The sequence below is a fragment of the Streptomyces sp. NPDC006435 genome (assembly GCF_040612315.1).
Classification (GTDB): Bacteria; Actinomycetota; Actinomycetes; order Streptomycetales; family Streptomycetaceae; genus Streptomyces.
In genome coordinates, this window is sequence record NZ_JBEXPY010000028.1 from 1 (window position 1) to 110,461 (window position 110,461).

At 72.7% G+C, this 110,461-nt stretch carries 104 protein-coding genes, 1 pseudogene and 1 riboswitch (1 of these 106 cut by a window edge); of the genes and pseudogenes, 52 read left to right on the top strand and 53 right to left on the bottom strand.

What is annotated here, in order from left to right:
- Window positions 1-513: 513 nt before the first annotated feature.
- Entirely contained in the window at window positions 514-1,155 is a 642-nt protein-coding gene (locus ABZZ04_RS25085; RefSeq protein WP_356934456.1) for a DNA-3-methyladenine glycosylase, read from the bottom strand.
- Between the two features lie 75 nt (window positions 1,156-1,230).
- Here ABZZ04_RS25085 and ABZZ04_RS25090 point away from each other — a divergent pair, with 75 nt between their 5' ends.
- The 3 genes from ABZZ04_RS25090 to ABZZ04_RS25100 all read left to right on the top strand — a co-directional run bounded on the left by ABZZ04_RS25090 (window position 1,231) and on the right by ABZZ04_RS25100 (window position 3,266).
- Window positions 1,231-2,013 carry a sporulation protein gene (locus ABZZ04_RS25090; protein WP_356934457.1) on the top strand — a complete coding sequence of 261 codons (783 nt, stop codon included), beginning with the start codon at window positions 1,231-1,233 and terminating at the stop codon, window positions 2,011-2,013.
- Between the two features lie 59 nt (window positions 2,014-2,072).
- A complete protein-coding gene (locus ABZZ04_RS25095; RefSeq protein ID WP_356934458.1) occupies window positions 2,073-2,612 on the top strand; it encodes a YbhB/YbcL family Raf kinase inhibitor-like protein in 540 nt (179 codons plus the stop codon).
- A gap of 147 nt (window positions 2,613-2,759) precedes the next feature.
- A complete protein-coding gene (locus tag ABZZ04_RS25100) occupies window positions 2,760-3,266 on the top strand; it encodes an HNH endonuclease (protein WP_356934459.1) in 507 nt (168 codons plus the stop codon).
- Window positions 3,267-3,338: 72 nt separating this feature from the next.
- Here ABZZ04_RS25100 and ABZZ04_RS25105 read toward each other — a convergent pair whose 3' ends face one another.
- From ABZZ04_RS25105 to ABZZ04_RS25120, 4 genes are all read right to left on the bottom strand, one after another.
- Window positions 3,339-4,106 carry a sulfite exporter TauE/SafE family protein gene (locus tag ABZZ04_RS25105; RefSeq protein WP_356934460.1) on the bottom strand — a complete coding sequence of 256 codons (768 nt, stop codon included), beginning with the start codon at window positions 4,104-4,106 and terminating at the stop codon, window positions 3,339-3,341.
- A gap of 94 nt (window positions 4,107-4,200) precedes the next feature.
- Entirely contained in the window at window positions 4,201-5,136 is a 936-nt protein-coding gene (locus tag ABZZ04_RS25110) for an SPFH domain-containing protein (RefSeq protein ID WP_356934461.1), read from the bottom strand.
- A gap of 145 nt (window positions 5,137-5,281) precedes the next feature.
- Window positions 5,282-5,710, bottom strand: coding sequence for an NfeD family protein (locus ABZZ04_RS25115; RefSeq protein WP_148833943.1), 429 nt, complete (start codon window positions 5,708-5,710; stop codon window positions 5,282-5,284).
- 177 nt (window positions 5,711-5,887) lie between these two features.
- Window positions 5,888-6,685 carry an ABC transporter ATP-binding protein gene (locus tag ABZZ04_RS25120; RefSeq protein ID WP_356934462.1) on the bottom strand — a complete coding sequence of 266 codons (798 nt, stop codon included), beginning with the start codon at window positions 6,683-6,685 and terminating at the stop codon, window positions 5,888-5,890.
- A gap of 143 nt (window positions 6,686-6,828) precedes the next feature.
- Between ABZZ04_RS25120 and ABZZ04_RS25125 the strand changes: the two genes are divergently transcribed.
- Window positions 6,829-7,620 carry a hypothetical protein gene (locus ABZZ04_RS25125; RefSeq protein WP_356934463.1) on the top strand — a complete coding sequence of 264 codons (792 nt, stop codon included), beginning with the start codon at window positions 6,829-6,831 and terminating at the stop codon, window positions 7,618-7,620.
- Window positions 7,621-7,806: 186 nt separating this feature from the next.
- Here ABZZ04_RS25125 and ABZZ04_RS25130 read toward each other — a convergent pair whose 3' ends face one another.
- The 3 genes from ABZZ04_RS25130 to ABZZ04_RS25140 form a co-directional block, all read right to left on the bottom strand.
- Window positions 7,807-8,055 (bottom strand): chaplin, encoded by a 249-nt coding sequence (locus ABZZ04_RS25130; RefSeq protein ID WP_356934464.1) that lies wholly within the window; start codon window positions 8,053-8,055, stop codon window positions 7,807-7,809.
- 187 nt (window positions 8,056-8,242) lie between these two features.
- Entirely contained in the window at window positions 8,243-8,887 is a 645-nt protein-coding gene (locus ABZZ04_RS25135; RefSeq protein ID WP_356934465.1) for a response regulator transcription factor, read from the bottom strand.
- Complete coding sequence (locus tag ABZZ04_RS25140) at window positions 8,880-10,025, bottom strand: GAF domain-containing sensor histidine kinase (RefSeq protein ID WP_356934466.1); 1,146 nt, start codon at window positions 10,023-10,025, stop codon at window positions 8,880-8,882. The genes ABZZ04_RS25135 and ABZZ04_RS25140 overlap by 8 nt, the downstream gene beginning before the upstream one ends.
- A 498-nt stretch (window positions 10,026-10,523) precedes the next feature.
- Here ABZZ04_RS25140 and ABZZ04_RS25145 point away from each other — a divergent pair, with 498 nt between their 5' ends.
- Entirely contained in the window at window positions 10,524-11,303 is a 780-nt protein-coding gene (locus ABZZ04_RS25145; protein ID WP_356934467.1) for a transglycosylase SLT domain-containing protein, read from the top strand.
- A 100-nt stretch (window positions 11,304-11,403) separates the two neighbouring features.
- Here ABZZ04_RS25145 and ABZZ04_RS25150 read toward each other — a convergent pair whose 3' ends face one another.
- Window positions 11,404-13,959 carry an FHA domain-containing protein gene (locus tag ABZZ04_RS25150; protein WP_356934468.1) on the bottom strand — a complete coding sequence of 852 codons (2,556 nt, stop codon included), beginning with the start codon at window positions 13,957-13,959 and terminating at the stop codon, window positions 11,404-11,406.
- Window positions 13,960-14,411: 452 nt separating this feature from the next.
- Here ABZZ04_RS25150 and serB point away from each other — a divergent pair, with 452 nt between their 5' ends.
- Entirely contained in the window at window positions 14,412-15,668 is a 1,257-nt protein-coding gene (gene serB / locus ABZZ04_RS25155) for a phosphoserine phosphatase SerB (protein WP_356934469.1), read from the top strand.
- A gap of 235 nt (window positions 15,669-15,903) precedes the next feature.
- Here the strand turns inward: serB and ABZZ04_RS25160 are convergent, their stop codons facing one another.
- The 4 genes from ABZZ04_RS25160 to ABZZ04_RS25175 all read right to left on the bottom strand — a co-directional run bounded on the left by ABZZ04_RS25160 (window position 15,904) and on the right by ABZZ04_RS25175 (window position 18,335).
- Complete coding sequence (locus ABZZ04_RS25160; RefSeq protein ID WP_356934470.1) at window positions 15,904-16,422, bottom strand: histidine phosphatase family protein; 519 nt, start codon at window positions 16,420-16,422, stop codon at window positions 15,904-15,906.
- Between the two features lie 141 nt (window positions 16,423-16,563).
- On the bottom strand, window positions 16,564-16,776 hold the full coding sequence (locus ABZZ04_RS25165; protein ID WP_356934471.1) for a hypothetical protein: 213 nt from the start codon (window positions 16,774-16,776) through the stop codon (window positions 16,564-16,566).
- A 174-nt stretch (window positions 16,777-16,950) separates the two neighbouring features.
- A complete protein-coding gene (locus tag ABZZ04_RS25170) occupies window positions 16,951-17,061 on the bottom strand; it encodes an SGM_5486 family transporter-associated protein (protein ID WP_262375349.1) in 111 nt (36 codons plus the stop codon).
- A 26-nt stretch (window positions 17,062-17,087) separates the two neighbouring features.
- A complete protein-coding gene (locus tag ABZZ04_RS25175; RefSeq protein WP_356934563.1) occupies window positions 17,088-18,335 on the bottom strand; it encodes an MFS transporter in 1,248 nt (415 codons plus the stop codon).
- A gap of 312 nt (window positions 18,336-18,647) precedes the next feature.
- Here ABZZ04_RS25175 and ABZZ04_RS25180 point away from each other — a divergent pair, with 312 nt between their 5' ends.
- Window positions 18,648-19,322 (top strand): FadR/GntR family transcriptional regulator, encoded by a 675-nt coding sequence (locus ABZZ04_RS25180; RefSeq protein WP_356934472.1) that lies wholly within the window; start codon window positions 18,648-18,650, stop codon window positions 19,320-19,322.
- Window positions 19,323-19,425: 103 nt separating this feature from the next.
- Here ABZZ04_RS25180 and ABZZ04_RS25185 read toward each other — a convergent pair whose 3' ends face one another.
- From ABZZ04_RS25185 to fabG, 3 genes are all read right to left on the bottom strand, one after another.
- The gene (locus ABZZ04_RS25185) at window positions 19,426-19,803 is read right to left on the bottom strand and encodes a hypothetical protein (RefSeq protein ID WP_356934473.1); all 378 of its coding nucleotides are present in this window, start codon (window positions 19,801-19,803) and stop codon (window positions 19,426-19,428) included.
- 203 nt (window positions 19,804-20,006) lie between these two features.
- On the bottom strand, window positions 20,007-20,774 hold the full coding sequence (gene fabI, locus ABZZ04_RS25190) for an enoyl-ACP reductase FabI (protein ID WP_356934474.1): 768 nt from the start codon (window positions 20,772-20,774) through the stop codon (window positions 20,007-20,009).
- Window positions 20,775-20,779: 5 nt separating this feature from the next.
- Window positions 20,780-21,499 carry a 3-oxoacyl-[acyl-carrier-protein] reductase gene (gene fabG, locus ABZZ04_RS25195; protein ID WP_356934475.1) on the bottom strand — a complete coding sequence of 240 codons (720 nt, stop codon included), beginning with the start codon at window positions 21,497-21,499 and terminating at the stop codon, window positions 20,780-20,782.
- 231 nt (window positions 21,500-21,730) lie between these two features.
- Here fabG and ABZZ04_RS25200 point away from each other — a divergent pair, with 231 nt between their 5' ends.
- The 3 genes from ABZZ04_RS25200 to tyrS are packed head-to-tail and all read left to right on the top strand — an operon-like array spanning window position 21,731 to window position 25,964.
- Entirely contained in the window at window positions 21,731-23,254 is a 1,524-nt protein-coding gene (locus ABZZ04_RS25200) for a TldD/PmbA family protein (RefSeq protein WP_356934476.1), read from the top strand.
- A complete protein-coding gene (locus ABZZ04_RS25205) occupies window positions 23,251-24,645 on the top strand; it encodes a metallopeptidase TldD-related protein (protein WP_356934477.1) in 1,395 nt (464 codons plus the stop codon). Before ABZZ04_RS25200 ends, ABZZ04_RS25205 begins: the two co-directional genes overlap by 4 nt.
- 53 nt (window positions 24,646-24,698) lie before the next feature.
- Window positions 24,699-25,964, top strand: a complete 1,266-nt coding sequence (tyrS, locus tag ABZZ04_RS25210) for a tyrosine--tRNA ligase (RefSeq protein ID WP_356934478.1) — start codon at window positions 24,699-24,701, stop codon at window positions 25,962-25,964.
- Window positions 25,965-26,039: 75 nt separating this feature from the next.
- On the opposite strand, the gene ABZZ04_RS25215 is transcribed toward tyrS, so the two are convergent.
- On the bottom strand, window positions 26,040-26,315 hold the full coding sequence (locus tag ABZZ04_RS25215; protein ID WP_356934479.1) for a GlsB/YeaQ/YmgE family stress response membrane protein: 276 nt from the start codon (window positions 26,313-26,315) through the stop codon (window positions 26,040-26,042).
- 244 nt (window positions 26,316-26,559) lie between these two features.
- On the opposite strand from ABZZ04_RS25215, the gene ABZZ04_RS25220 reads away from it, so the two are divergent.
- Both ABZZ04_RS25220 and ABZZ04_RS25225 read left to right on the top strand, forming a co-directional pair.
- The gene (locus ABZZ04_RS25220; protein WP_356934480.1) at window positions 26,560-26,925 is read left to right on the top strand and encodes a DUF3099 domain-containing protein; all 366 of its coding nucleotides are present in this window, start codon (window positions 26,560-26,562) and stop codon (window positions 26,923-26,925) included.
- A 237-nt stretch (window positions 26,926-27,162) separates the two neighbouring features.
- Window positions 27,163-27,420: a hypothetical protein gene (locus tag ABZZ04_RS25225; RefSeq protein WP_356934481.1), complete on the top strand. Its 258-nt coding sequence runs from the start codon at window positions 27,163-27,165 to the stop codon at window positions 27,418-27,420.
- Between the two features lie 79 nt (window positions 27,421-27,499).
- On the opposite strand, the gene moaA is transcribed toward ABZZ04_RS25225, so the two are convergent.
- The 3 genes from moaA to ABZZ04_RS25240 form a co-directional block, all read right to left on the bottom strand.
- On the bottom strand, window positions 27,500-28,489 hold the full coding sequence (moaA, locus tag ABZZ04_RS25230; RefSeq protein WP_356934482.1) for a GTP 3',8-cyclase MoaA: 990 nt from the start codon (window positions 28,487-28,489) through the stop codon (window positions 27,500-27,502).
- 173 nt (window positions 28,490-28,662) lie between these two features.
- The gene (locus tag ABZZ04_RS25235) at window positions 28,663-30,303 is read right to left on the bottom strand and encodes a cation acetate symporter (protein WP_356934483.1); all 1,641 of its coding nucleotides are present in this window, start codon (window positions 30,301-30,303) and stop codon (window positions 28,663-28,665) included.
- A complete protein-coding gene (locus tag ABZZ04_RS25240; protein ID WP_356934484.1) occupies window positions 30,300-30,668 on the bottom strand; it encodes a DUF485 domain-containing protein in 369 nt (122 codons plus the stop codon). The genes ABZZ04_RS25235 and ABZZ04_RS25240 overlap by 4 nt, the downstream gene beginning before the upstream one ends.
- 300 nt (window positions 30,669-30,968) lie before the next feature.
- On the opposite strand from ABZZ04_RS25240, the gene ABZZ04_RS25245 reads away from it, so the two are divergent.
- Both ABZZ04_RS25245 and ABZZ04_RS25250 read left to right on the top strand, forming a co-directional pair.
- Window positions 30,969-32,504 (top strand): S8 family serine peptidase, encoded by a 1,536-nt coding sequence (locus tag ABZZ04_RS25245; RefSeq protein WP_356934485.1) that lies wholly within the window; start codon window positions 30,969-30,971, stop codon window positions 32,502-32,504.
- Window positions 32,505-32,664: 160 nt separating this feature from the next.
- The gene (locus tag ABZZ04_RS25250; RefSeq protein WP_356934486.1) at window positions 32,665-34,101 is read left to right on the top strand and encodes a CoA transferase; all 1,437 of its coding nucleotides are present in this window, start codon (window positions 32,665-32,667) and stop codon (window positions 34,099-34,101) included.
- A 6-nt stretch (window positions 34,102-34,107) separates the two neighbouring features.
- Here ABZZ04_RS25250 and ABZZ04_RS25255 read toward each other — a convergent pair whose 3' ends face one another.
- Together ABZZ04_RS25255 and ABZZ04_RS25260 are read right to left on the bottom strand one after the other, a co-directional pair.
- The gene (locus ABZZ04_RS25255) at window positions 34,108-34,857 is read right to left on the bottom strand and encodes a lysoplasmalogenase (RefSeq protein WP_356934487.1); all 750 of its coding nucleotides are present in this window, start codon (window positions 34,855-34,857) and stop codon (window positions 34,108-34,110) included.
- Complete coding sequence (locus ABZZ04_RS25260) at window positions 34,854-35,741, bottom strand: sterol desaturase family protein (RefSeq protein ID WP_356934488.1); 888 nt, start codon at window positions 35,739-35,741, stop codon at window positions 34,854-34,856. The genes ABZZ04_RS25255 and ABZZ04_RS25260 overlap by 4 nt, the downstream gene beginning before the upstream one ends.
- Before the next feature lie 158 nt (window positions 35,742-35,899).
- Between ABZZ04_RS25260 and ABZZ04_RS25265 the strand changes: the two genes are divergently transcribed.
- Window positions 35,900-39,001 (top strand): NACHT domain-containing protein, encoded by a 3,102-nt coding sequence (locus ABZZ04_RS25265; RefSeq protein WP_356934489.1) that lies wholly within the window; start codon window positions 35,900-35,902, stop codon window positions 38,999-39,001.
- Between the two features lie 12 nt (window positions 39,002-39,013).
- On the opposite strand, the gene ABZZ04_RS25270 is transcribed toward ABZZ04_RS25265, so the two are convergent.
- Entirely contained in the window at window positions 39,014-39,727 is a 714-nt protein-coding gene (locus ABZZ04_RS25270) for a VIT family protein (protein WP_356934490.1), read from the bottom strand.
- A 133-nt stretch (window positions 39,728-39,860) separates the two neighbouring features.
- Here ABZZ04_RS25270 and ABZZ04_RS25275 point away from each other — a divergent pair, with 133 nt between their 5' ends.
- The 5 genes from ABZZ04_RS25275 to ABZZ04_RS25295 all read left to right on the top strand — a co-directional run bounded on the left by ABZZ04_RS25275 (window position 39,861) and on the right by ABZZ04_RS25295 (window position 44,744).
- On the top strand, window positions 39,861-40,859 hold the full coding sequence (locus tag ABZZ04_RS25275; RefSeq protein ID WP_356934491.1) for a DEDDh family exonuclease: 999 nt from the start codon (window positions 39,861-39,863) through the stop codon (window positions 40,857-40,859).
- Window positions 40,860-40,923: 64 nt separating this feature from the next.
- Window positions 40,924-41,157, top strand: coding sequence for a hypothetical protein (locus ABZZ04_RS25280; protein WP_078532401.1), 234 nt, complete (start codon window positions 40,924-40,926; stop codon window positions 41,155-41,157).
- A gap of 72 nt (window positions 41,158-41,229) precedes the next feature.
- The gene (locus ABZZ04_RS25285) at window positions 41,230-42,051 is read left to right on the top strand and encodes an SURF1 family protein (protein WP_356934492.1); all 822 of its coding nucleotides are present in this window, start codon (window positions 41,230-41,232) and stop codon (window positions 42,049-42,051) included.
- A gap of 133 nt (window positions 42,052-42,184) precedes the next feature.
- Window positions 42,185-43,984 (top strand): glycoside hydrolase family 15 protein, encoded by a 1,800-nt coding sequence (locus tag ABZZ04_RS25290; protein ID WP_356934493.1) that lies wholly within the window; start codon window positions 42,185-42,187, stop codon window positions 43,982-43,984.
- Window positions 43,985-43,988: 4 nt separating this feature from the next.
- Entirely contained in the window at window positions 43,989-44,744 is a 756-nt protein-coding gene (locus ABZZ04_RS25295; protein ID WP_356934494.1) for an SDR family oxidoreductase, read from the top strand.
- 159 nt (window positions 44,745-44,903) lie between these two features.
- Here the strand turns inward: ABZZ04_RS25295 and amaP are convergent, their stop codons facing one another.
- Genes amaP through ABZZ04_RS25320 form a run of 5 tightly spaced genes read right to left on the bottom strand, consistent with a single transcriptional unit; the run spans window position 44,904 to window position 47,227 of the window.
- A complete protein-coding gene (gene amaP / locus ABZZ04_RS25300) occupies window positions 44,904-45,491 on the bottom strand; it encodes an alkaline shock response membrane anchor protein AmaP (protein ID WP_356934495.1) in 588 nt (195 codons plus the stop codon).
- The gene (locus tag ABZZ04_RS25305; RefSeq protein ID WP_356934496.1) at window positions 45,488-46,171 is read right to left on the bottom strand and encodes a DUF6286 domain-containing protein; all 684 of its coding nucleotides are present in this window, start codon (window positions 46,169-46,171) and stop codon (window positions 45,488-45,490) included. Before ABZZ04_RS25305 ends, amaP begins: the two co-directional genes overlap by 4 nt.
- Entirely contained in the window at window positions 46,168-46,530 is a 363-nt protein-coding gene (locus ABZZ04_RS25310; RefSeq protein WP_356934497.1) for a hypothetical protein, read from the bottom strand. Before ABZZ04_RS25310 ends, ABZZ04_RS25305 begins: the two co-directional genes overlap by 4 nt.
- Window positions 46,527-46,718 carry a hypothetical protein gene (locus ABZZ04_RS25315; protein ID WP_356934498.1) on the bottom strand — a complete coding sequence of 64 codons (192 nt, stop codon included), beginning with the start codon at window positions 46,716-46,718 and terminating at the stop codon, window positions 46,527-46,529. Before ABZZ04_RS25315 ends, ABZZ04_RS25310 begins: the two co-directional genes overlap by 4 nt.
- Window positions 46,719-46,750: 32 nt before the next feature.
- Window positions 46,751-47,227, bottom strand: coding sequence for an Asp23/Gls24 family envelope stress response protein (locus ABZZ04_RS25320; protein WP_356934499.1), 477 nt, complete (start codon window positions 47,225-47,227; stop codon window positions 46,751-46,753).
- A gap of 92 nt (window positions 47,228-47,319) precedes the next feature.
- Here ABZZ04_RS25320 and ABZZ04_RS25325 point away from each other — a divergent pair, with 92 nt between their 5' ends.
- Entirely contained in the window at window positions 47,320-48,039 is a 720-nt protein-coding gene (locus ABZZ04_RS25325) for a hypothetical protein (protein WP_356934500.1), read from the top strand.
- Between the two features lie 138 nt (window positions 48,040-48,177).
- Here ABZZ04_RS25325 and ABZZ04_RS25330 read toward each other — a convergent pair whose 3' ends face one another.
- The 3 genes from ABZZ04_RS25330 to ABZZ04_RS25340 form a co-directional block, all read right to left on the bottom strand.
- Window positions 48,178-48,969: an enoyl-CoA hydratase/isomerase family protein gene (locus ABZZ04_RS25330; protein ID WP_356934501.1), complete on the bottom strand. Its 792-nt coding sequence runs from the start codon at window positions 48,967-48,969 to the stop codon at window positions 48,178-48,180.
- 149 nt (window positions 48,970-49,118) lie between these two features.
- Entirely contained in the window at window positions 49,119-49,340 is a 222-nt protein-coding gene (locus tag ABZZ04_RS25335) for a helix-turn-helix domain-containing protein (protein WP_018518904.1), read from the bottom strand.
- Between the two features lie 341 nt (window positions 49,341-49,681).
- The gene (locus ABZZ04_RS25340) at window positions 49,682-51,280 is read right to left on the bottom strand and encodes an ABC-F family ATP-binding cassette domain-containing protein (protein WP_356934502.1); all 1,599 of its coding nucleotides are present in this window, start codon (window positions 51,278-51,280) and stop codon (window positions 49,682-49,684) included.
- A 266-nt stretch (window positions 51,281-51,546) separates the two neighbouring features.
- Here ABZZ04_RS25340 and ABZZ04_RS25345 point away from each other — a divergent pair, with 266 nt between their 5' ends.
- Complete coding sequence (locus ABZZ04_RS25345) at window positions 51,547-52,437, top strand: neutral zinc metallopeptidase (protein ID WP_356934564.1); 891 nt, start codon at window positions 51,547-51,549, stop codon at window positions 52,435-52,437.
- A 121-nt stretch (window positions 52,438-52,558) separates the two neighbouring features.
- Window positions 52,559-52,972, top strand: a complete 414-nt coding sequence (locus tag ABZZ04_RS25350) for a VOC family protein (protein ID WP_356934503.1) — start codon at window positions 52,559-52,561, stop codon at window positions 52,970-52,972.
- A gap of 85 nt (window positions 52,973-53,057) precedes the next feature.
- Here ABZZ04_RS25350 and ABZZ04_RS25355 read toward each other — a convergent pair whose 3' ends face one another.
- The 3 genes from ABZZ04_RS25355 to ABZZ04_RS25365 form a co-directional block, all read right to left on the bottom strand.
- Window positions 53,058-54,356, bottom strand: coding sequence for a hypothetical protein (locus ABZZ04_RS25355; RefSeq protein ID WP_356934565.1), 1,299 nt, complete (start codon window positions 54,354-54,356; stop codon window positions 53,058-53,060).
- Window positions 54,357-54,541: 185 nt separating this feature from the next.
- Complete coding sequence (locus ABZZ04_RS25360) at window positions 54,542-55,669, bottom strand: hypothetical protein (protein WP_356934504.1); 1,128 nt, start codon at window positions 55,667-55,669, stop codon at window positions 54,542-54,544.
- A gap of 130 nt (window positions 55,670-55,799) precedes the next feature.
- Entirely contained in the window at window positions 55,800-56,459 is a 660-nt protein-coding gene (locus ABZZ04_RS25365; RefSeq protein WP_356934505.1) for a class II aldolase/adducin family protein, read from the bottom strand.
- Between the two features lie 347 nt (window positions 56,460-56,806).
- On the opposite strand from ABZZ04_RS25365, the gene ABZZ04_RS25370 reads away from it, so the two are divergent.
- From ABZZ04_RS25370 to ABZZ04_RS25400, 7 genes are all read left to right on the top strand, one after another.
- On the top strand, window positions 56,807-58,078 hold the full coding sequence (locus ABZZ04_RS25370) for an inorganic phosphate transporter (protein ID WP_356934506.1): 1,272 nt from the start codon (window positions 56,807-56,809) through the stop codon (window positions 58,076-58,078).
- Between the two features lie 35 nt (window positions 58,079-58,113).
- On the top strand, window positions 58,114-58,344 hold the full coding sequence (locus ABZZ04_RS25375; protein ID WP_356934507.1) for a hypothetical protein: 231 nt from the start codon (window positions 58,114-58,116) through the stop codon (window positions 58,342-58,344).
- Window positions 58,345-58,564: 220 nt separating this feature from the next.
- Window positions 58,565-58,697, top strand: a riboswitch (cobalamin riboswitch).
- A 143-nt stretch (window positions 58,698-58,840) separates the two neighbouring features.
- Window positions 58,841-59,869, top strand: coding sequence for a cobalamin biosynthesis protein (locus ABZZ04_RS25380; protein ID WP_356934566.1), 1,029 nt, complete (start codon window positions 58,841-58,843; stop codon window positions 59,867-59,869).
- Complete coding sequence (locus ABZZ04_RS25385; RefSeq protein WP_356934508.1) at window positions 59,866-61,392, top strand: cobyric acid synthase; 1,527 nt, start codon at window positions 59,866-59,868, stop codon at window positions 61,390-61,392. Before ABZZ04_RS25380 ends, ABZZ04_RS25385 begins: the two co-directional genes overlap by 4 nt.
- A gap of 124 nt (window positions 61,393-61,516) precedes the next feature.
- Window positions 61,517-63,556 (top strand): putative cobaltochelatase, encoded by a 2,040-nt coding sequence (locus ABZZ04_RS25390; RefSeq protein WP_356934509.1) that lies wholly within the window; start codon window positions 61,517-61,519, stop codon window positions 63,554-63,556.
- Window positions 63,556-64,155, top strand: a complete 600-nt coding sequence (cobO, locus tag ABZZ04_RS25395) for a cob(I)yrinic acid a,c-diamide adenosyltransferase (RefSeq protein ID WP_148834035.1) — start codon at window positions 63,556-63,558, stop codon at window positions 64,153-64,155. Before ABZZ04_RS25390 ends, cobO begins: the two co-directional genes overlap by 1 nt.
- 10 nt (window positions 64,156-64,165) lie before the next feature.
- A complete protein-coding gene (locus ABZZ04_RS25400; RefSeq protein ID WP_356934510.1) occupies window positions 64,166-65,545 on the top strand; it encodes a cobyrinate a,c-diamide synthase in 1,380 nt (459 codons plus the stop codon).
- A 106-nt stretch (window positions 65,546-65,651) separates the two neighbouring features.
- Here ABZZ04_RS25400 and ABZZ04_RS25405 read toward each other — a convergent pair whose 3' ends face one another.
- Complete coding sequence (locus ABZZ04_RS25405) at window positions 65,652-66,374, bottom strand: ZIP family metal transporter (RefSeq protein WP_356934511.1); 723 nt, start codon at window positions 66,372-66,374, stop codon at window positions 65,652-65,654.
- 119 nt (window positions 66,375-66,493) lie between these two features.
- Here ABZZ04_RS25405 and cobC point away from each other — a divergent pair.
- Window positions 66,494-68,377 (top strand): annotated as a pseudogene (gene cobC / locus ABZZ04_RS25410) (Rv2231c family pyridoxal phosphate-dependent protein CobC).
- A gap of 139 nt (window positions 68,378-68,516) precedes the next feature.
- Here the strand turns inward: cobC and ABZZ04_RS25415 are convergent.
- The gene (locus ABZZ04_RS25415) at window positions 68,517-69,671 is read right to left on the bottom strand and encodes an SCO1860 family LAETG-anchored protein (protein WP_356934512.1); all 1,155 of its coding nucleotides are present in this window, start codon (window positions 69,669-69,671) and stop codon (window positions 68,517-68,519) included.
- A 362-nt stretch (window positions 69,672-70,033) separates the two neighbouring features.
- On the bottom strand, window positions 70,034-71,134 hold the full coding sequence (locus tag ABZZ04_RS25420; RefSeq protein ID WP_356934513.1) for an amidohydrolase family protein: 1,101 nt from the start codon (window positions 71,132-71,134) through the stop codon (window positions 70,034-70,036).
- Between the two features lie 116 nt (window positions 71,135-71,250).
- On the opposite strand from ABZZ04_RS25420, the gene ABZZ04_RS25425 reads away from it, so the two are divergent.
- From ABZZ04_RS25425 to ABZZ04_RS25455, 7 genes are all read left to right on the top strand, one after another.
- Window positions 71,251-72,357 (top strand): aminotransferase class V-fold PLP-dependent enzyme, encoded by a 1,107-nt coding sequence (locus ABZZ04_RS25425; protein WP_356934514.1) that lies wholly within the window; start codon window positions 71,251-71,253, stop codon window positions 72,355-72,357.
- A gap of 339 nt (window positions 72,358-72,696) precedes the next feature.
- Window positions 72,697-73,227 (top strand): diaminobutyrate acetyltransferase, encoded by a 531-nt coding sequence (ectA, locus tag ABZZ04_RS25430; protein ID WP_356934515.1) that lies wholly within the window; start codon window positions 72,697-72,699, stop codon window positions 73,225-73,227.
- A 195-nt stretch (window positions 73,228-73,422) separates the two neighbouring features.
- The gene (gene ectB / locus ABZZ04_RS25435) at window positions 73,423-74,691 is read left to right on the top strand and encodes a diaminobutyrate--2-oxoglutarate transaminase (protein WP_356934516.1); all 1,269 of its coding nucleotides are present in this window, start codon (window positions 73,423-73,425) and stop codon (window positions 74,689-74,691) included.
- Window positions 74,692-74,789: 98 nt separating this feature from the next.
- Window positions 74,790-75,188: an ectoine synthase gene (locus ABZZ04_RS25440; RefSeq protein ID WP_356934517.1), complete on the top strand. Its 399-nt coding sequence runs from the start codon at window positions 74,790-74,792 to the stop codon at window positions 75,186-75,188.
- A 3-nt stretch (window positions 75,189-75,191) separates the two neighbouring features.
- Complete coding sequence (gene thpD / locus ABZZ04_RS25445) at window positions 75,192-76,085, top strand: ectoine hydroxylase (protein WP_356934518.1); 894 nt, start codon at window positions 75,192-75,194, stop codon at window positions 76,083-76,085.
- Window positions 76,086-76,275: 190 nt separating this feature from the next.
- Entirely contained in the window at window positions 76,276-76,710 is a 435-nt protein-coding gene (locus tag ABZZ04_RS25450; RefSeq protein WP_356934519.1) for a DUF3592 domain-containing protein, read from the top strand.
- A 96-nt stretch (window positions 76,711-76,806) separates the two neighbouring features.
- On the top strand, window positions 76,807-77,841 hold the full coding sequence (locus ABZZ04_RS25455) for a VOC family protein (protein WP_356934520.1): 1,035 nt from the start codon (window positions 76,807-76,809) through the stop codon (window positions 77,839-77,841).
- Between the two features lie 114 nt (window positions 77,842-77,955).
- On the opposite strand, the gene ABZZ04_RS25460 is transcribed toward ABZZ04_RS25455, so the two are convergent.
- On the bottom strand, window positions 77,956-79,032 hold the full coding sequence (locus tag ABZZ04_RS25460) for an alkene reductase (protein ID WP_356934522.1): 1,077 nt from the start codon (window positions 79,030-79,032) through the stop codon (window positions 77,956-77,958).
- Between the two features lie 190 nt (window positions 79,033-79,222).
- On the opposite strand from ABZZ04_RS25460, the gene ABZZ04_RS25465 reads away from it, so the two are divergent.
- A complete protein-coding gene (locus ABZZ04_RS25465; RefSeq protein WP_356934523.1) occupies window positions 79,223-79,738 on the top strand; it encodes a MarR family winged helix-turn-helix transcriptional regulator in 516 nt (171 codons plus the stop codon).
- A 73-nt stretch (window positions 79,739-79,811) separates the two neighbouring features.
- On the opposite strand, the gene ABZZ04_RS25470 is transcribed toward ABZZ04_RS25465, so the two are convergent.
- The 5 genes from ABZZ04_RS25470 to ABZZ04_RS25490 all read right to left on the bottom strand — a co-directional run bounded on the left by ABZZ04_RS25470 (window position 79,812) and on the right by ABZZ04_RS25490 (window position 84,809).
- Window positions 79,812-80,879 carry an aminotransferase class V-fold PLP-dependent enzyme gene (locus ABZZ04_RS25470; RefSeq protein ID WP_356934524.1) on the bottom strand — a complete coding sequence of 356 codons (1,068 nt, stop codon included), beginning with the start codon at window positions 80,877-80,879 and terminating at the stop codon, window positions 79,812-79,814.
- 102 nt (window positions 80,880-80,981) lie between these two features.
- Window positions 80,982-81,704, bottom strand: a complete 723-nt coding sequence (locus tag ABZZ04_RS25475; RefSeq protein WP_356934525.1) for a DsbA family oxidoreductase — start codon at window positions 81,702-81,704, stop codon at window positions 80,982-80,984.
- A 145-nt stretch (window positions 81,705-81,849) separates the two neighbouring features.
- Entirely contained in the window at window positions 81,850-82,659 is an 810-nt protein-coding gene (locus tag ABZZ04_RS25480; protein ID WP_356934526.1) for an ATP-grasp domain-containing protein, read from the bottom strand.
- Between the two features lie 67 nt (window positions 82,660-82,726).
- Window positions 82,727-83,083, bottom strand: coding sequence for a hypothetical protein (locus ABZZ04_RS25485; RefSeq protein ID WP_356934527.1), 357 nt, complete (start codon window positions 83,081-83,083; stop codon window positions 82,727-82,729).
- 205 nt (window positions 83,084-83,288) lie between these two features.
- The gene (locus ABZZ04_RS25490) at window positions 83,289-84,809 is read right to left on the bottom strand and encodes an aldehyde dehydrogenase (NADP(+)) (RefSeq protein WP_356934528.1); all 1,521 of its coding nucleotides are present in this window, start codon (window positions 84,807-84,809) and stop codon (window positions 83,289-83,291) included.
- Window positions 84,810-84,999: 190 nt separating this feature from the next.
- Here ABZZ04_RS25490 and ABZZ04_RS25495 point away from each other — a divergent pair, with 190 nt between their 5' ends.
- The 5 genes from ABZZ04_RS25495 (at window position 85,000) to ABZZ04_RS25515 (ending at window position 90,431) form a co-directional block, all read left to right on the top strand.
- Window positions 85,000-85,770 carry an IclR family transcriptional regulator gene (locus tag ABZZ04_RS25495; RefSeq protein WP_356934529.1) on the top strand — a complete coding sequence of 257 codons (771 nt, stop codon included), beginning with the start codon at window positions 85,000-85,002 and terminating at the stop codon, window positions 85,768-85,770.
- A gap of 190 nt (window positions 85,771-85,960) precedes the next feature.
- Window positions 85,961-86,995 (top strand): hypothetical protein, encoded by a 1,035-nt coding sequence (locus ABZZ04_RS25500; RefSeq protein ID WP_356934530.1) that lies wholly within the window; start codon window positions 85,961-85,963, stop codon window positions 86,993-86,995.
- Window positions 86,992-88,245 (top strand): histidine kinase, encoded by a 1,254-nt coding sequence (locus ABZZ04_RS25505; RefSeq protein WP_356934531.1) that lies wholly within the window; start codon window positions 86,992-86,994, stop codon window positions 88,243-88,245. The genes ABZZ04_RS25500 and ABZZ04_RS25505 overlap by 4 nt, the downstream gene beginning before the upstream one ends.
- The gene (locus ABZZ04_RS25510) at window positions 88,242-88,910 is read left to right on the top strand and encodes a response regulator transcription factor (protein WP_356934532.1); all 669 of its coding nucleotides are present in this window, start codon (window positions 88,242-88,244) and stop codon (window positions 88,908-88,910) included. The genes ABZZ04_RS25505 and ABZZ04_RS25510 overlap by 4 nt, the downstream gene beginning before the upstream one ends.
- Before the next feature lie 69 nt (window positions 88,911-88,979).
- Window positions 88,980-90,431, top strand: a complete 1,452-nt coding sequence (locus ABZZ04_RS25515; RefSeq protein ID WP_356934533.1) for a penicillin-binding transpeptidase domain-containing protein — start codon at window positions 88,980-88,982, stop codon at window positions 90,429-90,431.
- 50 nt (window positions 90,432-90,481) lie between these two features.
- Here the strand turns inward: ABZZ04_RS25515 and ABZZ04_RS25520 are convergent, their stop codons facing one another.
- Together ABZZ04_RS25520 and ABZZ04_RS25525 are read right to left on the bottom strand one after the other, a co-directional pair.
- Entirely contained in the window at window positions 90,482-91,660 is a 1,179-nt protein-coding gene (locus ABZZ04_RS25520; protein ID WP_356934534.1) for a hypothetical protein, read from the bottom strand.
- Window positions 91,657-92,616, bottom strand: a complete 960-nt coding sequence (locus tag ABZZ04_RS25525) for a 5-dehydro-4-deoxyglucarate dehydratase (RefSeq protein WP_356934535.1) — start codon at window positions 92,614-92,616, stop codon at window positions 91,657-91,659. Before ABZZ04_RS25525 ends, ABZZ04_RS25520 begins: the two co-directional genes overlap by 4 nt.
- A 329-nt stretch (window positions 92,617-92,945) precedes the next feature.
- Between ABZZ04_RS25525 and ABZZ04_RS25530 the strand changes: the two genes are divergently transcribed.
- The 3 genes from ABZZ04_RS25530 to ABZZ04_RS25540 all read left to right on the top strand — a co-directional run bounded on the left by ABZZ04_RS25530 (window position 92,946) and on the right by ABZZ04_RS25540 (window position 95,418).
- On the top strand, window positions 92,946-93,755 hold the full coding sequence (locus ABZZ04_RS25530; RefSeq protein WP_356934536.1) for an NAD(P)-dependent oxidoreductase: 810 nt from the start codon (window positions 92,946-92,948) through the stop codon (window positions 93,753-93,755).
- Between the two features lie 68 nt (window positions 93,756-93,823).
- Window positions 93,824-94,054, top strand: coding sequence for a hypothetical protein (locus ABZZ04_RS25535; RefSeq protein WP_356934537.1), 231 nt, complete (start codon window positions 93,824-93,826; stop codon window positions 94,052-94,054).
- Between the two features lie 146 nt (window positions 94,055-94,200).
- Window positions 94,201-95,418, top strand: a complete 1,218-nt coding sequence (locus ABZZ04_RS25540) for a TerD family protein (RefSeq protein ID WP_356934538.1) — start codon at window positions 94,201-94,203, stop codon at window positions 95,416-95,418.
- A gap of 81 nt (window positions 95,419-95,499) precedes the next feature.
- Here the strand turns inward: ABZZ04_RS25540 and ABZZ04_RS25545 are convergent, their stop codons facing one another.
- The 4 genes from ABZZ04_RS25545 to ABZZ04_RS25560 all read right to left on the bottom strand — a co-directional run bounded on the left by ABZZ04_RS25545 (window position 95,500) and on the right by ABZZ04_RS25560 (window position 101,139).
- Entirely contained in the window at window positions 95,500-95,730 is a 231-nt protein-coding gene (locus tag ABZZ04_RS25545; protein ID WP_356934539.1) for a hypothetical protein, read from the bottom strand.
- Window positions 95,731-95,821: 91 nt separating this feature from the next.
- Window positions 95,822-97,402: a TROVE domain-containing protein gene (locus tag ABZZ04_RS25550; protein ID WP_356934540.1), complete on the bottom strand. Its 1,581-nt coding sequence runs from the start codon at window positions 97,400-97,402 to the stop codon at window positions 95,822-95,824.
- Window positions 97,403-97,913: 511 nt separating this feature from the next.
- Window positions 97,914-99,386 carry an alkaline phosphatase PhoX gene (locus ABZZ04_RS25555; protein ID WP_356934541.1) on the bottom strand — a complete coding sequence of 491 codons (1,473 nt, stop codon included), beginning with the start codon at window positions 99,384-99,386 and terminating at the stop codon, window positions 97,914-97,916.
- A gap of 292 nt (window positions 99,387-99,678) precedes the next feature.
- Window positions 99,679-101,139 (bottom strand): hypothetical protein, encoded by a 1,461-nt coding sequence (locus ABZZ04_RS25560; protein WP_356934542.1) that lies wholly within the window; start codon window positions 101,137-101,139, stop codon window positions 99,679-99,681.
- Window positions 101,140-101,399: 260 nt separating this feature from the next.
- On the opposite strand from ABZZ04_RS25560, the gene ABZZ04_RS25565 reads away from it, so the two are divergent.
- Window positions 101,400-103,247, top strand: coding sequence for an endonuclease/exonuclease/phosphatase family protein (locus tag ABZZ04_RS25565; RefSeq protein WP_356934543.1), 1,848 nt, complete (start codon window positions 101,400-101,402; stop codon window positions 103,245-103,247).
- Between the two features lie 75 nt (window positions 103,248-103,322).
- On the opposite strand, the gene ABZZ04_RS25570 is transcribed toward ABZZ04_RS25565, so the two are convergent.
- Window positions 103,323-104,033, bottom strand: coding sequence for an antibiotic biosynthesis monooxygenase (locus ABZZ04_RS25570; RefSeq protein ID WP_356934544.1), 711 nt, complete (start codon window positions 104,031-104,033; stop codon window positions 103,323-103,325).
- 136 nt (window positions 104,034-104,169) lie between these two features.
- Between ABZZ04_RS25570 and ABZZ04_RS25575 the strand changes: the two genes are divergently transcribed.
- On the top strand, window positions 104,170-105,303 hold the full coding sequence (locus ABZZ04_RS25575) for a peptidoglycan bridge formation glycyltransferase FemA/FemB family protein (protein WP_356934545.1): 1,134 nt from the start codon (window positions 104,170-104,172) through the stop codon (window positions 105,301-105,303).
- A gap of 83 nt (window positions 105,304-105,386) precedes the next feature.
- Window positions 105,387-105,830 (top strand): GNAT family N-acetyltransferase, encoded by a 444-nt coding sequence (locus tag ABZZ04_RS25580; RefSeq protein WP_356934546.1) that lies wholly within the window; start codon window positions 105,387-105,389, stop codon window positions 105,828-105,830.
- A 21-nt stretch (window positions 105,831-105,851) separates the two neighbouring features.
- Here ABZZ04_RS25580 and ABZZ04_RS25585 read toward each other — a convergent pair whose 3' ends face one another.
- On the bottom strand, window positions 105,852-106,541 hold the full coding sequence (locus tag ABZZ04_RS25585; protein ID WP_356934547.1) for a DUF4232 domain-containing protein: 690 nt from the start codon (window positions 106,539-106,541) through the stop codon (window positions 105,852-105,854).
- A 153-nt stretch (window positions 106,542-106,694) separates the two neighbouring features.
- Here ABZZ04_RS25585 and dapA point away from each other — a divergent pair, with 153 nt between their 5' ends.
- A complete protein-coding gene (gene dapA, locus ABZZ04_RS25590; RefSeq protein WP_356934548.1) occupies window positions 106,695-107,585 on the top strand; it encodes a 4-hydroxy-tetrahydrodipicolinate synthase in 891 nt (296 codons plus the stop codon).
- Between the two features lie 31 nt (window positions 107,586-107,616).
- Here dapA and dapD read toward each other — a convergent pair whose 3' ends face one another.
- A complete protein-coding gene (dapD, locus tag ABZZ04_RS25595) occupies window positions 107,617-108,606 on the bottom strand; it encodes a 2,3,4,5-tetrahydropyridine-2,6-dicarboxylate N-succinyltransferase (RefSeq protein WP_356934549.1) in 990 nt (329 codons plus the stop codon).
- An 89-nt stretch (window positions 108,607-108,695) separates the two neighbouring features.
- Window positions 108,696-109,943, bottom strand: a complete 1,248-nt coding sequence (locus tag ABZZ04_RS25600) for an MFS transporter (protein ID WP_356934567.1) — start codon at window positions 109,941-109,943, stop codon at window positions 108,696-108,698.
- Between the two features lie 100 nt (window positions 109,944-110,043).
- Here ABZZ04_RS25600 and ABZZ04_RS25605 point away from each other — a divergent pair, with 100 nt between their 5' ends.
- Window positions 110,044-110,461, top strand: the beginning of a protein-coding gene (locus ABZZ04_RS25605) for a winged helix-turn-helix transcriptional regulator (RefSeq protein WP_356934550.1). The gene runs 470 nt beyond the window's last position; the window shows 418 of its 888 coding nt (coding positions 1-418); the start codon lies at window positions 110,044-110,046; its stop codon lies beyond the right edge, outside the window.

The following is a 110,461-nucleotide window of genomic DNA, read 5'->3' on the forward strand; positions in this document are numbered from 1 at the left end:
TGGCAGGCCGGGGTATCAACATATCTGGCGTTGACTTTTGGCACGCTGTTGAGTTCTCAAGGAACGGACGCTTCCTTTGTACTCACCCTCTCGGGCTTTCCTCCGGGCTTTTCCCTCCGGTCTTGCGTTTCCGACTCTATCAGATCCTTCCGGACCCGATTCCCAGTCAGCGGGATTCGCCTTCCAGGTCCTCCGCTTCCGCGTTTTCCCTTTCCGGCCCTTCCGACTCTACCAGAACCTTTTCCCGTTCCGTTTCCGGACCGGATTCCGAATTCTCGGTGACCGTCGAAGTGGTCTTTTGCCTTTCGGCTTCCGCTACGTTAACCGATTTCCCTGGCGGCTCATAATCGAGCCGTGGGAACGAATTACGGCATGCCGAATTCGCACCCGTCCGGGTGAGTCGTAGGTAGTGGTTGGCCGCTGCCAGGTGCTCGGATCCGGTCCGATGGACTGAATCGACAGCAGTACCCGTTCAAGCGGCTCGGACAACATTAGGTGTCCCTCAAGAGCGAGTCAAGTTGCGCGGCGGCGTGGCACGTGGGCCCGGTAGGGGCTCACCGTGGGGTCTCCGTCGATCCAGAAGCGCCAGGGATGTGTGGCCCCGTCGCCGCCCACCCCGGTGCGCGGACCGTTGCGTACCTGGTCGCGTGGTGGTGGGGTGCCGTGCAGCACGGAGAGCGGGGCTCCGGGGTGGGCGATGGCGTCGGTGCCGTTCAGTTCACGGTCGATGCCGAGGGCGGTCGCCAGCCGGGCCGGTCCTTTGGCCAGTTCCTTGTCGTTGCGGGCCGAGTTCCGGCGTTCGCGGGTGAGCTCGGCACCGACCTGGATGTCGCCGGCGCGGAGCAGGACCCCGCTCGCCCTGCCCTCCGGGCCGCACACCAGGTTGAGGCAGTGCCACATGCCGTAGGTGAAGTAGACGTACGCGTGTCCCGGCGGTCCGAACATGACGCTGTTGCGCGTGGTGCGGCCCCTGAAGGCGTGCGAGCCGGGGTCGATCTCTCCGGCGTACGCCTCCACCTCGGTGAGACGGAGTTCGATCGGGCCCTCGGGGGTGGCGCGTACCAGGATCCGGCCCAGGAGATCGGGGGCCACGTCCAGCACGGGGCGGTCGAAGAAGTCGCGTGTCAGTGGCGTACGGTCCATGCCCTCGATCATGGCGGTCGAGGGTACCGGGAACCGACTACGGTCGTGACGCGTATGTAGTGAGGTCAGGACCAAGGAGGAGTAAACATGGGCTTCAAGCGGCTGCTCGCGAGTCTGGGTGCCGGTGGTGCTTCGGTGGAGACCGAGCTGACCGAGCTGAACGTCGTACCGGGTGGGGTCGTCCAGGGCGAGGTGCGGATCCAGGGCGGATCCGTGGCCCAGCAGATCGAGAGGCTCTCCGTCGGCCTGCAGGCCCGGGTCGAGGTCGAGGGCCAGGACACCGAGACCAAGCAGGACATCGAGTTCACCAAGCTTCAGCTCGGTGGGGCGTTCGAGGTGCAGGCCGGTGCCGTGCACGTCGTGCCGTTCGGGCTCGAGATCCCCTGGGAGACGCCGATCACGATGTTCGCCGGGCAGCACCTGCACGGGATGAACATCGGTGTGACCACGGAGCTGGAGATCGCGCGGGCGCTGGACTCGGGCGACCTGGACCCGATCAACGTGCACCCGCTGCCGGCCCAGCAGGCCATCCTCGACGCCTTCAGGCAGCTCGGGTTCAATTTCCGCAGCGCGGACATGGAGCGCGGCCACATCCGCGGCACCCGCCAGCGGCTGCCGTTCTACCAGGAGATCGAGTTCTTCCCGCCGCAGCAGTACCGCGGGCTGAACCAGGTCGAGCTGTCCTTCGTCGCGGACGACCGCGAGATGGACGTCGTCCTGGAGATGGACAAGAAGCCGGGACTCTTCAGCGAGGGCAGCGACTCGTACCGCTCGTTCAAGGTCGGGCTGAACGACTACCAGGGGACCGACTGGGCGGCGTACCTCAACCAGTGGCTCGCCCAGGTCGGCGGCCAGCGCAACTGGCTCTAGGGTCGGTGGGGACCGGCTGACAGCAGTGACAGAGCGAAGCGATCAGGAGAGGTGCTGACGTGACCGAGCCGAAGAGGGCGCCGCTGCCGCACGACTTCCACCCCGAGGTGCCGTCGTTCACGGTGGTGAGCGAGGACCTCGCCCCCGGTGCCGTGCTGGCGGACGCCCAGGTGTTCGCGGGCGGGAACATCTCGCCGCAGCTGCGGTGGGAGGGTTTCCCGGCGGAGGCCAAGAGCTTCGCCGTGACCTGTTTCGACCCCGACGCCCCGACGGGCAGCGGATTCTGGCACTGGGTGCTCTTCGACATCCCGGCGTCGGTCACGGAGCTTCCGGCCGGTGCGGGCAGCGGGAAGTTCGAAGGGCTGCCCGCCGGTGCCGTGCAGGTCCGCAACGACTACGGCTCGAAGGACTTCGGCGGCGCCGCGCCGCCGGCCGGGGAGAACCACCGCTACGTCTTCACCGTGTACGCGGTGGACACCGAGAAGCTGGGGGTCGACAGCGACGCGTCGCCCGCGGCCGTCGGATTCAACCTGCGTTTCCACACGCTGGGCCGCGCCCAGCTGATCGGCGAGTACGCGTCCCCCGCCCAGGAGGCGTGAGCCGAGAGTTTCCCCGCTGTTCGCCCTGCCCCGGTCCCGAATGAGACCGGGGCAGGGCATTTTTTATTGCGTTGTCCATCCCGGCCCGCCCCGCCAGAGTTGATCCGGGCCTGCCAGGGGGCGGGCGGCACACGGGAGGTGGGCGAGATGCGGGACACGCTGGTACTGAACGCGAGCTTCGAGCCGCTGTCGACGGTGACGCTGAACCGTGCGGTGGTGCTGATCCTGCAGGACAAGGCCGTCGTCGAACAGTCGCACCCCGACCTCCGCATGCGTGGCGCCGCCGTGGACATTCCGGTGCCCCGGGTGATCAGGCTCTGCCGGTACGTACGGGTGCCGTTCCGAAGACACGCCCCGTGGTCCAGGAGGGGCGTGCTGGTGCGGGACCAGCACCGGTGCGCGTACTGCGGGCGGCGGGCGAGCACCGTGGACCACGTCGTCCCGCGGGCCCAGGGCGGTCAGGACACCTGGCTCAACACGGTTGCCTCCTGTGCCGAGGACAACCACCGCAAGGCGGCCCGGACGCCCGAGCAGGCGGGGATGCCGCTGCTGCGCCAGCCGTTCGTCCCCTCCCCCGCGCAGGCCATGCTGCTGGCGCTGGGGGCCGACGCGGGGTCGGAGCTGCCGGACTGGCTGGACAGCGCCGCGGCGTGACCGGTGTGACCGGCGTACGCGTTTCGCCGTGACGGGAGCCCGTCCCTCCGGGGGCGGGCTCCCGTGCGTCGGTCAGCGGAGCAGCAGCTGGACGATGGCGACCGTGCCGACCGCGACGATGAGTACGCGCAGGACGGTGGGGCTGAGGCGGCGGCCTATCTTCGCGCCGATCTGGCCGCCGATCGCGGAGCCGACGGCGATCAGCACGACGGCCGTCCAGTCGAAGTCCGCGACGAAGAGGAAGAAGAGCGCGGCGATGCTGTTGACGATGGCGGCCAGTACGTTCTTGACCGCGTTGAGGCGCTGCATGGTGTCGTCGAGCAGCATGCCCATGAGGGAGAGGTAGATGATCCCCTGGGCGGCGGTGAAGTAGCCGCCGTAGACGCTGGCGAGCATCAGCCCGACGAAGAGGGGCGGGCCGCCGTCGGCGTGGGCGGGGGTGCCGTCGCGGTCGCGCCGGCGCTGGACGGCTTTGCTGATGCGTGGTTGCAGGATGACCAGGACGAGGGCCAGGGCCACCAGGATCGGCACGATCGTCTCGAAGGCCGTGGAGGGCAGGGCCAGCAGCAGGACGGCGCCGGTGAAGCCGCCGATGAGGGCGGCGACGGAGAGCCTGAGCACACGGCGGCGCTGCCCGGTGAGTTCCTCGCGGTAGCCGATGGCGCCGCTGATGGAGCCGGGGATCAGGCCGAGGGCGTTGGAGACCGTGGCGGTGACCGGTGGCAGCCCGGTGGCGAGCAGCACGGGGAAGGTGATCAGTGTTCCCGAGCCGACGATCGTGTTGATCGTTCCGGCGCTGATGCCCGCGGCGAAGACGGCGAGCATCTCCCAGATGTTCATTGCGTGTCCCCCCGTGCAGGATCGGTGCTTGATGCACTGATCATGCACGAGGGTATGTACACGTCAGTCGGCTGGGGGGGTGCCGTGCCGGCCCTCAGTCGAGCGGGGGCTCTTCGCGGCGTTCCTTGCTCGCGCCGGTGTCGAACCCGGGGGCGCCGTTGCCGAGGTTGCCGAAGGCGCCGCTGAGGCCCTTGAGCGCGTCGCCGATCTCGCTGGGCACGATCCAGAGCTTGTTGGCGTCGCCCTCGGCGATCTTCGGGAGCATCTGGAGGTACTGGTACGAGAGGAGCTTCTGGTCCGGGTCCCCGGCGTGGATGGACTCGAAGACCGTGCGGATGGCCTGGGCCTCGCCCTCGGCGCGCAGGGCCGACGCCTTGGCCTCACCCTCGGCGCGCAGGATCGCGGACTGCTTCTCGCCCTCCGCGGTGAGGATCGCGGACTGGCGCGTTCCTTCGGCCTGGAGGATCGCGGCGCGCTTGTCGCGGTCGGCACGCATCTGCTTCTCCATCGAGTCCTGGATGGAGGTGGGCGGCTCGATCGCCTTGAGCTCGACGCGGTTGACGCGGATGCCCCACTTGCCGGTCGCCTCGTCGAGGACGCCGCGGAGGGCCGCGTTGATCTCCTCGCGGGAGGTCAGGGTCCGCTCCAGGTCCATGCCACCGATGATGTTGCGGAGGGTGGTGACGGTGAGCTGCTCGATCGCCTGGATGTAGCTGGCGACCTCGTAGGTCGCGGCCCGCGCGTCGGTCACCTGGTAGTAGATGACGGTGTCGATGTTGACGACCAGGTTGTCCTGGGTGATCACCGGCTGCGGCGGGAACGGCACGACCTGTTCGCGGAGGTCGATGCGGTTGCGGATCGAGTCGATGAACGGAACGACGATGTTCAGCCCGGCGTTGAGCGTACGGGTGTAGCGGCCGAAGCGCTCCACGATGGCGGCGCTGGCCTGCGGGATGACCTGGATCGTCTTGATCAGGGCGATGAAGACGAGCACCACCAGAATGATCAGGACGATGATGATCGGTTGCATCGTTCCTCGTTGCCCTTCGGTTGCCGACGGATCGCGATGATCGAGGTCGAGATCGCGGGAGGGGCCGGCTGTCGTGACGGCCCCGGTCTCAATGATGATCTACATCGAGTCTGGCAGAACAGGCCCTGCCTTGTGGGCGGTTCGGTCACATGACGACTGCTGTTGCTCCGTCGATGTCGACGACATCGACCTGTTGTCCCGGGTCGAAGCTCTGGTCCCCGTCGAAGGAACGGGCGGACCAGATCTCCCCGGCCAGCTTGATCCGGCCACCGCTGCCGTCGACCCGTTCCAGGACGACAGCCTGACGACCCTTCAGGGCGTCGATGCCGGTGGAGAGTTGGGGCCGGTCGTTGCGGTGTCTGGCGGCGATCGGGCGGACCACGGCGATGAGCGCCACGGAGACCACGACGAACACCAGCACCTGGGCCACGATGCCGCCGCCCAGTGCCGCGACGACCGCCGCGGCGACCGCTCCGACGGCGAACATGCCGAATTCGGGCATCGCGGTCAGGACGAGCGGGATGCCCAGTCCCACCGCGCCGATCAGCCACCACACCCACGCGTCGATGTCCACGTGGTCATGGTAGGACCGCGAAGGCCCTCACGGACAGGGCACAATCGGGCAGCCCCGGTCCGTCGCGCCGGTCGGGTCCGCGGCGCGCGCCGGGTTTCGCCGTATTCGTTTGTGCCCGCCGTGCCCGGGGCCGCTCCGGCCCCGTGGCCGGCGAGGGCCCCGCGGGTGCGGGGGTCGTCAGGAGAGCGGCAGGCCGTGGGCGGTGTACCGGTCGCCGGTGTGTTCCACGACGAGCGGCAGGCCGAAGCAGAGGGAGAGGTTGCGGGAGGTCAGCTCGGTCTCCATGGGGCCGGCGGCGAGCACCTTGCCCTGCCGGATCATCAGGACGTGCGTGAAGCCGGGGGCGATCTCCTCGACATGGTGGGTGACCATGATCATGGAGGGGGCGTACGGGTCGCGGGCCAGTCGGCCGAGGCGGCGGACCAGGTCCTCGCGGCCCCCGAGGTCGAGTCCCGCCGCCGGCTCGTCGAGGAGCAGCAGCTCGGGGTCGGTCATCATGGCGCGGGCGATCAGGGTGCGCTTGCGCTCGCCCTCGGACAGGGTGCCGAACTTGCGGTCGAGGTACTCGGTCATGCCGAGCCGGTCGAGGAAGGCGCGGGCGCGCTCCTCGTCGACGGCCTCGTAGTCCTCGTGCCAGGTGGCGGTCATGCCGTACGCGGCGGTGAGCACGGTCTGCAGGACGGTCTGGCGCCGGGGCAGCTTCTCGGCCATGGCGACGCCCGCGATGCCGATGCGGGGGCGGAGCTCGAAGACGTCGGTGCCGACGCCGCCGAGCTGCTCGCCGAGGACCGTGGCGGTGCCGGTGGTCGGGAAGAGGTAGCTGGACGCGATGTTGAGGAGGGTGGTCTTGCCGGCGCCGTTCGGGCCGAGGATGACCCAGCGCTCCCCCTCCTTGACCGACCAGGAGACGTCGTCCACCAGAGCGCGTCCGTCGCGGACCACGGATACGTCCACCAGCTCCAGTACATCGCTCATGGCGCGTTGTCTCCCCATGCAGTGTCGAGATCGTCGCGTGCCTGTGGGCACAGCTCCCAGGAAAATCTACGCCACCGCGCGAGTGCTCCCGGCGCTGGGCCCGTGCGACCACGGGGACCCGGCCGGTTCCCTAGGCTGTCGCCATGCTTTCGGAACCACGCTCAGGGCTGTTGGCCTCTTGGGGAAACGCGCTTCTGGCAGGACTCGTGTCACCGGACGACGCGGTGCTCGCCATTGTCGGGAAGGACGCGGTGCACCGTGTCGAGGGACTGCCGGGCGAGGCGGGGCCGGTCGGGCTCACGCTGGCGCTCGGGCGGTTGCGGGGGCTGGGGGTGACGGGGTTCCGGGTGGCGCTTCCGGCGCCCGGCCATCCGCTGGGGCTGAGCGGACCGCCGGACTTCAACGCGCGGGCGCTGGAGGCCGAGGAGGCGGTGGTGGCCTTCGGTGCGCCGTACGGGCTGGTTCCCGAGGTGCACGAGGCGGGGCCGGCGGGTGATCTGCACGTCGAGGTGGTGTGGCGGTGTCTGCCGGTGCGGGAGGCGCCGCCGGCCGACGTGCCGTCGCTGGGCGAGGCGGAGCGGGAACTGGCCGAGGCGCTGCGGGACGCGACGGCGGTGCTGTCGCGGCTGGACGTGGCCGGTTCGGGGCCGGTGGCCGAGGCCGCCGTGGACGCGTACCGGGCGCGGACGGAACGGGGGCGCGAGGTGCTGGCCCCCGGATATCCGCCGCGGGCGGTGCGGGTGCTGGAGCTGGCGCAGCGGGTGGGGCTGCTGATCTCGGTGGCGTACGGGAACGGGCACGGCGGGGCGGTGAGCGCTTCGGAGATCGCGGCCCGGGGCGAGGCGCTGCGGCCGGTGGAGCGGGTGGCCCGGCGGGCGCAGGTCGCCGCGTACAACGCGTACGTGGAGGAGCGGGAGAGGGAACGGGGGCGGTAGTTCGGGGTCCGTGGTCGGGTGCGTCCGGGGTGGACCGCGTGCTGTGCCGTGGGGCGGGGCGGACGTGTCGGGTCCGTCCCGCCCCACGGTGCACGACCGCGGGGCCGGTCGGTTCGTCCGGCCGGTTCATTCAGTCGGACTGTTCGTTCGGCCGGCCGGTCGGGGCAGCCGTTCGGGCCGGCCGGATCAGCCGTTCAGGCCGAGGTTGCCGAAGGCCGGGTTGAGCAGGCCGACCACATCGACCGTGTTGCCGACCGCGTTGACCGGGACGTGCACGGGGGCCTGGATGGTGTTGCCGCTGACCACGCCCGGGGAGTGGGTGGCGGTGCCGTCGGCGCCCGCGCCGTGACCGGCGGCGGAGGCCGCGCCCGCCCCGGCGGCGACGATCCCGCCGGCGATCATGGCGACGGCGGCGGCCTTCTTCAGGTTCTTCACTTCAGCGTCCTCCTGGTGTGGCTGCGGCCGACCGCCGCAGCTTCCTGGAGAACGCCTCGCCCCGGGACGGGTTGCGCCGTCCGGGTGACATACACCCGACAGTATGAATCTCAGCCCGGAGGGCAACGGTCCGCTCCGCTCCCCCGGCGGCCGACTCCATCGGCGGCCGGACCGGATTCACCGGTATTCAGCTCGCCGCTCCGTGCCGGACGGCCCACAGGGCCGCCTGGGTCCGGTCCGCGAGGTCCAGCTTCATCAGTATGTTCGAGACGTGCGTCTTGACGGTCTTCTCGGAGAGGACCAGCGCCCGCGCGATCTCGCGGTTGGAGCGGCCGTCGGCGATCAGGCCCAGCACCTCCCGCTCCCGCTCCGTGAGGGTGTTCCCCCGGCCCGTCCCCCCGCCCGGTTCCTCCTGGGCGAGCAGGGCCTCCGCGACCTCCGGCTGGAGCAGGACGTGCCCCGCGTGCACGGAACGGATCGCGCCGGCCAGGGCGTCCGGGTCGACGTCCTTGTACACGTAGCCGGAAGCCCCGGCACGCAGTGCGGGGACCACGGTGCGCTGCTCGGTGAAGCTGGTGACTATGAGGATCTTGGCCGGGTTCTGGAGCTCGCGCAGCGTGCGCAGCGCCTCGATGCCGTCGGTGCCGGGCATCTTGATGTCCATCAGGACGACATCGGGGCGGAGCTCCTCGGCCCTGGCCACGCCCTCGGCGCCGTCGGCCGCCTCGCCGACCACCTCTATGTCGTCCTGGATCTCCAGGAACGTGCGCAGCCCGCGGCGGACCACCTGGTGGTCGTCGACCAGCAGCACCCTGATGATCTTGTCAGCCACCGGGGACCTCCATCTCGATCGTGGTGCCCTCGCCGGGCGCCGATTCAACGGTGAGCCTGCCGCCGACGCCGCCGGCCCGGTCGCGCATCGACACCAGGCCCAGGTGCCGGCCCGCCCGCCGGGTCGCCGCGGGCTCGAAGCCGCTGCCGTCGTCGGCGATCCGCAGCAGCGTGCCGCCGTCGCGCCGGGCCAGGGTGACCGCGACGTGCTCCGCGCCGGAGTGGCGCAGCGCGTTGTGCAGGGCCTCCTGGGCGACCCGCAGCAGTGCTTCCTCCTGGGCGGCCGGAAGGGCTCGTACGCCCAGGCTCTCGAAGGTCACCCGGGCCGTGTGGGCCCGGTCCAGGACCTGGACCTGGGTACGGAGCGTGGCGACGAGACCGTCCTCGTCGAGCGCGGCGGGGCGCAGCTCGACGACGGCGGCCCGCAGCTCGTCCACGGCTTCGGCGGCGAGCACGGCGACCTGTTGCAGCTCGCCCTTGGCCCGGACCGGGTCGCGGTCGACCAGGGCGGTGGCGGCCTGGGCCGTCAGCCGCAGGGAGAAGAGTTTCTGGCTGACCGCGTCGTGCAGCTCGTGGGCGAGCCGGGAGCGCTCCTCGGCGATGGTGAGCTCGCGGCTGCGTTCGTACAGCCGGGCGTTGGTGAGGGCGATCGCGGCGTGCTGGGCGAGGATGGCCAGCAGGTCCTCGTCCTCGGCGGTGAAACCGCAGCTGCCCTCGGGCTTGGGGCAGCGCTTGTTGGCGAGGAAGAGCGCGCCCATGACCTCGTCGCCGTCCCTGATGGGCAGGCCGAGGAAGTCGGACATGTCGGGGTGGGCCTCGGGCCAGCCCTCGAAGCGGGGGTCCTTGCGGACGTCGGCGAGGCGCTCGCACTTCGCCTCGTGGAGCATCGCGGCGAGGATGCCGTGCTGTCTGGGCAGGGGGCCGATGGCCTTCCACTGCTCGTCGCTGACGCCGTCGACGACGAACTGGGCGAAGCCGCCGTGGTCGTCGGGGACGCCCAGCGCGGCGTACTCGGCGTCCAGCAGCTCGCGGGCCGAGGCGACGATCGTCTTCAGGACGTCACGCACTTCGAGGTGTCGGCTCATGGCGAGCAGCGCGGCGCTCACGGCGGCCAGGCCCGATGGCGTGCGGTGGCTCATGGACCTCACCGTACCGGCGGGGTGCGCGCGCCGTATCGGCCTGTGGACGGCCCCGTATTAGGACCGGGGAACTAGGCCGCCCGGCCCATGACCGCACGGCGGGATCCCGCCCGCGCGCCCTGTCCCGCATGCCCCGCGGGCGCGCCGCCGGGCGTCCGGGAACGGTCGACGCACCCTCCGCGGTACCGGACCATGACGCTCCGGATTGCGGAAGCAACGGTTGGTGAAACCGTTACGCGCCCGATGTGAGGCCGCGCATAGGACCCACATCACTTACGAAGTCGACTAGTGGAGGCATAAGCGCCACATCAGTGGGCATGAGCGGGGTTCCGCACGACCGAGCGGGACGCCGATCCACTACCCGGGGTCGTACGTCACATCTTTGCCACCCGATTTTGCCGCCGCTAAGAATTGCTCCCGTCCCCGACGGAGATGCGAAACGCGCCTCCCGTCTTCGTCCTCCGTGAGGACTTCCGCGATTCGAAGAGGTACGTCTGCATGTCCGCGTCCAGCATCACCGGCCGTCGCCGTCGCCTGAACAAGGCCCAGAAGTTCTCCGTCGCGGGTGTTTCCGCCGCCGCGGTCGCCGCGCTCTCGTTCTCGCTCGTCCCCGCCAACGCCGAGACCAAGACCGAGGCCGAGGCTCCCGTCTCCGCCGCCCCGGTGGTCCTCGCGTCGGCCGCCGGTGCCCCGCAGGCCAAGACGGTGCAGGCCAGCATCATCGAGCAGCACTCCACCGCCGAGAAGCTGATGAAGGCCGCCGACCGGGCCAAGGCCGAGAAGGCCGCCGCCGCCAAGAAGAAGGCGGCCGCCAAGGCCGAGGCCGCGGCGAGGACGAAGGCCGCCGCGGAGGCCAAGGCGAAGGCCGCCGCCCGTACGAAGGCGAAGGCGAAGGCCGTCGCCGAGCGCACCGAGACGCGTGCCGCCAGCCGTTCCCAGGCCCGCACCCCGGTGTACGCCAACAACCTGGACGGCTGGATCCGGCAGGCCCTGGACGTCATGCGCGCCAACGGCATCCCCGGTTCGTACGAGGGGCTGCACCGCAACATCATGCGCGAGTCGACCGGCAACCCGAACGCGGTCAACGGCTGGGACGTCAACGCCCAGAACGGCACCCCGTCCTGCGGTCTGCTGCAGGTCATCCGGCCGACGTTCAACGCGTACCACGTGCCCGGCACCTCGTCGAACATCTACGACCCGGTCGCCAACATCACGGCCGCCGCCAACTACGCGGCCGACAGGTACGGCTCGATCGACAACGTCAACAGCGCGTACTGAGCCGGCGCCCGGACACCGCACGCACACGCCGAAGGGCGGCACCCCGCGGGGTGCCGCCCTTCGGCGTCCGGTGCCGGAGCGTCCGCCCCGGCACCCGTGATCACTTGCGCATGACCTCCGGCTCGTGGCGGCGCAGCAGCCGGGCGACCGCGAAGCCGCAGATGACGCCGAGGACCAGGAGCACCGTGATGTTGATGCCCCACTGACCGGCCGTGTGCTCCCACAGCGGGTCCAGGTCGGTCGGGTTCTTCGGGTCCCACGGCGGCATCAGGTGCGCCAGGTCGAGCGTGGCGCCCGCGCCCGCGATGGCCCAGCGGGACGGCATCAGCCAGGCGAACTGCTCCAGGCCGGGCGAGCCGTACACCTGGAAGAGGATGCCGGTGAAGACGACCTGGACGATCGCGAACATGACCAGCAGCGGCATGGTCTTCTCGGCGGTCTTCACCAGCGAGGAGATGACCAGGCCGAACATCATCGAGGTGAAGCCGAGCGCGATGATCGTCACGCAGAGCTCGACGGCCGGCGGCATGATCAGGCCCTCTTCGGGCAGGTCGCGGGTGGCGAAGCCGATGCCGCAGATGATGACGCCCTGGAAGGCGGTGATCACGCCGAGGACGATCACCTTGGACATCAGATAGGCCGAGCGGGACAGGCCGGTGGCCCGTTCCCGTTCGTAGATGACGCGTTCCTTGATCAGTTCTCGTACGGAGTTGGCCGCGGCGGAGAACGTCATCCCGATCACCAGGATCAGCATGATCGTTCCGGCGTCCCCGTTGAACCGGGACGGCGGCTTCGGCGGGGCCAGGCCGAAGTCGGCCGGGATGACCACGCTGACGACGCCGAGCACGGCGGGCAGGATCACCATCAGGCCCATGAAGCCCTTGTCGGACGCGATCACCGAGACGTAGCGGCGCATCAGCGTCCACAGCTGGGCGGACCAGCTCTGCGGCTTCGGCGGGCGCATCTGCTGCGGGGGCGGCATGTGCACGGACTGCGCGGCGACGGCGTCGATGTCCGCGGCGTACATCTGGTAGTGCTGCGAACCGCGCCAGCGGCCCGCCCAGTCGTAGTCGCGGTAGTTCTCGAACGCGGAGAAGACGTCGGCCCAGGTGGTGTAGCCGAAGAAGTTGAGCGCTTCCTCCGGCGGGCCGAAGTAGGCGACGGAACCGCCCGGCGCCATGACCAGCAGCTTGTCGCAGATGGCCAGCTCGGCGACGGAGTGCGTGACGACCAGGACCGTGCGGCCGTCGTCGGCCAGGCCGCGCAGCAGCTGCATGACGTCGCGGTCCATGCCCGGGTCGAGGCCGGAGGTCGGCTCGTCGAGGAAGATCAGCGACGGCTTGGTGAGCAGTTCGAGCGCGACGGAGACGCGCTTGCGCTGGCCGCCGGAGAGCGAGGTGACCTTCTTGTCCTTGTGGATGTCGAGCTTGAGCTCGGCGAGGACTTCGAGGATCCGGGCCTGGCGCTCGGCCTCGGTGGTGTCCGCGGGGAAGCGGAGCTTGGCCGCGTACTTGAGCGCCTTGATGACGGTGAGTTCCTTGTGCAGGATGTCGTCCTGCGGGACCAGACCGATGCGCTGGCGCAGCTCGGCGAACTGCTTGTAGAGGTTCCGGTTGTCGTAGAGGACGTCGCCCTGGTTGGCGGGCCGGTAACCGGTGAGCGCCTTGAGCAGGGTGGACTTGCCGGAGCCGGACGGGCCGATGACCGCGATGAGGGACTTCTCCGGGACGCCGAAGGAGACGTCCTTGAGGATCTGCTTCCCGCCGTCGACCGTCACCGTGAGGTGGCGGGCGGAGAAGGAGACCTCACCGGTGTCGACGAACTCCTCGAGCCGGTCGCCGACCAGGCGGAAGGTCGAGTGACCGACGCCGACGATGTCGTTGGGGCCGATGAACGCGGAGCCGGACTTGGAGAGCGGCTGGCCGTTGACGTACGTGCCGTTGTGGGATCCGAGGTCGCGGATCTCGAAGCGGCCGTCGGGGGTCGCGTGGAATTCGGCGTGGTGGCGCGAGACCTGGAGGTCGGAGACGACCAGCTCGTTCTCCAGCGCACGACCGATGCGCATGACGCGGCCGAGGGCCAGCTGGTGGAACGTGGTGGGGCTGCGGTCGCCGTACACCGGCGGGGCCCCCGCGGCACCGCCCGCGCCGGGGGTGTTCGGCATGCCCTGCTGGTGCGGGACCTGGGGCTGCGGCTGCACGGGCTGCTGGGGCTGCCCCTGGGGGGCCTGCTGCCAGCCCTGCTGCGCGGCGGGGTCCTGCGGTGCGGGCCAGCCGGCGCCGCCCTGCTGCTGCGGCTGCTGCACGGGGGCCTGCGGGGCACCCGCGCCCTGAGCGTTGTACGCGGCGCCCGCCGGGGCGCCCAGGCTCAGCAGCGGTCCGTCGGTGGCGTTGCCGAGATGCACGGCGGAGCCGGGACCGATCTCCAGCTGCTGGATCCGGCGCCCCTGCACATAGGTGCCGTTGGTGCTGCCGTGGTCCTCGATGGACCAGCTACGGCCGTTCCAGCTGATCGTGGCATGGCGCCACGAGACCCTTGCGTCGTCGATCGTCAGGTCACCCTGCGGATCGCGCCCGAGGGTGTACGACCTGGACGGATCGAGCGTCCAGGTCCTTCCATTCAATTCCAGTACGAGTTCCGGCACTCCGCGCCCCACTAGTTGTCCCCCGAGTTACCCCCATCACAGGGAGCCTAGGGATGCTGAACATCGTGGGGAACTATTCCAGGAGCGGTCCCGGATACGAAAGTCGGACGGGGCGAAGACCCGGCCCAGACCTGCATCGTTACGGTGTCGGCACGAAAAACTGGGGACGTGAGCCACAAGTCGCGACGAACAGTGGCAGATCATCGGCAAGCGGGTCGAACCATGGCATTCACTCCTGATCGCGGGATGATCCGGGTCATACACGCTCCGTCACCGCCCGGGTACGCGACCCGGTCACCGGGGGTCCATCCGGTCGTCACCCGGCGTTCCGGGAACCCGTCGCCGCCGGCCGTCCGAGGCCCGCACCCGGCGCCCGGCGCGGGCGGAGAACGGGGTCGACGCGCTGTCCGGCACTCGGGACGGGCCTTCGGCACCGCGGTGGGGACCGATACGGTGGAAGCACCATGAGCGCATCTCAGCCCCCTCAGTCCTCCCGGTCTCCTGAGCCCTCCGAGCCCCTCCGGGGCGCGGACACACCCACCCTTCTCGTGAAGATCTTCGGGAAGGACCGTCCCGGCATCACCGCCGGACTCTTCGACACCCTCGCCGCCTACTCGGTCGACGTCATCGACATCGAGCAGGTCGTCACCCGTGGCCGCATCGTCCTGTGCGCGCTGGTCACCGCCCCGGCCGCGGGCGGCACCACCGAGGGCGACCTGCGGGCGACCGTGCACAGCTGGGCCGAGTCCCTGAAGCTCCAGGCCGAGATCATCTCCGGCACGGGCGACAACCGGCCGCGCGGCCACGGGCGTTCCCACGTGACGGTGCTCGGGCACCCGCTGACCGCGGAGTCGACCGCCGCCATAGCGGCCACGATCACCTCCACCGGCGGCAACATCGACCGTATCTTCCGGCTGGCCAAGTACCCGGTCACGGCGGTCGAGTTCGCGGTGTCGGGCACCGGCACCGCGGAGCTGCGGACGGCCCTGGCCACGGAGGCGGCCGGGATCGGCGTCGACGTGGCGGTGGTGTCCGCCGGGCTGAGCCGGCGGGCGCAGCGGCTGGTCGTCATGGACGTCGACTCGACGCTGATCCAGGACGAGGTCATCGAGCTCTTCGCCGCCCACGCGGGCTGCGAGGACAAGGTCGCCGAGATCACCGAGCAGGCGATGCGCGGCGAACTCGACTTCGAGCAGTCGCTGCACGCGCGGGTGGCTCTGCTGGCGGGGCTCGACGCGTCGGTGGTGGACAAGGTGCGCGCCGAGGTGCGGCTGACGCCGGGCGCGCGCACCCTGATCCGTACGCTGAAGCGGCTCGGCTACCAAGTGGGCGTGGTCTCGGGCGGGTTCACCCAGGTCACCGACGACCTGAAGGAGCGGCTCGGGCTCGACTTCGCCTCCGCCAACACGCTGGAGATGGTCGACGGGAAGTTCACCGGGCGGGTCGTCGGCGACATCGTCGACCGGGCCGGCAAGGCCCGGCTGCTGCGCAGTTTCGCCAAGCAGGCCGGGGTGCCGCTGGCGCAGACCGTGGCGATCGGTGACGGTGCGAACGACCTGGACATGCTGAACACGGCCGGTCTCGGGGTGGCGTTCAACGCCAAGCCGGTGGTCCGCGAGGCCGCGCACACCGCGGTGAACGTGCCGTTCCTGGACACCGTGCTGTACCTGCTCGGCATCACCCGCGAGGAGGTCGAGGCCGCCGACGGCCTCGTCGACTGACGCGTTCCCGTTACGACGCTTCTGTAGGAACGTTCCTGCGGTGGCGGCTCCGCGACGGGGTCCCGTGCCGGGCGTTCCCGTGCGGGGACGTCCCGGTACGGGAAGGGCCCCGGTGCGATCGCACCGGGGCCCTTGCACGCGTCCGTCCCGTTCCGCCCGTGTGCGCACACCGGCCGTCCTGCGGCGAGCGCGCGGGCACCACGGGCGGGCTCGGCGGGCGGCGGGCTCGGCGTGGTCAGTCGTTGGGCGTCCAGTACTCGACCAGCCTGCCCACTCCGTGTTCCACGCCCTTCCAGGAGCCGTTGAACTCGACGACGGCGAACGCCGCGGTCGGGAAGCCGCCGCGGGACATCCGGGCCAGGGCGTCGCCCTCGGCAGAGTTCGAGAGTGCGTCGGCGACCGCGTGCATGCCGGGGTTGTGACCGATGACGAGAAGGTCGCGCACATCGTCGGGGGTCTCGTTGATCAGGGCGATGAGCTCACCGGGGGACGCCTCGTACAGGCGCTCCTCGTACACGGTCCTCGGCCGGTGCGGCATCTCGTGCACCGCCAGCTTCCACGTCTCGCGGGTCCTGGCGGCGGTGGAGCAGAGAGCCAGATCGAGGACGATCCCGGAGTCGACGAGTTTGCGGCCTGCGACGGGGGCATCCTTGCGGCCGCGCTCCGCGAGGGGCCGCTCGTGGTCGGAGTCCTGCGACCATTCCGCCTTTGCATGCCTGAGAAGGACGATCCTGCGAGGTGTATCGACGCTCATACACCTCAGCTTCGCACGAAATGGCCCGTCCGGCGCAGGGTGTTGACGTGCTCGTGCGACGTACGCGAACGGCTCGGGCCGGTCGTCGGGGCCGGGGGCGGAGGGTGTCGGCCGACCCGTCGGGGCCGCGGGCGGACGGCGTCAGGCGCTCACCAGGGCCATGACACGTGCGAGGAGTCGGCCGATCGCGGGGTCGGCGGTCGCGGCCTGCGCGTCACCGGTGCCGACGATCAGCAGCATCAGCGCGGCGAACGCGACCGCGGGCAGCACCACGGCCCACCACGGCAGCCGGACCTCGACACCGCCCGTGGCCGGGTGGGTGGTCCGGGGGTGGTGGTGCGTAGGGGCCGCCATATCCGCCTCCGTGGGGCTTCGGTGCCGGATCCGGGGGTTGCCGGATCCGATACCGGAGAACCTACGGATCCGCGGGCACCGTTCACATCCGGTGACCCACCCACTCGACCCTGACCCCAGCCCCCTAGGGGATGGTGGGGGCAGCCCCACCCCCGGCCGCGGCGCCGGGCCGGATCAGGGGGAGGCGACCGAGGCGATCACCGCGACCACCACGGTGATCAGCAGCATCGCCCCGAGCACGAGGAGGAGCTTCTTCTGGCCGTTCTGGGGATTCGGGTCGAGCACAGGAGACATGGGCACAGTCTCCCACCTCAGCATTCGTCCTCGATCGTCCGGGCCCGCCCGGCCAGGACCCCGACCGCCATCTGGGGCACCATGAGGCCCGCCATCAGGGCGATCGGCACCTCCCAGCCGCCGGTGTGCTGGTAGAGCACGCCGATCAGCAGCGGTCCGGGGATCGAGATCAGGTAACCGACGGACTGTGCGAAGGCGGACAGCCGCACGACTCCGGCACCGGTGCGCGAGCGCATGCCGATCATCGTCAGGGCGAGCGGGAAGGAGCAGTTCGAGATCCCCAGGAGCAGCGCCCAGGCCCAGGCCCCGCCGGCCGGTGCGAGGTAGAGGCCCGCGTATCCGACGAGGCCGCAGCTGCCGAGGAACAGGACGATCGGGCCCTGGTTCCGCATCCGGGAGGCGACCCTCGGGATGACGAACGCGAGGGGAACCCCCATCGCCATGGTCACGGCGAGCAGCACGCCCGCGGTGCCGGCCGAGACCCCCGCGTCGCGGAAGATCTGCGGCATCCACCCCATGGTGATGTACGCGGCGGTGGCCTGCAGGCCGAAGAAGCAGGCGAGGGCCCAGGCGGTGCGGCTGCGGGTGATCCGGAGGGCCGGGGCGTCCTGGCCGTGGCCGGCCGGCCGGGCCGAGGGGCCGCGCCGGTCCCGTACCACCGGGAGCCAGGGCAGGATCGCGGCGGCGGCGAGCACGGCCCAGACGCCGAGGCCGAGCCGCCAGCTGCCGCCCAGCGCGCTGGTCATGGGCACGGTCACGGCGGCGGCGAGCGAGGTGCCGAGGGCCAGGGCCATCGAGTAGAGCCCGGTCATGGAGCCGACGCGGTCCGGGAACCAGTGCTTGACGATCACCGGCATCAGAACGTTGCTGACGGCGATGCCCATGAGGGCCAGCGCGCTCGCTGCGAGGAAGCCCGCGGTGCCGCCGACGAGGGGGCGGATCACCAGGCCGGCGGTGATGGCGATCATTCCGGCGCAGACGACGGCGCCGGGCCCGAAGCGGCGGGCGAGGCGGGGCGCCATGATCCCGAAGACCGCGAAGCAGAGCGGCGGCACGGAGGTGAGGACACCGGCCACGCTGCCGCTCATGTGCAGGCCGTCCCGCACCTCTTCGAGGAGGGAGCCGAGGCTGGTGATGGCGGGGCGGAGGTTGAGTGCGGTGAGGACCAGCCCGACGGCGACCAGCCGGAGCAGCCAGGGCGCGGGCCCGGAAGCGGGCCGGGCCGCCCCCGGGCTCCGCAGGGCGCGCGGGGCCGGGGAATCCATGGGGGCTTCCGCCGTGGCGGCGGGGCCGAGGGCCCGGGTCTGGGGCTGGTTCTCATCGGACATGACTCCATCATAGAATCATGGGATGATTGGTTGTCCAATCCTCCGAGAACATTCGAGGGCCTCCGGGGAACCGTGCGGTGTTCGCGGGACGGCGCGAATCGTCCCCGCTCCCCGGACACCCGGAGCGACCCGCGCGCGTTGAGCAGGTGGAGGAAGCAGGGCGACCGGAGCACCTGGAACCACCCCGCGCCGCTTCTCCGCACCCGCATCCCCACGACCCGACTCCCCGCAACCCGACCAAGGAGCACCATGACGCTGACGTCCCCGCGGCGTTCGGCACTCGCCGACCAGGTGATTGCCCAGCTGAGGAATCAGATCACCTCCGGCGAATGGCCCGTGGGCTCCCGGATTCCCACCGAGCCCGAGCTGGTGGAGCAGCTGGGGGTGGCCCGCAACACCGTCCGGGAGGCGGTGCGCGCCCTCGCGCACAACGGCCTGCTCGACATCCGGCAGGGCTCGGGCACCTATGTCGTCGCCACCAGCGAGCTGGCCGGGGTGATGCACCGCCGCTTCGCCTCCGCCGATCCCCGGCACGTCGCCGAACTGCGCTCCACCCTGGAGTCGTCGGCGGCCCGGCTGGCCGCCGTGCGGCGCACCGAGCGGGATCTGAAGCAGCTGGACGCGCTCATGGAGCGGCGGGAGGGGGCCTGGGCCGCGGGTGACGCCGAGGCGTTCGTCGAGGCCGACGCGACACTGCACCTGGCCGTGGTCGCCGCCTCGCACAACGACGTGCTGACCGGCCTCTACGCCGACCTGGGCGATCTGCTGCGCCACTATCTCAGGGACGACATCGGCCACGAGCTGCGGCCGGAGAACCACATGGACCACAGCAGGCTGGTCGAGGCGATCCGGTCGGGGGACGCGGAGACGGCGGCCGCCGAGGCCGCGGGTCATGCCCTGAGCTGTCAGGTGGACCGGGTCTGACGGATCGCCCCGCGGGGCCCCTCCCACGGAACGGCGCTCACGACCCCGCGCCCCGAGGCGCCCACGGTCCCGCACTCCCCGGGCCCGCGCTCCAAAGCGGCGCTCAGAACGCGTCGCGCACCCGGTGCGTGACCCAGGCGGCCCCGACCTCCTTCCAGCAGCGGTCGTCCAGCCGTACGGTCCGCCCCGGGGCCACGTCGACCGGGGCCGCGTCGGCGTCGATGTCCCACCAGCGGCGGCACTCGGTGTGCAGCTGGACGCGATCGGTGGAGGGGTACGGGTTGTGGCAGTAGGCCACGACCCGGGAGCCCAGCACGGAGGTACGGCATTCGGCTCCGGCGGGTTCCGGGCCGGTGGCGGCGGGAGCGGGGGCCGGGGCCCCGGCCCGGCCCGCCATGGATATCCCCATCGGGGCGGCCAGTGCGGCGACGGCCGCGGAGGCCGTCAGCAGGGCCCAGGTCCGGCGACGCGTGGAGCGCATGGCGTCCTCCCTCCCCCGCAGCCTGACCAGAAGTCCGGTTCACCACATTCTGCGGTGGATCGACCTTCTTTTCGACTTGAGCGGCCCGGGGCGGACACCCGGGGCGGGCCTCGACCGGCCCGGGACCGGACGCGGACGCGCGACGGCCGCGCACCGCCCGGCCCGGGGCGGTACGCGGCCGTGTCACAGCCCGTGGTGCGGGATCAGGCGCCCATCATGTGCACGCCGCCGTCGACGTGGATGATCTCGCCCGTGGTCTTCGGGAAGAAGTCCGAGAGCAGGGCGACGACACCGCGTCCGGCCGGCTCCGGGTCCGCCATGTTCCAGGCCAGCGGGGAACGGGTGTTCCACACGTCCGCGAGCTCGATGAAGCCCGGGATGGACTTCGCGGCCATGGAGCCGATCGGCCCGGCGGAGATCAGGTTGCAGCGGATGTCGTCCTTGCCCAGGTCGCGGGCGAGGTAACGGGAGGTGGCCTCCAGCGCGGCCTTGGCCGGGCCCATCCAGTCGTACTGCGGCCAGGCGTACTGCGCGTCGAAGGTGAGGCCGACGATCGAGCCGCCGTTGTTCATCAGCGGCTTGCAGGCCATGGCGAGCGCCTTCAGCGAGAAGGCCGAGACGTGCATCGCCGTGGCGACGGACTCGAACGGGGTGTTCAGGAAGTTGCCGCCGAGCGCGTCCTGCGGCGCGAAGCCGATGGAGTGGACGACGCCGTCGAGCGAGCCGAGCTCGTCACGGACCAGGCCGGCGAGGCGGTCCAGGTGCTCGGTGTTGGTCACGTCCAGCTCGATGACCTTGGCCGGCTTCGGCAGCTTCTTCGCGATGCGCTCGGTCAGGGTGGGCCGGGGGAAGGCGGTCAGGATGATCTCGGCGCCCTGCTCCTGCGCCACCTTGGCGGTGTGGAAGGCGATGGACGACTCCATCAGCACACCGGTGACGAGGATGCGCTTGCCGTCGAGGATTCCGCTCATGGTGATCAGTGACCCATGCCCAATCCGCCGTCAACGGGGATGACGGCTCCAGTGATGTACGACGCGTCGTCGGAGGCGAGGAAGCGCACCGCGGCGGCGATCTCCTCGGGCTGCGCGTAGCGGCCGAGCGGCACCTGGGACACGATGCCCTTGCGCTGCTCCTCGGTGAGCACCTGCGTCATGTCGGTGTCGACGAAGCCGGGTGCGACGACGTTGAAGGTGATGTTCCGCGAACCGAGTTCCCGGGCCAGGGACCGGGCGAAACCGACCAGACCCGCCTTCGAGGCGGCGTAGTTCGCCTGCCCGGCGGAGCCGAGGAGCCCGACGACGGAGGAGATGAGGACGACCCGGCCCTTCTTGGCGCGCAGCATGCCGCGGTTGGCACGCTTGACGACCCGGAAGGTGCCGGTGAGGTTGGTGTCGACCACGGACGTGAAGTCGTCCTCCGACATCCGCATCAGCAACTGGTCCTTGGTGATACCGGCGTTGGCGACCAGTACCTCGACAGGACCGTGCTTCTCCTCGATCTCCTTGTAGGCCTGCTCCACCTGTTCGGCGTCCGTGATGTCGCAACGGACCGCCAGGCAGCCCGCTTCGGTGAGGACCTGGGGCGGTTCGCCGGAGCGGTAGGTGATCGCGACCTTGTCGCCGTTGTCGGCGAAAGCGCGGGCGATGGCGAGGCCGATGCCCCGGTTTCCTCCGGTGACGAGAACCGAGCGGCTCAACGGATCACCCTTTCGATAGCGGTCTGGATGCATCAAAAACCTATCGGTAAGCCCTGCTCCGCGAGGAATCGGCCCCTGACAGCGCCTTTGGCCGGGCACTGTGGGGTTCCTACAGACGATCACCCGAGGGGGCGCACCCCGGCGGGTCCCGACGGGCGGCACCGGATATCCCCGGGTGCGGTCACCGTGCGGCGTGATTCACTTCCGTGGTGTATCGAGAAGGGAATCCCTGTGCCCCATGAGGTAGATCAGTCTTTTCTGGCCCTGCCCCTGCGCGCCCTCGCCGACGCGGCGCTCGCCCGCGCGCGGGCGCTGGGTGCCGTGCATGCCGACTTCCGCTTCGAGCGGGTGCGCAGCGCGTCCTGGCGGCTGCGGGACGCCCGGCCCGCAGGCTCCTCGGACACCACCGATCTCGGGTACGCGGTGCGGGTGGTGCACGGCGGCGCGTGGGGGTTCGCGTCCGGGGTGGACTTGACGATGGACGCGGCGGCGAAGGTGGCCTCGCAGGCCGTGGCCATGGCGAAGCTGTCGGCGAAGGTGATCGCGGCGGCCGGCTCGGACGAGCGGGTCGAGCTGGCGGACGAGCCGTCGCACGGCGAGCGGACCTGGGTGTCGGCGTACGAGGTCGATCCCTTCGACGTGCCGGACGAGGAGAAGGCGGGGCTGCTCGCCGAGTGGAGCTCCCGGCTCCTGGGCGCCGAGGGCGTCGCGCACGTGGACGCCTCGCTGACGGCGGTGCACGAGAACAAGTTCTACGCGGACACGGCGGGCACCGTGACCACCCAGCAGCGGGTCCGGCTGCACCCGGAGTTCACCGCGGTGGCCGTGGACGGGACGACCGGCGAGTTCGACTCGATGCGGACGATCGCCCCGCCGGTGGGCCGCGGCTGGGAGTACATGACCGGGACCGGCTGGGACTGGGACGACGAGCTGGCGCGGATTCCCGGCCTGCTGGCCGAGAAGATGCGGGCGCCAAGCGTCGAGGCGGGGACGTACGACCTGGTCGTCGACCCGTCCAACCTCTGGCTGACCATCCACGAGTCGATCGGACATGCCACGGAGCTGGACCGGGCGCTGGGCTACGAGGCGGCGTACGCCGGGACCTCGTTCGCCACCTTCGACCAGCTGGGGAAGCTGGCGTACGGCTCCTCCGTGATGAACGTGACCGGTGACCGCACCGCCGAGCACGGGCTCGCGACCATCGGGTACGACGACGAGGGCGTCGAGGCGCAGTCCTGGGACCTGGTCAGGAACGGGACGCTGGTCGGGTACCAGCTGGACCGGCGGATCGCGAGGCTGACGGGGCTGGGCCGGTCCAACGGCTGCGCCTACGCGGACTCGCCGGGGCACGTCCCCGTCCAGCGGATGGCGAACGTGTCACTGCAGCCGGAGCCGGGCGGGCTGTCCACGGAGGACCTGATCGGCGGGGTGGAGCGCGGGATCTACGTGGTCGGCGACCGGTCCTGGTCGATCGACATGCAGCGCTACAACTTCCAGTTCACCGGGCAGCGGTTCTTCCGCATCGAGAACGGCCGACTGGCCGGTCAGCTCCGCGATGTCGCCTACCAGGCGACGACGACGGACTTCTGGGGCTCGATGGAGAAGGTCGGCGGCCCGCAGACGTACGTCCTGGGCGGCGCCTTCAACTGCGGCAAGGCCCAGCCCGGCCAGGTCGCGGCCGTCTCGCACGGCTGCCCCTCCGCCCTCTTCCGGGGCGTGAACATCCTCAACACGACGCAGGAGGCCGGACGATGAGCCGCGTCAGCAAGCCGCACGAGATCGTCGAGCGGGCGCTCGAACTGTCCACCGCGGACGGGTGCGTGGTCATCGCCGACGAGGAGTCGTCGGCGAACCTGCGCTGGGCCGGCAACGCCCTCACCACGAACGGGGTGACGCGGGGGCGGACCCTGACCGTCATCGCGACCGTGGACGGTGCGCAGGGCACCGCGTCCGGGGTGGTGTCGCGGTCGGCCGTCACCGCCGAGGACCTGGAGCCGCTGGTACGGGCCGCCGAGGCCGCCGCGCGCGGGGCCGGTCCCGCGGAGGACGCCCAGCCGCTGGTCGGCGGGGTGCCCGTGTCGCCCGACTTCACGGACGCGCCGGCCGAGACGGGCTCGGACGTCTTCGCGGAGTTCGCCCCGGCGCTCGGCGAGGCCTTCGCCCGGGCCCGTTCCGGCGGCCGTGAGCTGTACGGCTTCGCCAACCACGAGATGACCTCCACCTACCTCGGCACGTCGACGGGGCTGCGGCTGCGCCACGACCAGCCGAACGGGACGCTGGAGCTCAACGCGAAGTCGCCCGACCGGACCCGCTCGACCTGGGCGGGCCGTTCCACGCGCGACTTCAAGGACGTCGACCCGGCCGAGCTCGACGCGGAGCTGGCGCGGCGGCTGAGCTGGTCGGAGCGCCGGATCGAGCTGCCCGCCGGGCGGTACGAGACGCTGCTGCCGCCGACCGCGGTGGCCGACCTGCTGATCTACCAGCTGTGGTCGTCGACGGCGCGGGACGCCGCGGAGGGCCGGACGGTGTTCTCCCGTCCGGGCGGCGGGACCAGGCTCGGCGAGAAGCTGTCCGAGCTGCCGCTGACCCTGCGCAGCGACCCGCACGCGCCGGGGCTCGAATCGGCGCCGTTCGTGATCGCCCACTCCTCCGGGGACAGCGCCTCCGTCTTCGACAACGGTCTGCCCCTGGCGCCGACCGACTGGATCCGGGGCGGCGAGCTGGCGCATCTGACGACCACCCGGCACACGGCGGGGCTGACCGGGCTGCCGGTCGCGCCCGCGATCGACAACCTGCTGCTGGACGGCGGCGGCGAGCGGTCCCTGGAGGAGATGGTGGCCTCGACGACCGGCCGGGGGCTGCTGCTGACCTGCCTGTGGTACATCCGGGAGGTCGATCCGGCGACGCTGCTGCTGACCGGGCTGACCCGTGACGGGGTGTACCTCGTCGAGGACGGCGAGGTCGTCGGCGAGGTGAACAACTTCCGGTTCAACGAGTCGCCGGTGGATCTGCTGTCCCGGGCCACCGAGGCGGGCCGCACCGGGAAGACGCTGCCGCGCGAGTGGGGCGACTGGTTCACCCGGGCCGCGATGCCCGCGCTGCGCATCCCCGACTTCAACATGAGCTCGGTGAGTCCGGGCGTGTGACCCGCCTAGACTGACTGTTGCAGTTCACCACACGTCTGAGGAGAGAAAGAACCGTGACGGACATCGTCGACGAGCTGAAGTGGCGCGGGCTGTTCGCCCAGTCCACCGATGAGGACGCACTGCGCAAGGCTCTCGCGGACGGTCCCGTCACCTTCTATTGCGGTTACGACCCCACCGCGGCGAGCCTGCACGTCGGCCACCTGGTGCAGGTGCTCACCATGCGCCGGCTCCAGCGGGCCGGTCTGCGTCCGCTCGCCCTGGTGGGCGGGGCCACCGGTCAGATCGGTGACCCGCGGCCGACCGCGGAGCGCACGCTGAACGACCCGGGGACAGTCGCCGGCTGGGTGTCGCGGCTGCGGGCCCAGATCGAGCCCTTCCTGTCCTTCGAGGGCGAGAACGCGGCGGTCATGGTGAACAACCTGGACTGGACGTCGGGCATGTCCGCGATCGAGTTCCTCCGGGACATCGGCAAGCACTTCCGCGTCAACAAGATGCTGACCAAGGACTCCATCGCCCGGCGGCTGGAGTCCGACGAGGGCATCAGCTACACCGAGTTCAGCTACCAGCTGCTCCAGAGCATGGACTTCCTGGAGCTGTACCGGCGCTACGGCTGCACCCTCCAGCAGGGCGGCAGCGACCAGTGGGGCAACCTCACCGCGGGTCTCGACCTGATCCACCGCCTGGAGCCGGGCGCCGAGGTGCACGCGCTGGCGACCCCGCTGATGACGAAGGCGGACGGGACGAAGTTCGGCAAGTCCGAGGGCGGGGCCGTCTGGCTCGACCCGACGATGACGACGCCGTACGCGTTCTACCAGTTCTGGCTGAACGTGGACGACCGGGACGTCTCCCGGTACATGCGCATCCTCAGCTTCCGCAGCCCCGCCGAGCTGGAGGAGCTGGAGAAGGTCACCGAGGAGCGTCCGCAGGCCCGGACGGCGCAGCGTGCGCTGGCCGAGGAGCTGACGACGCTGGTGCACGGCGCCGACCAGTGCGCCGCGGTCATCGCGGCGTCGAAGGCGCTGTTCGGCCAGGGCGAGCTCGGCGAGCTGGACGCGGCGACGCTGGCCGCCGCGCTGTCCGAGGTGCCGCACGCCCGGGTCACCGAGCTCGGCCCGCTGGTGGACCTGCTGGTGGAGGTCGGTCTGGCGCCGAGCAAGTCGGGGGCCCGTCGCACGGTGAAGGAGGGCGGCGCGTACGTGAACAACGTCAAGGTCACCGACGGCGAGATCGCGCCGGCCCGTGAGGAACTGCTGCACGGGCGCTGGCTGGTGCTGCGCCGGGGCAAGAAGAACCTCGCCGCCATCGAGGTCACCGGCTGATCCCGGAGCCGATCGGCACTGCGGCCGGACACGCTCGTACGAGCGTGTCCGGCCGCAGTGCGTGGTGCCGGTGGTTCAGGCCTTCTGTCTGGTACCGCGGATCGAGGCCCACAGCATGTCGCCGACCCCGACGACGGCCACCGCGCCGATCAGCTGGAACAGGTGGCGCGTCCAGTCGATGCCCTTGGTGTCGTTCACACCGATCCAGGTGGCGACCGCGTTGCCGAGGACGCTGCCGATGATGCCGAAGACGGTTGTCAGCCAGAGGGGGATGTTCTGTTTGCCGGGCAGGATCGCCTTCGCGATCAGGCCGAGCACCAGCCCCACGATGATTGCCCACAGCCAGCCCATGTCGCCTCCTCGTGCGACGCGATGTCGCGCATGTCCCGCCCAGTGTCGGCCCGCGGGGCGCGGCCCGCACGTCGGGGGAGCCCGGACGTGCGGCACGGGCACCGGTATGCACGAACCGGGCGTGCCCCGGTCTCGAAGCCGTCGCAACCCGGGCGTACCGTGGATGCGGTCCGGTCCGGGAGCGTCCGGCGCGGGAAATGAGGTGCCCCCGGTCCGTCGGTGTCGGGGGAAGGGTGGAGACGTGATGCGGAAGCGGAGCGGCGACGAGGTCTTCCGGATCACGGGGGCCCGGCAGGGACTCGCGGACGACGTGCGCGGCAGACAGCGGCGCTATGTGATCTCGATGTCCGTGCGGACGGTCTCGGTGATCCTGGCCGCCGTGCTGTGGAACGTCGAACGGTACGTCGCGATCGTGGCCCTGGTGCTCGGTGTGCTGCTCCCCTACGTGGCGGTGGTCATCGCCAACGCGGGCCGGGAGAACACTCCTTCGCTCCCCTCGACCTTCGTACCGGCGCCGATGCGGCCGGCCCTCGACGCGGCGCCGGTGTCCGGCGGCACGGACCCCGGCCCGAAAAGCGGCGAAACGCCCCGTGGTGCCGGATCGGCGTGAGCCCGGTCGGGGCTTCCCTCACCGAATCCTCAAGAGAACCTCAGATCAATCATGAAGTTCTGGTGCACCGCACCCCGGTGTGCGTGACATACTGCGTAGGCGCTCCGCATCCCCCGTCGGAGCGACAGACCGACGCCGGGCAGCTCCCCCCGTGGCTGCTCGGCGTCGCTTTTCTCCGGCACGGGGTGACGCGGACGGCCGGGGAACCGCGGTTCGACAGCCCTTAGGGTTGAGTCCGTGAACTCCCCTGATACCGCAGCCGACGATGCCGCGCCCATCTGTTCCGCCAAGGGCTGCCGGGCCGACGCCGTGTGGGTGCTCGCCTGGAACAACCCGAAGCTGCACACCCCGGAGCGTCGCAAGACCTGGCTGGCCTGCGAGGAGCACCGGGAGCACCTCTCCTCGTTCCTCGGCGTCCGCGGCTTCCTCAAGGACGTGGTGACGCTGGCGGAGTGGGAGTCCGCCGGGCCCGAACCGGGCGGTGCCCAGGGGTAGTTCCCGGTAGTTCCCCTCCTGCCGCACGGTCCGGTGCCGCACGGTCCGGGTGGACGGCGCCGCTGCCGGGAGGGGCGGCCTATCCGCCGATCGCCGACATGGGCCGGTCCGGCTGGAGGAAGGAGGGGTCGTCCAGTCCCGATCCGGCTTTCTTCCCCCACATCGCCTCCGTCCAGATCCGGGCGATCTCCTCGTCGGGCGCGCCCGAGCGCAGGGCACCGCGCAGGTCCGTCTCCTCGCGGGCGAAGAGGCAGGTGCGGACCTGTCCGTCGGCGGTGAGTCTGGTCCGGTCGCAGGCCCCGCAGAAGGGGCGGGTGACGGAGGCGATGACCCCGACCCGGTGCGGTCCGCCGTCGACGATCCAGCGCTCCGCGGGGGCGGAGCCGCGCTCCGTGTCGCCCTCCTCGGTGAGGGTGAAGCGGGTGCGCAGCGACTGGAGGATGTCGCCCGCCGTGATCATGCCGTCGCGCTTCCAGCCGTGCTGGGCGTCGAGCGGCATCTGCTCGATGAAGCGGAGCTCGTAGTCGTGCTCGACGGCCCAGGCGAGCAGCTCGGGGGCCTCGTCGTCGTTGAGTCCCGGCATGAGGACGGTGTTGACCTTGACCGGGTCGAGTCCGGCGTCACGGGCGGCTTCGAGGCCGGCCAGCACGTCGTGGAGGCGGTCGCGGCGGGTGAGCGCCTTGAAGGTCTCGGGGCGCAGGGTGTCCAGCGAGACGTTGACCCGGTCGAGCCCCGCCGCCCCGAGCGCGGCGGCGGTGCGCTTCAGTCCGATTCCGTTGGTGGTGAGCGACATCCTGGGGCGCGGGTCCAGGGCAGCGCACCGTTCGACGACGGAGACCAGGCCGGGGCGCAGCAGCGGCTCGCCGCCGGTGAACCGGACCTCGGTGATGCCCAGCCGGGTGACGGCGATGTGGATCAGCCGGACGATCTCGTCGTCGCTGAGCAGGTCGGGTTTGGCGAGCCACTGCAGGCCCTCCTCGGGCATGCAGTACGTGCATCGGAGGTTGCACCGGTCGGTCAGTGAGACGCGCAGGTCGGTGGCGACCCTGCCGTAGGTGTCGATGAGCATGTGGCCCCCTCCCCCGATGGCTTTCCGGTGCCGCTCCCGGGTGTACGGGCGGCGGTTCCGGCTGGCTCCTTCGAGCCTACGCGAGAGCTGTGACATCGAGGGGGCCCGTAAGCCACGAGGAGCGGCACGGCCGTGTCGTAGGACCCTACGACACGGCCGTGTGCGGTGTTCGTTCAGTGCGCCCCGACGCCGGTGAGGGACTTGACCTCCAGCTCGGCGTACTTGCCCTTGTCCGGCTCCTCCTTCGAGAGGAGGGAGCCGATCCAGCCGAGCAGGAAGCCCAGCGGGATGGAGATCAGGCCGGGGTTCTCCAGCGGGAACCAGGCGAAGTCGACGCCCTTGAACATCGATGTCTTCGGGTTTCCGGAGACGACCGGCGAGAACAGCACCAGGATCACCGAGCTGGCCAGGCCGCCGTAGATCGACCACAGCGCGCCCTGGGTGGTGAACCGCTTCCAGAAGAGGCTGTAGAGGATGGTCGGCAGGTTGGCGGACGCGGCGACGGCGAAGGCGAGGGCCACGAGCCCGGCGACGTTCATGTCGCGGGCGAAGGCGCCCAGGACGATCGCGACCGCGCCGATGAGGACGGTGGCCCAGCGGGCGGCCCGCATCTCCTCCTTCTCGGTGGCCTTCCCCCTGCGGATGACGTTGGCGTAGATGTCGTGCGCGAAGGAGGACGAGGAGGCGAGGGTGAGCCCCGCGACGACGGCGAGGATGGTGGCGAAGGCGACGGCGGAGATCACCGCGAGCAGCACGGCGCCGCCGGTGGAGCCGACCCCGCCGAGGTATTCGGCGAGTTGCGGGGCGGCGGCGTTCCCGGCCGGGTTCTTGGCCTTGATCTCGGCCGGGCCGATCAGGGCCGCGGCGCCGAAGCCGAGCGCGATCGTCATCAGGTAGAAGGCGCCGATGATGCCGATGGCCCAGTTGACGGACTTCCGGGCGGCCTTGGCGGTCGGCACGGTGTAGAAGCGGATCAGGATGTGCGGCAGGCCGGCGGTGCCGAGGACGAGTGCGATGCCGAGGGAGAGGAAGTCCAGCTTCGAGGTGCCGGTGGCACCGTACTTGAGGCCGGGTTCCAGGAAGGCCGCTCCGTGGCCGCTCTTCGCGGCGGCCGTGCCCAGCAGGTCGGAGATGTTGAAGTCGAACTTCAGCAGCACCAGGAAGGTCATCAGCAGGGCGCCCGCGATCAGCAGGACGGCCTTCACCATCTGCACCCAGGTGGTGCCCTTCATGCCGCCGATGGTGACGTACACGATCATCAGCACGCCGACCAGGGAGACGATGAGGATCTTGCCCGCGTCGCTGGTGATGCCGAGGAGGAGGGCGACCAGGACGCCCGCGCCCGCCATCTGCGCCAACAGGTAGAAGATCGAGACGACGATGGTGGAGACACCGGCGGCGGTGCGGACCGGGCGCTGGCGCATCCGGTAGGCGAGGACGTCGCCCATCGTGTAGCGGCCCGAGTTGCGCAGCGGTTCGGCGACCAGCAGCAGGGCCACCAGCCAGGCGACGAGGAAGCCGATGGAGTACAGGAAGCCGTCGTAGCCGAAGAGGGCGATGGCACCGGCGATGCCGAGGAACGAGGCCGCCGACATGTAGTCGCCGGAGACCGCGAGTCCGTTCTGGAAGGCGGTGAACTGGCGGCCGCCCGCGTAGAAGTCGGCGGCGCTCCTGGTCTGGCGTCCGGCCCAGACGGTGATGCCCAGGGTCGCGGCGACGAACACGGCGAAGAGCGTGATGATCAGCGGCCGGTGCTCGGTGGTGGACGAGGCGGCCAGCTGGAGGGCGTGGTGCGAGGGGTACGCGGCGCTCATGCGTCGGCCTCCATGCGGGACTTGATCGCCTCGGCCTTCGGGTCGAGCTTCGCCGCGGCGTGGCGCGAGTAGAACCAGGCGATGAGGAAGGTGGTGGCGAACTGGGCGAGACCGAACACGAAGGCCACGTTGATGTTGCCGTACACCTTGGTGCCCATGAAGCCGCCCGCGTAGTTGGACAGCAGCACGTACAGCAGGTACCAGAGGACGAAGGCGACGGTCAGCGGGAAGGCGAACGAGCGGTACGTGCGGCGCAGTTCGCCGAACTCCTCGCTCTCCTGCGTCTCGAGGAACGCCTCGGTCGTGGGCCGGGTGGGGCGGGTGTCCGTACTGCCCTCGGGCGGCGGCGGTGCTTCGGTAGCCACGGAATCTCCTCGCGACGCGGGTGCGGTGGGGTGGGTGACGGTCGGTCTCATCGGGAAGGCCGGGTGCGGAACCCCTTCCCGGCGGGGGCGGGGAGCGCTCTCCCCGTCATGGGCACGGAGGGTTCCGCGGGGCGGTTCACCCCGGACTCCGACTTCTCCCGCCGCTCCCTGCCGCCGTCCGGTCGAATCCGTTACCACGAACTCATTGATGAGCAGGGATGATCAGCGATAACTTCACACGTCATGTACGCGATCGGCCACATCGTGCCGGTCGCTCGGCACGGATGATGTGGAGACCCCATGGCTCAGCTGGGATCCAGGCGGACGCGCGCACTGACATTGCCCGTCGGGCTGGCCCTCACCGCCTCGCTCGGCTTCCTCCCCGCGGGTGCCGCCTCCGCCGCACCGGTGGACGCGCAGCCCGCGGCGACGGTGTCGACGGACGGCCCGAAGCTCTCCTACGTGGTCAACACGCGTGGCAACCACGGCACGGTCAAGCAGGTGAAGAAGGCGATAGCCGCGGCCGGCGGCACGGTGGTGGTCGCCTACGAGCAGATCGGCGTCATCGTCGCCCACTCGCAGAACCCGGACTTCGCGAAGACGATCCGCCGGGCCAAGGGCGTGGATTCGGCAGGGGCCACCCGCACCAACCCCATCGTCCCGCAGGCCACCACGGACACCGGGGACGACCAGCCGCTCAGCGCCGCCCAGGCGAAGAGCGCGGCGGCGCGGGCCGCGGCGGACCAGGACCCGATGGAGCCCCTGCAGTGGGACCTGCCCGCCATCAAGGCGGACCAGGCGCACAAGAAGACGCTGGGCAGCAGCAAGGTCACGGTCGCGGTCATCGACACGGGTGTCGACGACACCCACCCGGACCTGGCGCCGAACTTCAACCGCGGGGCCTCGGCGAGCTGCGTCTCCGGTGCGCCGGACACGACGGACGGCGCCTGGCGCCCGAAGGCCGGCGAGAGCAACCACGGCACGCACGTGGCGGGCACCATCGCCGCCGCGAAGAACGGCGTCGGCGTGACGGGCGTCGCGCCGGGGGTGAAGGTCGCCGGTATCAAGGTGGCGAACCCGGACGGCTTCTTCTACACCGAGTCGATCGTCTGCAGCTTCGTCTGGGCCGCCGAGCACGGGGTCGACGTCACCAACAACAGCTATTACACCGACCCGTGGATGTTCAACTGCAAGGAGGACGAGGACCAGGGCGCCCTGGTCGAGGCCGTCGCCCGTGCCACGCGGTACGCGGAGCGCAAGGGCGCGGTCAACGTCGCCTCGGCCGGCAACAGCGCCTTCGACCTGGCCTCCGACGCGATCGAGGACACGACCAGCCCGAACGACACCACCCCCGGCTCCCGGACCATCGACCCGTCCCAGTGCCTGGACATCCCCGCGCAGCTGCCGGGCGTGGTGACGGTCTCCGCGACCGGTGCCAAGGGCCTGAAGGCCTCGTACTCGAACTACGGGAACGGCGTCATCGACGTGGCGGCCCCGGGCGGTGACTCCACGGTCTACCAGACGCCCGCCCCGCCGGCCACGAGCGGTCTGATCCTGTCCACGCTGCCGGACGGCAAGTACGGCTACAAGGCCGGTACGTCGATGGCCTCCCCGCACGTCGCGGGTGTCGCGGCCCTGATCAAGTCGAAGCACCCGTACGCGTCCGCGGCCGCGGTGAAGGCGCTGCTGCTCGCGGAGGCCGACGCCACCGCGTGCGGCGAGCCGTACGACATCGACGGCGACGGCACGATCGACGCCGTCTGCGAGGGCGGCAAGAACCGCAACGGCTTCTACGGCGCCGGTGTGGTGAACGCGCTGAACGCGGTCCGCTGGTAGCGGGAAGCGGCACGAAGGGGAGGGTCCGGGGTCTTCGACCGGGCCCTCCCGCTGTTCACCGGGGCGTCGTGGCACCGTGACCCCGGAGAGCCGGGACTCCGTGGCTCCGGGGGCCCGGGGCGTCTTCCTCCGTGGTGGCACCCGGTGCCATAGTGCGGGGATGAACCAGGTACGTGCATCCGGCATCGAACAGGCGTGGGCGGCACTGGGCGGCGATCCCGCGCTGCTCTCCCGCATCGGGACGGCCGGCCGCGGCGGGGCGCTCCCCGCGCGGCTGCCCGTCATGGAACTGGCCCGGTCCACCGTGGCGGTCTGCTCGCTGGCCGCCGCCGAACTGGCCGCCCGCCGGACCGGCGGCCCGGTGCCGCGGGTCCGGGTCGACGACGGCGCGGTGGCGACGGCGTTCACCGGTGAGCGCCATCTGCGGATCGACGGGCGGGCGGCGACCGCCTTCGCCCCGTTGTCCAGGTTCTGGCGCTCGGCGGACGGCTGGGTCCGTACGCACGCCAACTACCCGCACCACCGGGCAAGGTTGCTCGCCACACTGGGGCTGCCCGGGGACACCCCGGACGACGTCGCGGTGGCGGCGGTGGCGGCCTCGTTCGCCGGGCGCCGGGGCGAGGAGATCGAGCGGACGGTGCACTCGGCGGGCGGCCTGGCCGTGGCCGCCCGCACCCCGGCGCAGTGGGCGGCCGATCCGCGGGGCGCCGCCCTGGCGGGCACGCCACTGGTGGCCGGGGAACGGCTCGACGACGCGCCGGCGCGCCGGGCGGCGGCGTCCGGCGGCGAACCCGGGCTGCCCGCCGCCGGGCTGCGCGTGCTGGACCTCACCCGGGTGATCGCCGGGCCCGTCGCCACCCGGACCCTGGCGCTGCTCGGCGCGGACGTGCTGCGGATCGACTCGCCGCGGCTGCCGGAGAGCCCGGACGCGCACGGCGACACCGGTTTCGGGAAGCGTTCGGCGGACCTGGATCTCGACCGCCCTTCCGGCAGGGCCGCTCTCGACGCGTTGCTGGACGACGCGGACGTGGTCGTCGTCGGGTACCGGCCGGGGGCGCTGGACCGGTTCGGGCTGACGCCCCGGTCCCTGGCCGCGCGCAGGCCGGGGCTGGTCGTCGCACGGTTGTCGGCCTGGGGGTCCGCCGGCCCGTGGGCGGAGCGGCGCGGCTTCGACAGCCTGGTGCAGGTGGCCACGGGCATCGCCTCGGTCCAGGCCGGGCCGGAGGGCGCACCGGGCGCGCTGCCCGCTCAGGCCCTGGACCACGGCACCGGCTATCTGCTGGCCGCCGCCGTGCTGCGGGCCCTGACCGGGCAGCACGACGAGGGCGGCTCCCGGCTGGTCACGCTCTCGCTGGCCCGTACCGCCGCCTGGCTGCTCGACGAACTGCCCGCCCCGGCCCCGGAAGACCGCGACACCGGTTCCGACGGGCCGTGCGCCCCGTACGACCCGGAGAAGTGGCTCACGGAGACGGACAGCCCGCTGGGCCGGCTGCGGCACGCGCTGCCGGCGGTCGCCTTCGACGGCTCCCCCGCGAACTGGGCGCGCCCGCCCGGCCCGCTGGGGGCGGACCGTCCGGGCTGGCTCGCGACCCGGTGAACACCCTCAGTCCCGGGGCCCGTCCGTCGTGGTGCGCACCGCCCGCTCCGGGGCGGGGCCGAGTGCCCCGGTGGTCAGCAGGTACTGCGCCGCGAGGTAGGTGAACATGACCCAGAAGTCGGGGGCGGGCAGTTGCGGCCAGTCGGCGATCCCGGTGGCGATCAGCCCGTCGGAGAGCAGGAAGAGTCCCCCGCCGACGGCCGCCCGCATGCCGAGGGCGCCGGACCGGCACGCCATCGCCGTGAGCAGCATGCTGTAGCCGGCCATCGGCACCCGCATGTCCGCGGGCAGCCCGTTCCAGAGCAGCGTGACGAAGACGGTCAGGGCCACCGCGTACCCCAGTGCGGCCACCGGTGAACTGTGGGCCCGTCCGAAGAGCCACAGGTAGCAGACGTGGCCGACGGCGAAGGAGCCCATCCCGACCAGGAAGGCCGTGTCGGAGTCGAGCAGCAGGAAGGTGTCGCCGCCCCAGCCGAACAGCAGCGCCGCGACGAGCAGCCGGGGACCGCGCCGGGCCAGTGCGTACCCCGCCAGCAGCGGCATCAGCAGGGGTTTCGCGATCTGGTGGGCGAGCTCGATCCCGGCGAGCACGCCGATGAGGTCGACGGCGCAGGCCACGAGGAACGCGACGAGCAGCGGGCGCACGAGGCGGTCCCGGCGGCCCGTGCCGGCGTCGGCCGCCGTCCGGCCCGCGCCGCGGGGGTCCCGGTCGGCGTCGGTGTTCGTCCGGGGGTCCCGGTCGGCTTCGGCGCTCATCCGGCGCGCTCCTCGGTGGGAAGGGTCGTGGTCGTGGTGGCCGCGGAGGCCGCGGCCGGCTGCCAGCCCGGCCCGCGGAAGATCCGTCCGGCGCGCTCGCTCCAGCTGCTCGCCGCCCGTACGTCGCGGGCGATGGCGGCGTACTCGTGGGTGGCGACCCGCAGCGGGTTGAACGTGTCGATGTTCTTGGTGAGGCCGAACACGGGGCGTTCCGTCTCGGCCGTGAAGGACCCGAAGAGCCGGTCCCAGACGATCAGGATGCCGCCGAAGTTCCGGTCCAGGTAGCCGCCCTGCGACGCGTGGTGCACCCGGTGGTGGGAGGGCGTGTTCAGCACGTACTCGAAGGGCCTGGGCAGCTTGTCGACGCGCTCGGTGTGCACCCAGAACTGGTAGACGAGGTTGGCCGACGAGCAGAAGGCGAGCGCGGCCGGGTGGACCCCGCAGGCGATCATCGGCAGGTAGAACGGCCAGACGGTCAGCGAGGTCCAGGGCTGGCGCAGCGCGGTGGAGAGGTTGAACTTCCGGCTGGAGTGGTGGACCACGTGGCAGGCCCAGAGGATCCGGATGACGTGGTGGCCGCGGTGCGACCAGTAGTAGAAGAAGTCCTGCGCGAGCAGCATCAGCAGAACGGTCCACCAGAGCACGGGTACGCGCAGCGGGGTCAGCTCGTAGACGGCGGTGTAGATCGCGACGACGGGCACTTTCCACAACAGGTCGAAGGCCAGACTGCCCAGCCCCATGCTGATGCTGGTGACGGTGTCCTTCGTCTCGTACCCGGCGGCCTCCTCGTCGGGATGGAAGTGGTGGAGGGCCATTTCCAGGACGGTGAGCAGGACAAAGGCCGGTATGGACCAGAGCACTACATCGGGCAGGTTCGTCGGCATGCCAGCACCGTAGAGCCGCAGGTGGGCCGGGGGCCAGACGTTGTTACCAACAAGTATGCGAGACGCGTTGTCAGCAGTCTTTGGATGGTTCTGCCAAGACGGGCTTCGCGGGCGTCATACGATCCCTGTGACCTGAGCCGCCCCGGGGAGGAAATGCCGTGCAGGGTCTGGAAGTTGCGCTGGTCCGGCTGGCGACGACGGTCATCGGCACGGTGGCCAGGTCGCTGGTCGCGCCGCGGCCGGGAGCGGGCCTGGTCCCGGACCCGGTGCGTCCGCTCCCCCGCCCGGCGAAGCCGGACCGGCTGGCGCGGGTGCTCGGCGAACGGCTGGCGGAGTCGTACGCCGGGCTGCCCGAGCACGAGCGGCTGGCCGCCGTGGAGGCGGTGCGGGACACCTTCGCGGCGGCGGGCGGGCTGACGGCGGAGCGGCTGTTCGCCGTCGGCCTGGAGCCCGAGCGGCTGCGCGCCGAGCTGTCGGCGCCCGCCGCGGGCCTCTCGGGGCGGGCGGTCGAGCTGTACGAGGAGCTGCTCGGCCGGTGCTGCGCGCATGCCGTGGAGCAGCTGACCGCCCAGCCGTCGTTCGCGGCGCGGGCGGCCGTGGAGCAGACCCGGGCGACGGAGCGGACGCGGGAGCTGGTGGCGGACGTCCGCGAACGGGTCGGCCCGCGCCCGGATTCCGCCGCCCTGGACTTCGAGCACCGGTACGCGGATTTCATGGCCGAGGCACACAGCCGGATGGGCCTGTTCGGGCTGACGCTCGGGCGGTCGGCGGCCGAATGGCCGCTGGAGACGGCCTACATCAGCCTGTCCGTGAGCGGGAACGGTGCCCGGCAGAGCATGCTGGAGCACCCCGCCGCGGTGACGGTCTCCGTCGAGCAGGCGCTGTCCGGGACGGACCGGCTGCTGCTGCGGGGCCCGGCCGGTTCGGGCAAGAGCACGCTGGTGCAGTGGCTCGCGGTGAACGCCGCCCGCCGGACGTTCGGCACCGGCCTGGCGGACTGGAACCGCTGTGTGCCGTTCGTCCTGCGACTGCGCGCGTTCACCTCGCACGGGGCCCTGCCCACGCCCGAGGAGTTCCTGCGCGCGGCCGGGGTGCCGCTGCACGGTGCGGCGCCCGCCGGCTGGGCGGACCGGCTGCTGACCGAGGGCCGGGGGCTGGTCCTGGTCGACGGGGTGGACGAGGTCCCGACGCGCCTGCGGCGGCGTACCGAGCAGTGGCTGAAGGGCCTGATCGTCGCGTACCCGAAGGCCCGCTACGTGGTGACGACCCGGCCGTCGGCGGTGCCGGAGGGCTGGCTGTCCGGCACCGGTCTCGACTTCGAGCCGCATGCGCTGCTGCCCATGAGCCGGGAGGACATCCGCCTGTTCGTCGAGCACTGGCACGCGGCGGCCCGCTCCGAGTGCGACGGCCCCGGGGAGCGCGAGCGGCTGGACGCGTACGAGTCCTCGCTGCGACGCGCGGTGGGCACCCGCCGGGACCTGGCACGGCTCGCAACGAACCCGCTGATGTGCGCCCTGCTGTGCGCGCTCAACCGAGACCGGCGGATGCAACTCCCGCGCGCCCGCAAGGAGTTGTACGACGCGGCGCTGGACATGCTGCTGGTGCGCCGGGACACCGAGCGGGAGATCACCGGGGTCGAGGGTGTGGACCTGACCCGCGAGGAGCAGACGGCGCTGCTGCAACGCCTCGCGTACTGGCTGATCCGCAACGGCCAGGTGGAGGCGGACCGCGACGAGGCCCGGTCCATGGTGGCCGAGTGGCTGGCGGCGATGCCCCAGGTGCGGGGGACGCCGGAGCAGGTGTTCGCGCACCTGCTGATCCGCAGCGGCCTGCTGCGCGAACCCGCCCCTGGCGCGGTGGGGTTCGTGCACCGGACCTTCCAGGACTACCTGGGCGCGAAGGCGGCGGTGGAGGCCCGCGACTTCGGCGTCCTGGTCAAGCACGCGCACGACGACCAGTGGCACGACGTGGTCCAGATGGCGGTGGGCCACGCCCGCGCGGACGAACGGGCCCGGCTGCTGCGGCGGTTGCTCAAACGCGCGGACCAGACCCAGAAACACCGGCACCGGCTCGTCCTGCTCGCGGCGGCAAGTCTGGAACACGCGCCGGAACTGGACCCGGCGGTGCGCACCGAGGTCCAGGGGCGGACGTCGGAGCTGCTGCCGCCGCGCGCCCAGGCGGAGGCGGAGGCCCTGGCCGAGGCCGGTGAGCTGGTACTGGAACTGCTGCCGGGGCCGGAGGAGGTGGAGGACGAACGCGCGGCAGGATATGTGGTACTGACGGCTGCACTCGTCGGCGGCGACGGAGCGTACGAAGTGGTCAAGCGCTACCGGGACGACGAACGGACCTGGGTGGCAGCCCAACTGGCCTACGCATGGAACTCGTTCGACACCGACGGCTACGCCCGGGAAGTGCTCGCGGCGCGGGCCTGGACCGAAGTCAACATCTCTGTGACGAACACCGGTCAGATGGCAGCCCTGCGATACGTGCCCGAGGCGCGAAGGATCGGATTGCGGGGCGATCATTCGGACCTGTCCCCACTGGTCCGGCGCCATGAGGTGGAGAGCCTCCTCATCTACGACAACAAAGCACTGACCGATGTCTCTCCACTGGCCTCGATGCGATCGCTCACGGAGGTGGGGCTCAGTCGGTGTCCCGAAGTCCGCGATCTGAGCCCACTGTCCAGCCTTCCTCTGACCCGGCTGTCCCTGAGTCAGCTCCATCCCGACGTACCAGCAGAACAGCTGGAGCCGCTCACGGAGGTCAACAACCTGATTCTGGGCCACCGCTTCGCCGTCAACAGCGTCGGGGAACTGCCACTGAGCGGCCGCATCAGGTCGCTTTTCCTGACCGAGGAGGCCCGAGAGCTGAGCCTGGAAGGAGTCGAACGGCACACCGAGCTGGAAGCCCTCCGTGTCGACAGTTCGTCGCAGCTCCAGTACGTGTGCCGGACCCGGTTCTTCCGTCGTCTCCGCATTCTCGTTCTCGGGTCTCTGGATGACCTGGAACTGTCCGAACTCGTCAGCTTGACCGCCCTGCACACACTCGTACTCACCCTTTGCCGTCTGCGGCACGGACTGGAGCCGCTGCGCGAGCTACCCGCGCTGAAAGAGCTCAGTCTGTACGCACTGTCCAAGCATGGCCCCTACGACCTGACTCCCCTGACCGATCTCGACAACCTCACGATCTACCTCGGCAGCGAGACGATGGCCACCGGAACCGAACTCTTCCCGCCCGAGCGCCTCGTACGACTCAGGTAGGGCCCGGCCCCCTCACACCCCCGCCGCCCCCAGCAACTGCCCCGCCGCGTAGGTGACCGCCATCGCCAGCGCTCCCCCGCCCATGTTCCGCAGCACCGCGGGCCCCGCCGCCGCCTCGCCCAGCCGGGCGCTCCACCAGCCGGTGAACGCCAGTGCCGCCAGCACCGACAGCACGGTCACCGGCAGCCGCAGCGACGTCGGGGGCAGCACGATCGCCAGCAGCGGCAGCAGCGCGCCGACCGTGAACGCCAGGAAGCTGGCGCCCGCCGCGTGCCACGGGTTGGTCAGCTCGTCCGGGTCGATGCCCAGCTCGACCGCCGCGTGGGCGCGCAGCGCGTCGCGTTCGGTGAGCTGGACGGCGGCCTCGCGGGCGACCTCGCGGCTCAGCCCCTTGCCCTCCAGCAGGCCGGTCAGCTCCTCCAGTTCCGCCTCCGGGGCCTCCATCAGCTCCTGCTTCTCCGTCGCCAGCGCGGCCATCTCCGAATCGCGCTGGGTGGAGACCGACACGTACTCGCCCGCCGCCATCGACATGGAGCCGGCCAGCAGCCCCGCCAGACCGGCCGTGAGCAGGGTGCCGCGGTCCCCGGTGGCGCCCGCCACGCCGACGACCAGGCCCGCGGTGGAGACCACCCCGTCGTTGGCGCCGAGGACGGCGGCGCGCAGCCAGTTCAGCCGGGTGCCGAGCCCGTTGCCGTGCGGTTCGTGGTGCGTCCGGGAATCCGTCACCCGGGGATGGTCTCACCCCGTTCCCTCGCAGACGCGCGGAGACACCGGCGTGTACGGGAAACCGGGGCCGGCCGGAACGGGAGAACCCGGGGCGGCCGGAATAGGAGACTGTCAGTCGCGGCCCGTATTCTCTGTGACCATGCTCGACGACCGCCAGACCGCAGGACCATGGCCGACCTCCTACCCGCAGGGGTACGCGGTCGTCGACGTGGAGACCACCGGGCTCGCCCGGGACGACCGGATAGTGTCCGCCGCCGTCTACCGTCTGGACGCCCGGGGCGACGTCGAGGACCACTGGTACACCCTCGTCAACCCGGAGCGCGATCCCGGTCCGGTCTGGATCCACGGCCTGACCAGCGACGTCCTCGAAGGCGCCCCGCTCTTCCCGGAGATCGCCGCCCAGTTGTCCGAGCGGCTCACGGGCCGTGTCCTGGTCGCGCACAACGCGGCCTTCGACTGGTCGATGCTGGCCCGGGAGTACGCGCGGGCCTCGGTCCTCGCCCCCGTCCAGCAGCGGCTGTGCACCATCGCGCTCTCCAAGGAGCTGCGGCTCCCGCTGCCCAACCACAAGCTGGAGTCGCTGGCCGCGCACTTCGGGGTCGTGCAGCAGCGCGCCCACCACGCGCTGGACGACGCCCGGGTCCTGGCCGAGGCGTTCCGGCCGAGCCTGCACGCGGCGGCGCGGGACGGGGTGCGGCTGCCGCTGCTGGAGTGCCGGCCGCTGACCGAGTGGTCGGACTCCCCGGTCACCCCGCGGTCCGGCCCCCGGTCCTCGTACGGTCAGGGTTCCTGGCGCGCCCCGCGCAAGCGCCCGGCGTGCCCGTATCCGAACCCGGGGCGGTACGAGAAGGACAAGCCGCTCAAGCAGGGGATGCGGGTGGCGTTCTCCGGCGACACCTCCATCGACCGCGAGCTGCTGGAGGACCGGGCCGTGGAGGCCGGGCTGCACGTGGCGACCAGTGTGTCCCGGCTCACCAGCCTGCTGGTGACCAACGACCCGGACTCGGCGACATCGAAGACGGTGAAGGCCAAGTCGTTCGGCACCCCGATCCTGGACGAGAGCGCGTTCACCCATCTGCTGCGCGACGTGGCACCCTCGACGGCGCGGCCGGCCACACCGTCATCGGAGTGAACCGGCGGCGACTCGCCCGCCCACCGCTCGCCCGCCGACGCCCTCGCGTCCGACCCTGTGGCGCATGGCACGTTGCGAGGTTTGCGGAAACGACTACGGCATGTCCTTCGAGGTGCACGCGCAGGGCGCGGTGCACGTCTTCGACTGTTTCTCCTGCGCCATCCACCGCATGGCACCCATCTGCGAGCACTGCCGGGTCCAGATCATCGGCCAGGGCGTGGAGGTCGAGGGGCACTGGTTCTGCGGCGGTCACTGCGCCCGCGCCGAGGGGAAGGTGGGCATCATCGACAAGGTCTGACCACCGGCCGCCGCACTTCCTTCCCCCACCCCTGCGCGATGCACCCCACGACCCCGGTTGTACCGTCGTGGGGTGTACCGCTTCCTGTTGACCCGGCAGTGGCTTCTCCTCGCCCTCCTCGCCCTCGTCCTGATTCCCACGATGGTCGAGCTGGGTTTCTGGCAGTTCCACCGGCATGAGCACAGGGTCGCGCAGAACGCCCTGATCTCCCGCAACCTCAAGGCTGAGCCGGTCCCGGTCGCCTCGCTCACCTCCCCGGGTCACACGGTCCCGCGGTCCGACTACTGGCGTACGGTGACGGCCACCGGCACGTACGACCCCGCGCACCAGGTGGTCGTGCGCCGCAGGACCTCCTCCGACGACCGGGTCGGCTTCCACGTGCTGATCCCGCTCGACCTCAAGGGTGGCGGCACGGTCCTGGTCAACCGCGGCTGGGTGCCCCCCGCCGCGAGCCAGCGCGACTTCCCCGACGTGCCGCCCGTGCCCCGGGGCGAGGTGACCGTCACCGGGCGGCTCAAGGCCGACGAGACGACGGACGCCAGCGGCATCAAGGACATCTCGGACCTGCCGGACCGCCAGGTGATGCTGATCAGCAGCGCCCAGGAGGCCGAGCGGCTCTCCCGTCCGGTGCTCGGCGGCTACATCGAGCAGACCGCGCCCGAGCCGGTCGACGGCTCCCCGGAGCTGATCGGGTCCCCCGATTCCGGTTCGATCGGCCCGCACATGGCGTATGCCGTGCAGTGGTGGCTGTTCGCCGCCGGTGTCCCGGTCGGGTACGTGGTCCTCGCCCGCCGGGAGAAGCGCGACCGGGCCCAGGCGGCGGCCGAGGAGGCGTCCTGTTCCGACCCGGAGGAGCCCGGCAGGCCGGAGAAGCCGGAGCCCGCGACGGCCTGACGCCGTGTCCGCGGACGAGGGCCGGGCGGGGACGGACGGAAGCCGGACGGCCCGGGGCGGGTACGGCCTGCTACCGGGCGACCCGGGTGCCTGTGTTGCTTAACGGGGCCCCGGTCCGGGAACACGCCAGAACGTGACCCCACTCATCGAGGACTACGCCCTCATCGGCGATCTCCAGACGGCCGCCCTGGTCGGCAGGAACGGTTCCGTCGACTGGCTCTGTCTGCCCCGCTTCGACTCGGGTGCCTGCTTCGCCGCCCTGCTCGGCGACGAGGAGAACGGCCACTGGCGGATCGCCCCGAAGGGTGCGGAGAACTGCACCCGGCGCGGCTACGTGGACGACTCCCTCGTCCTGGAGACGGTCTGGGAGACCCGTACCGGCACGGTCAAGGTCATCGACTTCATGCCCCAGCGCGACCGGGAACCCGATGTCATGCGGATCGTCGAGGGCGTCAGCGGCAGCGTCGACATGAGTTCGGTGCTCCGGCTGCGCTTCGACTTCGGCTCCGTCGTGCCGTGGGTGCGCCGCTCGCAGGGGCACCGGGTGGCGGTCGCGGGACCGGACTCGGCCTGGCTGCGCAGCGAACCGCCGGTCAAGACCTGGGGCCAGCAGTTCTCCACCTGCTCGTCGTTCACCGTCGCGGCGGGCGAGAAGGTGGCGTTCGTCCTGACCTGGCACCCCTCGCACTCGCCCCGCCCCGACCTCGTCGACCCGTACCTGGCCCTGGAGACCACCCTGTCCGACTGGGCCGAGTGGTCCTCGCGGTGCAGGTACCGGGGCCCGTACCGGGAGGCGGTGATCCGTTCGCTGATCACGCTGAAGGCGCTCACCTTCGCGCCGACCGGCGGCATCGTCGCGGCCCCCACCACCTCGCTGCCGGAGGAGATCGGCGGCGTACGGAACTGGGACTACCGCTTCTGCTGGCTGCGGGACTCCACGCTGACCCTCGACGCCCTGGTCTCGGCCGGGTACCTGGAGGAGGCCGCGGCCTGGCGGGACTGGCTGCTGCGGGCGGTCGCCGGGGACCCCGCCGACCTCCAGATCATGTACGGCCTCGCGGGCGAGCGGCGGCTGCCCGAGGCGGAGCTGTCGTGGCTGCGCGGGTACGAGAACTCCGCCCCGGTCCGGATCGGCAACGCGGCGGTCCGCCAGCGCCAGCTCGACGTCTACGGCGAGGTCATCGACTCCCTGCGGCTCGCGCGCGAGGCGGGCCTGGACGACAAGCCGCACGCCTGGAACCTCCAGCTGAGCCTGCTCGGCTTCCTGGAGTCCACCTGGCGCGAGCCGGACGAGGGGCTCTGGGAGATCCGCGGCCGGCGCCGCCACTTCGTGCACTCCAAGGTCATGGCCTGGGTCGCCGCGGACCGTGCCGTGCGCACCCTGGAGCAGAACCCCTCGCTGGCCGGGGACGCCGACCGGTGGCGGGCCATGCGGGACGCCGTGCACCAGGAGGTGTGCGAGAAGGGGTTCGACCCGGTGCGGAACACCTTCACCCAGTCCTACGGCTCCCAGGAGCTGGACGCCGCGACGCTGCTGATCGCCCGCACCGGGTTCCTGCCGCCGGACGACCCCCGGTTGATCGGGACGGTCGACGCGGTCCGGGCCGAACTGGGCAGCGGCTGCCTGGTCCGCCGCTACAGCACGGACGGCGGCTCGGTCGACGGGCTGCCCGGTACCGAAGGGGCCTTCCTGGCCTGCTCGTTCTGGCTGGCCGACGCCCTGCGCCTGACCGGGCGCGCCGAGGAGGCGGAGGAGCTGTTCCGGCAGCTGCTGGAGCTCCGCAACGACGTGGGGCTGCTCGCCGAGGAGTACGACACCGGCAAGCGGCGGCAACTCGGCAACTTCCCGCAGGCGTTCAGCCACATCGGCCTGGTGGGCACCGCCATGGCGCTGGCCGGGCAGGACACCCTGGAGACCGACACGGCAGGATAGGGCCATGGATCTTGGACTGAAGGACCGTGTGTACATCGTCACCGGGGCGACCCGCGGGCTGGGCAACGCCACCGCCGCGGCACTGGCCGCCGACGGCGCACGGGTGATCATCACCGGGCGGGACGAGCAGCGCGTCGGGAAGGCCGCCGCCGAACTGGGGCCGGACGCGGTCGGCCTCGTCGCCGACAACGCCGACCCCGGCTCCGCCCGGCGTCTGGTGGACGCGGCGCACGAGCGGTTCGGGCGGCTCGACGGCATCCTCATCAGCGTCGGCGGGCCCGCACCCGGTTTCGTCGCCGACAACACCGACGAGCAGTGGCAGTCGGCCTTCGAGTCGGTGTTCCTGGGCGCGGTGCGGCTGGCCAGGACCGCGGCGGCCGCGCTCGGCGAGGGCGGGGTCATCGGCTTCGTGCTCTCCGGTTCCGTGCACGAGCCGATCGCCGGGCTGACCATCTCCAACGGGCTGCGCCCCGGTCTGGCGGGCTTCGCCAAGTCCCTGGCCGACGAACTGGGGCCCCGGGGCATCCGGGTGGTGGGGGTGCTGCCGGCCCGGATCGACACGGACCGGGTCCGCGAGCTGGACGCGCTCTCGGGCGACGCGGACGCCTCCCGCGCCGCCAACGAGGCGCGCATCCCGCTGCGACGCTACGGCACGCCGGAGGAGTTCGGGCGGACCGCGGCGTTCCTGCTGTCACCGGCGGCGTCGTACCTGACGGGCATCATGGTGCCGGTCGACGGCGGCTCCCGGCACGGTTTCTGAGCGAGGTCCGGGCCGGATTCCGCCCCCCGGGCGTCCGGGCCAGGTTCCGCCCCCGGCGTCCGGACCGCTGCCGCCCGGCGGCCGGGAGGGCGGGGCCGCGTCCGGGGCCCCGCCCTCCCGTGGGCGTACGGCGGAGGTTCCCCGGCCCGGCACGGGCCGTCAGCTCACCCGTTCCGCCCGGTGCCCGACCGCCCGCAGCCGTACCTCGGCCGGCAGTTCGGCCAGCCCCGCCGATTCCCGCGCGTGGGCCAGCGCCTCGTCGGTGAGGCGGCCGAGCGTCTCGTCGGGCGCCGCGTGCGGCTCCATCCGCAGGCGGATCCGGACGCGCGGCGCGGAGCGCCGGCCGGTCAGCGCGACCCGGGCGCGGGCCACCCCGTCCAGGTTCCCGGCCTCGTCGGCGAGCACCCCCTCCAGGGCCCGGCCCCGCAGCCGGGCCCCCTCGCCGTCGCCGCTGTCCACCAGCACCTCGGCGAGCCGGGCACGGCGCAGCTGGGCCAGGAACCACCACAGGGCCAGGACGACCACGACGGCCAGGGCCGCGATGACCGTCGGCCACCACCAGCCCCGGTCGCGCCAGCGGTCCCGGTCGGCCGCGCTGAGCAGCACGTCGGTACTGCCGTACCAGGGCCACCAGGACGGCACGGCGAGGTCGAGCCCGGCGGCGAGCACCGCACCGCCGGCGCAGAGCAGCACCAGTCCGGCCAGGCCGAGCAGTACCCGGTTGACGGTCCCGAGCAACGGGCTCACCCCTTCTTCGCGGGTCGGCGGACGTGCACGGACAGGCTCGGCGGCCGGGCCAGCCCCAGTTCCCCGACGGCGGCCCCGAGCACGGTGTCCAGGTCGGCCCGTACGTCGTCGAGTTCCCGGAAGTGCGACACGGCGCGCACCACCGCCCGGCCGCGGCCCGCCCTGACCCGTACCGACTGCACACCGGCCACCTCGACGGCGCGGTCGCGCAGGACCAGGGCGGCCGCGGACCGGTCGAGGGCGGCCCGGACGCCGGGGCGGTCGCGGCGCATCGGCAGCAGGGCGCGCAGTCCGGGGGTGAGGGCCAGCACGAGCAGCCAGAGGCCGATCAGCACGGCGAGGGCCGCGAGGGCGAGGACCCAGGTGTTCTCCAGCGGGCGGTCGGCCAGTTCACCGGCCAGCTCCCGGCGCCACCGCATCGCCGGCCGGTCGGCCCGTACCGCCGCCACGTCGTAGAGCAGCAGGGCGGCGGCGCCGAGGACCAGCAGGGCGAGGACCGCCGCGGGGATGCGGCGCGCGGACCAGAAGCGGCCCGCCCCACCGCCGTCCCGCCGTGCGGGCACCGGGCCGGGTGCGACGGACGAGGAGGACCGGTCGGGGGCGAGCACGTCCCCGGGGCCGGCGGGGTCGGCGGCGGGCCTCGGTCGCGTCCCGTGCTCCGGTTCCAGGGGCTCGCTCATCGGATCCTCCCCTGCGCCCCGGCGCCCGCTCCCACCGGGTGCAGCCGCTCGACCTGTACGGCCACCTCGGGCACGTCCATGCCCACCAGCTCCCCGACCCGCTCGGTGACCCGGCGGCGCACCCCGCCGCACTGGCGGCCGATGTCGGAGGGGTAGCGGAGTTCCAGGCTCACCCGTACCCGGGCGGTGTCCCGGTGCACCGTGACCGTGGCGCGCGGTGCGGCGCCCTCCTCCGGCGGTTCCTCGATCGCCTCCTTCGCCGCCTGTGCGGCGATCTTGGCGACCACCCGGTCGGCGATCCGGGTCTCCCCGCGCTCACCGGCGGCGATCTTGCGGCTCACCCCCGACACCGCCGTCATCGACGTCGGTCGCCGCGTTCGCGACTCCGGAAGAAGTCGCCGGGTTCCAGGTCGCCCTCCACGAAGCGGCCGACTACGAAGCCGACCGCCCCCAACGCGGCCACCAGCAGGAAGGCCCCGAACCCGCCGAAGTACCCGGCGAATCCGAGCGCCATGCCGGCCACCATGCCGACCACTGCCATGCTCATCGTGCGCTCCTCGACTGCCTCGTGCCCAAGACCTACTGGAGTCGCGGCTCGGGCTGTTCGTCGTCCGCCTCGTCGGGCAGCTTCACGTCGCTCACCGCGATGTTGACCTCGACGACCTCCAGACCGGTCATCCGCTCGACCGCCGCGACCACGTTCTCCCGCACGTCACGGGCGACATCGGCGATCGAGACGCCGTAGTCGACGACGATCTCCAGGTCGAGAGCGGTCTGGGACTCGCCGACCTCCGCCTTCACCCCGCGGGTGACGGACTTGCCGCCGCCCCCGCCGGGCACCCGGTCGCGCACCGCGCCGAACGTGCGGGACAGGCCGCTGCCCATCGCGTGGACACCGACCACGTCACGGGCCGCCATTCCCGCGATCTTCTCGACCACGCCGTCGGCGATGGTGGTGCGGCCCCGGGTGGCGGGGGCTCCCCCGCCGCGCTTGACGAGCGGACTCGATTCCCGGTCGGGGCTCTCGGGCCGGTTCCGCTGTGTGGTGTCGGTCATCGCCACTCTTCCCTTCGGGATGATTCGCTCCTCTTTGCCCACATTAGGTGGGGTTGTCGCGTCCTGCGCCGTGGATGCGGCAGGCTGGGGGGATGACGACGGGTGAGGGCCCGCATCGGGCGGGCGAATGGGCGGCGGCGGTCGGGCAGCGACTCGGCCTCGGACGGCTGCTCCCGCTGGGCGGTCCGGCCGACGGGGCCTGGATCGCCGAGCGGGCGGCGGTCGCGGTGCTGCGCGGGGCGGTGACGGAGCGGGAGCCGGGCGCGGTGCTGGGGCGGCTCAGGATCGCGTTGGCCGCCCCGGATTCGGCCCCGGGGCCGGAGGTGGAACCGCCGCCGAGCGCCCTGCCGCCGGGGCCGCTGCGGATCGAGGCGGGCATGTCGGCCCTGTCCGGCCGGCCGCTGCCGGCCGCCGCCGACGCGCTGCGTTCGGCCCTGTTCACGGCGGCCGGGGACCGGCTGGGCCTGGTGGTGGCGGAGGTCGACGTACGGGTGACGGAGCTGCTGGACGCGCCACCTGGACGGACGCCTCCCGCACCGGCCGAGGTGCACGGGGCGAGAGCGGCGGACGACGCGGGGCGGGCCGCCGCCGGGGTTCCAGGAGTGGTGACGCTGACCCGGGCGCTGGGGCACCCGGTGCACACGGGCCCGGGGCGGGTGCGGGTCGAGCTGGCGACGGACCCCGCGCACCGGGCGCTCGACGTGGCGCGCGCCGTGCGGGGCGCGGTGACGGACGCGGTGGAGGGGCGCCCCTCGGTCGCGGTGCTGGTCACCGCGGTGGTGGAACGCGACCGGGTGACGGGACTCGGCTGAGCGGGGAAGGCGGCGCGCCTCCCGCCGACAGCATCCCCGCGTTCACGGGCGCACGGAACCCGTGGACGGGACCGGTCCGGCCGGTTCCGCCCACGGGTCAAGCCGGCCCACGGGTCAGCGGGTCAGCGGGTCAGCGGGTCAGTCGGTGATGCCCGCCAGGTCGCGCAGTCGGCGGCCCTGCGCGGCACGTTCGGCGACGCGCTGTTCCTCGTAGCCGCGCGAGACCGCGCCACCCAGCAGCGCCTTGGTCTCCACGACCGCGTCGCGCGGGGCGGCCAGCAGCGCGCCGGCCAGGTCGCGGGCCGCGCCGTCCAGCTCGTCGGCGGGGACCACGAGGTTGGCCAGGCCGGTGCGTTCGGCCTCCTCGGCGTGGACGAAGCGGCCCGTGGCGCAGATCTCGAGCGCGCGGGCGTACCCCACCAGGTGCACCAGGGGGTGCGTGCCGGTGAGGTCGGGGACCAGTCCGAGGCTGGTCTCACGCATGGCGAACTGCACGTCCTCGGCGACGATCCGCAGGTCGCAGGCGAGGGCCAGCTGGAAGCCGGCACCGATCGCATGCCCCTGGACGGCCGCGATCGACACGATGTCGTTGCGGCGCCACCAGGTGAACGCCTCCTGGTACTCGGCGATGATCGCGTCGAGCTCTTCCTGCGGGCCGCGCGCCATGTCGAGGAAGGACGGCTCGCCGTCGAATCCCTCGGGGGTGAACGCCTGCCGGTCGAGACCGGCGGAGAACGACTTGCCCTCGCCGCGGAGCACGACGACCCGCACGCTGCCGGGCAGCGCCCGTCCGGCTTCCGTCAACGCCCGCCACAGAGCGGGAGACTGGGCGTTGCGCTTGGCCGGGTTGGTGAGGGTCACCGTGGCGACCGCGTCGTCGACGGTGAGTCGTACGCCGTCCTTGTCGAGTACGGGGTCGAGCGAGGTCATGGGGCGCCTCCGGATCCGTTCAGTCAGCACACGAAGCTAAGTGACTGAACAGTAACCACCCGGTCGACCGATTGGTCGACCGGGTGGCCACCGTCAGGAACGGTGAACCCCGGGACAGCCGCACGACCTGTCCCGACCGCCGGTGGCCGTCAGGCCGTGGCGGCCTTCTTGCCCCGCGTCGCTCCGCCGCGTCCCCGCAGCGTGACTCCGGACTCGCTGAGCATCCGGTGGACGAATCCGTAGGAGCGGCCGGTTTCCTCGGCCAGCGCCCGGATGCTCGCACCGGAGTCGTACTTCTTCTTCAGGTCTGCCGCGAGCTTGTCGCGCGCGGCGCCGGTCACCCGGCTGCCCTTCTTCAGAGTCTCGGCCACCCGTGCCTCCTCATGGGAAGTGCGCTCTGGACTCTCATGATCACCCCTCGGCAGCTTCCTGGCCACCCATTCGGCAAGGTCCGTGCAACCGGATTGCCGTCCGGGGAACGGGATCGAGCGACCGGAATCCTTTGTTCCATGGGGTTGCGGGGGCCGGTGGGGCGGGGTGCGGGGCGAACCAGCAGGTCAGGGCCGCACGGGTTTTCCCGGGTCCGAATGGGTGTGCCCGGCAGGCATCTGCCGGGCACACCGCCGGGGTACGAGACGTCATCACACAGATGACGGATCACGCGTGGGCCGAATGATCCAGACCGAGTGGATCAAACATGCGCCGGGCCGGTTCAGGCCAGCGCGACCAGGTCCTGGTAGTCCGCGCCCCACAGGTCCTCGACGCCGTCCGGCAGCAGGATGATGCGCTCCGGCTGGAGCGCCTCGACCGCTCCCTCGTCGTGCGTCACGAGGACGACGGCGCCCTTGTACGTGCGCAGCGCGCCGAGGATCTCCTCGCGGCTGGCCGGGTCGAGGTTGTTCGTCGGCTCGTCCAGGAGCAGCACGTTGGCGGAGGAGACCACCAGGGTGGCCAGCGCGAGACGGGTCTTCTCGCCGCCGGAGAGGACCCCGGCGGGCTTGTCGACGTCGTCGCCGGAGAAGAGGAAGGAGCCCAGGGTCTTGCGGACGTCGACGAGGTCGAGGTCGGGCGCCGCGGAGCGCATGTTCTCCAGGACCGTGCGGTCCGGGTCCAGGGTCTCGTGCTCCTGGGCGTAGTAGCCGAGCTTGAGTCCGTGGCCCTCGATCACCTGGCCGGTGTCGGGCTTCTCCGCGCCGCCGAGGAGCCGGAGCAGGGTGGTCTTGCCCGCGCCGTTGAGGCCGAGGATGACGACCCGGGAGCCCTTGTCGATGGCGAGGTCGACGTCGGTGAAGATCTCCAGCGAGCCGTAGGACTTGGAGAGGCCCTCCGCCATCAGGGGGGTCTTCCCGCACGGCGCGGGCTCGGGGAAGCGCAGCTTGGCGACCTTGTCGGAGACCCGGACGGCCTCCAGCCCGGCCAGCAGCCGGTCGGCCCGCTTGGCCATGTTCTGCGCGGCGACGGTCTTGGTGGCCTTGGCGCGCATCTTGTCGGCCTGCGAGTTGAGGGCCGCGGCCTTCTTCTCGGCGTTCTGCCGCTCGCGCTTGCGGCGCTTCTCGTCGGCCTCGCGCTGCTGCTGGTAGAGCTTCCAGCCCATGTTGTAGACGTCGATCTGCGAGCGGTTGGCGTCGAGGTAGAAGACCTTGTTGACGACCGTCTCGACCAGATCGGCGTCGTGGGAGATCACGATGAAGCCGCCGCGGTAGGTCTTGAGGTACTCGCGCAGCCAGGCGATCGAGTCGGCGTCGAGGTGGTTCGTCGGCTCGTCGAGCAGCAGGATGTCGGCGTCCGAGAACAGGATGCGGGCCAGCTCGACGCGGCGGCGCTGACCGCCGGAGAGCGTGCGGAGCGGCTGTCCGAGCACCCGGTCGGGCAGGCTGAGCGCGGCGGCGATGGTGGCGGCCTCGGCCTCGGCGGCGTATCCGCCCTTGGTGAGGAACTCCGTCTCCAGGCGCTCGTACTTCTTCATCGCCTTCTCGCGGGTGGCGCCCTTGCCGTTCGCCATCCGGTCCTCGTTCTCCCGCATCTTGCGCAGGATCTCGTCGAGACCGCGGGCGGAGAGGATGCGGTCGCGGGCGAGCACGTCGAGGTCGCCGGTGCGGGGGTCCTGCGGGAGGTAGCCCACCTCGCCGGAGCGGGTGATGGCGCCGCCGGCCGGGTTGCCCTCACCCGCGAGGCACTTGGTGAGGGTGGTCTTGCCCGCTCCGTTGCGGCCGACGAGGCCGATGCGGTCGCCCTTGGCGATACGGAAGGAGGCGGACTCGATGAGGACTCGGGCACCGGCGCGCAGCTCGATGCCGGAAGCGGTGATCACGGTAAAACTCCGGGGCGGTAGGACGGCGGACGGGACGAGGGCGGAGGTGTCTCGACGCCGCTCAATGCACAGGGAGAATTGCCATGCAGGCCATTCTACTGGGGGTGTGCAACTGCTTTTCCGTCCGCACCCGTCCCCCTCGCCGCCATCTCGCACGGCGTCACCGCACCGCTCCACCGCGCGACGAAAAAGGGCACGGCCGGATGAACCGCCAGATACTCGACGGAGGCGGCGAGGCCGCCCCGGCCGGAGCGGAGGGTGGTGCCATGCAGTTCGACGACGACGCCGATCTGGACACGTCCGAGGTCCAGGACGTGCGCGGCAGCCGCATCCCAGGCGGCAGGGCCACCGTGGGCGGCGGCATCGTCGGCGTCATCGCGCTGGTTCTGGGGCTGTTCTTCGGCGTGGGCCCCGAGCAGCTCGGGCTGTCGTCCGGAGACCCGGACACTACGCCGACCGCCTCGTCGGCGGCGCAGGTGGAGCAGGACTGCCGGACCGGGCAGGACGCGAACGACCGGGAGGACTGCCGGACGGTCGCCGTGGTCAACAGCGTGCAGGACTACTGGGAGCAGGAGTTCCGGCGGCGGCAGGGGACGTACACGCCCTCGCGGACGATCCTGTTCTCCGACCGGATCGGCACCGCCTGCGGCTCCGCGACCTCGGCGGTCGGGCCGTTCTACTGCCCCGGCGACCGGAAGGTCTACCTGGACCTGGGGTTCTTCGACGAACTGCGGACGAAGTTCGGCGCCGGCGGCGGCCCGTTCGCCCAGGCGTACGTCGTGGCCCACGAGTACGGGCACCACGTGCAGGACCTGATGGGGACGCTGGAGCGGTCGCAGGACGGGCGGACCGGCGCGGACAGCAACACGGTCGGGGTCGAGCTGCAGGCGGACTGCTACGCCGGGGTCTGGGCGCACCACGCGACGACCACCCCGGACGAGTCGACCGGGCGGCCACTGATCACCTCGCTGACTCAGGCGGACATCCGGGACGGGCTGGACGCGGCGGCCGCGGTCGGCGACGACCGGATCCAGGAGAAGTTCCAGGGCCGGGTCGCGCCGGAGTCCTGGACGCACGGCTCGGCGGCGCAGCGGCAGCAGTGGTTCACCACCGGTTTCCGCAGCGGCGACATGGCCGACTGCAACACCTTCCGCTGAGCCCCGGACGGGCCGCCGGTGCGGGTGGCCGCCGGTGGCCGGGCCGTTGCCGGTGGCCGGTGGAAGACTGAGACACGGATCACAGAAATCGGGGCGGGCGGCACGGAAAGGGGTGAACGTCATGGCAGGCGCACCGGCCGGCGTTCCGACGATCTATCCGGCGATTCTGTACGACGACGCGAGAGCGGCGATCAGAACGCTGACGGAGGGGCTCGGCTTCACCGAGGAGGCGGTGTACGAGGGCGCGGGCGGCCAGGTCCTGCATGCCGAGCTGTCCTGCGGGAACGGCAGGGTGATGCTGGGTTCCAAGGGCCGGTCGGGCGTCTTCGCCGAGGCGATGCGGGACGCGGGACCGGTCGGGGTCTACGTCGTGGTGGACGAGGTCGACGCGCACCACGCGCGCGCCGTGGAGCACGGGGTGGAGATCCTGATGCCGCCCACCGACCAGGACTACGGCTCGCGCGACTACACGGCGCGGGACGCCGAGGGCAACGTGTGGACCTTCGGGACGTACGCGCCGGGGTCGGCGGACTGACCGCCGGACGGGCGGCCTGCCCGGTCCGTGTTGTGCGGGCCGGGCCCGGCCCGCACAACACGGACCGGGCGCGGCACGCGCCGGGTCACGCGCCCCCGGTGTGCACCTGGAACGCGGCCCGGCGCACCGCCTTGGCCAGTGCGGGGTCCGGGTGCGCGGCGGCCAGCGCCACCAGCACCTGCACGGTGCGCGGGTGTCCGACGGCCCGTACCTCGTCCAGCAGGGCCGGGACCGTGCCCTGGACGGCCGAGTCGAGGTGCCTGACCAGCAGCCCGGTCTCGCCGTGGTCGGCGACGGCCGCCGCGGTGTCGACCCAGAGCCAGGTGGCCTCCTCCCGGCTGAGGACGTCCTGGGCGTCCTCGGGGTCGGCCCCGTCGTACTCGGCCAGCCAGAGCAGCGCGTAGGGGCGCAGCGAGGGGTCGTCCGCGACGGCGCGCACCTCGGGCTCGGCGGGGGCGCCGACGACCCGGAGCGCCTCGAAGGCGAGTCCCCGCAGCAGCGCGTCCTCGCCGCGGGCGACGGCGAGGAGTTCGGCGACGGCGCTGCCGACGGGGCGTGCGGCCAGCCAGGCCCGGTACTCGTCGCGGGCCGGTCCGGGGGTGAGCCGGGCGCAGCCGAGCAGCATGTCGGCGGCGGACTGCTCGATGTTCCCGGCCGGGCTCTGGGCCGCGACGCAGATCTGCTCCAGCTTGACCCAGACCGCCCAGTTGCCGAGCGGGGTGAGGGTGGCGTGCCCGGTGCCGAGGGTGAGGGCGCCGACGGCGGCCAGCCCCTCCAGGGCCCAGTCCAGCAGGGCGGCGGGGTCGGCGGGAGGGGCGGACTCGGCCGGTGCGGGGTCCGGGTTCGGCCCGTACGGCACCTCGCAGCGTTCCTCGCGCAGTTCCGCGACGCGCTGGCCGAGCAGGTCCAGCAGGGCGGGCACGGTGACCGGGCCCGCCGAGAGCTGGAGGAGGGAGAGCACCTGCGGCACGGCCTCGACGGCCTCGGCGACCGCGGTGGACTCGATGTCCTCGGGTGCCGGGTGGACGAGCGACCAGGCGTCGAAGAGCGCCACCCAGCCGCGCAGGACGGCGGAGTCGTCGCGGTCCCAGGCGCGCAGCCGCCAGCCGGGGCGTGCGGTGTCGCCGTGCAGTTCGACGAGACCGGCGAGTCTGGCCCGGTCCCAGCCGGAGCGGATCTGCGCCGGGGACAACTCCAGGGCCGTCGTGGCCCGTTCGAGAGCCTGGGCGGCGAGCGGTGGTGCGCCGGGAATCGCGCCGTCGGCCGCCCAGCGGGCGATCCGTACGGCATCGGCGAGAACCGTCCTGGCCTGGCGGGCCAGTTCGGACCGGGGCGGGGTGCCCTCCGGTGGTCGGGGGGCCGGCCTGGTGCGCCGGGTGGTCACGGCCTTGCGAGCGGTGGCAAGGGGTCGCGGGCGGACAAGTCGCAGCCTGGAGTCGCGCGGGGTACGGGACGTCACGGGGAGCAGTCTTGCTCCTGACCGCCCGAAAGCCCAAACGGAGTCCGGATTCCCGGTGAAGGAGGTGACGGGCCGGATCGGGAACCAAACGCCCGATCCCTCCCATCGGGTCACATCAGGGGCGTCAGGAAACGGCGCAGCGTCTCCTCGTAGCGGCCCGGGTCGGCGTTCCACATCGCCGCGTGCGGAGCCTGCTCCACGGTGTGCAGGGCGATCAGGTCCGGGCGGCGGGCGGCGAGGTCGCGGGACGGCTGCCAGGGGGCCAGCCGGTCGTCCGGGCCGTGGAAGATCACGGCCGGGGCGCGCAGGGCGGCGGCGAGGGAGCCGTCGAGGAGCCGGGCGCCGTGCAGTCCGGTCTGTCCCTGGGCCGCGCGGACGGCGAGCGGCAGCAGTGCGGCGGGGACCCCGCGGGCGACGGCGAGGGCGCGCAGCGTGGTGGCCCAGTCCAGGACCGGGGAGTCGAGGACGAGGCCGCAGATCCGGTCGCGGAGCGCGGAGTTGACGGCCGCGTGCAGTGCCATGGAGGCACCGGTGGACCAGCCGTGCAGGACGACCTTCTCGGCTCCGTACCGCACGGCGAAGCGGATCGCGGCGTCCAGGTCGCGCCACTCGGATTCGCCGAGATGGGCGAGGCCGTCGGGGGACCGCGGGGCTCCGGCGTCGCCGCGGTAGGCCAGGTCGAGGACGGGCAGGCGCAGGCCGTGCAGGAACCTCATGAGGTTCATGGGGTGTTCCCTGGTGGTGCCGAGGCCGTGCACGGTGATGACCCAGGTGTCGCGGGGGCCGGGCAGGAACCAGGCGGGCAGGGCGCCGAGTTCGCCGGGGATCTCGACCTCCTCGTGGCCGAGGCCGAGGGCGGACCGGGGGTCGCCGCTGTGCAGCTGCGGGGTGATCCGGACCTTGGCACCGGGTTCCAGGCTGCCGTGGCTGACGCGTTCCAGTCTGCGGACGACGGTGTCGGGGGCGTGGTGGGCGTTCTCCACCACCGGGCCGACGACGGCGTGGACGTCCTTGCCCGTCAGGCCGTACGTGCCGGGGCGCAGCGCGGCGAAGGAGCGGGTCAGGGTGATCTGTCCGGCCGCCGTGGCGTGCACGGTGAGTCTGCGGTCGGCGGGCAGCGGCCGTCCGGGCGGCGCCTTGAGGGCGGCGTCGCTGGCGTACCGGCCGGCCGCGACCGCTGCCGCACCGATGCCGAGGATGGTGGTGACGGCTGCTGCCGTAACTGTTGCCGGGCGCACCGCTTCAGTGTCGTGGGGGGCGCGGCGCCGTGCCAGCGGACGGGGCCGTCCGGGCGTTCGTGCGCGGGCGGGCCGGGCGCGGACGGGCAGGACGTCCGGGCGGGCCGGGCGTCCGGCCGGGCTCGGCGGGTCAGCCCGGCTGTCCGTATCCCTTGAGCGCCTCCTGGACGTCGCTCAGCTGGGCCGGGGAGAGCAGGCTCGGGGTGCGGCCGGGCACGGAGCTCGCGGCGAGCCAGAGCCGGCAGAGCCACTCCAGCTGGGCGGTGCGGTCGTATGCCTCGTCCAGGGTGGCCCCGTGGGTGACCGTGCCGTGGTTCTGGAGCAGGCAGCCCGTGCGGTCCCGCAGCGCGGCGAGCATGTTCGCGGCCAGTTCGTCGGTGCCGTAGCGCGCGTAGGCCGCGACCCGGACGGTCCCGCCGAGCATGGCGGCGGCGTAGTGGACCGGCGGGACCTCGGGGACCAGGGTGGAGACGGCCGTGGCGTGCACCGCGTGGGTGTGCACGACGGCGGACGCGTCGGTGTTCCGGTAGACCGCGAGGTGGAGCGGGAGTTCGCTGGTCGGGGCCAGTTCGCCCAGGACGCGGTTGCCCGCCAGGTCGACGCCGACGGCGTCCCGCGGGCCGAGCCGGTCGTACGGCACTCCGCTCGGTGTGACCAGGACCGTGTCGCCGACCCGCGCCGACACGTTTCCCGAGGTCCCGACGACGAGGCCCTCGGCCGCCGTCCTGCGGGCGGTGGCGACGACACCGTCCCAGGCCCGCCCGATCGCGTCCCGCTGCTGATCGCTCATGCGCCGATCCTGTCAGGCCGGAGGACGGACGGACACGCGTTCGGCCGGGACGGAGGCGGCGGGGCCCGGTCGATGGCCGGTTCCTTTCCCCGCGGGCGGGCAGCCGGCAGGCCCGGGGGCGGTCCCGGCGGAGCGACGGGTTCCGGGTGGAGGCGGGGGCGGGCCCGGCCGGAGGCGGCACGCGCCGTCGAACGGGCGGCGGGGCCCCTGCCGCCGGCCGCGGACGGAGACAAGCGGAATGACACCAATCGCTTGGCAACACCGCAGCGCCCTGCTCAGTTCATCTTCCGTTCACTAAGGTTGCCTACGGTCTACGCACCAATGACGTCGAACGATTGCCTGGGTAAATGGAACACATCACGCTGCTCCTCGCGATTGTGATCGTGACAGCTCTAGTGTTCGATTTCACGAACGGTTTCCATGACACCGCGAACGCGATGGCGACGACCATCTCGACCGGTGCACTCAGACCGAAGACAGCGGTGGCCATGTCCGCCGTTCTCAATCTCGTCGGCGCGTTCCTGTCGGTGGAGGTCGCCAAGACGATCTCCGGCGGGATCATCAACGAGGACGGGCTGCGAACAGAAGTGATCTTCGCGGCACTCGTCGGCGCCATCCTGTGGAATCTGCTGACCTGGCTGGTCGGACTGCCGTCCAGCTCCTCGCACGCCCTGTTCGGCGGCCTGATCGGCGCGGCCGTCATGTCGGCCGGCTGGTCCTCCGTCAACGGCGGCACCGTCGTCACCAAGGTGCTGCTCCCCGCGGTGGCCGCCCCGATCGTCGCCGGACTGGCCGCGCTGCTGGCCACCAGGCTGACGTACCGGATCGGCGGGAAGATCCGCAACGACGCCCAGGAGAAGGCCACCGCCAAGGGTTACCGCGCCGGTCAGATCGCCTCGGCCGGACTGGTCTCCCTCGCCCACGGCACCAACGACGCGCAGAAGACCATGGGCATCATCACCCTGGCCCTGGTCACCGGCGGCGTCCTGAGCCCCGGTTCCAACCCGCCGGTCTGGGTGATCGTGTCCGCCGGCCTGGCCATCGCCCTCGGCACCTACCTGGGCGGCTGGCGCATCATCCGCACCATGGGCAGCGGCCTCACCGACCTCAGGCCGCCGCAGGGCTTCGCCGCCCAGACCAGCGCGGCCACGGTCATCCTGGCCTCCTCGCACCTCGGCTTCTCCCTCTCCACCACCCAGTCCTGCTCCGGTGCCGTGATGGGCGCGGGCCTCGGCCGGCAGGGCGGTGTGGTCCGCTGGTCCACCGCCACCCGGATGTTCGTCGCCTGGGGCCTGACCCTCCCGGCCGCCGGTCTGGTCGGTGCGGGCGCCGAGCTGCTCACCAAGCAGGGCACCTGGGGTGTCGTCGTCGTCGCGGCGCTGCTGGTCGCGGGTTCCGGCTCGATCTGGCTGATCTCGCGCCGCAAGCCGGTCGGCCACGGGGACGTCGCCCCGTCGGACGGCGACGTCGAGCCCGCGGGCGTCGTCACCACGGCCATCGCCGCCGTCAGCCCGCCGCCCACCGCGGCCCAGGCGCCGGTCCAGAACCTCACGGCCACCATCGCGGCCCCGGCCGCAACCACCACCACCCAGGACCCGGCACGACCCGCCACCGTCTGAGCGGGCCCTCCAGGCCGGCCGTCTAAGGAATCAGCATGAAAATCGACTGGGCAGCCCTCGGTTCCGTGTTCGGCGTCTCCCTCGTGGTCACCGTCGCCCTGGTGGGCCTCTTCACCCTCGGCATCGTCGGCCTCTCCAAGCAGGCCGAACCGGCGGCGCAGGGCGGCTCCGGCGGCTCGGTGCTGCTGGCCCGCGCCGGTGCGTACGCCTGCTTCGGGCTGTGCGCGGCGGCGGTCGCGTACGGGATCTTCCTGATCGTCGCCTGAGCACACGCGTCACGCCCGGGCACACGCGTCACGCCCGAGCACACGTGTCGCGTCCGACGCGCGCGCGTCACGGAGGGCCGGACACCCGCGAGGTGTCCGGCCCTCCGTCGTGCGCCCGGGGCGATGTGGGTCTCAGCACACTGCACCGCCGCAGGTCAACGGCAGGTTGACGGGCGTTCGCGGGGCGTGGTGGACTGCCGGAGCCAATCACGGCGACAGCAGAGGAAGCCGGTGCGAATCCGGCGCGGTCCCGCCACTGTCACCGGGGAGCGGTCCCCCAACACCGGAAGTCACGGCACGCGCGAGCGGGCTGGAAGGCCGGGGGAACCGCGGATCCGGGAGCCAGGAGACTCTCGTCGCCGGTCACGTCGAACCAGGGCGCGGACCCTGAGTGAGGACATATCGCCATGCCTGGCTGCCGTGCGTCCGTCGTCGGGGCGCTCTCGCCGAGAGCCGCCCGTACCGGGATCCTCCGAGGCACGACGGCCGGTTGAGCGTGCGAGCCGACCGCGTCTTCGCGTACGGCGCCGCCGCCGGTCTGCTCGGCGACCTGCTGCTCGGTGACCCCCGCAGGGGGCATCCGGTGGCCGGGTTCGGGCGGGCCGCGGCAGGTGTCGAGCGCCGTCTGTGGCACGACCACCGCGGGTGGGGCGCGCTGCACGCCCTGGTCTGCGCCGGGGGCGTCGCGGGCGGTGCCGCGCTGGTCGCCCGCGCCCTGCGCGACCGTCCCGCCGCCTCCGTCGCGCTGACCGCCGCCACCACCTGGTCCGTCGTCGGCGGCACGTCCCTGGGCCGCGAGGCGCGGGCCATCGGCGATGCCCTGGCGGCCGGCGACATCGAACTGGCCCGCGAACGGCTGCCGCATCTGTGCGGGCGCGACCCGCAGTCCCTCGACGGGCCGCAGATCGCCCGCGCCGTGGTGGAGTCCGTGGCCGAGAACACCTCGGACGCCGTGGTCGGCGCCCTGGTGTGGGGCGCGCTGGGCGGGGTGCCCGGACTGGCCGGTTTCCGGGCTGTCAACACCCTGGACGCCATGGTCGGCCACAAGTCGCCCCGGTACCGGCGCTACGGCTGGGCCTCGGCCCGGCTCGACGACCTCGCGGGCTGGCCCGGCGCCCGGCTCACCGCCCTGCTCGCCGTGGCCGCGGGAGGCCGGCCGGGCGCGGCGGTACGGGCCTGGCGGGCCGACGCCGGCCGGCATCCGAGCCCCAACGCGGGCCCGGTGGAGGCCGCGTTCGCGGGCGCGCTCGGCGTACGGCTCGGCGGGACCCTCGCGTACGGCGGCCGGGTCGAGCACCGCCCCGTGCTCAACGGCGAGGCCGGCCGGGCGGTGGAGGCCGCGGACATCGAGCGCGCGGTACGGCTGTCGCGCCGGGTGGGCGTGCTGGCCCTGGGCGTGTGCGCGGCGGGCCGGTTCGGCGTGTCGCTCGCCGCCCGGCGGATCGCGGGGCGCCGGACGGCCGTGACCGGCCTGGCAGGCCCCCGTACCCCCGGATCCCGCACCCCAGGACGGAGAAACCCATGAGCGGCGGACTGCTGATCGCCGGAACCACCTCCGACGCCGGCAAGAGCGTCGTCACCGCGGGCATCTGCCGCTGGCTGGTGCGCCGGGGCGTGAAGGTGGCGCCCTTCAAGGCGCAGAACATGTCGCTGAACTCGTTCGTCACCCGTGAGGGGGCCGAGATCGGGCGGGCCCAGGCCATGCAGGCCCAGGCCGCCCGGGTGGAGCCGACCGCGCTGATGAACCCGGTCCTGCTCAAGCCGGGCGGCGACCGCTCCAGCCAGGTCGTCCTGATGGGCAGGCCGGTCGGCGAGATGAGCGCGCGCGGCTACCACGGCGGCCGGCAGGAGGCGCTGTTCTCCACGGTGGTGGACTGCCTGGAGCAGCTGCGGGGCACGTATGACGCGGTGATCTGCGAAGGGGCGGGCAGTCCGGCCGAGATCAACCTGCGGCGCACGGACATCGTGAACATGGGCGTCGCGCGGGCGGCGGGCTTTCCCGTGGTGGTGGTCGGCGACATCGACCGCGGCGGGGTCTTCGCCTCGTTCTTCGGCACGACGGCGCTGCTGGCCCCCGAGGACCAGTCGCTGATCGCGGGCTACCTGGTGAACAAGTTCCGCGGCGACGTGTCGCTGCTGGAGCCCGGCCTGGAGATGCTGCGCGGGCTGACCGGGCGGGGGACGTACGGGGTGCTGCCCTTCGCCCACGGCCTCGGCATCGACGAGGAGGACGGGCTTCGGGTCTCACTGCGCGGCGCGGTGCGCGAGTCGGTCGTCGCCCCTCCGCACGGCGATGACGTGCTGCGGGTCGCGGTGTGCGCGGTGCCCCTGATGTCGAACTTCACCGACGTGGACGCGCTGGCCGCCGAACCCGGCGTCGTCGTCCGGTTCGTGGACCGGGCCGAGGAGCTGTCCGACGCCGACCTCGTCGTGGTGCCGGGGACCCGCGGCACCGTGAAGGCGCTGGCCTGGCTGCGCGAGCGCGGCCTCGCCGACGCGCTGGTGCGGCGCGCGGCCGAGGGCCTGCCGGTCCTCGGGATCTGCGGCGGCTTCCAGGTGCTCGGCGAGCACATCGAGGACGAGGTCGAGTCGCGCGCGGGCCGGGTCGAGGGCCTGGGCCTGCTGCCCGTGCGCATCCGCTTCGACCGCGAGAAGACCCTCGCCCGCCCCGTCGGCGAGGCGCTCGGCGCGCCCGTCGAGGGGTACGAGATCCACCACGGCGTCGCGGACGTGTGCGGCGGGGAACCGTTCCTGGACGGGTGCCGGGTCGGCGCCGTGTGGGGCACCCACTGGCACGGCTCGCTGGAGAGCGACGCGTTCCGCCGCCGCTTCCTCGCCGAGGTGGCACGGGCCGCGGGCCGACGTTTCGTCCCCGCCCCCGACACCGTCTTCGGCGCGCTGCGGGAGGAACAGCTCGACCGCCTCGGCGACCTGATCGAGGAGCACGCCGACACCGACGCGCTGCTGCGGCTCATCGAGTCGGGCGCGCCGTCGGACCTGCCGTTCCTTCCGCCCGGCGCGCCCCCGGCAACCGGGGCGCGCGCATGAACACCCCTTCGGGCACCGCGCCGGGAGCGTCCCGGGCGGTGCCGTCGGTCCGGGCCGCCGCCCCGGCCCCGGCTCCCCGGACACCGGCGGGACCGCCACCCCCTCGTTCCTCCAAGGAGGCACCGTGAGTACGCCGTACCCCTTCACCGCCGTCGTCGGACAGGACGACCTCCGGCTCGGGCTGCTGCTGAACGCCGTATCGCCCGCCGTCGGCGGGGTGCTGGTGCGGGGTGAGAAGGGCACCGCCAAGTCGACCGCCGTGCGGGCGCTCGCCGCGCTCATGCCGGACGTCCCGGTGGTCCCCGGATGCCGTTTCTCGTGCGACCCGGCGTCGCCCGACCCGGCGTGCCCGGACGGCCCGCACGGGGCCGGGGACGGCGTGTCGCGGGGGGCCCGGATGGTGGAGCTGCCCGTCGGCGCGTCCGAGGACCGGCTGGTCGGGGCGCTCGACATCGAGCGGGCGCTCGCCGAGGGCGTCAAGGCGTTCGAGCCCGGCCTGCTGGCCGCCGCGAACCGGGGCATCCTGTACGTCGACGAGGTGAACCTGCTCCACGACCACCTGGTCGACGTCCTGCTCGACGCCGCCGCCATGGGTGCCTCGTACGTGGAGCGCGAGGGCGTCTCCGTGCGGCACGCGGCACGGTTCCTGCTGGTCGGCACGATGAACCCCGAGGAGGGCGAGCTGCGCCCGCAGCTGCTCGACCGGTTCGGGCTGACCGTCGAGGTCGCCGCGTCCCGCGACACCGACCAGCGGGTCGAGGTCGTGCGACGGCGCCTGGCGTACGACGCCGACCCGGCGGGTTTCGCCGCCGGGTGGGCCGCCGAGGAGGGCGCTCTGCGGGAGCGTATCGCCGCCGCGCGGGCGCTGCTGCCCGAGGTGCGGCTCGGGGACGGGGCGCTGCGGCAGATCGCGGCTACGTGCGCGGCCTTCGAGGTCGACGGGATGCGCGCGGACATCGTCATGGCGCGGACCGCCACCGCGCTGGCCGCGTGGGCGGGGCGCACGGACGTGCTGGCCGAGGACGTGCGGCAGGCCGCCCTGCTCGCCCTCCCCCACCGTCGCAGGCGCAACCCGTTCGACGCGCCGGGGCTGGACGAGGACAAGCTCGACGACACGCTGGAGCAGAACGGCGGCGGGGACGAGGACCCGGACCCGGACGGCCCCGGTGGCGGTGGCGGTGGCGGCCGGCCCCCGCACGACGGCGGCCCCGACACGCCGCCGCGGCCCGAGGGGGAGGCCGCCGACACGCCCGCCCCGTCCGTGCCCGAGCAGGACCGGGGACAGGGACAGGAGCAGGAACGGGGCCGGCCGTCCGGGGGCGGTGAGCAGCGGCCGGTGGGCGCCACCGAGCCGTTCCGCACCCGGATGCTGAGCGTGCCCGGTCTGGGCGAGGGCGCGACGGGAAGGCGGTCCCGGGCGCGTACCGAGCACGGGCGCACGACCGGTTCCCGGCAGCCGCGGGGCGCCCTGACCAAGCTTCATCTGGCGGCGACCGTGCAGGCCGCCGCCCCGCACCAGCGGGCGCGCGGCCGTTCGGGGCCGGGGCTGGTGGTGCGGCGGGACGATCTGCGGCAGGCGACGCGGGAGGGGCGCGAGGGCAATCTCGTGCTCTTCGTGGTGGACGCCTCCGGGTCGATGGCCGCCCGGCAGCGGATGGGCGCGGTGAAGGGCGCGGTGCTCTCGCTGCTGCTGGACGCGTACCAGCGGCGGGACAAGGTCGGGCTGGTCACCTTCCGGGGCCGGGAGGCCGAGGTGGCGCTGCCGCCGACGTCGTCGGTGGACGCGGCGGCGGCCCGGCTGGAGCTGCTGCCGACCGGGGGGCGCACCCCGGTCGCGGCCGGGCTGCTGAAGGCCCACGAGGTGCTGCGGGTGGAGCGGTTGCGCGATCCGTCGCGCCGGCCGCTGCTGGTCGTGGTGACCGACGGGCGGGCGACCGGGGGCCCCGACGCGGTGGCGCTGGCCGCGCGGGCGGCCCGGCTGCACGAGGCGCAGGGCATCGCGTCCGTCGTCGTGGACTGCGAGTCGGGGCCGGTGCGGCTCGGCCTCGCGGGGGTCCTCGCGCGTGAGCTCGGGGGCAGCGCCGTCACCCTCGACGAGCTGCGGGCCGACTCGATCGCCGGGCTCGTCAAGGACGTTCAGGAAACCAACAGGAGGGCTGCTTGATGCCGCAGGGACAACCGACCACCGTGCCCGACGACGGGCTCACCACCCGTCAGCGCCGCAACCGTCCGCTGCTGATGGTGCACACCGGCGTCGGCAAGGGGAAGTCGACGGCGGCCTTCGGGATGGCGCTGCGCGCCTGGAACCAGGGCTGGCCGATCGGGGTCTTCCAGTTCGTCAAGTCGGCCAAGTGGAAGGTCGGCGAGGAGAACGCCCTGAAGGTCCTCGGTGCGAGCGGCGAGGGCGGGTCCGTCGTCTGGAACAAGATGGGTGAGGGCTGGTCGTGGGTGCAGCGCGACGGCCAGATGGACAACGAGGAGGCGGCGCGCGAGGGCTGGGAGCAGGTCAAGCGCGACCTGGCCGCCGAGACGTACCGGCTGTACGTGCTCGACGAGTTCGCGTACCCGATGCACTGGGGCTGGGTCGACACCGCCGAGGTGATCGAGGTGCTGCGGTCCCGTCCCGGTACGCAGCACGTGGTGATCACCGGCCGCAACGCGCCGCAGGAGCTGCTGGACGCGGCGGACCTGGTGACCGAGATGTCGAAGGTCAAGCACCCGATGGACGCGGGCCAGAAGGGCCAGCGGGGCATCGAATGGTGAGGGAACCCCGGTGAACGTTCCTCGACTGGTGATCGCCGCGCCCTCGTCGGGCAGCGGCAAGACCACCGTGGCCACGGGGCTGATGGCCGCCTTCGCCGGGCGGGGCCTCGCCGTGTCCCCGCACAAGGTCGGGCCCGACTACATCGATCCCGGCTACCACACGCTGGCCACGGGGCGGCCGGGGCGCAACCTCGACGCGTACATGTGCGGCCCCGACCGGATCGCGCCGATGTTCGCGCACGGGGCGCGGGGCTGCGACCTGGCGGTGGTCGAGGGGGTGATGGGGCTGTACGACGGTGCGTCGGGGCAGGGCGAGCTGGCGTCGACCGCCCAGGTCGCCAAGCTCCTGCGGGCGCCCGTGGTGCTGGTGGTGGACGCGTCGTCGCAGTCGCGTTCCGTGGCCGCGCTGGTGCACGGCTTCGCCTCGTGGGATCCGCAGGTGCGGCTGGGCGGGGTGATCCTGAACAAGGTCGGCTCCCAGCGCCACGAGATGCTGTTGCGGGAGGCGCTGGAGGAGTCCGGCGTACCGGTGATGGGGGTGCTGCGGCGGGCCGGGCAGCTGGCCGTGCCGTCCCGTCACCTGGGTCTGGTCCCGGTGGCGGAGCGGCGGGGCGACGCGGTGGACGCAGTGGAGGCGATGCGGGCGCAGGTGGTGGCCGGGTGCGACCTGGACGCGCTGCTGGCGCTGGCCGCCTCCGCGCCCCCGGTGGGCGGCGGGGTGTGGGACGCGGCGGCGGAGGTGGCCGGCCATGGTGGGGCCGTCGTGCCGCCCGCCGGGGGCCGGGAGGGGCCGCGGCGGATCGCCGTCGCCTCCGGGGCGGCCTTCACCTTCTCCTACGCCGAGCACACCGAACTGCTCACCGCCGCCGGGGCCGAGGTCGTACCGTTCGATCCGCTGCGGGACGAGGCGCTGCCCGAGGGGACGCGGGGGCTGGTCATCGGCGGCGGTTTCCCCGAGGTGTACGCCTCGGAGCTGTCCGCCAACGCGGCGCTGCGCCGGTCGGTGGTCGAACTGGTGGCGTCCGGGGCGCCGGTGGCCGCCGAGTGCGCGGGACTGCTGTACCTGGCGCGCTCGCTGGACGGGCTGCCGATGTGCGGGGTCCTCGACGCCGAGGCGCGGATGTCCGAGCGGCTGACGCTCGGTTACCGGGCGGCGGTGGCGGTCTCCGGCAGTGTGCTGGCCGCGTCCGGCACCCGGGTGCGCGGGCACGAGTTCCACCGGACCGTGCTGGAGCCGGGGGCCGGGCCCGCTCCGGCGTGGGGCATGCACCAGCCCGAACGGCGCGTCGAGGGCTTCGTGCACCGGGGCGTGCACGCGAGCTATCTGCACACGCACTGGGCCGCGGTGCCCGGCATGGCCCGCAGGTTCGTCGAGAGGTGCGGGGGATGAACCGCGGCCGGGGCGGGGGCCGGTGAGACGCCCGGGGGCGGTGTGCCGTCCGGGGCCGGTGGGGCGCCCCGGTGCGGTGCCGCGTCCCACGGCGGCGGTGCGGCGGTCAGTCCGCGATGCCCACCACCAGCCAGATGAAGCCCACCCCGGCGACCGTGCACAGCAGCGTGGAACGGGCCGGGTGTTCGTGGTGCGCCTCGGGCAGGATCTCGGCCGCGGCGAGATAGAGCAGGGCCCCGCCGAAAAAACCGAGATAACAGCCGAGCAGTTGCTCCGGAAGGGTGAACACCAGGGTCGTCGCGGCGCCCGCGATCGGTGCCGCGGCGTCGGCGAACAGCATGATCAGGGCCTTGCGGCGGGCGTTCCCGTACAGGCTGGTGATCGTGTAGGTGTTGAAGCCGTCGGCGAAGTCGTGCGTGATCACGGCGAGGGCGACGGCGGCGCCCATGCCCGCGCCCACCTGGAAGGCGGCGCCGAGCGCGATGCCGTCCATCAGGCTGTGGCCGACCATCGCCGCCGCCGCGGTGAGTCCGACCTGCGGCACCCGTTCCTCGCCCGCGCCGTGTGCCGCCCGGCGCACGGCGAGCAGCCGTTCCACGAGGTGGGCGAGGAGGAAGCCGCCGACGAACAGCAGCAGCGCGGCCGGGACGCCGAAGACGGGTTCGCCCGCGGCCTCGATCGCCTCCGGCAGCAGGTCCAGGCCGACCACGCCGAGCATCAGTCCGCCGGCGAAACCGAGCACCAGGTGGCGGCGGTCGGTGACGCGTTGGGCGACCCAGCCGCCCACCAGGGTCATCAGGAACGCGCCGAGCGCGACGAACACCGCCATGCGCTCTTGCTAGCCGATCGACCCCCTCGCGCGCATCCCGGCCCTCCGGAAGGAGCCCGACCGGAAGGAGCCCGGCCCGTGCACGGAACCGGAACGGACGACCGGAAGGAGCCCGGCCCGTGCACGGAACCGGAACGGACGACCGGACGACCGCGCGGCTCGTCGTGGGCGTCGGCGCGTCCAGGGGCGTACCGGTCGACGAGGTGCTGGGGCTGGTCCGGGACGTCCTGCGCGGGTCCGGGCTCCGGCCGTCGGACGTCGTGGAGCTGGCGACCGTGGACGCGAAGGCCGACGAGCCGGGGATCGTCGGGGCGGCCGTGCGGCTCGGCGTGCCGCTGCGGACGTACCCGGCCGACGAGTTGGCCCGGATCGAGGTGCCCGGCCCGTCCGGCGCGTCGCTGGCCGCCGTCGGGACGCCGTCCGTGGCGGAGGCCGCCGCGCTCGCCGCGGGGGGCGAGCTCCTCGTGCCGAAGCGGAAGTCGGCGCCCGCGGGACGGGCGGCGATGGCGACCTGCGCGGTGGCACGCCGCGGCCCGGACGGTACGCCCGGTACATCCGGTACCGGCGATGCATCCGGTACGTCCGGTTCGGCCGCCGAGGAGTTACCGGGCGACGCGACCGGCCCATGAGGACCCCGGCCACGCGGAGCCGATGCGCTCGGCGGAGCCGGTCCCGTTCGCGGAGCCGATGCGTCCGACGGCACCGGTCCCGTTCGCGGAGCCGGTCCGCCCGTGAAGCCGGTGTGACGTGCGACCCCGACCGTTGCGTGAAGCCGGGTGCCGGGCGCATAGTCGTTCTGCCGTACTCCCTTCCCACCGGAACCCCGTTCGAGGACGGCGTGGGGCCGCCATCGCGGCCGCGCTTCCGCCCCGACGACTCCGGCCGTCACCACCACCCCCACGGCGGTCATGCACACTCCCATCGAAAGTCCCGACGCGGCAGGCGCGGGCGCGCACGATCTGCGGCACCACGGTGACGTGGAAGTACGGGGAAAGGGCCGGGATCTGACCGATCTCGCCGTCAACGTACGAACCGGTACGCCCCCGGCCTGGCTGAAGGCCCGGATAGCCGAGTCCCTGGGCTCGCTCGCCGCCTACCCGGACGGCGGCGCGGCGCGGGCGGCGGTGGCGGCCCGGCACGGGCTGCCCGTGGAGCGGGTGCTGCTGACGTCGGGTGCGGCGGAGGCGTTCGTCCTGATCTCGCGGGCCCTGCCGGCCCGCCGTCCGGTCGTGGTCCATCCGCAGTTCACCGAGCCGGAGGCGGCGCTGCGCGCGGCCGGGCACGAGGTGCGGCGGGTGCTGCTGCGGGCCGAGGACGGTTTCCGGCTGGATCCGTCGGCCGTGCCCGAGGACGCGGATCTGGTGGTGGTCGGCAATCCGACCAACCCCACGTCGGTGCTGCATCCGGCGGCGGTCGTCGAGCGACTGGCCCGCCCCGGGCGGACGTTGGTGGTCGACGAGGCGTTCATGGACGCGGTGCCGGGCGAGCGCGAGGCGCTGTGCGGGCGCACGGACGTCCCGGGACTCGTCGTGCTGCGGAGCCTCACCAAGACCTGGGGGCTCGCGGGGCTGCGGATCGGGTACGTGCTGGCCGCCCCGGAGACCGTTCGCGCCCTGGAGGAGGCCCAGCCGCTGTGGCCGGTGTCGTCCCCGGCGCTGGCGGCGGCCGAGGCGTGCATGGAGCCGCGGGCCCTGGCGGAGGCGTCCGGCGCCGCGGAGCGGATCGCGGTGGACCGGGCCCATCTCGTCGCGGGGCTCAGGGAGTTCACCGAGGTCCGGGTCATGGAACCGGCCGAGGGGCCGTTCGTCCTGATACGGCTGGCCCGGGCCGCCGAGGTCCGGGAGCAGTTGCGGGTCCTGGGGTTCGCGGCGCGGCGCGGGGACACGTTCCCCGGGCTCGGCCCCGAGTGGCTGCGGCTGGCGGTGCGCGACCGGGTCACGACCAATCGTTTCCTGCAGGCGTTCGACCAGGCGCTGCAGGCACTGGGCGCACCCGTCCACTGACAGTCGCCCGGCAAAGGGCCCGCCGGGCCGGCCGACGTCCGCCCGCGGGGAGCGGCGTCCGCGCGACGGGACACCGCTCCCCCTCCCCGGTGCCGGTGCGGGACCGGCACCGGGTGCCCCCCCTCGGGCCTCGGCGGGATCAGCCCCGGGCGCGGCGCCTGGCCAGGACCGTCGCCCCCGCGCCCGCCGCGAGCAGCACGGCCGCGCCGCCCGCGATGTACGGCGTCGTGGAGCTGCTGCCGGTCTCCGCGAGGTCCCCGCCGGTGGCCGACTCACTGCCGGTGCCGGTCTGGGGCTTCACGTCGCCGCCGGTGGTGCCGCTCGTGGAACCGGCCGTGCTGCTGCCGCCGCTGCCGGAGGCGCCCCCGTTGCCGGAACCACCGCTGCTCGCGCCCCCGTCGCTCGTACCGCCGTTGTCGGAACCGCCGCCGCTGGTGCCGCCGTTCCCACCGCCGCTGTCCGAGCCCCCGTTGCCGGAGCCCCCGTTGCTCGCACCCCCGTCGGTCGTGCCGCCGTCGGTCGTGCCTCCATTGCTCGTGCCGCCGTTGCTCGTGCCGCCGTCGCTGCCGCCCGGGTCGGTGGTCCGCGGCGTCCGGCAGGTCGCCTCGACGAGCGTGACCTCACCCCGTACGTCGGCCACGTTCAGCTTGAGCGGGTTGACGGAGACCTTCAGCCGCAGGGCGGTCGCCGCGGCGGTGTTCGAGGTGGTGCCGGTCCGCGACAGGTCCAGGGTCACGTCCCCGACTCCCGGGACCTCGACCCGGGTGGTGCCGCTCGCGGTGAGCTCGACGCGCTTGCCGAGCACCGTCACGTGCCCCAGGACGTTCGACTCGGCGACCGGCTTGCGGCCCGTCTCGCAGACCGCCCGGGACGTGACCTTCTCGACCTCGACGAGCGACAGCGCGGGCAGGCCCGGCACATGGACCCGGGCCTTCACCACGTTGCTGTAGCCCTCGGCCCGGCGCTTGTCGACGGTCGCCCTCGAAGTGGCCACGTCGGCGCTGAGCACACTGACCGGCCGGCCGCCCTCCACACCGTCGAGCCGCACGCTGAGCGCGGTCTTCTTCGCGTCGGCGGGCGCCTGCACCTCGTTGAGCGCGGCCCTGAGCGGCACGTCGATCGCCTTGTTCAGGAGCGAGACGTCGAGTGCGGTGCGGAGCACGACCGCGCTCGCCTTCCCGTCGCCGGTGGTCCTGGTGGCCGCGCCGCCGGCATGCGCCGGGGCGGCGACCAGCAGGGCCACGGGAGCGGCGGCGACCGCCAGGGCGGCCAGGCGGAAGGTGTTGCTGTTCAAGATGGTGGAACCCCCACAAGAGACATGGAGCCACCGGTGCCCTCCAATGGGGGACATCGAGCGCTCCGGTGGCCTCGACCCCGAAAGCTTTACGCACGAAGAGTGAACTCGTGGACACCTGAAGTGAGTTCACCCCAAAGGGGGGTTTCCGTGCCTGTATTCGAATATCTCGGTACGTTCGTTCTCCTCGCGTCACCCGATCCGCCCAGCGCGGGCGTCACCGGGGCCGACTGCGCCGGAGTGCGTGCAGAAGTGCTCCAACGAGCCGACAGGACGTCGGTAACTGCCCGTCAACACGCCCCACCCCGGCCGCCGCCACCCCTGCATCACCCCCGGCCCCGGTTCTGGCATCGGCATCGGCCTCAGCCGATGATCCGTCCGTTCAGCACCACCCGGCGCGGCCCCGCCAGTACCCGTACGTCCGCCCGCGGGTCCTCGTCGTACACCACCAGATCCGCCGGGGCGCCCTCCTCCAGCGCCGGCCGCCCCAGCCACCGTCGCGCGCCCCAGGTGGTCGCGGACAGTGCGTCCAGGGCCGGGATGCCCGCCTTCACCAGCTCGGCGACCTCGTCGGCTACCAGGCCGTGGGCGAGCACCCCGCCCGCGTCGGTGCCGACGAAGACCGGGATGCCCGCGTCGTACGCGGCGCGCACCGTGTCGTGGCGCCGCTCGTGCAGCCGTCGCATGTGGTCCGCCCAGCGCGGGAACTTCGCCTCGCCGCCCGCCGCGAGCGAGGGGAACGTGGCGATGTTGATCAGGGTGGGGACGATCGCCACCCCGCGCTCGGCGAAGAGCGGGATGGTCTCCTCGGTGAGCCCGGTGGCGTGCTCGACGCAGTCGATCCCGGCCTCGACGAGATCGCGCAGCGAGTCCTCGGCGAAACAGTGCGCGGTGACCCGGGCGCCGAGCCGGTGCGCCTCGGCGATGGCCGCCCCGACCGCCTCGCGCGGCCAGAGGGCGGTCAGGTCCCCCACCTCCCGGTCGATCCAGTCGCCGACGAGCTTCACCCAGCCGTCACCGCGGCGCGCCTCCTGAGCGACGTGGGCGACCAGTTCGTCCGGCTCGATCTCGTGGGCGTAGTTCCGGGTGTACCGGCGGGGCCTGGCGATGTGCCGCCCGGCCCTGATGATCTTCGGCAGGTCCTCGCGGTCGTCGATCCACCGGGTGTCGGCCGGCGAGCCCGCGTCCCGCAGCAGCAGCGCGCCCGCCTCCCGGTCGGCGAGGGCCTGCTGCTCGCTGGTCGCCGCGTCGACGGCGCCGTGGTGGTCGAGCCCGACGTGGCAGTGGGCGTCGACCAGGCCGGGCAGCACCCAGCCGGTGACGGTCACCGCCCCGTCCGCGCCGGCCGGCCGCCCGTAGGTGATCCGCCCGTCGACCACCCAGAGCTCGTCCCGCACCTCCTCGGGCCCGACCAGCACCCGACCCTTCACGTGCAGCACCTGCGATGCCTTGTGATCACTCATGGGCAGCACTGTACGAGGCCGCGTCCGGGGCCCTGGGTACGCTTCGACGGAAGCTCCGGCCGTACGCCGCGACCACGCACCGACCCGATCCGACCCGATCCGAAGAGAGCACCACCGTGACGCACCCCTTCCTCGACCTCGCCCCGCTCACCGCCGCACGCTTCGCGGCCATCGAGCAGCGGGTGGCCGGCCTCCTCGTCACCGAGCAGGACGTCGTCATCATGCAGGGCGAGGCGCTGCTCCCCCTCGAAGGCTGCATCCGGGGCGCCGCCCGGCCCGGCTCGACCGCGCTGAACGTCGTCACTGGCCCGTACGGGCAGACCTTCGGGAACTGGCTGCGGGACTGCGGCGCCGAGGTGATCGACCTGGTGGTCCCCTTCCACACCGCGGTCACCGCCGACCAGGTCGCACGGGCGCTGGACGAGCACCCGGAGATCGACTTCGTCTCCCTGGTCCACGCGGAGGCGGCCACCGGCAACACCAACCCGGTCGCCGGCATCGGCGAGGTGGTCCGTTCGCACGGGGCGCTGTTCATGCTGGACGCCGTCGCGTCGGTGGGCGCCGAGCCGCTGCTCCCGGACGCGTGGGGCGTCGACCTGTGCGTGATCGGGGCGCAGAAGGCGATGGGCGGGCCGGCCGGGGTGTCCGCGGTGTCGGTGAGCGACCGGGCCTGGGAGCGGATCGCCGCCAACCCCCGGGCCCCGCGCCGCTCGTACCTCTCCCTGCTGGACTGGAAGGAGCGCTGGATCGACGGCGGCCGCAAGGCGCTGCTGCACGCCCCCGCCCAGCTGGAGATGCTGGCCCTGGAAGCCTGCGTGGAGCGGATCGAGGCCGAGGGCCTGAGCACGCTGATGGCCCGTCACTCCGCAGCCGCCGCGGCGACCCGGGCGGGCGCGGAGGCGCTCGGCGGCGGGCTCTCGCCGTATGTGCACGAGGCCGTGGAGGCGGCGCCGGTCGCCACGACGCTGCGCGCCCCCGAGGGCGTCGACGCCGCGGAACTGGTCGCGCGGGCACTGGCGGCCGACCCCTCGCTGCCGCTGATCGCGGGCGGGGGCGCGCTGTCCAAGGAGATGATCCGGGTCAATCACTACGGTGTGGATGCGACGCGGGGCGCGGTGCTTTCCTCGCTCGCGGCTCTGGGGGCGGCGCTGGCCGATGCGGGCCGGCAGGTCGACTTCGAAGCTGCCCGCAAGGCCGTTTCGGAAACCTGGCCGAGCGAATAGATCCGGGCCGGAGGGCAAATATTCCAAAAATGCGGGGAGCTGCTTTATTCAGAGCAGCTCCCCGCATTCTTCTGCCCGGTTTCCCCGACCCTAAACACCCGAGTTTTCGGAGCCCGAACCAGGACCCGATCCACGCAATTCCATTGCGCCGCACGAGAGTTACAACCATGTGACCTACTCCACAGTGCGACCGTTATGCCTGATAAATAGCACCCAAACCAGAATAAAGCGCAGCCCGGTCGCGCCGGGGCACGCGCCCGCGTGATAACACAAACAAGTACCCCGCCCAACCCTTTGCGTCGATGCAATTTGGAAATTTGCTGGGTAAATTCAATTCACATGACCGCCGCACCAGCAGATTTTGCAAGTGCCCGAAGCGAATTCATCACCATCGACACCCCACGAGTGGAGGACGGGGCCGCGATCTGGCGCATCGCCCGCGACTCCGAGGTCCTGGACCTCAACTCCTCGTACAGCTACCTGCTGTGGTGCCGTGACTTCGCGGCGACCTCCGTGGTCGCCCGCGACGAGACCGGTGGGCCGGTCGCCTTCGTGACGGGATACCTCCGGCCGGACCGTCCGGGAACCCTCGTCGTCTGGCAGGTGGCCGTCGACCACGGCCATCGCGGGACCGGGCTCGCGGGGGAGCTGCTGGACGCGCTGACCTCCCGGGTCGCCGCCGGTCACGGGCTGGCCGCGGTCGAGACGACCGTCACCCCGGACAACACCGCGTCGGACCGGCTGTTCACCTCCTACGCGCGGCGCCACGACGTGGCCCTGGAGCGCGAGGTGCTCTTCGACGGCGAGCTGTTCCCCGAGGGGACTCACCTGCCCGAAGTCCTGTACCGCATCGGCCCGTTCCACGCCTGAGCGCCCCGCGCCCCGCCGCCTCCGGGCACCCCGAACCGCCCGGTCCCCCGGCCCGTCCGAGCCCTGAACCGCCCGGCCCCGCCTCTTCCGGACCTGACCCTTCCGGATTCCGGCCACTCGGACTCCGGGCCACCCGAACTCCGAGCCGCCCGACCCCCGGCCGTCCGAACCCCCCTCCCGAGCAGGAGATTCCCCGTGACCATCACCCCGCCCGCGCTGAGTGTCTTCGAGACCCTGGAGTCGGAGGTGCGGAGCTACTGCCGCGGCTGGCCCGCCGTGTTCGACCGTGCCCAGGGCGCCCGGCTGACCGACGAGGACGGCCACAGCTACCTCGACTTCTTCGCCGGAGCGGGCTCGCTCAACTACGGCCACAACAACCCGGTGCTGAAACGCGCGCTGATCGACTACATCGAGCGCGACGGCATCACCCACGGCCTCGACATGGCCACCACCGCGAAACGCGCCTTCCTGGAGTCCTTCCAGAACAACGTGCTGCGCCCGCGCGACCTCCCGTACAAGGTGATGTTCCCCGGGCCGACCGGCACCAACGCGGTCGAGGCCGCGCTGAAGCTGGCCCGCAAGGTGAAGGGGCGCGAGTCCATCGTGTCCTTCACCAACGCCTTCCACGGCATGTCGCTCGGCTCGCTCGCCGTCACCGGCAACGCCTTCAAGCGGGCCGGGGCCGGCATCCCGCTGGTGCACGGCACCCCGATGCCGTTCGACAACTACCTCGACGGCCGGGTGCCCGACTTCCTCTGGTTCGAACGGCTCCTGGAGGACCAGGGGTCCGGGCTCAACAAGCCCGCCGCCGTGATCGTCGAGACGGTGCAGGGCGAGGGCGGCATCAACGTGGCGCGTCCCGAGTGGCTGCGGGCGCTGTCCGACCTGTGCCGCCGCCGCGACATGCTCCTGATCGTGGACGACATCCAGATGGGCTGCGGACGCACCGGATCGTTCTTCTCGTTCGAGGAGGCCGGCATCGCCCCCGACATCGTCACCCTGTCGAAGTCCATCAGCGGCTACGGACTGCCCATGTCCCTCTGCCTGTTCAACCCGGAGCTGGACATCTGGGGGCCGGGCGAGCACAACGGCACCTTCCGCGGCAACAACCCGGCGTTCGTCACCGCCGCCGCCGCGCTGGACGCCTACTGGGCGGACGGCCAGATGGAGCGGCAGACCCTGGTCCGGGGCGAACAGGTCGAGCAGGCGCTGCTCTCGATCTGTGACGAACACGCCGCGCTCGGCGCGCGCTACCGGGGCCGGGGCCTGGTCTGGGGCCTGGAGTTCACGGACGGGGCGCGCGCCGCCGCGGTCTGCGCCCGCGCCTTCGAGCTGGGCCTGCTGGTGGAGACGTCCGGCCCGCGCAGCGAGGTCGTGAAGCTGCTGCCGCCGCTGACCGTCACCCCCGACGAGCTGGACGAGGGCCTGCGCACGCTGGCCCGCGCGATCCGCGACACCGTCTGAACCACCGGCCCGCCACGGGGGACGGGCCCGACGAGTCCGCACCACTACGAGAAACACCACAGCGGGAAACCCCGCGGAGAGAAAGGCACCGACCCACCGTGATCGTCCGATCGTTCAGTGACATCGAGAACACCGACCGGCATGTGAGGGCCGCTTCCGGCACCTGGGAGAGCAAGCGCATCGTGCTCGCCCAGGAGAAGGTGGGCTTCTCGCTCCACGAGACCACGATGTACGCGGGCACCGAGACGTCGATGTGGTACGCGAACCACATCGAGGCCGTCCTGTGCGTCGAGGGCGAGGCCGAACTCACCGACGACGAGACCGGACAGACGTACCTGATCACCCCGGGCACGATGTACCTGCTGGACGGCCACGAGCGCCACACCATGCGGCCGAGGACCGATTTCCGCTGCGTCTGCGTCTTCAACCCGCCGGTCACCGGGCGGGAGGAGCACGACGAGAACGGTGTCTATCCCCTGCTGACCGAGGAGGGCTGAACCATGACCCACGACGCACGCGTCGATCTCTACCCCACGCGCGGCACGGCCGAGATGACCACGCCCCGCCAGGACCCGGTGATCTGGTCCGCGCCCGGCGCCCCCGGTCCGGTGGCCGCGCAGGACCTCCAGGGCTTCGAGCGCGACGGCTTCCTCACCGTCGACCGGCTCATCACCCCCGACGAGGTCGCCGTGTACCGCGCCGAACTGGACCGGCTGATCACCGATCCGGCGGTACGGGCCGACGAGCGCTCGATCATCGAGCCGAAGTCGCAGAAGGTCCGGTCGGTCTTCGAGGTCCACCGGATCAGCGAGGTCTTCGCCCGGCTGGTGGGCGACGAGCGCGTGGTGGGCCGGGCCCGTCAGATCCTCGGCTCGGACGTGTACGTCCACCAGTCCCGGATCAACGTCAAGCCGGGATTCGGCGCCTCGGGGTTCTACTGGCACTCGGACTTCGAGACCTGGCACGCCGAGGACGGGCTGCCGAACATGCGGGCCGTGTCGGTGTCGATCGCGCTGACCGAGAACCACGACACCAACGGCGGGCTGATGATCATGCCCGGTTCGCACAAGTCGTTCCTCGGCTGCGCGGGCGAGACGCCCCGGGACAACTACAAGGAGTCCCTGCGGATGCAGGACGCCGGGACGCCGTCCGACGAGGCCCTGACGAAGATGGCCGACCGGCACGGCATCAAGCTCTTCACGGGCCGGGCGGGTTCGGCGACCTGGTTCGACTGCAACTGCATGCACGGCTCGGGCGACAACATCACCCCGTACCCGCGCAGCAACGTCTTCATCGTCTTCAACAGCGTGGAGAACGCGGCCGAGGAGCCGTTCGCGGCACCGGCGCGGCGCCCGGAGTTCATCGGGGCGCGGGACTTCACCCCCGTGCGGTGAGCTGACACACCGGTGACGGGCGGGGGCGGGAACGGCAGACATGCCGCCCCCGCCCGCCCCCATGCTCCCGCCCACGCCACCTCCTGCCCTGCCCGTGCCCTGCCCCGCCCGAGTCCCCGGCTCCGCACGGTCCGGCGGTCCCGCCAGGAACCCCGTCCGCCCGGTAAGACGTCTTCCCCCACGACAGGAGATGCCCGAGAAGTCGCACGGACGAGGGAGTTGGGCGACGGTGTGGATCGCGATGTCACTGGTGGCAGGTATCACCCTCCTCGGGTTCGGCGTCCACGAGGTCATGGTCCGGCGCCGCCTCCGGCACGGCGGGATCAGCGTCGGCGGCCTGGTGGTACGCCATCGGAGGAGCAGCTCCGGAAGGGGCGACGCCGTCCACTTCGCGGTGGTCGAGTTCGTCGACGCGCGGGGCGGACGGCACACGTTCGAGTCCGGTTCGTCCGGGATCAAGGGCCTTCCCGTGGGCGGCCGGGTCCCGGTGCGCTACGTCCCCGACGCCCCGGCGCAGGCGCGCATCGACCTCGCCGGCAGGCGGATCGGTGACGTCGCGCTCCCCTTCATGGGCGGCGGCCTGTTCACGGCCGCCGGGATCTGGATGCTCGTCACCGGCCGTTGAGCCCGCTCCCCGCGGGCGGACCGGCGGGCGGCCGGTCGTGCGGGACGCGATTCAAGTCGTTGGACCCGCGCGGCCGTCGGCGGCGACAGTGGGGGCATGACCTCTCTCATCCGCCACATCACCGTCGACTGCGCCGACGCCTACGGACTCGCCCGCTTCTGGTCGCAGGTGCTCGACGCCCCGCTCTCCGACGAGGACTCCCCCGGCGACCCCGAGGCGCTCGTCGAGACCCCCGGGGCCGGAATGCTGTTCATCACGGTGCCGGAGCCGAAGAGCACCAAGAACCGTCTGCACCTGGACCTCCAGCCGCAGGACCGCACCCGGGACGAGGAGGTCGAGCGGCTGCTCGGCCTGGGCGCCACCCTCGTGGCCGACCACCGCAAACCGAACGGGCGGGGCTGGGCGACGCTCGCCGACCCCGAGGGCAACGAGTTCTGCGTCGAGTGCGGTGCGGCCGAACGGGCCGCCCTGACCGGGGCCCGGCTGCCGGTCACGGCGGACGACGTGACCACCGCGGTCCGGCTCGCGACCACCGCGCTCCGGGAGTCCCCGGTGGACGACTGGCAGGTCCCGGCCGGGACGCTGGAATGGAGCTGCTGGGAGACCGCGGAGCACCTGAGCGACGACCTGTTCTCCTACGCGGCCCAGCTCGGCGTGCCCGACGCGCCCGACGCCCCGTCGGACACGTATCTCCCGTACCGCTGGGCCGCCGATCGCGAGAACGGTCCGAAGAACGCGGTCTTCGCGGACCCGGCGGCCGGCCCGGCCGGGCTGCTGCGGACGATGGAGGCGAACGGCGCGCTGCTCGCGGCGATGGTGCGGACCTCGTCGCCCGGGGTCCGTTCGTACCACTCCTACGGGGTCTCCGACCCGGAGGGCTTCGCCGCCATGGGGGTGGTGGAGACCCTGGTGCACATGCGGGACCTCGCCGCGGGGCTGGACGTGGCCTGGGCGCCGCCCGCCGACCTCTGCGACCGGGCGCTGGCCCGGCTCTTCCCGGACGCCCCCGGGGACGCCGACCGGTGGACCGTCCTGCTCTGGGCCACCGGCCGTGCCGAACTGCCCGGCCGGCCGCGGGTCACGTCGTGGAAGTGGCACAGCGCACCGCTGGACGGGACCGGCCGGGAGTGACGGACCGGGCCGGGGCCTCGAAGGGGAGCGCCCCACCCGGCGCCCCCTTCCGGGCCCCGGCCCTCCAAGTCCCCCGCCCCTTCGGGATCCCCGGCCTTCCGGAGCACCCCGGTCTCAGGACCGCGCGGCGTCCAGCGCCGGGTAGTCGACGTACCCCTTCGCGTCGCCGCCGAAGAAGGTGGAGGGGTCGGGGGTGTTGAACGGGCCGCCGGCCTTCAGCCGGGCCGGCAGGTCCGGGTTGGCGATGAACAGCGCGCCGTAGGAGACGAGGTCGGCGAGCCCGTCGTCGATCGCCCGGTGGTCGTCGGGCCCGGTCGGCCCGTCCGTCAGCAGGTTGACGATGAAGGTGCCGGAGAACTGCTTGCGCAGCGCGAGGGTCAGCTCGCGGATCTCCAGCGCCTCCAGGACGTGCAGATAGGCGATGCCGAGCGGTTCGATCTCCCGCACCAGCGCGGTGTACACGGCCGCCGGGTCGGTCTCGGCGATGTCGTTGTACGTGTTTCCGGGCGAGATGCGCAGCCCGGTGCGTTCCGCGCCGATCTCGGCGACGACGGCCCTGACGACCTCGACGGCGAACTTGATGCGGCCCTCGTCGGACCCGCCCCACTCGTCGTCGCGCAGGTTGGAGTTGGGGGCGAGGAACTGGTGGATGAGGTAGCCGTTGGCACCGTGCAGCTCGACCCCGTCGAAACCGGCGTCGATCGCGTTGCGGGCCGCGGCCGCGTAGTCGGCTATGGTCCGCCGGATCTCGTCGCCGGTCAGTTCGCGCGGCGTGGTGAAGTCCTTCATCCCGTCCCCGGTGAAGAGCTGCCCGGCGGGCTTCACCGCGGAGGGGGCGACCGGGGTGAGTCCGTCCGGCAGCAGGACCGGGTGGCCGATGCGGCCGGTGTGCATGAGCTGGGCGAAGATCCGGCCGCCCGCCGCGTGCACCCGGTCGGTCACCCCGCGCCAGGAGGCGACCTGCTCCGCGCTGTGCAGCCCGGGGGTGAAGGGGTAGCCCTGACCCACCACCGACGGCTGGATGCCCTCCGTGATGATCAGGCCCGCGGAGGCGCGCTGGGTGTAGTACTCGGCGACGAGGTCCGTGGCGACGCCGCCCTCGCCGGCCCGGCTGCGGGTCATCGGGGCCATCGCGATGCGGTTGGCGAGTCGGGTGCCGGACAGATCGATCGGGTCGAACGCGGTGGTCATGGGAGCTCCCGAAGAAATATGTGGTCGGCCAAGTATCTGCGTGCGCCGCCACTGTAACCCATTTACTTGGCCGACCAAGGTAAAGTTGGCGGAAAGCGGCCCACACTCGTTCCCGACCGGCCGGAACCCCACCCGGGGACCTGTCGGGAACGCCCGCCCGGGCCCGCCCCGCACCGTCCGAGGAGTCCCGATGACGTCAGGTCCCGCGAGCACCGACCCCGCCTGTACCGAGCTGCCGAGCGCCGCCCGGGGCGGCCCCGTCAGCCATGCCTTCTCCCGGGTGGCCCGGCTGCACCGGATCGCCGCGGGCAAGATGCTCAAGGGGGCCGGGATCTACCCCGGCCAGGAGTTCCTGATGATGTACCTGTGGGACACGGGCGCGGTGCGCCAGTCCGAGGTGATCAAGGCCGTCGGCCTGGACCCCTCCACCGTCACCAAGATGCTCCAACGCCTGGAGCAGGCCGGGCACGTCAGCCGCTGCCCCGACCCGGACGACCGCCGGGCCGTCCTGGTCGACGCCACCGAGGACAGCTGCGCGCTGCACTCCGAGGTCGAACGGGCCTGGACGGACCTGGAGGAGCACACCCTGGCCGGCCTCGACCGGGGCGAGCGCGAGGAGCTGGCCCGGCTGCTCGCCAAGGTCGAGGAGAACCTCCGCCGGGAGACCGAGGGCTGTCCCGAGCTCCGCCACTCCCCCGGCTGCTGATCCCCGCCGCCCACCGCCCTTCCGGTGCCGCCTCCGGCGCTCCCGGTCCGCCGGTCGGCACCGGGCGGCGGACTCAGCCGGAGAGCACGTCCAGGGCCCGGTCCACGTCGGCCTGCGTGTTGTACAGGTGGAAGGCCGCGCGCAGGCTCCCCGCCCGGTTGGAGACCACCACCCCGGCCCGTGCCAGCTCGGCCTCCCGCACGCCGAGTCCGGGCACGGCCACGATCGCCGACTCCCCCGGCACCGCCTCGTGCCCCAGCTCCGCCAGCCCCGCCCGCATGCGGGCGGCGAGCCCGGTGGCGTGGGCGTGCACGGCCTCCACGCCGACCTCGCCGAGCAGCTCCAGCGACTGCTCGGCGCCGTGGTACGACAGGAAGGCGGGCGGTTCGTCGTAGCGGCGGGCGGACGGGGAGAGCCGTTCGACCGGGCCGTACGTGCTGTTCCCCGGGTCCTCGGCGGCAGCCCAGCTCGCGAAGACCGGCGGCAGGCCGCGCTGCGCGTCCTCGGTGACGGTGAGGAAGGAGGCGCCCCGCGGGCAGAGCAGGAACTTGAAGCCCCCGGCGACGGTGAAGTCGTACTCCCCCGCGTCCAGCGGCAGCCAGCCGGCCGCCTGTGAGATGTCGAGCAGGGTCCGGGCGCCGTGGGCGGCCGCCGCCGCGCGCACCGCCTTCAGATCGGCGACCCGGCCGTCCGACGACTGCACGGCGGACAGTGCGACGAGCGCGGTGTCCGGACGTACGGCGTCGGCCAGGCCGTCCAGCGGGACGTACCGGGTCCGCAGGTCGCCGCGGACCGCGAACGGGCTGACGACGGAGCTGAACTCCCCCTCGGGTGCCAGCACTTCGGCCCCCGGCGGCAGCGCGGCCGCGATCAGTCCGACGTGCACGGAGACGGAGCTGCCGACGGCCACCCGGTCGGCGTCCGTCCCGACGAGGCGGGCGAAGCCGGACCGGGCGGCCTCCACCGTCGCGAAGTCGCCGGAGCCGACACCGCGGCCCGCGGCGACGCGCTCGGCGAGCGACCGCACCGCCGCCACGGTGCGACGGGGCAGCAGCCCGCAGGTGGACGTGTTGAGGTAGGTGGTCTCCGGCGCGAACTCGCCGTGCACGGCCCGGCTGAGCGAAAGCGAAGTGGTCTCCATGCGCCCAGCCTGGTGTCCCCCCGGTTCATGGTCAATCACGGGGAACCGGAGGACGCGCCCGGGAAGTCCCCGCGGGCGCGCCTCCCGTGCGCCGGAGCGGACTCAGGCGTTCGTGCCGCCCGTCGCGGGGACCTCGCAGGCGCCGTCCGGGCCGCACGCCCCGGCGTCCTCGCCGATCATGGTCACCGGACGGTCCTTCCACGCCTGTTCGAGCGCCTGGGTGAAGACCTCGGCGGGCTGGCCGCCGGAGATGCCGTACCGCCGGTCGAACACGAAGAACGGCACCGCGTTGGCGCCCAGCTCGGCCGCCTCCCGCTCGTCGGCCCGCACCTCGTCCGCGTACGCCTTCGGATCGGCGAGCACGGCCCGCGCCTCGTCGGCGTCGAGTCCGGCCTCCACGGCCAGCGCCACCAGCACGTCGCCGTCGTAGACGGACCGCTCCTCGGCGAAGTTGGCCCGGTAGGCGAGGTTCAGCAGCTCGTCCTGGCGGCCCCGGGCGCGGGCCAGGTGGAGCAGCCGGTGGATGTCGAAGGTGTTGCCGTGGTCGCGGCCCTCGGTGAGGTAGCCGAGCCCCTCGGCCCGCGCGTTGGCCGCGACGTTCGCCTCCATGGCCTGCGCCTCCTCGCGGGTGCGCCCGTACTTCCGCGCCAGCATGTCGATCACCTGGACGGGTTCGTCCCCGGCGTATGTGGGGTCGAGTTCGAAGGACCGGTGCACGATCTCGACCTCGTCGCGGTGGGCGAACTCCGCCAGGCCCTTCTCGAAGCGGGCCTTCCCGATGTAGCACCAGGGGCAGGCGATGTCGCTCCAGATCTCGACGCGCATGTCCTTCTTCTCTCCGTCTTCTCGCGGCCCGGCACGGTCGCGGGGGTCTTCCCCGCTCTGTGGGCAACTGGGCAACACGGAAACAAATGCCCTCATTCCCCGGCCGGCCCCGACACCCGGACCGCCCGCCCGACCGGCCACCCGGTCACCGCCCGGACCGGGCTCCCGGTACGGGCCGGGCGAAGCGCAGGTCCGCCGGAGCGACGTCCCGGGCCGGACCGGCCGCCCGGAACACCACGTCCAGCGCGCGTTCCGGGTCGCAGGCGTAACCACCGCTGGCCCAGGCGGGGTTCGCCTCCACCGCAGCCCACCGGCCGTCGTCGAGCAGGCCGACGTCGACCACGGCGGCGGAGGGCAGCGCCCCGGCCGCCTCCGCGAGCAGTTCGGCGGCGAAGGCGCGGACCTCGGGGCCGTGCTCGTCCTCGTCCAGCGGAACCGGGTCGAGCGCGGGGCCGACGGCGTAGCGGCTGCCCGTGCGCACGGCGCCGTCCATGACGAACAGCCGGTACTCACGGGTGAAACGGACGATGTCGCTCACCAGCACCGGCAGGTCGTCGTCGAACGCGTCCGGTCCGGGCAGCCGTGAGCCGTCGGGGTAGATCCGGGCGGGGAAGAACTTGTCGGTCGGCGGCTTGACGAAGGCCGGCCTGCGCAGTCGCCGGGCCTCCACCAGAGTGAGCGCCTCCACCCGGCGTCCGGTCAGCGCCGTCGGCAACGAAGCCAGCCAGTCGGCCGGCGGCTCCAGCACCACGAGGTCCAGCTCGGCGGCCACCCGGTCGGCGAGCAGCGGCCCGCCGTACAGATGCGCCTGCCCGGCGGCGTCCCGCGCGCCGTCCGGAAGCCGCCATTCGTGCGCGGTCAGGGCGCGCAGTCCCCGGCCCTGCGCGGTCGTGGCGAAACGGCGCCCGGTCGCGGAATCGCGCGGGGCGAGGATCAGGACTCGGTCGGCGGTCATGACGCCCATGCTGCCCTGCGTCCGCCGGGGCGAGGGCACCGAGTCCCGCCGTGCCCGCCGTCGGCCGTCAGACGTAACCGAGGATCAGCAACGCGGTCATGAGCTGTGCCGTGATGTGCAGGCCCAGCAGCCAGCCGCGTGCGGAGGGGAACGGCAGCAGTTTCCCCGGCCAAGCCACCGCTGCGATGCCGAGGAGGAGTGCCGCCAGGAAGCACCCGGGAATCGAGCCCCCGGGCACGTCGGAACACCGCACGCCGTAGGTCACGCAGCCGGAGGCCCGGGTCGAGCTCAGGGTGACGAGGAGAGAGCCGAAACACACCGGCACCAGCATGACGAGGCCGAACCAGGAGGCCGACCGGATGTTGCGGTCCACGCGTTCGAAGTCGGACCGGCACCGGTCCGCGGTGTCGGGGGTGGTGTCCATGCGGTCCACCCAACCCTCCGGCGGACACCGGGGGCTGGGTGGTGGTACTCAATTCCGCCGAGTACCCGCGCTCATTCGTTCGACTGTTCGGCGATTCGGCCGACCGGCGAGAAGGCACGCGCACCGGCTGTTCGGCGTCCGGGGCCGCCGGCCCTTTCGTGCCGGACGGGTCCGGCACGAAAGGGGAGTTCGGGGACGTACGCGGTCAGGCGGGGCGGCCGTCCACCCGGCGGGGCAGGCCCAGGGGGTTGTCCTCGTGGAGCTCGGGCGGGAGCAGCGCCTCGGGGGTGGTCTGGTAGGTGATCGGGCGCAGCCAGCGTTCGATGGCGGTGGAGCCGACCGAGGTCGAGGTGGAGGTGGTGGCCGGGTAGGGGCCGCCGTGGTGCTGGGCGGGGGCGACGGCGACACCGGTGGGCCAGCCGTTGACGAGCACCCGGCCGGCCAGCGGGGTGAGGGCGGCGAGGAGGCCGGGGGCGTCGGCGTCGGTCTCCTCGGTGGCGGCCTGGAGGGTGGCGGTGAGGTTGCCGGGGAGCCGGGAGAGGACCGCGGTGATCTCGTCGGTGCCGGTGTAGCGGGCCACGACCGTGACGGGGCCGAAGCACTCCTCCAGGAGTTCGTCGTGCGGGCCCTCGGCGGTGAGCAGGGCGGCAGGTACGGTCAGGAAGCCGGCCGAGACGGTGTGTTCGCCGCCCGCGCCGGGGGTGACGGGGGCCTCCACGTCGGGGAGTGCGGCCCGGGCACCCACCCCCGCGACGAAGGCGTCGCGCATCCGGTGGTCGAGCAGGACGCCCGCCTCGGTGTCGCTGACCGCGTCGGTGAGGGACTTCAGCAGCCGGTCGCCGTTCTCGCCGGCCGGGACCAGGACGAAGCCGGGCTTGGTGCAGAACTGGCCCGAACCCAGGGTCATCGAGCCCGCGAGCCCGGCCCCGATCTGCTCGCCGCGCTCGGCGGCCGCGGCCTCGGTCACCACGACGGGGTTGAGGGAACCCAGCTCGCCGTGGAAGGGGATCGGGACGGGGCGGGCCGCCGCCGCGTCGAACAGGGCGCGTCCGCCGCGCACGGAGCCGGTGAAGCCGGCGGCCGCGACGAGCGGGTGCTTGATCAGCTCGACGCCGGCCTCGAAGCCGTGCACCAGGATCAGCACGTCCTCGGGCAGGCCGACCCGGGCCGCCGCCCGGCGCAGCACGGAGGCGCACAGCTCGGAGGTGGCGGGGTGGTCGGGGTGGGCCTTGACGACGACCGGGCAGCCGGCCGCCAGCGCGCTGGCGGTGTCGCCGCCGGGGACGGAGAAGGCGAGCGGGAAGTTGCTGGCCGCGTACACGGCGACGACCCCGAGCGGGATCTTGTAGCGGCGCATGTCGGGCCACGGCGGGGTGCGGGTGTCGTCCGCGTGGTCGATGTGGATGTCCAGGAAGGCACCCTCGTCGACGACCTCCGCGAAGGCCCTCAACTGGGCTGCGGTGCGGGCGAGTTCACCAGTGAGGCGGGCCGGGCCCAGCGCGGTCTCCGCGTCCGCGGCCTCGACGACGTGTTCCCCGGCCTCGGCGAGCAGGTCGGCGGCCGTGCGCAGGAACGCGGCGCGCACGGTGCGGTCGGCGAGCGAGTCGCGCACCGCGTGGGCAGCCCGGACGGCGCGGTCGACCTCCTCCGCTGTAGCCTCCACCGCGACCTGCTCACGCGGGTTCCCGGTGCGGGGGTCGACGCTCCAGACTGGTGTTGCTGCCACCGTGCTTTTCCTTCCGCTTCACTGCCGCACATCGGAGTTTGTTCGGTATTCTGAACAAAGTTCCCGATCGTGAATACGAAGCGACTCTATTTCCGATTGTTCGATATTGGCAAGGCGCCATCGGACCGACCGGACACGGGAGTTCGACGGGGCGCAGGTTTCGTGAATGGGCTGGAAGGAGCGTAGGTCGATGTCCGCTGCCGAGTCCGGTGGGGCACAGGTCAAGTCCGCCGTGCGTACGGTGGAGCTGCTCGAATACTTCGCGGGGCGGCCCGGCATGCACTCGCTCGCCGCGGTGCAGGAGGCCGTCGGCTATCCCAAGTCCAGCCTGTACATGCTGCTGCGCACGCTGGTGGAGCTGGGCTGGGTGGAGACCGACGCGACGGGCACCCGGTACGGGATCGGGGTGCGGGCCCTGCTGGTCGGCACCTCGTACATCGACGGGGACGAGGTCGTCGCGGCGGCCCGGCCCACCCTGGACCGGCTCTCCGACGACACGGCGGAGACCATCCACCTGGCCCGCCTCGACGGGACGAGCGTGGTGTACCTCGCCACCCGGCAGTCCCAGCACTACCTGCGCCCCTTCACCCGCGTCGGCCGCCGGCTGCCTGCCCACTCCACCTCCCTCGGCAAGGCGCTCCTGGCCACCCACAGCGACGAGCAGGTCCGCAAGATGCTGCCCGAGACGCTGCCCGCGCTGACCGAACACACCATCACCGACCGCGAGAAGCTCATCGAGGAGCTGCACCTGGTCCGCGAGCAGGGGTACGCGGTGGACCGCGAGGAGAACACCCTCGGGCTGCGCTGCTTCGGCATCGCCATCCCCTACCGCACCCCCGCCCGCGACGCGATCAGCTGCTCCGTGCCGGTCGCCCGGCTCACGCCCGCGCACGAGCAGATGGTCAAGGACGCACTGTTCGACGCGCGCGACCGGCTGGCGCTCGCCACCCGGAGGCTCTGACCCCCGGCGATCCCCCGCGCGAGGCCCGGGGCGGCCCCTCCGCCATGACGCGTGCCCGCGGCGGGACGGCCGACGGGGCGTCGGCCACCTGCCGGGACGACCCGGTGACGATCCGGCTCCGCCGCGCGGCGGAGCCGGATCGTCACCGGGCACGACGTGCCCGCCCGGACCGCACGGAAGTGTGGGTGCCATGACACAGACCTCGTCCGCCGCGGCCACCGCCGTGGGGCGCCCCGGAGCCCGCGCCCTCCTCCGTGCGCTCGCGATCGCCTCCACCCTGCCGTACATCGCGCTCAAGACCGCCTGGATCGCGGGCAGTCGGGTCGGCATCCCGGACGGCAGCCCGCTGCTCGAACACCGCACCACGATGATCGTCGCCAACGGCGTCACGATCCTGATGGACAGCGCCGTCGTGGTCATCGCCCTGCTGCTCACCCGGCCCTGGGGCCTGCGGGTGCCCGCCTGGCTGCTCGTCCTGCCCGTGTGGGTGGCGTCCGGGCTGCTGCTGCCGATCATGACCGGGTACCCGGCGCAACTGGTGGTGAGCCTGTTCCGGGGCAGCGGTGTCGGCGGGAACGGCGGGGACGGCGACCCCTTCCTCGACGAGTGGGTCTTCGGCGTCGTCTACGGCGGCTTCACCCTCCAGGGCATCGCGCTGGGCACCCTGTTCGCGCTGTACGCCCGGGAGCGCTGGGGCCATCTCTGGCGGGGCACCCTGCGGGACCTGCCGGAGAGCCCCACCGCGCCCGCCCTGCGGGTCACCGCGGTCCTCGTCTCGCTGCTCGCGGTCGTACCGGCCGTCATGCACCTGGTGTGGGCCACCGGCTCGACCGCGGGGCTCAACGCGGCCAGGATCGCGGACCGGGACGGCTCCTTCTACGTCATGGAGGCGTTCAACGCCCTCTTCGCCCTCGTCGCCGCCGCCGGGGTGCTGCTGCTCGCCTTCCGCCGCTCCGCGCTCCCCCTCGCCGTTCCGCTCGTCCTGGCCTGGTGCGGTTCGGGGGCCTCGGGCTGCTGGGGCGGCTGGCTGAGCGCCGCCTCGCTGACCGGGACCCAGAAGGTCTCCGAACAGCCCACGCCCACGATGGTGGTGATCTACGGTGTCCAGATGTTGCTCGGAGCGCTGGTGGTCACCCTCGGCGGGTACTTCTTCTCGGAACGCGCGGCGGCCCCCGGCTCCCGCGGCGCCGTGCCGTCCGCCCCGTCCCCCGGCATCCGCGCGTGACCACGCTGTTCGGGCGGCGGGCCCGGTTGCGCTGGCTGCACCTGATCCTCGGCGGCGCGCTGCTGATGCCGTACTTCCTGGCGGCCCTGGTGCTGGTCGGCTCGCTCCGCCCGGACGCCACCCTCTTCATGTCCCTCCCGCACCAGCTCGTCGCGTTCGTCTGCGCCCTGCCCATGGCCGCGGTCACCGCGCTCTTCCCGCCGGCCCGGCCGCTCTCGGTGGCCGCGGCCCGCGCGCTGTGCGGCCTGCCCGCCGGCCGGCAGCTGGCCGACGGGCCCGCCAGGACCCGGCAGGCCCGGGTGCGCACCGCGGCCTGGTACACGACGCACCTCGCGCTCGGCGGCATCGTGAGTGCCACGACGCTGTCGCTGCCCCCGCTCGCGCTGTCCCTCATGGTGCTGCCGTTCTCGAAGGCGGTGCGCGACTCCCCGGTCGTCGCCCCGCCCGAGGGGCTGGACCGGTCCTGGATCCTCGCCCTGAGCCCCCTCGCCGGGATCGCGACGCTGCTGGCGGTGGCCGTCTGCGCGGCACTGGCCGGGGCGCTGCTCGCCGGCCGGGCCCCGGTGCTGCTGGGCCCGACCCCGGAGGACCGGCTGGCCGCCGCCGAACGCCGGGCGGCCGATCTGGCGGTACGCAACCGGCTCGCCCGGGAACTGCACGACTCGGTGGGCCACGCGCTGAGCGCCGTCACGCTCCAGGCGGGCGCGGCCCGCAGGGTCCTGGACAGCGACCCGGAGTTCGTCCGCGAGGCGCTGGCCGCGATCGAGGAGACCACCCGGCGCACGGTCGGCGAGCTCGACTCCGTGCTCGGCCTGTTGCGCAGCGGCGAGGAGCACGGGGCGGCCGGGACGACCGGCCCGGCGCTCGACGCGCTGGACGGGCTGCTGAAACACTGCGGGGTGCCGGTCTCCCTCACCGTGCGGGGCGAGCCGGGCACGGTCCCGGCCGCCGTGTCGCGGGAGGCGTACCGGATCGTGCAGGAGGGGCTGAGCAACGCGCTGCGGCACGGCGGGCCCGGGGTGGCGGTGGAGCTGCGGATCACGGTGCGCGCGACGGACGTGGAGATCGTCATGGACAACCCGCTGCCGGAGCGGCCCGCGGCGGTGCGGCCCGGGGGCGGGCGCGGACTGCGCGGCGTCGCCGAGCGGGCGGTGCTGCTCGGCGGCCGCGCGGAGGCCGGGCCGCACGACGGCGCGTGGCGGCTGACCGCGCGCCTCCCTTTGCGTACGGACGGACAGGAGAAGAAGTGAGCACGAAGGTCCGGGTGGTTCTGGCCGACGACGAGCGGATGGTGCGCACGGCGCTGCGCGTCATCCTGGACGCCGAACCCGATCTGGAGGTCGTCGGCGAGGCGGCGAACGGCGCGCAGGCCGTGTCCGTGGTGCGCGAGCTGCGGCCCGACGTGGTGCTGATGGACGTACGGATGCCGGAGATCGACGGCATCCGCGCCACCGAGCAGATCCTCGGCTCGCTCGACGCCCCGCCGCGGATCGTCGTCGTGACCACCTTCGAGAACGACTCCTACGTGTACGACGCGCTCGTCGCCGGGGCGGCCGGTTTCCTGCTGAAGCGCGCGGCGGCCGAGGACCTCGTGCAGGCGGTGCGGCTGGTCGCCCGCAGCGACACGCTGCTGTTCCCGGCGGCGGTCCGGACCCTGGCGGCCGAGCACCTGACGCGGCGGGGGGCCGACCGGCCGCCGTGGGTGGCCCGGCTCACCGAGCGGGAGGCGGAGGTGCTGCGGCTGATGACGGCCGGGCTGACCAACGCGGAGATCGCCGGGCGGCTGGCCGTGGGGCCCGCGACGGCCAAGACGCACGTGGCGGCGGTGCTCGCGAAGACCGGCGCCCGGGACCGCACCCAGGCCGTGATCGCGGCGTACGAGTCGGGGTTCATCGCTCCCGGGGATTCCGGCTGATCATGAGGAATCGGTGAGAATCGGCACAACCGGGAACGTCCCCCGACGCCCCGCTCGTCCCTCGGTGGGATGAACAGAACGATCAGGCACACGTCCGTCTTCTGTCTGCTGCTGGTTCTCGCCCTCCTGGTGCGGGCGACCTGGCTGCAGGCGTATCAGGCGCAGGCGCTCGCGGACAACGACCACAACCGGCGGAAGACCATCGCGCAGTACGCGCAGCCGCTCGGCGACATCATCGTGGCCGGGGACCCGGTCACCGGTTCGAAGAGGACGGTGGGCAGCGATCTCGCGTACAAACGCACCTACACCCGGGGCGAGCTCTACGCGGCCGTCACCGGCTACGGCTCGCAGGCGTACGGCTCCACCCAGCTCGAAGGCATCTACAGCCACGTGCTGGACGGCACCGACGACCGGCTGAAGAGCCCGCTGGACATGGTGACGGACAAGCAGGCCGATCCGGGCAACGTCCTGACGACGATCGACCCGGCCGTGCAGAAGGCGGCGTACGAGGCGCTCGGCGACGACAAGGGCGCCGCCGTCGCGATCGAGCCGGGCACCGGGCGGATCCTGGGCATGGTCTCCACCCCCTCGTACGATCCGTCGACGATCAGCGGGACGGCGGACGGCGACGCCTGGCGGAAGCTGCTCGACGACGAGGACAAACCGCTGGTCAACCGGGCGATCCGGCAGCCGCTGGCACCGGGTTCGACGTTCAAGCTGGTGGTGGCCGCCGCAGCGCTGGAGGACGGGCTGTACGGCTCGGTCGACGAGCGCACGGCCAGCCCCAACCCGTACACCCTGCCCGGCACCAGCACCGTCCTGCGCAACGAGAGCGCCACCGCGCCGTGCGAGAACGCCACGCTGCGCACCGCGCTCCAGTACTCCTGCAACAACGTCTTCGCGAAGGCCGCCGTCGACCTCGGTCAGGACAAGGTCAGGGCGATGGCGGAGAAGTTCGGCTTCAACACGGAGAAGCTGGACGTTCCGGTGCGGGCGAGCGAGAGCGTCTACCCGTCCGGCATGGACCGGCCCCAGACCGCGCTGACGGGCATCGGCCAGTTCGAGGTGACGGCGACGCCGTTGCAGATGGCCATGGTGTCGTCCGCGCTCGCCAACGGGGGCGAACTGGCCGCTCCGCACATGGTGTCCTCGGTGACCGACGGAGAGGGCGACACGCTCCAGGAGTTCCCGGACGGGGACACCGAGCGGGTGGTGTCGCCGGACACCGCCGAGCAGTTGCGCAGCGCCATGGTGACCGTCGTCGAGCAGGGCACCGGCACCAACGCCCGGATCGCCGGGGCCGAGGTAGGCGGCAAGACGGGCACCGCGCAGAACGGGGTGGGCAACAGCAAGACCCCGTACGCCTGGTTCACCTCGTACGCGAAGGACGCCTCGACCGGCAAGGAGGTCGCGGTGGCGGTGGTCGTCGAGGACTCGGGCGCGGCCCGTTCGGAGGTCAGCGGCAACGGTCTGGCGGCGCCGGTCGCCCAGAAGATGATGAAGGCGGCGCTGGCGCGCTGAACGCGCCGGGCGGGGGCGTCCGCCGTACGCCCCCGCCCGGCGCGGCTCCGTCAGCGGCCCAGGCGTGCCAGCGCCCCGGCGACGGCCGCCAGGTCCGGGTCCGAGGCCAGTCCGGCGTGGTACAGGCGCAGTTGGTTCGCGCCGAGCGAGGCCGCGTGCTCGGCGTCCCGCTCCAGTGCGGCGGGGTTGCCGCCCATGCCGGTGACCACGCAGAAGTTGGCCGCGAGCACCCCCTCGCTCCCGGCGAACGGGCCGAGCACGGCCTCGCGCACCGCGTCGGCGCCGGTGCAGGGCAGCACCACGCCGTCCGCGACGGACAGGACGTGCCCGGGGTCGACGCCCGTGTTCGCACCGGTGCGGTACGGCGCGGGGTCGGCGTGCAGCAGCACCTGGAAGCCCGGTTCCGCCGCCGCCCGCACGGCGGCCACCGCGGCCTCCTGGAGCGTACGGGCGACCGTGCCGCGCCACCGGAGGGTGGCGTCGGCGAGGTCGGCGCCGAGGAGTTCCCGCACGGCCTCCCAGCCGGCCTCCGCGCTGCCGGAACCGGCCCAGCACGGTTCCAGGGCCCGGCGCACGGCCGCGGCCAGGGCATCGGCGTCCAGGCCCTGTCCGGCATACCCGGTGCGGCAGGCGGAGCAGAAGCAGAGCGACATCAGGTACTGCGCCGCGTCGCCGAGCCCGACGCCCGTGGTCTTGTCGTGGGCGTGCAGGTGCGCGAAGCCGTACCAGCCGCAGGACTCCAGCTCGGTTCCGCCCGCGCCGTCGCGCACCGCGGCCTCTGCGGCCAGGTCGATCAGGTACGCGCGGACCTCGGGCCGTGCGATGCAGGGCGCCCAGGGATAGCGGTCGCCGTACGCGTTGACGACGGAGGTCCCGGGGTGCTCGGCGCCCAGGCGGGAGTTGTGCGCGAGGACCACCCAGGTGTGCACCTGGAGCCCGGCGTCGGTGAGGGCCCGGGCCGCCTGCGCGTACGGGTCGTCGCCGGCCACCCACGACTGCGGGTACGGGCGCAGCTCGCGCCCCGCCCACCGCTCCTCGTCCGGCGGGTAGAGCACCGCCGCGTGCTCGGCGGTGACGATGCGGCGGGCGGGATGACGCGGGGTCAGTGCCCGGGTGGAGTGGTAGGCGGCGGCGAGCGTCACCTGCCGGACGCCCAGGTCCGCGATGCGGGCGGCCGCGTCCGGGTCGCCGACGACGTCCCAGGGATAGAGGAAGGCGGAGGTCCTCACCCGCGCTGCTCCTGCCCGTGCTTCTCCAGGACGGCGCGGCCGCGCGCGATGATCCCGGTGAGCTCCTCGACGTGGGCGGCGGGCGGCTCGGTGAGCGGGGTGCGGACCGGGCCGACGGCCGGGCCGCCGAGCCGGACCCCGGCCTTGACGAGCGAGACGGCGTAGCCGCGGCCCTTGGCGCGCAGTTCGACGAGCGGCCGGTAGAAGTGGTCGAGGAGTTCGTCCGTCAGGGCGTCGTCGCCGGCCTCCAGGGCCCGGTGGAAGGCGAGCGCGATGTCGGGCGCGAAGGCGAAGACGGCCGAGGAGTAGAGCGTGACGCCGATGCCGCGGTAGGCCCGGCCGGTGAGCTCGGCGGTGGGCAGCCCGTTGAAGTACAGGAAGTCCTCCCCCGGCGCCTCGGTGCGGACGGCGCTGACGATGCGCTGCATCAGGTCGAGGTCGCCGTAGCCGTCCTTGAGGCCGATGACGCCGGGGGTCCGGGCCAGTGCCACGACGGTCCCGGGGGTGAAGACGGCGTTGTCGCGCTGGTAGACGATCGTCTCCAGGCCGGTGGCCGCGGCGAGCACGGTGTAGTGGCCCAGCAGTCCTTCCTGGTCGGCGACGACGAGGTAGGGGGGCATCGCGAGGAGCCCGTCCGCGCCGGCCTCCTCGGCGATCCTGGCGTACTCGACGGCGAGCGCGGTGCCGTACCCGGCCCCCGCGACGACGGGCACCTGCCCGGCGGTCTCCTCGACCGCCGCGGCGACGACGGCGCGGAACTCCCGCTGCGTCAGCGCGTGGAACTCGCCGGTGCCGCAGCAGGCGAAGACCGCCGCCGCACCGGCGTCGACGCCGGTGCGCACATGGGCGCGGAAGGCGTCGAGGTCGACGGTGCCGTCCGGTCCGTACGCGGTGACGGGGAAGAAGAGCGGCCCGGTCGCACGGTGCAGTCGGGCGGCAAGAGGGGCTGAGGTCACTGGCGCTCCCTGAGCAGGTCCAGGCGTGCACAATTATGATCGCCGTCCACATTCGTGAACAACTGCACGCTAAGGCAGCCGCCGGGCGCCGGTCAAGGAGGGGAACGCGCAGGGCATCGCGCAGGACATCCGGACGCGCACTCCGGACCGCCGCCCCCGCCGGGGCGGCACAACCCTTGACTCGCCCCGTCGGCACTTCTTACTTTGTCCACACATATGAATGACGTCCATGGCTTTGGCTTCCGACGGGCACGTCCCGCAGGCGCCGCAGGGGCCGTGCCGCGCGCCCGCAGTACGCGTGCGCGCCCACGCACCGAGGAGATCCGCGCATGTCCGCTCCCCGCACCGTCCTGCTCACCGGCGCCGCCGGCGGTCTCGGCACCCTGATGCGCGGTCTCCTGCCCGCGTACGGCCACCGGCTCCGGCTCCTCGACGCCCGCCCCGTCGAGGGCGAGCCCGGCGCGATCACGGCCGACCTCGGCGACCGGGCGGCGCTGCGCGAGGCCGTGCGGGGCGTCGACGCGGTCGTCCACCTCGCGGGCATCTCCCTGGAGTCCTCCTTCGACAGGATCCTGCGGGCCAACATCGAGGGCACGTACAACCTCTACGAGGCCGCGCGCGAGGAGGGCGTCCGGCGCGTCGTCTTCGCCTCCTCCAACCACGTCGCCGGCCACACCCCCCGCCCGCTGCCCGGCGACCCGCCGATCGCCGTCGACGCCCCGCGCCGCCCCGACACCTTCTACGGCCTGTCCAAGTCCTTCGGGGAGGACCTCGCCCAGCTGTACTGGGACCGGCACGGCATGGAGACCGTCTCGGTGCGCATCGGCTCCTGCTACCCCGAGCCGACCTCGGTGCGGATGCTGTCGCTCTGGCTGAGCCCGGCGGACGGCGCCCGGCTCCTGCACGCCGCGCTCACCGCGAAGGACGTGGGGCACACCGTCGTCCACGGCTCCTCCGCCAACACCCGGCTGTGGTGGGACCTGGCCTCGGCCCGCGCACTGGGCTACGAGCCGCAGGACGACTCGGAGCCGTACGCGGCGCGGCTCGTCGCCGAGCAGGGGGAACTGGACCCGGACAACCCCGACCACACCCGCCTCGGCGGCCACTTCTGCACCACCCCACCGATCTGGCCGCACTGACCGGCCCCACCGGTGCCCCCGCGGAAAACCGCGCGACAGCGCGTCCGCCGCCGGGCAGGATGCGGGTCATGCCGAGACCTTCCGGATTCCTGTACGAGCAGCACGGCGACGCGAGCGTCACCATCACCCACCACGGCCGTCCCGCGGGCACGCTGCGCGGCGGCCGGGCGGAGAAGTTCCTGGCCGAGGTGGGGTCCGGGGACGCCCAACTGGTGATGGCCCGCTGGACCGGGGCGTACAAGCACGGCAACGAACGCACCGCCCGCGATCACCCGCGCAACCGGTCGCGCGGACGCTGACGGGCACCGGGCCCGCGGCCCCGGCACACCCGCACGCCCGCACGTCCGAGGGGGCGGCCGGGACCGCGGGGCGGGGGACGGCGGGGGCGGCGAGGGGACGGCAAAGGTAAGGGAACGGCAAAGCGGGGTCGTTCGTTACTCCGGACATGACCGCTATGACCCCCGGCTCGAACATCCCTCTCTCCGCCGCCCGCGTGGCAGTGGACGTCTCCGCCCCGGTGCGGCTCGACGTTTCGGGCCTCCTGCTCACCGCAGACGGCAAGGTGCGCTCGGACGACGACTTCATCTTCTACAACCAGCCCGCGGGCCCCGGTGTGACCTACCGCTCCGGCGGCGGCACCGCGCCGGACTCGATCCTGGTGGACACCGCGGCGGTCCCGCCCGGCATCGAGAAGATCGTCGTCACGGCGAGCCCGGACGCGGCGGGCCAGACCTTCCAGGGCATCGAGCCCACCGCGACCGTGCGCAACGCCGACGACAACAGCGTGCTCGCCACCTTCACCCCGCCCCGGCTGGGCACCGAGACGGCGCTCGTGGTCATCGAGGTCTACCTCCGCAACGGCGCCTGGAAGGCCCGCGCGGTCGGCCAGGGCTACGCCGACGGCCTGGCCGGCATCGCCACGGACTTCGGCGTCTCGGTCGAGGAGGAGCCCGCCGCCGCCCCGGCCCCCGTGCCCGCCGCGCCCCCGATGCCGCCCACCGGCCCGGTGGACCCGCGGATCGCCGCGCCCCCGGCTCCCCCCGCCCCGCCGGCCCCGCCCGCCCCGGCGCCCGTGCCCGCCGGCGGGAAGATCAGCCTCGACAAGGGCCGGGTCAACCTCCAGAAGAACCAGACGGTCTCCCTGGTCAAGGGCGGCCGGCCGCTGCTCTCCCGGGTCAAGATGGGCCTCGGCTGGGAGCCCGCCTTCCGCGGCAAGGACATCGACCTCGACGCCTCGGTGATCGCCTACGGCCCGCAGCGCAATCACATCGACAGCTGCTACTTCGGCAAGCTCTCCATCCTGAACGGCGCGATCAAGCACTCCGGCGACAACCTCACGGGTGAGGGAGCCGGCGACGACGAGGTGATCGTCGTGGACCTGGGCCGCATCCCGCCGGAGGCGACCGGCCTGGTCTTCACGGTCAACTCGTTCACCGGCCAGAAGTTCACCCAGGTCGCCAAGGCCTACTGCCGGCTGATCGACGGGGCCACCGGCGAGGAGCTGGTCCGCTTCGACCTGACCGGCGCCGAGCCGCAGACCGGCGTGATGATGGCCAAGCTGATCAAGCAGTTCTCCGGCGAGTGGGAGATGACCGCCATCGGCGACTTCGTGAAGTCGCGCACCGTCCGCGGCATGGTGAAGCCCGCGGCCCAGGCACTGTGACGCGACGGGCCCCGGGGTACGTCCGTGGACGTACCCCGGGGCCCCGGTCGTGGTCGGTGTCCCGCTCGGAGCCCGGTCGGCTCAGAGCTTGGTCAGTTTGGAGTACGGGCGCAGGATTCTGCCCTGCCGCCCGGCGAAGTCGATGAGCACCGCGTCGTTGTCGCCCTCGACGGCGATGACCCGGCCGAGGCCGAACTGGTCGTGCGACACCCGGTCGCCCGCGTCGAACGATTCGACCGGTGAGGCCTCCTGGGCCGGGTGGTTGAAGGGACTGGAAGGCAGGTGGCGCCGGGATCCGGCTGACTGTTTCATCACCGCGAGTATGCGCCCCGCGGACGGGTCCCGGGAACACCCGGTGCCGCACCCGTCCCTCTCGGGAGCGGACGCGGCACCGGATCCGCCGTCATTTCTTCCAGGGCCAGTCCGCGTTCCGGCCCGCCTCCAGCAGCGGCACCATGCGGAACGCCGCGTCCGAGAGCCCCCCGAAGGTGTGGCGTGTCCCCTCCCCGGACGGGGCGTGCCCGACCCGGTGACCGGCCAGGTTCCAGGTGTAGACGGGCACGGTGTCCGGCACCGCCGCGGTGGCGTCCCCGGCGTACGAGAACGTCGCCTGCTCGTCGGTGACGATCAGCACCCGGTCGTGGTCCCGGTAGTGCCGGCGCACCGCCTCCGCCGTGTTGGTCCCGCCGAGGTTGCCGAAGCGTTCCAGGACCTTCAGCACGGACTCGCTCCGGCGGTACTCCACCGGGGCGCTGCTCGTACCGAACTGGACCAGGTCGGCGTCGGCCGCCCGGAGCGCCAGCGCCGTGCCGAAGATCGCGGCGGCGTCGGCCCGGTCGAGCTGCGAACGGTCCGAGAGCGGCGACCACATCGAACCCGAGCGGTCGACCAGGACCAGCGTCCGCCCCGGCAGGGCCGGCACGTTGTCCAGCGAGTGGCCGAGCGCCTTCTCCAGCGGGTGGGCCCAGCGCAGCGAGGGCGCGTGCTGGTAGGCGGCGAGGTAGCGGAACGGGAACTGCCGGGACGCGGCGACCGCGGCCGGATCGCTGATCCTCGCCGCCGCCCGCGCGGCGACCTCGTCCGAGACACCCGCCTCGTCGAAGTTGCGCAGGTTGCGGATGAGCGCCATCACGCCCATCGACGGAATCACCGCTTCCCAGGCCGTGGCGTCCATCGGTCCCTGCAACCAGCCCGCCAGCGCCTCCCAGGTCATGCCCGCGGCGGCCAGCCGGTCCGCCCCGTCGGCGCCCTCGATCACGGCCCGCCGCTGTTCGACCGGCAGTTCCATCAGCGCGCGGTGGGCGGTCAGGACGCGGTCACCGGCCGACGGCACGGCCGTCTCGGGGTGGTGCCTGCGGTCGAGGGCGTACCGGAACAGCTCGCCCTGCCACGGCTTTTCGGGGTCGGGCGAGGCGTGCGTCAGGTTCAGGACGTCGCCGAAGCGGTAGCCCTTGGACGCGGTGTCGTACTTCAGCAGCGACTTGCCGCCGTAGAGCCGGCGCACGGCGTCGGCGATGCCGCGCTTGACCGGCTTGGGCACGGCCCGGCCGTATCGCGAGGTCCAGTACCCGAGGAGTTCGCCGGGCTCGTCGGCGCGCAGCAGCACGGAGTCGACGACCCGGCGGTTGGACGGGCCGTCCTCGGCACCCGCCTCCAGCCGTGCCCTGACGTACTCGGCGGCGCCGACGATCGAGGCGGTGCGCATCTGTCCGTCGCGGCGCAGCCAGTGGAGCAGGCCCGCGGTCCACTCCGGGTCCGTGACGGCCAGGTTCCGCACGAGGGCCGAGAAGCGGTCGTCGCGCTGCTCGCCGTCCTCGTAGAAGGTCTGCTGCGAGACGAAGTTGGCGACCGCGAGCAGGAAGAGTTCGGAGCGTTCGTCGCGCAGGTGTCCCCGGCCGCCCTGGTGGGTCGGCGCGGTGCGCCCGGTGGACTTCACGGGCGAGACGACGCGGGGCCGGGTGGTGCGGGTGTTGAAGCGTGCCATGTGAATTCCCCCGAATTCATTGGGAGAAGGCACAACCGGAAGGGCGCCCGAGATCATGGGTCGGCGACGGACTTTACTGATGCTCTACCGAATTGAGCTACCGGCCGGAGCCGGACGGGACTCGAACCCGCAACCCTCAGTCCAAAGGAAGTAACCGTTGCCTGCGCACCGGGCACCCCCCGGCGTCTGTGCCTCCCGAGATCATTCCGGCCGCGGCGGTATCTGGACAGGAAGTAGCCGCGGCCCTCGCACCGGGAGGTGCGTGCAGTCATTGCTGCAGATGAAGTTGTGGTGCCCAGAGAACCGATTCGGCGGAACCGACGAAGGTGCTCTACCCCCTGAGCTACACCGGAGCGAGATCCGGCGGCGGGACTCGAACCCGCGACATCCCCATTAAGAGTGGAAGTAGGTCCTGCCTGCGCACCTGGGCACGGACAGGACTCTAGAAGAGGAACCGCCCGGTGCGCGAGGGAATTACGCGCACCGAGCGGTTCATCCGTACGGGTTACTGCTACTTCTTCGGCTGGCGCTTCCACGGGCCGGTGATGGCGAGCATGATGCCCGGCGTCTGGATGTTGGCGAACAGCGTCCGGCCGTCGGGCGAGAAGGTGACACCGGTGAACTCGCTGTACTCCGGCTCCTCCTCGGTGCCGATGTTCAGCTCGTTGCGCGCGATGGGGTAGGTGCGGCCGCTCTCGGTCGCGCCGAAGAGGTGCTGGACGCCCTCGCCGTCCTCGGAGATGACCAGACCGCCGTAGGGCGACACGGTGATGTTGTCCGGGCCGTCGAAGGCGCCGTCCTTCGACGGGTCGGGGTTCACGCCGAGGAGCACCTTCAGCGTCAGCGTGCGGCGCTTGGGGTCGTAGAACCAGACCTGGCCGTCGTGCGGGACGGGGCTCTCGGAGCGGGCGAACGAGGAGACGACGTAGGCGCCGCCGTCGCCCCACCACATGCCTTCGAGCTTGCGGGCGCGGGTGATCTCGCCGTCGGCGAACTGCTTGCGCACCGAGACGGTCCTGGCGTCGCGGTCGGGCACGTCGACCCAGTCCACGCCGTACACGGTGCCGATCTTCGTGGCGCGGGACAGGTCGTCGACGAACTTGCCGTTGCGGTCGAAGCACTTGGTGGCCTGGAGGACACCGGCGTCGTCGGCGAGGGTGCGCAGCTTGCCGCGGCCGTGCCGGAAGCCCTGCGGCGGGACCCAGCGGTAGAGCAGCCCGTTGGGCTTCCCGGCGTCCTCGGTCAGGTAGGCGTGACCGCGCTTGGGGTCGATCACGACGGCCTCGTGGGCGTACCGGCCGAACGCCTTGATCGGGTGCGGGTCGCGGTTGGCCTTGCGGTCGTACGGGTCGACCTCGAAGACGTAGCCGTGGTCCTTGAGCAGGCCGTCCTTGCCGGCCTTGTCCTCGGTCTCCTCGCAGGTGAGCCAGGTCCCCCACGGGGTGGTGCCACCGGCGCAGTTGGTGGAGGTGCCGGCGATGCCGACCCACTCGGCGACCCGGCCGTCGCGGCGGGTCTCCACGACGGTGCAGCCGCCGGCCGCGACCGGGTCGTAGACGAGGCCCTCGGTGAGCGGCACCGGGTGCTCCCAGCCGGCCCGGGTGCCGGCCAGCTCGTGGTTGTTGACGAGCAGGGTGACGCCGCGCGGGCCCTCGAAGGCGGCCGTGCCGTCGTGGTTGGAGGGGGTGTACTCGCCGCTCTCCAGCTTGGTGACACCGCAGTGGGTGACGATCTCGTACGAGAAGCCGGCGGGGAGCGCGAGGATGCCCTCGGGGTCGGCGATCAGCGGTCCGTAGCCGGGCTCACGGCCGTGCCCGTGGCCATGACCGTGCCCGTGGTCGTGGTCGTGTCCGTTGCCGTGCTTCGGGTCGTCGGCGGCCAGGGCACCGGGCGCGGTGGCCAGGGAGGCGACGGTGCCGGTCAGGGCGATGCCGGCACCGGTGAGTGCGGACTGCTTGGTGAATTCCCTGCGCGTGATGGGCATCACGTACTCCTGGGGGCGACTGAACGGGTTGTTTGCGGGCCCACAGTCGCGTCCCCGTGCCAACGGAAGTTGAACTGCGGGCGACGCCGGGGGGCATCCTTCCTGTGCACTTGGCCGAAAACGGATGTCCGACCCTGTACCACCCACCGCCGCGGACCTGCTCGTTCGCGCCGGCCGCGCCGTCCACCGCCCGCCGCGGTCCGTGCCGCCCGTCCCCGGTGCCGGCCGCGTGAACGGACGGCGCCCCGCCGGGGCCGGGGAACCACCGGCCGCCGACGGGGCGGGGAACCGCTCAGGAGCCCGCGCGCGAGCGGGCCTTGAACGCCGCCTTGCGGGCCTCCTTGGCCTTCTTCTTGTCGCCGTGCAGCCGCCCCATCGCCTCCAGGACCTCCGCCGTCGCCGGGTGCTCCACCCGCCACGCCTCGTCGAAGAAGCCGCTGTGCTGTCCGGCCAGGCCCTCGACCAGGTCCTGGAGCTCGTCCAGGTCGCCGTCGGCCTCCAGCTGGGCCGCGATCGTGTCGACTGCGAGCCAGAAGATCATCGGCTCCGGCGGCGCGGGCACGTCCGCCGCGCCCAGCTCCGCGAGCCAGACCCGGGCCAGGCCGCCCAGTTCGGGGTCGTCCAGCACCGCGCGCACCTCGGGCTCCGCCGCGGCGCCGACCAGGGCGAGGGCCTGCTGGCAGTGGAGCCTGCGCAGCGGGGCCTGTCGGTCGGTCCCGCGGGCCGCCGCCAGGAGTTCGCCCCCGGCGCCCTCCGTGCCGCGCCGGGCGAGCCACAGCCCGACCTCGGCGCGGGCCGCCGCCTCGGGGTAGTACGCGATGCCTCCGAGGAGCGCGTCGGCGCCCTTGTCCGCGAGGTCGCCGACGGCCGGGGCGTCCACCCCGGCCTCCAGCATCCGGGCCCGCAGCCCGTACAGGCCGAGGGGGGTCAGCCGCACCATTCCGTACCGGGTGACGTCCTCGTCGTCGGCCGGTCCGGTGCCGTCCTCGCCCTCCTCGATCAGCAACGCCTCGTCCACCGGGCGGTATTCGACGATCCCGATCGGTTCGAGGACCCGGAACTGGTCGTCGAGGCGCATCATCGCCTCGGACACCTGCTCCAGGATGTCGTCGGTCGGCTCGCCCATGTCGTCGGGCACGACCATCGACGCGGCGAGGGCGGGCAGCGGAACCGGAACCGGGTCGGCGCCGCCCCCGCCGTCGCCGACGGTGAGCAGGTACAGGTTGCCGAGGACCCCGTCGAGGAACTCCGCCTCGATCTCCGGGTCCCAGTCCAGGGACTCGAAGTCGATCGTGCCGTCCTCCGCGACGAGGTCGGCGAGGTCGTCGAAGGCGGGGGCGGTGGCGTCGGCGTGGACGGCCTCCAGGCCGTCGAGCCAGATCGCCAGGACGTCCTGCGGCGAACCGCCGGTGACCAGCGCCAGGTTCTCGCCCGCGGTCACGGTGCCCTCCACGTCCGGTCCGGCGGCCCCGTCGGGGTCCTCGACGTCGAGGAGCCCGGCGTCGACCGCGAGCCGCCACGCCTCACTGGCCTCCGCCGCACCGTCCTCGTCCGGCTCCAGGCCGAGGTGCTCGGCCGCCGTCGGCAGCTGCGCGTCCACGAGTTCGCCCCCGGCGCCGACCCGGGTTCCGGGCCCCGCCCAGCGGGCGAGCCGGACGGCGCGGGCGAGCAGCGGCGTGGCGAGCGCGTCCCGTGCCAGCTCGGCGTCGGTGCGCAGCCGTACGGGCGGCAGGGTGGGGCGCTCTGCGGACATCAGGCGGTTCTCCTCGGGGCGTACCGGAGCCACGGATCGGACGTGGCCGGGGTCACGGGTCGGCGTACCGGAGTCACGGATCGGGTGTACCGGAATACGGATCGGGCGGCCCAAGCGTAGACGCATTTCGCCCCATGCCGCCCGGTTCATGCGACGGACAGCGGCAGTACACCTGTCAGACCTTGACAACGACCTGGCGCACACAAGAGATTGACGCGCGTAGACGTCTCCACCCGACCCTCGATCCCCCGGAGCCCGTGATGCCTGCCGCATCGTCAAGAACGACCGCCGTCTCCGCCGTAGTCACCGCCGCGCTCGCCGCCGGCCTGCTCACCGGCGCCGCCACCACCTCCGCGTCCGCCTCTACGACCGCCGACGCCCAGGTCCGCATCCACGACATCCAGGGCTCCACCCGGATATCCCCGCTCGTCGGCCAGCAGGTCACCGGGGTCGCGGGCGTCGTCACGGGCGTGCGCACATACGGCTCGAAGGGCTTCTGGTTCCAGGACCCGCAGGCCGACGCCGACCCCGCCACCAGCGAGGGCATCTTCGTCTACACGGGCTCCGCGCCCACGGTCGCGGTCGGTGACGCGGTCACCGTCTCCGGCACCGTCACCGAGTACGTCCCGGGCGGCCTCGACTCCGGCAACCAGTCGCTCACCCAGATCAGCAAGCCCGCCGTCACCGTGGTCTCCTCCGGCAACGCCCTGCCCGCGCCGGTGCGGATCACCTCGCGTTCGGTCCCCTCCCGGTACACCCCCGAGGGCGACCCGGCGGCGGGCGGCTCCGTCAACGCGCTGCGGCTGCAGCCGTCCCGCTACGCCCTGGACCACTACGAGTCCCTCGAAGGCATGAACGTCGAGGTCGGCACCTCGCGGGTGGTCGGCGCCACCGACACGCACGCCGAGCTGTGGGTGACGGTCAAGCCGCACGAGAACGACGCCCGCCGCGGCGGCACGGTCTACGGCTCGTACACCTCGCAGAACACCGGACGGCTGCAGATCCAGTCGCTGGTGCCGCTCGCCCAGCAGCCCTTCCCGAAGGCGAACGTGGGCGACGTGCTGTCCGGCGCGACCGAGGGCCCGCTCGACTTCACCCAGTACGGCGGCTACACGCTGACCGCCCGCACCATGGGCACCGTCGTCGACAGGGGCCTGCGCCGGGAGACCACCCGCAAGCAGCGCGACGGCGAGCTGGCCGTGGCGACGTACAACGTCGAGAACCTCGACCCGAGCGACCCGCAGGAGAAGTTCGACGCGCTCGCCGCGGCGGTCGTCGACAACCTCGCCTCGCCCGACGTCCTGGCCCTGGAGGAGATCCAGGACAACAACGGCTCCAAGAGCGACGGCACGGTCGCCGCCGATCAGACGGTCGAGAAGTTCATCGCCGCGATCGAGGCCGCGGGCGGCCCGGCGTACGACTGGCGTTCCATCGACCCGCAGGACAAGAAGGACGGCGGCGAGCCCGGCGGCAACATCCGCCAGGTGTTCCTCTTCAACCCGGAGCGGGTCTCCTTCACCGACCGCGCCGGCGGCGACGCGACCTCGGCGACCGAGGTCGTGCGCGAGCGGGGCCGCGCGGCCCTCACCCTCTCCCCCGGCCGGATCGACCCGACGAACCCGGCGTGGGAGAACAGCCGCAAGCCGCTGGTCGGGGAGTTCAGCTTCCGCGGCCGTCCGGTCTTCGTCGTGGCCAACCACTTCGCGTCCAAGGGCGGCGACGAGTCCATCTTCTCGGAGCACCAGCCGCCGACCCGCTCCTCGGAGGTCCAGCGGCACGCGCAGGCCGAGACGGTCAACACCTTCGTCAAGAAGCTGCTGAGCACCCAGAAGAACGCGGACGTCCTGGTCGTCGGCGACATCAACGACTTCGAGTTCTCCGGCACGACGGAGGCGCTGACGGCCGGGGGCGTGCTGTACCCGGCGATCAAGTCCCTGCCGCGCTCGGAGCGTTACTCGTACGTCTACCAGGGCAACAGCCAGGTCCTCGACCAGATCCTGACCAGCCCGTCGATCCGCGGCTTCCACTACGACAGCGTGCACATCAACGCCGAGTTCGCCGACCAGAACAGCGACCACGACCCGCAGGTGGTCCGCTTCCGCCCGTAGGGCCCCTCGTCCGGATCATGCCGGGCTCGCGTGCCCCGGCACGCACGGACCCGTTCCGTGCGTGCCGCCGCACCGCTACGCGCCCGTCGCCGGCCGCATGGCGAGCGCGGGCGCGTAGCGGTTCACGCCGCCGCCGGTCATCCCCGGGTACGACTGCACCCGTTCCCACTGCGGCGTCCTCGATCCGACCCCGTCGCCGGGCGCGGCCAGCGCGGCCGCGTGGGCCTCGGCGCTCTCCCATTCGGCGTAGTTCAGCACGCGCGTCCCGTCGGTGCTCACGTGGAAGTGCGCGGAGATGCCGCCGGGTGCGGGCGCCGGATCGGTGCCGAGCGCCTCGAACACGGTGTCCACCCAGTCCCGCTGCCGGGCCGGGTCCGCCCCGTCGAACTCGACGTCGACGATCACCACGCAGCCCGGTTCCCGCCCGTCGTCCTCCCTCGTGCCGGACCGGTACGGCTCGTAGGTGTGCAGCCCGAGCCGCCTGATGCCGGGCACGGCGGCGTCGATCTCCGCGTTGCGCTCGTCCCTGCCGTGCCGGAAGAACTCCTGGTACGCCTGCTCGTCGCTCCACTGGCTGTAGTGGAACAGGGTCTTCCCGTCCTCACCCGCGTGGACGGTGTACGAGAGCAGCCCCGGGTGCGGCCAGTCCCGGCCGGCCCACGCCCGCCGGACGGCCTCGACCGTCGCGTCCAGACGTTCGGGGGTGCCGACGTCCCAGGTGCTCGCCTTGACGAGTCCGACGTCGTTGCGGGCAAGATCGGGGCGGGATTCGAACTGCACACTCATGACGGGTCCTTCCTGACCGGCGCACCGGGGCGGCGCGCCGTTGCCGTCCACCCTGATACCTCAAGTCCACTTGAGGTCAACAGCACGCCCCGCTGCGCGGCCGGGCCCACGGACCGCACGACGAACGGAGTACCGCATGGCGCCGCAACTCAGGACGATCGACCGCGAGGAGCACCTGGCGTTCGTCGCGAGCCGGCCGGCCGTGAGCCACATGCAGGTCCCCTCATGGGGCGATGTGAAGCCCGACTGGCGCACGGAGAGCATCGGCTGGTTCGACCGGGACGGCACCGGCCGGGAGCGGATCGTCGGAGCGGGGCTCGTCCTGTACCGGCCGATCCCCAGGGTGAAGCGCTATCTGGCCTATCTGCCGGAGGGGCCCGTCATCGACTGGCACGACGGCGCCCTGGACCGGTGGCTGGAGCCGATGCTGGCGCACCTGAAGGCGCGGGGCGCGTTCACGGTGCGCATGGGGCCGCCGGTGGTCGCCCGGCGCTGGGACGCCCGGACGGTGAAGGACGCCATCGCCGACCCGGCCGCCGGGCGGCTGCGCGAGGTGCGGCCGGACACGGTGGAGCCGGGGGCCGCCGAGCTGGTGGACCGGCTGCGCGCGCTGGGCTGGCGGCAGGGCGAGGAGGAGAGCGAGGACGGCTTCAGCGCGGGGCAGCCCCGGTACGTCTTCCAGGTGCCGTTCGCCGGGCGGTCGCTGGAGGACGTCCGCGGCGGCCTGAACCAGCAGTGGCGGCGCAACGTCAAGAAGGCGGAGAAGGCGGGCGTCAAGGTCGTCGAGGGCGACTACGAGGACCTCCCGGCCTTCTACGAGCTGTACCGCGAGACCGCCGGGCGCGACCGCTTCATCCCCCGCCCGCTCGGCTACTTCCAGCGCATGTGGACCGCGCTGCGGGCCGAGGACCCCGACCGGATGCGGCTGTACCTCGCCCAGCACGACGGCGAGACGCTCTCCGCCGCGACGATGCTGACCGTGGGGAACCACGTCTGGTACTCCTACGGCGCCTCGACCGGCCGCAGGCGCGAGGTGCAGCCCAGCAACGCGATCCAGTGGCGCATGATGAGCGACGCGCACGAGCGGGGCGCGGCCGTCTACGACCTGCGCGGCATCACCGACACCCTGGACGAGGGCAACCACCTGCTGGGCCTGCTGCGCTTCAAGGTCGGCACCGGCGGCCGGGCCGCCGAGTACGTCGGCGAGTGGGACTTCCCGGTCAACAAGGTGCTCCACAAGGCGTTCTCGCTGTACATGGCGCGCCGCTGACCCCGTCCGCCCCGGCGGGCGGACGAGCGGCCGGCCGGGTGGCCGGGCACGGACGCGCCGGCGCCCGTGCCAGACTCCGGGACATGATCCTGCGCATCGCCACCCGTGCCGACCTGCCCGCCGTCCTCGCCCTCCTCGCGGACGAGGAGCGGGTCGTCGACCCGGCCTCGGTCGCGGTCGGCGAGGCGTACGAGAACGCCTTCGCGGCCATCGCGGACGACCCGCGCAACGAGATGCTGGTGCTGGTGGACGGCGGCACGGTGCTGGGCTGCGCGCAGGCGACGTACATACCGGGGCTCGGCCGCGGCGGCCGGGAGCGGGCGCTGGTCGAGGCGGTGCGGATCAGGGCCGACCGGCGGGGCGGCGGGCTGGGGCGGGAGCTGATGGGGCGGGTCGTGGAGCGGGCCCGGCTGCGGGGGTGCGGGCTGGTGCAGCTGACCAGCGGCAAGCGGCGTGCGGACGCGCACCGGTTCTACGAGTCGCTGGGCTTCGCCCGCAGCCACGAGGGCTTCAGGCTCGCCCTCTGAGCCGGCCCCGCGCGGGCGCCGCTACACGGGGTCGGTCCGCCACGCGGTCATGTTGAGCTCGTCGAGCAGCCGCACGTCGTTGCCCTCCAGCGGGAAGGTGCGCGCCTCCAGGCCGGGCGCCGGGGCGATCTCCAGGGCGTCCCCCTCGATGAGGTCGCCGCCGGTCGGGGTGGAGACCCAGGCCAGCAGGGAGCGCGCGGTCTGCCCCGGCTTCAGCACGGCCTCCTCCGGTCCGCGGTCGGTGCCCATGTAGGAGGACCCGGGGTTCACCGGGACGGGCAGCGGGTCGCCGGCCTCGTCCAGGGCGCGGACGGCCGGGTAGCCGTGGACCCGGTACGGCTTGTCGCCGCAGTTGGTGAGGGTGAGTCCGACGGCCCGGTGGCCGAGCGCCGCCTCCACCTGCCCCATGTCCACGACGACGCCGGAGGACGGGCAGTCGGCCCGGGGTGTGGTCCGCGCGGGGGTGGGGCTCTGCGCGGGCGGCCGGTCGGGGAGGACGACGGAGCCGCTGGGGAACGGGGTGGGCAGCTTGTCGGCGTGCACGGCCCACGAGCCGCTGGGGGTCGGTTCCGGCTCGCCCTCGCCCGCGGGCACGAGGAACCCGGCGCAGCCGGAGAGCGTCAGGCCCAGGACCCCGGTCAGGAGCGCGGCCGCCGCCGGTCCGCGTCCGGCCGTTCCCGCCCCGGTGCCCGCCCCTGTCGGTCCCCGCACGCCCACGCACCCCGCCCCATGTCGACCTGCCGCATAGGTGTTCGATCATGCCAGAGACCGCGGCCGCCGCCCACGACTGTTCAGTTCTGCTTTCCCACCGGCCCCAGCAAAGCTAAGTGGACCTTTACGCTCCGGTCGGCTGAGACTGGGGGAATGACAGCAACCGCGGCCCCCTTCGGCCGAGCGCTCTGCGCCATGATCACGCCCTTCACCGCCGACGGCGAGCTGGACCCGGACGCCGCCGGGAAGCACGCCGCCGGTCTGGTCGCCGACGGCTGCGACGGTCTGGTGCTCAGCGGCACCACCGGCGAGTCCCCGACCACCACCGACGCCGAGAAGTCCGCGCTGCTGAGGGCGGTGCGGGCGGCGGTGGGCGACGGGGTGCCGATCGTCGCCGGGATCGGCTCCCCGGACACCCGGCACACCGTCGACCTCGCCCGGCAGGCCGAACGGGCGGGCGCGGACGGCCTGCTGGTGGTGACCCCGTACTACAGCAGGCCCCCGCAGGCCGCCGTCGAGGCGCACTTCCGGCGCGTCGCCGACGCGACCGGCCTCCCGCTGATGCTGTACGACATCCCCGGCCGCACCGGCACCCGCATCGAACCGGAGACCCTGCTGCGGCTCGCGGAGCACCCCCGCGTCGTGGCGGTGAAGGACTGCGCCTACGACCTGCTCGGCTCCACGAAGGTGATCGGCGCGACCTCGCTGGCGTACTACTCGGGCTGCGAGGAGCTGAACCTGCCGTTGTACGCGGTGGGCGCGGCCGGCTACGTCAGCACGGTCGCCAATGTGGCGCCCCGTCAGCTGCGGGCGGTCCTGGACGCCTTCGACGCCGGGGACACCGCCCGGGCCGCCCGGCTCAACCTGCTGAACGCCCCGCTCGCCGAGGCCATGATGGCGTCCGGGCTGCCGGGCACGGTCACGGCCAAGGCGCTGCTCGACGCCGGTCCGGTCCGCGAACCGCTGCAGCCCGCCGGGCGCGAGGCGGCCGACGGGCTGCGCGAGGTCCACGAGGAACTGCTCCGCGCCACCCGGGAGGCGTGACCGGGCGGCGGGGCTTCCCCGTGGCGCCCGGTCAGTTGTGGCTGTGCAGGACCTCGTTGAGGCCGCCCCAGACCGCGTTGTTCGGGCGGGCCTCGACGGCTCCGCTGACCGAGTTGCGGCGGAAGAGGATGTTCGAGGCGCCGGAGAGCTCGCGGGCCTTGACGATCTGGCCGTCCGGCAGGGTGACGCGGGTGCCGGCCGTGACGTACAGCCCGGCCTCGACGACGCACTCGTCGCCGAGCGCGATGCCGACCCCGGCCTCGGCGCCGATCAGGCAGCGCTCGCCGATGACGATGCGCTCCTTGCCGCCGCCGGAGAGGGTGCCCATGGTGGAGGCGCCGCCGCCGATGTCGGAGCCGTCGCCGACGACGACGCCCGCGGAGATCCGGCCCTCGACCATGGAGGTGCCGAGGGTGCCCGCGTTGAAGTTGACGAAGCCCTCGTGCATGACGGTCGTGCCGGCGGAGAGGTGCGCGCCGAGCCTGACCCGGTCGGCGTCGGCGATCCGGACGCCCTTCGGGGCGACGTAGTCCGTCATCCGGGGGAACTTGTCGACCGAGGTGACCTGGAGGTGCAGGCCGTCGGCGCGGGCGTTCAGCCGGACCTTCTCCAGGTCGTCCACGGCGACCGGGCCGAGCGAGGTCCAGGCGACGTTGGAGAGCAGGCCGAAGAGGCCGTCCAGGTTCTGGCCGTGCGGCCGGACGAGGCGGTGCGAGAGCAGGTGCAGGCGCAGGTACGCGTCGTGCGCGTCGAGCGGCTTGTCGTCGAGCGAGGCGATGACCGTACGGACGGCGACGATCTCGACACCGCGGCGGGCGTCCACGCCGACGGCCTTGGCCGCGCCCTCGCCGAGGAGGTTGACGGCCTGGTCGGGGGTGAGCCGTTCGGTTCCGGCCGGGCCGGGCTCTGCGGTGAGTTCGGGGGCGGGGAACCAGGTGTCGAGAACGGAACCGTCGCCGGCGATGGTGGCGAGGCCGGCGGCGACGGCGCCGGTGGTGCGAGCAGGAGTCGTGTCGGTCATGACACGAAACCTAACCGCCGGGGCACCACCGGGGCCAACCGGTCCCACCGGATGGTCGCGGCCCGGCCCCGAAGAGCCGACCCGCCAGGTCAGCCGGGCTGTGTCCGCCGTTCGGGCACCGGCGCGGCGGGCCCCTCGCACACCGGCACGGACGGCGCTCCGGCCCCCCGCAGCCGCCGCGCCGCCAGTACCGCCGCCCCCGCGCCGCAGGCCAGTACCGCGCAGACGGGCCAGAGCAGTCCGGGCGCGTGGGCGTAGAGCGCGCCGCCGAGCGGTGGCGCCAGCACCTGTCCGCTGATGGAGGCGCCCGCGTACAGGCTCTGGAAGCGCCCCTGCGCGTGGGCGGGTGCCTGGTCGGCGACGTAGGCCGTGGCGGTGGTCTTGTAGAGGATCTCGCCCGCCGTCAGCGAGGCCATCATCGTGACGGCGAACAGCGCGCCGGCGCCCGGGATGAGCACGGCGTAGCCCAGCCCCACCAGCAGCAGCCCGGCGCCCACGATGCCCAGCGGCGCCCGCCGGCGCAGCACGTGCGCCGCGGGGAGTTCCAGCAGCAGGATGAGGCCGCCGTTGATGGAGAGCAGCCAGCCGTAGAACCGGGCGTCGTGGCCGTGTTCGGCGAGGAAGACGGGCAGGGTCGAGTACTGCTGCCGGTAGACGAGGTCGACGCAGAGGATCGCGGCGAGCAGGACCGGCACCGCGGGCCTGGCCCGCAGCTCCCGCAGGAGGCCGGGCGCGCCGGGGTCCCGGGCCGGGCGGCTGTGCGCCGTGCCGTGCGCCGGGAGCACCGCCGCCGCGTACCCGGCGAAGAGCAGCGTCCCGAGGCCGTCGGCGACGAACAGCCAGTCGTACGAGAAGCGGGCCGCGATCAGCGCGCCGAGCGGCGGGCCGACGGCGAACGCCGCGTTGCTCCCGGCGCGCACCAGGGCGAAGCTCTGGCGCCTGCCGCCCTCGGGGACGGAGACCGCGACGAGTGCGGCGTTGGCGGCGCGGACGACCCCGGCCGCGTACTGCGCGAGCGGCAGCACCCCGTACATCGCCGCGACCGGCAGGACGGGCAGGGCGGCGAGCGCGGCCCCGCTCACCAGCGCGCCGGTCAGGAGCATCCGGCGGTGGCCGTACCGGTCGCCGAACCAGCCGCCGGTGAAATTCCCCGCGACCAGGCCGATGCCGCCGATGCCCGCGATCACCCCGGCCTGCGGGACGCCCAGTCCGCGCGGGCCGGTCAGATAGACGAAGAGGAAGACGAAGGTGAAGCTGACGACCCCGTTGAGGAAGGAACCGAGAGCGAGCAGCCGTACCGTGCGCGGTACGTCCCGCACGACCCCGAAGACCTTCATCCACGACACCCTTCACCGAGTTCCTTTTGGGAACTTACTATGGCAGCGTGTTTTCCTGCGGGTCAATCCAGCAAGAGGCGGAACGGGAGACGGAGGAGCCATGCCCCAGCGCACCAGCCTGGCCGACGCGGACTGCGCGATCGCCCAGGCGCTCGATGTCGTGGGCGACTGGTGGACCCTGCTGATCGTGCGGGACACGGCACGCGGGGTGCACCGTTTCGACGCGCTCCAGCAGGAACTGGGCGTGTCCCGCAAGGTGCTGACCGAGCGGCTGCGGCTGCTGGTCGACGCGGGGGTGCTGTCCCGGGAGCCGTATCAGGACCGGCCTCCCCGGTACGAGTACCGGCTCACCCCGCGCGGCCGCGCGCTGCTGCCCGTACTGATCGCGCTCCAGGACTGGGGCGACACCTGGGTACTGGGAGAAGGAGAGACGATGGCGACGACCGCGGAGACCTCGAAGGAGGCGGCCCGGGTGCACGCCCTGGTGGGCACACGCCTGCCCGAGCTGCACCTGCCGG

What these genes read in the sequence shown, in the direction of transcription:
- ABZZ04_RS25085 (WP_356934456.1), bottom strand. Translation starts at nt 1,155, where the DNA reads ATGATCGAGGGCATGGACCGTACGCCACTGACACGCGACTTCTTCGAC.
- ABZZ04_RS25090 (WP_356934457.1), top strand. Translation starts at nt 1,231, where the DNA reads ATGGGCTTCAAGCGGCTGCTCGCGAGTCTGGGTGCCGGTGGTGCTTCG.
- ABZZ04_RS25100 (WP_356934459.1), top strand. Translation starts at nt 2,760, where the DNA reads ATGCGGGACACGCTGGTACTGAACGCGAGCTTCGAGCCGCTGTCGACG.
- ABZZ04_RS25105 (WP_356934460.1), bottom strand. Translation starts at nt 4,106, where the DNA reads ATGAACATCTGGGAGATGCTCGCCGTCTTCGCCGCGGGCATCAGCGCC.
- ABZZ04_RS25110 (WP_356934461.1), bottom strand. Translation starts at nt 5,136, where the DNA reads ATGCAACCGATCATCATCGTCCTGATCATTCTGGTGGTGCTCGTCTTC.
- ABZZ04_RS25120 (WP_356934462.1), bottom strand. Translation starts at nt 6,685, where the DNA reads ATGAGCGATGTACTGGAGCTGGTGGACGTATCCGTGGTCCGCGACGGA.
- ABZZ04_RS25125 (WP_356934463.1), top strand. Translation starts at nt 6,829, where the DNA reads ATGCTTTCGGAACCACGCTCAGGGCTGTTGGCCTCTTGGGGAAACGCG.
- ABZZ04_RS25140 (WP_356934466.1), bottom strand. Translation starts at nt 10,025, where the DNA reads ATGAGCCACCGCACGCCATCGGGCCTGGCCGCCGTGAGCGCCGCGCTG.
- ABZZ04_RS25145 (WP_356934467.1), top strand. Translation starts at nt 10,524, where the DNA reads ATGTCCGCGTCCAGCATCACCGGCCGTCGCCGTCGCCTGAACAAGGCC.
- serB (WP_356934469.1), top strand. Translation starts at nt 14,412, where the DNA reads ATGAGCGCATCTCAGCCCCCTCAGTCCTCCCGGTCTCCTGAGCCCTCC.
- ABZZ04_RS25160 (WP_356934470.1), bottom strand. Translation starts at nt 16,422, where the DNA reads ATGAGCGTCGATACACCTCGCAGGATCGTCCTTCTCAGGCATGCAAAG.
- ABZZ04_RS25165 (WP_356934471.1), bottom strand. Translation starts at nt 16,776, where the DNA reads ATGGCGGCCCCTACGCACCACCACCCCCGGACCACCCACCCGGCCACG.
- ABZZ04_RS25175 (WP_356934563.1), bottom strand. Translation starts at nt 18,335, where the DNA reads ATGGATTCCCCGGCCCCGCGCGCCCTGCGGAGCCCGGGGGCGGCCCGG.
- ABZZ04_RS25180 (WP_356934472.1), top strand. Translation starts at nt 18,648, where the DNA reads ATGACGCTGACGTCCCCGCGGCGTTCGGCACTCGCCGACCAGGTGATT.
- ABZZ04_RS25185 (WP_356934473.1), bottom strand. Translation starts at nt 19,803, where the DNA reads ATGCGCTCCACGCGTCGCCGGACCTGGGCCCTGCTGACGGCCTCCGCG.
- fabI (WP_356934474.1), bottom strand. Translation starts at nt 20,774, where the DNA reads ATGAGCGGAATCCTCGACGGCAAGCGCATCCTCGTCACCGGTGTGCTG.
- ABZZ04_RS25205 (WP_356934477.1), top strand. Translation starts at nt 23,251, where the DNA reads ATGAGCCGCGTCAGCAAGCCGCACGAGATCGTCGAGCGGGCGCTCGAA.
- ABZZ04_RS25215 (WP_356934479.1), bottom strand. Translation starts at nt 26,315, where the DNA reads ATGGGCTGGCTGTGGGCAATCATCGTGGGGCTGGTGCTCGGCCTGATC.
- ABZZ04_RS25220 (WP_356934480.1), top strand. Translation starts at nt 26,560, where the DNA reads ATGCGGAAGCGGAGCGGCGACGAGGTCTTCCGGATCACGGGGGCCCGG.
- moaA (WP_356934482.1), bottom strand. Translation starts at nt 28,489, where the DNA reads ATGCTCATCGACACCTACGGCAGGGTCGCCACCGACCTGCGCGTCTCA.
- ABZZ04_RS25235 (WP_356934483.1), bottom strand. Translation starts at nt 30,303, where the DNA reads ATGAGCGCCGCGTACCCCTCGCACCACGCCCTCCAGCTGGCCGCCTCG.
- ABZZ04_RS25245 (WP_356934485.1), top strand. Translation starts at nt 30,969, where the DNA reads ATGGCTCAGCTGGGATCCAGGCGGACGCGCGCACTGACATTGCCCGTC.
- ABZZ04_RS25250 (WP_356934486.1), top strand. Translation starts at nt 32,665, where the DNA reads ATGAACCAGGTACGTGCATCCGGCATCGAACAGGCGTGGGCGGCACTG.
- ABZZ04_RS25255 (WP_356934487.1), bottom strand. Translation starts at nt 34,857, where the DNA reads ATGAGCGCCGAAGCCGACCGGGACCCCCGGACGAACACCGACGCCGAC.
- ABZZ04_RS25260 (WP_356934488.1), bottom strand. Translation starts at nt 35,741, where the DNA reads ATGCCGACGAACCTGCCCGATGTAGTGCTCTGGTCCATACCGGCCTTT.
- ABZZ04_RS25280 (WP_078532401.1), top strand. Translation starts at nt 40,924, where the DNA reads ATGGCACGTTGCGAGGTTTGCGGAAACGACTACGGCATGTCCTTCGAG.
- ABZZ04_RS25295 (WP_356934494.1), top strand. Translation starts at nt 43,989, where the DNA reads ATGGATCTTGGACTGAAGGACCGTGTGTACATCGTCACCGGGGCGACC.
- ABZZ04_RS25305 (WP_356934496.1), bottom strand. Translation starts at nt 46,171, where the DNA reads ATGAGCGAGCCCCTGGAACCGGAGCACGGGACGCGACCGAGGCCCGCC.
- ABZZ04_RS25310 (WP_356934497.1), bottom strand. Translation starts at nt 46,530, where the DNA reads ATGACGGCGGTGTCGGGGGTGAGCCGCAAGATCGCCGCCGGTGAGCGC.
- ABZZ04_RS25315 (WP_356934498.1), bottom strand. Translation starts at nt 46,718, where the DNA reads ATGAGCATGGCAGTGGTCGGCATGGTGGCCGGCATGGCGCTCGGATTC.
- ABZZ04_RS25320 (WP_356934499.1), bottom strand. Translation starts at nt 47,227, where the DNA reads ATGACCGACACCACACAGCGGAACCGGCCCGAGAGCCCCGACCGGGAA.
- ABZZ04_RS25325 (WP_356934500.1), top strand. Translation starts at nt 47,320, where the DNA reads ATGACGACGGGTGAGGGCCCGCATCGGGCGGGCGAATGGGCGGCGGCG.
- ABZZ04_RS25330 (WP_356934501.1), bottom strand. Translation starts at nt 48,969, where the DNA reads ATGACCTCGCTCGACCCCGTACTCGACAAGGACGGCGTACGACTCACC.
- ABZZ04_RS25345 (WP_356934564.1), top strand. Translation starts at nt 51,547, where the DNA reads ATGCAGTTCGACGACGACGCCGATCTGGACACGTCCGAGGTCCAGGAC.
- ABZZ04_RS25350 (WP_356934503.1), top strand. Translation starts at nt 52,559, where the DNA reads ATGGCAGGCGCACCGGCCGGCGTTCCGACGATCTATCCGGCGATTCTG.
- ABZZ04_RS25365 (WP_356934505.1), bottom strand. Translation starts at nt 56,459, where the DNA reads ATGAGCGATCAGCAGCGGGACGCGATCGGGCGGGCCTGGGACGGTGTC.
- ABZZ04_RS25370 (WP_356934506.1), top strand. Translation starts at nt 56,807, where the DNA reads ATGGAACACATCACGCTGCTCCTCGCGATTGTGATCGTGACAGCTCTA.
- ABZZ04_RS25375 (WP_356934507.1), top strand. Translation starts at nt 58,114, where the DNA reads ATGAAAATCGACTGGGCAGCCCTCGGTTCCGTGTTCGGCGTCTCCCTC.
- ABZZ04_RS25385 (WP_356934508.1), top strand. Translation starts at nt 59,866, where the DNA reads ATGAGCGGCGGACTGCTGATCGCCGGAACCACCTCCGACGCCGGCAAG.
- cobO (WP_148834035.1), top strand. Translation starts at nt 63,556, where the DNA reads ATGCCGCAGGGACAACCGACCACCGTGCCCGACGACGGGCTCACCACC.
- ABZZ04_RS25405 (WP_356934511.1), bottom strand. Translation starts at nt 66,374, where the DNA reads ATGGCGGTGTTCGTCGCGCTCGGCGCGTTCCTGATGACCCTGGTGGGC.
- ABZZ04_RS25420 (WP_356934513.1), bottom strand. Translation starts at nt 71,134, where the DNA reads ATGAGTGATCACAAGGCATCGCAGGTGCTGCACGTGAAGGGTCGGGTG.
- ectA (WP_356934515.1), top strand. Translation starts at nt 72,697, where the DNA reads ATGACCGCCGCACCAGCAGATTTTGCAAGTGCCCGAAGCGAATTCATC.
- thpD (WP_356934518.1), top strand. Translation starts at nt 75,192, where the DNA reads ATGACCCACGACGCACGCGTCGATCTCTACCCCACGCGCGGCACGGCC.
- ABZZ04_RS25450 (WP_356934519.1), top strand. Translation starts at nt 76,276, where the DNA reads ATGCCCGAGAAGTCGCACGGACGAGGGAGTTGGGCGACGGTGTGGATC.
- ABZZ04_RS25455 (WP_356934520.1), top strand. Translation starts at nt 76,807, where the DNA reads ATGACCTCTCTCATCCGCCACATCACCGTCGACTGCGCCGACGCCTAC.
- ABZZ04_RS25460 (WP_356934522.1), bottom strand. Translation starts at nt 79,032, where the DNA reads ATGACCACCGCGTTCGACCCGATCGATCTGTCCGGCACCCGACTCGCC.
- ABZZ04_RS25465 (WP_356934523.1), top strand. Translation starts at nt 79,223, where the DNA reads ATGACGTCAGGTCCCGCGAGCACCGACCCCGCCTGTACCGAGCTGCCG.
- ABZZ04_RS25470 (WP_356934524.1), bottom strand. Translation starts at nt 80,879, where the DNA reads ATGGAGACCACTTCGCTTTCGCTCAGCCGGGCCGTGCACGGCGAGTTC.
- ABZZ04_RS25475 (WP_356934525.1), bottom strand. Translation starts at nt 81,704, where the DNA reads ATGCGCGTCGAGATCTGGAGCGACATCGCCTGCCCCTGGTGCTACATC.
- ABZZ04_RS25480 (WP_356934526.1), bottom strand. Translation starts at nt 82,659, where the DNA reads ATGACCGCCGACCGAGTCCTGATCCTCGCCCCGCGCGATTCCGCGACC.
- ABZZ04_RS25485 (WP_356934527.1), bottom strand. Translation starts at nt 83,083, where the DNA reads ATGGACACCACCCCCGACACCGCGGACCGGTGCCGGTCCGACTTCGAA.
- ABZZ04_RS25495 (WP_356934529.1), top strand. Translation starts at nt 85,000, where the DNA reads ATGTCCGCTGCCGAGTCCGGTGGGGCACAGGTCAAGTCCGCCGTGCGT.
- ABZZ04_RS25500 (WP_356934530.1), top strand. Translation starts at nt 85,961, where the DNA reads ATGACACAGACCTCGTCCGCCGCGGCCACCGCCGTGGGGCGCCCCGGA.
- ABZZ04_RS25515 (WP_356934533.1), top strand. Translation starts at nt 88,980, where the DNA reads ATGAACAGAACGATCAGGCACACGTCCGTCTTCTGTCTGCTGCTGGTT.
- ABZZ04_RS25530 (WP_356934536.1), top strand. Translation starts at nt 92,946, where the DNA reads ATGTCCGCTCCCCGCACCGTCCTGCTCACCGGCGCCGCCGGCGGTCTC.
- ABZZ04_RS25535 (WP_356934537.1), top strand. Translation starts at nt 93,824, where the DNA reads ATGCCGAGACCTTCCGGATTCCTGTACGAGCAGCACGGCGACGCGAGC.
- ABZZ04_RS25540 (WP_356934538.1), top strand. Translation starts at nt 94,201, where the DNA reads ATGACCGCTATGACCCCCGGCTCGAACATCCCTCTCTCCGCCGCCCGC.
- ABZZ04_RS25545 (WP_356934539.1), bottom strand. Translation starts at nt 95,730, where the DNA reads ATGAAACAGTCAGCCGGATCCCGGCGCCACCTGCCTTCCAGTCCCTTC.
- ABZZ04_RS25550 (WP_356934540.1), bottom strand. Translation starts at nt 97,402, where the DNA reads ATGGCACGCTTCAACACCCGCACCACCCGGCCCCGCGTCGTCTCGCCC.
- ABZZ04_RS25555 (WP_356934541.1), bottom strand. Translation starts at nt 99,386, where the DNA reads ATGCCCATCACGCGCAGGGAATTCACCAAGCAGTCCGCACTCACCGGT.
- ABZZ04_RS25560 (WP_356934542.1), bottom strand. Translation starts at nt 101,139, where the DNA reads ATGTCCGCAGAGCGCCCCACCCTGCCGCCCGTACGGCTGCGCACCGAC.
- ABZZ04_RS25565 (WP_356934543.1), top strand. Translation starts at nt 101,400, where the DNA reads ATGCCTGCCGCATCGTCAAGAACGACCGCCGTCTCCGCCGTAGTCACC.
- ABZZ04_RS25570 (WP_356934544.1), bottom strand. Translation starts at nt 104,033, where the DNA reads ATGAGTGTGCAGTTCGAATCCCGCCCCGATCTTGCCCGCAACGACGTC.
- ABZZ04_RS25575 (WP_356934545.1), top strand. Translation starts at nt 104,170, where the DNA reads ATGGCGCCGCAACTCAGGACGATCGACCGCGAGGAGCACCTGGCGTTC.
- ABZZ04_RS25580 (WP_356934546.1), top strand. Translation starts at nt 105,387, where the DNA reads ATGATCCTGCGCATCGCCACCCGTGCCGACCTGCCCGCCGTCCTCGCC.
- dapA (WP_356934548.1), top strand. Translation starts at nt 106,695, where the DNA reads ATGACAGCAACCGCGGCCCCCTTCGGCCGAGCGCTCTGCGCCATGATC.
- dapD (WP_356934549.1), bottom strand. Translation starts at nt 108,606, where the DNA reads ATGACCGACACGACTCCTGCTCGCACCACCGGCGCCGTCGCCGCCGGC.
- ABZZ04_RS25600 (WP_356934567.1), bottom strand. Translation starts at nt 109,943, where the DNA reads ATGAAGGTCTTCGGGGTCGTGCGGGACGTACCGCGCACGGTACGGCTG.